This window comes from Streptomyces sp. NPDC001153 (genome assembly GCF_053598315.1).
This window is the reverse complement of the sequence record NZ_JBSFJZ010000047.1, coordinates 1-81,472: the sequence shown is the minus strand read 5'-3', so window position 1 is coordinate 81,472 and position 81,472 is coordinate 1. Positions and strand designations below refer to the sequence as shown.

General features: G+C 69.7%; 78 protein-coding genes and 2 pseudogenes. 35 read left to right on the top strand and 45 right to left on the bottom strand.

Annotated elements, in window-relative coordinates; genetic code table 11:
- A partial coding sequence (locus tag ACWDEN_RS38925; RefSeq protein WP_450862658.1) for a helix-turn-helix domain-containing protein occupies positions 1–185 on the bottom strand: 185 nt, incomplete at its 3' end.
- 226 nt (positions 186–411) lie between these two features.
- Here ACWDEN_RS38925 and ACWDEN_RS38920 point away from each other — a divergent pair.
- Complete coding sequence (locus ACWDEN_RS38920; protein WP_351609334.1) at positions 412–1,260, top strand: HNH endonuclease; 849 nt, start codon at positions 412–414, stop codon at positions 1,258–1,260.
- Positions 1,261–1,532: 272 nt separating this feature from the next.
- Here the strand turns inward: ACWDEN_RS38920 and ACWDEN_RS38915 are convergent, their stop codons facing one another.
- The 3 genes from ACWDEN_RS38915 to ACWDEN_RS38905 all read right to left on the bottom strand — a co-directional run bounded on the left by ACWDEN_RS38915 (position 1,533) and on the right by ACWDEN_RS38905 (position 4,150).
- Positions 1,533–2,063 (bottom strand): hypothetical protein, encoded by a 531-nt coding sequence (locus ACWDEN_RS38915; protein ID WP_450862656.1) that lies wholly within the window; start codon positions 2,061–2,063, stop codon positions 1,533–1,535.
- 156 nt (positions 2,064–2,219) lie between these two features.
- Positions 2,220–2,747, bottom strand: a complete 528-nt coding sequence (locus ACWDEN_RS38910) for a hypothetical protein (RefSeq protein WP_351218132.1) — start codon at positions 2,745–2,747, stop codon at positions 2,220–2,222.
- Between the two features lie 149 nt (positions 2,748–2,896).
- Positions 2,897–4,150 carry an IS256 family transposase gene (locus tag ACWDEN_RS38905; RefSeq protein ID WP_450862654.1) on the bottom strand — a complete coding sequence of 418 codons (1,254 nt, stop codon included), beginning with the start codon at positions 4,148–4,150 and terminating at the stop codon, positions 2,897–2,899.
- Between the two features lie 1,026 nt (positions 4,151–5,176).
- Here ACWDEN_RS38905 and ACWDEN_RS38900 point away from each other — a divergent pair.
- Positions 5,177–5,740: a hypothetical protein gene (locus tag ACWDEN_RS38900; RefSeq protein ID WP_450862652.1), complete on the top strand. Its 564-nt coding sequence runs from the start codon at positions 5,177–5,179 to the stop codon at positions 5,738–5,740.
- Between the two features lie 1,039 nt (positions 5,741–6,779).
- Here the strand turns inward: ACWDEN_RS38900 and ACWDEN_RS38895 are convergent.
- From ACWDEN_RS38895 to ACWDEN_RS38875, 5 genes and pseudogenes are all read right to left on the bottom strand, one after another.
- Positions 6,780–7,451 carry an 8-oxoguanine DNA glycosylase OGG fold protein gene (locus ACWDEN_RS38895; RefSeq protein ID WP_450862650.1) on the bottom strand — a complete coding sequence of 224 codons (672 nt, stop codon included), beginning with the start codon at positions 7,449–7,451 and terminating at the stop codon, positions 6,780–6,782.
- Between the two features lie 416 nt (positions 7,452–7,867).
- Positions 7,868–8,170, bottom strand: a complete 303-nt coding sequence (locus ACWDEN_RS38890; RefSeq protein ID WP_450862649.1) for a hypothetical protein — start codon at positions 8,168–8,170, stop codon at positions 7,868–7,870.
- Entirely contained in the window at positions 8,167–8,910 is a 744-nt protein-coding gene (locus ACWDEN_RS38885) for a GntR family transcriptional regulator (protein ID WP_450862647.1), read from the bottom strand. Before ACWDEN_RS38885 ends, ACWDEN_RS38890 begins: the two co-directional genes overlap by 4 nt.
- Positions 8,907–9,131, bottom strand: coding sequence for a hypothetical protein (locus tag ACWDEN_RS38880; protein WP_450862646.1), 225 nt, complete (start codon positions 9,129–9,131; stop codon positions 8,907–8,909). The genes ACWDEN_RS38885 and ACWDEN_RS38880 overlap by 4 nt, the downstream gene beginning before the upstream one ends.
- 523 nt (positions 9,132–9,654) lie before the next feature.
- Positions 9,655–9,932: pseudogene (locus tag ACWDEN_RS38875) on the bottom strand (hypothetical protein).
- Between the two features lie 78 nt (positions 9,933–10,010).
- Between ACWDEN_RS38875 and ACWDEN_RS38870 the strand changes: the two are divergent.
- The 4 genes from ACWDEN_RS38870 to ACWDEN_RS38855 all read left to right on the top strand — a co-directional run bounded on the left by ACWDEN_RS38870 (position 10,011) and on the right by ACWDEN_RS38855 (position 14,821).
- Positions 10,011–10,766 (top strand): GntR family transcriptional regulator, encoded by a 756-nt coding sequence (locus ACWDEN_RS38870; protein ID WP_450862644.1) that lies wholly within the window; start codon positions 10,011–10,013, stop codon positions 10,764–10,766.
- Positions 10,767–11,336: 570 nt separating this feature from the next.
- Positions 11,337–12,136, top strand: a protein-coding gene (locus tag ACWDEN_RS38865) for an IS5 family transposase (protein WP_450862661.1) whose coding sequence is annotated in 2 segments (ribosomal slippage) — positions 11,337–11,682 and positions 11,682–12,136 — 801 coding nt in all. Because the reading frame shifts where the segments join, the coding sequence is not laid out codon by codon here.
- An 863-nt stretch (positions 12,137–12,999) separates the two neighbouring features.
- Complete coding sequence (locus tag ACWDEN_RS38860; protein ID WP_351623214.1) at positions 13,000–13,371, top strand: hypothetical protein; 372 nt, start codon at positions 13,000–13,002, stop codon at positions 13,369–13,371.
- A 490-nt stretch (positions 13,372–13,861) separates the two neighbouring features.
- Positions 13,862–14,821: a D-2-hydroxyacid dehydrogenase family protein gene (locus ACWDEN_RS38855; protein ID WP_450862642.1), complete on the top strand. Its 960-nt coding sequence runs from the start codon at positions 13,862–13,864 to the stop codon at positions 14,819–14,821.
- A gap of 106 nt (positions 14,822–14,927) precedes the next feature.
- On the opposite strand, the gene ACWDEN_RS38850 is transcribed toward ACWDEN_RS38855, so the two are convergent.
- Positions 14,928–15,209 (bottom strand): hypothetical protein, encoded by a 282-nt coding sequence (locus ACWDEN_RS38850; RefSeq protein WP_351623210.1) that lies wholly within the window; start codon positions 15,207–15,209, stop codon positions 14,928–14,930.
- Positions 15,210–15,271: 62 nt separating this feature from the next.
- Entirely contained in the window at positions 15,272–16,042 is a 771-nt protein-coding gene (locus ACWDEN_RS38845; RefSeq protein WP_351623208.1) for a hypothetical protein, read from the bottom strand.
- A 504-nt stretch (positions 16,043–16,546) separates the two neighbouring features.
- Here ACWDEN_RS38845 and ACWDEN_RS38840 point away from each other — a divergent pair.
- The 3 genes from ACWDEN_RS38840 (at position 16,547) to ACWDEN_RS38830 (ending at position 18,047) form a co-directional block, all read left to right on the top strand.
- Positions 16,547–17,017 carry a hypothetical protein gene (locus ACWDEN_RS38840; RefSeq protein WP_351623206.1) on the top strand — a complete coding sequence of 157 codons (471 nt, stop codon included), beginning with the start codon at positions 16,547–16,549 and terminating at the stop codon, positions 17,015–17,017.
- Between the two features lie 215 nt (positions 17,018–17,232).
- On the top strand, positions 17,233–17,529 hold the full coding sequence (locus ACWDEN_RS38835) for a hypothetical protein (protein WP_351623204.1): 297 nt from the start codon (positions 17,233–17,235) through the stop codon (positions 17,527–17,529).
- Between the two features lie 224 nt (positions 17,530–17,753).
- Positions 17,754–18,047: a hypothetical protein gene (locus ACWDEN_RS38830; RefSeq protein WP_351611461.1), complete on the top strand. Its 294-nt coding sequence runs from the start codon at positions 17,754–17,756 to the stop codon at positions 18,045–18,047.
- A 293-nt stretch (positions 18,048–18,340) separates the two neighbouring features.
- Here the strand turns inward: ACWDEN_RS38830 and ACWDEN_RS38825 are convergent, their stop codons facing one another.
- From ACWDEN_RS38825 to ACWDEN_RS38780, 10 genes are all read right to left on the bottom strand, one after another.
- Entirely contained in the window at positions 18,341–18,697 is a 357-nt protein-coding gene (locus tag ACWDEN_RS38825) for a hypothetical protein (RefSeq protein WP_351611459.1), read from the bottom strand.
- Between the two features lie 197 nt (positions 18,698–18,894).
- Positions 18,895–19,146: a hypothetical protein gene (locus tag ACWDEN_RS38820; protein ID WP_351611457.1), complete on the bottom strand. Its 252-nt coding sequence runs from the start codon at positions 19,144–19,146 to the stop codon at positions 18,895–18,897.
- Positions 19,147–19,305: 159 nt separating this feature from the next.
- Entirely contained in the window at positions 19,306–19,644 is a 339-nt protein-coding gene (locus tag ACWDEN_RS38815) for a hypothetical protein (protein WP_351611455.1), read from the bottom strand.
- A 183-nt stretch (positions 19,645–19,827) separates the two neighbouring features.
- Positions 19,828–20,076 (bottom strand): hypothetical protein, encoded by a 249-nt coding sequence (locus ACWDEN_RS38810; RefSeq protein ID WP_351611453.1) that lies wholly within the window; start codon positions 20,074–20,076, stop codon positions 19,828–19,830.
- 263 nt (positions 20,077–20,339) lie between these two features.
- Positions 20,340–21,752, bottom strand: a complete 1,413-nt coding sequence (locus tag ACWDEN_RS38805) for a condensation domain-containing protein (protein ID WP_351611452.1) — start codon at positions 21,750–21,752, stop codon at positions 20,340–20,342.
- 205 nt (positions 21,753–21,957) lie between these two features.
- A complete protein-coding gene (locus ACWDEN_RS38800) occupies positions 21,958–22,824 on the bottom strand; it encodes a tyrosinase family protein (RefSeq protein WP_351611450.1) in 867 nt (288 codons plus the stop codon).
- On the bottom strand, positions 22,808–23,305 hold the full coding sequence (locus ACWDEN_RS38795; RefSeq protein ID WP_351611448.1) for a tyrosinase family oxidase copper chaperone: 498 nt from the start codon (positions 23,303–23,305) through the stop codon (positions 22,808–22,810). Before ACWDEN_RS38795 ends, ACWDEN_RS38800 begins: the two co-directional genes overlap by 17 nt.
- Positions 23,306–23,435: 130 nt before the next feature.
- The gene (locus ACWDEN_RS38790; RefSeq protein ID WP_351611446.1) at positions 23,436–24,035 is read right to left on the bottom strand and encodes a vitamin K epoxide reductase family protein; all 600 of its coding nucleotides are present in this window, start codon (positions 24,033–24,035) and stop codon (positions 23,436–23,438) included.
- A complete protein-coding gene (locus tag ACWDEN_RS38785; RefSeq protein ID WP_351611443.1) occupies positions 24,035–24,244 on the bottom strand; it encodes a hypothetical protein in 210 nt (69 codons plus the stop codon). Before ACWDEN_RS38785 ends, ACWDEN_RS38790 begins: the two co-directional genes overlap by 1 nt.
- A gap of 198 nt (positions 24,245–24,442) precedes the next feature.
- Positions 24,443–24,958, bottom strand: coding sequence for a hypothetical protein (locus ACWDEN_RS38780; protein ID WP_351611440.1), 516 nt, complete (start codon positions 24,956–24,958; stop codon positions 24,443–24,445).
- A gap of 208 nt (positions 24,959–25,166) precedes the next feature.
- Between ACWDEN_RS38780 and ACWDEN_RS38775 the strand changes: the two genes are divergently transcribed.
- Together ACWDEN_RS38775 and ACWDEN_RS38770 are read left to right on the top strand one after the other, a co-directional pair.
- The gene (locus ACWDEN_RS38775) at positions 25,167–25,499 is read left to right on the top strand and encodes a hypothetical protein (protein WP_351611468.1); all 333 of its coding nucleotides are present in this window, start codon (positions 25,167–25,169) and stop codon (positions 25,497–25,499) included.
- A 175-nt stretch (positions 25,500–25,674) separates the two neighbouring features.
- Complete coding sequence (locus ACWDEN_RS38770) at positions 25,675–26,412, top strand: LPXTG cell wall anchor domain-containing protein (RefSeq protein ID WP_351611437.1); 738 nt, start codon at positions 25,675–25,677, stop codon at positions 26,410–26,412.
- A 79-nt stretch (positions 26,413–26,491) separates the two neighbouring features.
- Here ACWDEN_RS38770 and ACWDEN_RS38765 read toward each other — a convergent pair whose 3' ends face one another.
- On the bottom strand, positions 26,492–27,364 hold the full coding sequence (locus ACWDEN_RS38765; protein WP_351611434.1) for a beta-1,6-N-acetylglucosaminyltransferase: 873 nt from the start codon (positions 27,362–27,364) through the stop codon (positions 26,492–26,494).
- A gap of 333 nt (positions 27,365–27,697) precedes the next feature.
- Between ACWDEN_RS38765 and ACWDEN_RS38760 the strand changes: the two genes are divergently transcribed.
- Genes ACWDEN_RS38760 through ACWDEN_RS38750 form a run of 3 tightly spaced genes read left to right on the top strand, consistent with a single transcriptional unit; the run spans position 27,698 to position 30,817 of the window.
- Positions 27,698–29,062 carry an exopolysaccharide biosynthesis polyprenyl glycosylphosphotransferase gene (locus tag ACWDEN_RS38760; protein ID WP_351611466.1) on the top strand — a complete coding sequence of 455 codons (1,365 nt, stop codon included), beginning with the start codon at positions 27,698–27,700 and terminating at the stop codon, positions 29,060–29,062.
- A gap of 49 nt (positions 29,063–29,111) precedes the next feature.
- On the top strand, positions 29,112–29,693 hold the full coding sequence (locus tag ACWDEN_RS38755) for a putative colanic acid biosynthesis acetyltransferase (protein WP_450862635.1): 582 nt from the start codon (positions 29,112–29,114) through the stop codon (positions 29,691–29,693).
- The gene (locus ACWDEN_RS38750; protein WP_450862633.1) at positions 29,690–30,817 is read left to right on the top strand and encodes a glycosyltransferase; all 1,128 of its coding nucleotides are present in this window, start codon (positions 29,690–29,692) and stop codon (positions 30,815–30,817) included. The genes ACWDEN_RS38755 and ACWDEN_RS38750 overlap by 4 nt, the downstream gene beginning before the upstream one ends.
- Positions 30,818–30,872: 55 nt before the next feature.
- Here ACWDEN_RS38750 and ACWDEN_RS38745 read toward each other — a convergent pair whose 3' ends face one another.
- Both ACWDEN_RS38745 and ACWDEN_RS38740 read right to left on the bottom strand, forming a co-directional pair.
- On the bottom strand, positions 30,873–32,072 hold the full coding sequence (locus ACWDEN_RS38745) for a glycosyltransferase family 4 protein (protein ID WP_450862631.1): 1,200 nt from the start codon (positions 32,070–32,072) through the stop codon (positions 30,873–30,875).
- A 27-nt stretch (positions 32,073–32,099) separates the two neighbouring features.
- Positions 32,100–33,080, bottom strand: coding sequence for an NAD-dependent epimerase/dehydratase family protein (locus ACWDEN_RS38740; protein WP_351611422.1), 981 nt, complete (start codon positions 33,078–33,080; stop codon positions 32,100–32,102).
- A 161-nt stretch (positions 33,081–33,241) separates the two neighbouring features.
- Between ACWDEN_RS38740 and ACWDEN_RS38735 the strand changes: the two genes are divergently transcribed.
- The 5 genes from ACWDEN_RS38735 to ACWDEN_RS38715 are packed head-to-tail and all read left to right on the top strand — an operon-like array spanning position 33,242 to position 39,937.
- Positions 33,242–34,738, top strand: a complete 1,497-nt coding sequence (locus tag ACWDEN_RS38735) for a hypothetical protein (protein WP_450862629.1) — start codon at positions 33,242–33,244, stop codon at positions 34,736–34,738.
- Positions 34,735–36,300 (top strand): YveK family protein, encoded by a 1,566-nt coding sequence (locus tag ACWDEN_RS38730; protein WP_450862627.1) that lies wholly within the window; start codon positions 34,735–34,737, stop codon positions 36,298–36,300. The genes ACWDEN_RS38735 and ACWDEN_RS38730 overlap by 4 nt, the downstream gene beginning before the upstream one ends.
- Complete coding sequence (locus ACWDEN_RS38725; RefSeq protein WP_351611413.1) at positions 36,297–37,838, top strand: oligosaccharide flippase family protein; 1,542 nt, start codon at positions 36,297–36,299, stop codon at positions 37,836–37,838. The genes ACWDEN_RS38730 and ACWDEN_RS38725 overlap by 4 nt, the downstream gene beginning before the upstream one ends.
- Positions 37,839–37,882: 44 nt before the next feature.
- A complete protein-coding gene (locus ACWDEN_RS38720; protein WP_450862625.1) occupies positions 37,883–39,439 on the top strand; it encodes a fibronectin type III domain-containing protein in 1,557 nt (518 codons plus the stop codon).
- Positions 39,440–39,442: 3 nt separating this feature from the next.
- Complete coding sequence (locus ACWDEN_RS38715; RefSeq protein ID WP_450862623.1) at positions 39,443–39,937, top strand: adenylyltransferase/cytidyltransferase family protein; 495 nt, start codon at positions 39,443–39,445, stop codon at positions 39,935–39,937.
- Here the strand turns inward: ACWDEN_RS38715 and ACWDEN_RS38710 are convergent.
- The gene (locus ACWDEN_RS38710) at positions 39,833–40,558 is read right to left on the bottom strand and encodes a CDP-alcohol phosphatidyltransferase family protein (RefSeq protein ID WP_450862621.1); all 726 of its coding nucleotides are present in this window, start codon (positions 40,556–40,558) and stop codon (positions 39,833–39,835) included. The genes ACWDEN_RS38715 and ACWDEN_RS38710 overlap by 105 nt on opposite strands.
- 42 nt (positions 40,559–40,600) lie before the next feature.
- Between ACWDEN_RS38710 and ACWDEN_RS38705 the strand changes: the two genes are divergently transcribed.
- The gene (locus tag ACWDEN_RS38705) at positions 40,601–41,947 is read left to right on the top strand and encodes a glycosyl hydrolase family 28-related protein (protein ID WP_351611402.1); all 1,347 of its coding nucleotides are present in this window, start codon (positions 40,601–40,603) and stop codon (positions 41,945–41,947) included.
- Positions 41,948–41,988: 41 nt separating this feature from the next.
- On the opposite strand, the gene ACWDEN_RS38700 is transcribed toward ACWDEN_RS38705, so the two are convergent.
- Positions 41,989–42,282, bottom strand: a complete 294-nt coding sequence (locus ACWDEN_RS38700) for a hypothetical protein (protein WP_351611399.1) — start codon at positions 42,280–42,282, stop codon at positions 41,989–41,991.
- Positions 42,283–42,879: 597 nt separating this feature from the next.
- Between ACWDEN_RS38700 and ACWDEN_RS38695 the strand changes: the two genes are divergently transcribed.
- Positions 42,880–44,280 (top strand): fibronectin type III domain-containing protein, encoded by a 1,401-nt coding sequence (locus tag ACWDEN_RS38695; RefSeq protein ID WP_351611396.1) that lies wholly within the window; start codon positions 42,880–42,882, stop codon positions 44,278–44,280.
- An 8-nt stretch (positions 44,281–44,288) separates the two neighbouring features.
- Here ACWDEN_RS38695 and ACWDEN_RS38690 read toward each other — a convergent pair whose 3' ends face one another.
- Positions 44,289–45,473: a glycosyltransferase gene (locus ACWDEN_RS38690; RefSeq protein ID WP_351611394.1), complete on the bottom strand. Its 1,185-nt coding sequence runs from the start codon at positions 45,471–45,473 to the stop codon at positions 44,289–44,291.
- A 287-nt stretch (positions 45,474–45,760) separates the two neighbouring features.
- On the opposite strand from ACWDEN_RS38690, the gene ACWDEN_RS38685 reads away from it, so the two are divergent.
- Positions 45,761–46,054 carry a hypothetical protein gene (locus ACWDEN_RS38685; RefSeq protein WP_351611391.1) on the top strand — a complete coding sequence of 98 codons (294 nt, stop codon included), beginning with the start codon at positions 45,761–45,763 and terminating at the stop codon, positions 46,052–46,054.
- Positions 46,055–46,192: 138 nt separating this feature from the next.
- On the opposite strand, the gene ACWDEN_RS38680 is transcribed toward ACWDEN_RS38685, so the two are convergent.
- The 6 genes from ACWDEN_RS38680 to ACWDEN_RS38655 form a co-directional block, all read right to left on the bottom strand.
- Positions 46,193–46,525: a hypothetical protein gene (locus ACWDEN_RS38680; RefSeq protein ID WP_351611388.1), complete on the bottom strand. Its 333-nt coding sequence runs from the start codon at positions 46,523–46,525 to the stop codon at positions 46,193–46,195.
- Positions 46,526–46,617: 92 nt separating this feature from the next.
- Positions 46,618–46,947, bottom strand: a complete 330-nt coding sequence (locus ACWDEN_RS38675) for a hypothetical protein (RefSeq protein WP_351611386.1) — start codon at positions 46,945–46,947, stop codon at positions 46,618–46,620.
- Between the two features lie 59 nt (positions 46,948–47,006).
- Entirely contained in the window at positions 47,007–47,210 is a 204-nt protein-coding gene (locus tag ACWDEN_RS38670) for a hypothetical protein (protein WP_351611384.1), read from the bottom strand.
- A gap of 647 nt (positions 47,211–47,857) precedes the next feature.
- Positions 47,858–48,277, bottom strand: coding sequence for a hypothetical protein (locus ACWDEN_RS38665; RefSeq protein ID WP_351611382.1), 420 nt, complete (start codon positions 48,275–48,277; stop codon positions 47,858–47,860).
- Positions 48,278–48,458: 181 nt separating this feature from the next.
- Positions 48,459–49,313: an ABC transporter permease gene (locus ACWDEN_RS38660; protein ID WP_450862617.1), complete on the bottom strand. Its 855-nt coding sequence runs from the start codon at positions 49,311–49,313 to the stop codon at positions 48,459–48,461.
- Positions 49,310–51,961: a CocE/NonD family hydrolase gene (locus ACWDEN_RS38655; protein ID WP_450862615.1), complete on the bottom strand. Its 2,652-nt coding sequence runs from the start codon at positions 51,959–51,961 to the stop codon at positions 49,310–49,312. Before ACWDEN_RS38655 ends, ACWDEN_RS38660 begins: the two co-directional genes overlap by 4 nt.
- Positions 51,962–52,076: 115 nt before the next feature.
- On the opposite strand from ACWDEN_RS38655, the gene ACWDEN_RS38650 reads away from it, so the two are divergent.
- Positions 52,077–52,484 carry a GNAT family N-acetyltransferase gene (locus tag ACWDEN_RS38650; RefSeq protein ID WP_351611375.1) on the top strand — a complete coding sequence of 136 codons (408 nt, stop codon included), beginning with the start codon at positions 52,077–52,079 and terminating at the stop codon, positions 52,482–52,484.
- Here the strand turns inward: ACWDEN_RS38650 and ACWDEN_RS38645 are convergent, their stop codons facing one another.
- The 6 genes from ACWDEN_RS38645 to iolC form a co-directional block, all read right to left on the bottom strand.
- Positions 52,485–53,921, bottom strand: coding sequence for an APC family permease (locus ACWDEN_RS38645; protein WP_450862613.1), 1,437 nt, complete (start codon positions 53,919–53,921; stop codon positions 52,485–52,487). It abuts the gene before it with no gap.
- A 308-nt stretch (positions 53,922–54,229) separates the two neighbouring features.
- Complete coding sequence (gene mmsA, locus ACWDEN_RS38640; RefSeq protein WP_450862611.1) at positions 54,230–55,732, bottom strand: CoA-acylating methylmalonate-semialdehyde dehydrogenase; 1,503 nt, start codon at positions 55,730–55,732, stop codon at positions 54,230–54,232.
- 16 nt (positions 55,733–55,748) lie between these two features.
- Entirely contained in the window at positions 55,749–57,629 is a 1,881-nt protein-coding gene (gene iolD / locus ACWDEN_RS38635) for a 3D-(3,5/4)-trihydroxycyclohexane-1,2-dione acylhydrolase (decyclizing) (RefSeq protein ID WP_450862609.1), read from the bottom strand.
- Positions 57,626–58,465 (bottom strand): 5-deoxy-glucuronate isomerase, encoded by an 840-nt coding sequence (iolB, locus tag ACWDEN_RS38630; protein WP_450862607.1) that lies wholly within the window; start codon positions 58,463–58,465, stop codon positions 57,626–57,628. The genes iolD and iolB overlap by 4 nt, the downstream gene beginning before the upstream one ends.
- A gap of 7 nt (positions 58,466–58,472) precedes the next feature.
- On the bottom strand, positions 58,473–59,351 hold the full coding sequence (locus tag ACWDEN_RS38625) for a Cgl0159 family (beta/alpha)8-fold protein (protein WP_351611463.1): 879 nt from the start codon (positions 59,349–59,351) through the stop codon (positions 58,473–58,475).
- Between the two features lie 224 nt (positions 59,352–59,575).
- The gene (iolC, locus tag ACWDEN_RS38620; protein WP_351611362.1) at positions 59,576–60,526 is read right to left on the bottom strand and encodes a 5-dehydro-2-deoxygluconokinase; all 951 of its coding nucleotides are present in this window, start codon (positions 60,524–60,526) and stop codon (positions 59,576–59,578) included.
- A gap of 125 nt (positions 60,527–60,651) precedes the next feature.
- Between iolC and ACWDEN_RS38615 the strand changes: the two genes are divergently transcribed.
- From ACWDEN_RS38615 to ACWDEN_RS38605, 3 genes are all read left to right on the top strand, one after another.
- A complete protein-coding gene (locus ACWDEN_RS38615) occupies positions 60,652–61,569 on the top strand; it encodes a sugar phosphate isomerase/epimerase family protein (RefSeq protein ID WP_450862606.1) in 918 nt (305 codons plus the stop codon).
- A gap of 41 nt (positions 61,570–61,610) precedes the next feature.
- A complete protein-coding gene (locus tag ACWDEN_RS38610; protein ID WP_450862605.1) occupies positions 61,611–62,564 on the top strand; it encodes a helix-turn-helix domain-containing protein in 954 nt (317 codons plus the stop codon).
- Between the two features lie 389 nt (positions 62,565–62,953).
- A complete protein-coding gene (locus ACWDEN_RS38605) occupies positions 62,954–63,148 on the top strand; it encodes a helix-turn-helix transcriptional regulator (protein WP_351611355.1) in 195 nt (64 codons plus the stop codon).
- 56 nt (positions 63,149–63,204) lie between these two features.
- On the opposite strand, the gene ACWDEN_RS38600 is transcribed toward ACWDEN_RS38605, so the two are convergent.
- A complete protein-coding gene (locus tag ACWDEN_RS38600) occupies positions 63,205–64,248 on the bottom strand; it encodes a zinc-dependent alcohol dehydrogenase family protein (protein ID WP_450862604.1) in 1,044 nt (347 codons plus the stop codon).
- A 54-nt stretch (positions 64,249–64,302) separates the two neighbouring features.
- A complete protein-coding gene (locus ACWDEN_RS38595) occupies positions 64,303–66,594 on the bottom strand; it encodes an MMPL family transporter (RefSeq protein ID WP_450862602.1) in 2,292 nt (763 codons plus the stop codon).
- A gap of 161 nt (positions 66,595–66,755) precedes the next feature.
- On the opposite strand from ACWDEN_RS38595, the gene ACWDEN_RS38590 reads away from it, so the two are divergent.
- The 4 genes from ACWDEN_RS38590 (at position 66,756) to ACWDEN_RS38575 (ending at position 71,875) form a co-directional block, all read left to right on the top strand.
- Positions 66,756–67,394: a TetR/AcrR family transcriptional regulator gene (locus tag ACWDEN_RS38590; RefSeq protein ID WP_450862600.1), complete on the top strand. Its 639-nt coding sequence runs from the start codon at positions 66,756–66,758 to the stop codon at positions 67,392–67,394.
- An 839-nt stretch (positions 67,395–68,233) separates the two neighbouring features.
- On the top strand, positions 68,234–69,187 hold the full coding sequence (locus ACWDEN_RS38585) for a PrsW family glutamic-type intramembrane protease (RefSeq protein ID WP_450862599.1): 954 nt from the start codon (positions 68,234–68,236) through the stop codon (positions 69,185–69,187).
- A gap of 86 nt (positions 69,188–69,273) precedes the next feature.
- Entirely contained in the window at positions 69,274–69,513 is a 240-nt protein-coding gene (locus ACWDEN_RS38580; RefSeq protein WP_450862597.1) for a heavy-metal-associated domain-containing protein, read from the top strand.
- Positions 69,514–69,604: 91 nt separating this feature from the next.
- Positions 69,605–71,875, top strand: coding sequence for a heavy metal translocating P-type ATPase (locus tag ACWDEN_RS38575; RefSeq protein WP_351611338.1), 2,271 nt, complete (start codon positions 69,605–69,607; stop codon positions 71,873–71,875).
- A gap of 684 nt (positions 71,876–72,559) precedes the next feature.
- Here the strand turns inward: ACWDEN_RS38575 and ACWDEN_RS38570 are convergent.
- The 4 genes from ACWDEN_RS38570 to ACWDEN_RS38555 form a co-directional block, all read right to left on the bottom strand.
- Positions 72,560–73,849, bottom strand: a complete 1,290-nt coding sequence (locus ACWDEN_RS38570; protein WP_351611335.1) for a citrate synthase — start codon at positions 73,847–73,849, stop codon at positions 72,560–72,562.
- A 197-nt stretch (positions 73,850–74,046) separates the two neighbouring features.
- Positions 74,047–76,317 (bottom strand): SF1B family DNA helicase RecD2, encoded by a 2,271-nt coding sequence (recD2, locus tag ACWDEN_RS38565; protein WP_351611333.1) that lies wholly within the window; start codon positions 76,315–76,317, stop codon positions 74,047–74,049.
- 78 nt (positions 76,318–76,395) lie between these two features.
- Positions 76,396–76,968: a dihydrofolate reductase family protein gene (locus tag ACWDEN_RS38560; RefSeq protein WP_351611331.1), complete on the bottom strand. Its 573-nt coding sequence runs from the start codon at positions 76,966–76,968 to the stop codon at positions 76,396–76,398.
- A 201-nt stretch (positions 76,969–77,169) separates the two neighbouring features.
- The gene (locus tag ACWDEN_RS38555; protein WP_351611328.1) at positions 77,170–77,898 is read right to left on the bottom strand and encodes a dienelactone hydrolase family protein; all 729 of its coding nucleotides are present in this window, start codon (positions 77,896–77,898) and stop codon (positions 77,170–77,172) included.
- Positions 77,899–78,141: 243 nt separating this feature from the next.
- Between ACWDEN_RS38555 and ACWDEN_RS38550 the strand changes: the two genes are divergently transcribed.
- The 5 genes and pseudogenes from ACWDEN_RS38550 to ACWDEN_RS38530 all read left to right on the top strand — a co-directional run bounded on the left by ACWDEN_RS38550 (position 78,142) and on the right by ACWDEN_RS38530 (position 81,304).
- Entirely contained in the window at positions 78,142–78,639 is a 498-nt protein-coding gene (locus ACWDEN_RS38550) for an aminoacyl-tRNA deacylase (protein ID WP_450862595.1), read from the top strand.
- Positions 78,636–79,079, top strand: coding sequence for an N-acetyltransferase family protein (locus tag ACWDEN_RS38545; RefSeq protein WP_450862593.1), 444 nt, complete (start codon positions 78,636–78,638; stop codon positions 79,077–79,079). The genes ACWDEN_RS38550 and ACWDEN_RS38545 overlap by 4 nt, the downstream gene beginning before the upstream one ends.
- On the top strand, positions 79,076–79,774 hold the full coding sequence (locus ACWDEN_RS38540) for an SDR family oxidoreductase (protein ID WP_351611319.1): 699 nt from the start codon (positions 79,076–79,078) through the stop codon (positions 79,772–79,774). Before ACWDEN_RS38545 ends, ACWDEN_RS38540 begins: the two co-directional genes overlap by 4 nt.
- A gap of 2 nt (positions 79,775–79,776) precedes the next feature.
- A pseudogene (locus ACWDEN_RS38535) lies at positions 79,777–80,337 on the top strand (substrate-binding domain-containing protein); the annotation flags it as partial.
- 64 nt (positions 80,338–80,401) lie between these two features.
- Positions 80,402–81,304, top strand: a complete 903-nt coding sequence (locus ACWDEN_RS38530; protein WP_450862591.1) for a ribokinase — start codon at positions 80,402–80,404, stop codon at positions 81,302–81,304.
- Positions 81,305–81,472 lie beyond the last annotated feature (168 nt).

Here is an 81,472-nt window from a genome sequence, read left to right as displayed (position 1 = left end):
TCGGCCTCCCCGTATTCGCGCCATGCCCGTCGCCACCGCTCCACTGACCGCTCGCTCACCCGGAGCGCGGCAGCGACCTCAGCGTTCTTCTGTCCAGCCCGGAAGCCCTCCACGGCTTGCTGCCGTAACCGCTCCCGTGCGGCCCTCCCCGCCTCGGTCAGCCCACCGCCCTGTGCATACCTCACGCCCCAGGGCTACCGGTGCCAACGGCCGACTGTCAGGCGAACGGCACCGACATCACCTAATCAAGTTCAGTATCTACGTACGCGATCTTCCAAACTAGGGCTTTACCTTCAGGTGACTCACTCGACTGTGGCATCGAAACTTCGCCGACCCCGTTTTCCGGACACAGCAAGGGATCCCGGCTAGCTTAGGTACATCTACCGTGGTCGATAAGCCAGAGGTAAAACCTTGTTCGAGAACCGCCCTAAGACACCATCTGAAGTCAAGCGCAAGCTGCGCCAGCATGCCCGCTTCGGCTGCTGCCGATGCGGGCTCCCTATCTACCAGTACCACCACATTATCCCGTATAGCGAAGACCAGCATTTCCGGGTAGAAGACATGATGCTCCTCTGCCCTCTATGCCACGACATGGCGACGAAGGGTGTTTTCACCCAGGAGCAGCAAAGGGAGATGCAGGTAAGCCCATTCAACGCACGAAAGGGCTTGGCGGGAGGAATGCTCCACACCAACCAAGAGTACTGTGCGGTGCTGGCAGGCGGCGTTCTCCTAGTGAACGAAGGGCCAGTAATCATTGCAGACGGGGAACCGCTGCTCGCTCTCACACCGGGCACGAACGGACACGTCAAGCTGTCGCTGACTCTGCACGGCGAGAAGGGCGACCTGGTAGCGCTGATTGAAGACAACGAGTGGATATCGGGCGATGTGGCAGTGTGGGACATGGAATCGGACTACCAAAAGCTGATCATCCGGTCCGCCGCCAACAATGTGACACTAAACCTGAACATGAAAGGTGAGCCAGCCCACCTTCGCGCCAAATTCTGGCGCTCTGGCTATCTAATCGACCTGCGTGGAATCGGAATCCGAGTGAACGGAGTGAATGCTGGGCAACACATCTCAGAGACCCTCGCTTTCGCCGGTATGGCTCTTGATCTAAACACGGCAATTCCGCGCGTACAACTTGCCCCGCAGCTAGAAAATGGTCTCATCGTCAGTGAGTACGATCCGTCGACGCGCCTAAATAAGGCTGTTGAAGCGTGGCGGCGCCTCAAGAGTGAAGCATCCGGCAGCCCTGGATAGGGTCGCGGTCGCTCTATCCACGCACCCGCCGCCGAGGCGCAGCCTCGCGTACGGTCGCGAACTGTACTGCGCCCCCCGGCGACGAGGCTGCGAATCTGTGGACTATCTGTGGACCAATCACGCCCCACTGATCAGCCAGTCACCTGCGTATATGTTTGGGTCCGAGGCGCCCTCCGGAGCCGTTTCGCTGCCTCGAACAAGCGTCCTGGTTGAGTGATCTTCCGGCGGCGAGTAAGGCCGTCCTCACCCTGGAGAAGCACCGATGAAGAAACTTATTGTGCTTCAGCCTCGCCGCAGCCTTGGTCCACGAAGGCGATGCCACGCCAGGGCGACGGACCGCCGAGTGTCTGGTCGAGACGTTCCTGCGAGAGATGGAGTGAGCGTCGGGCCGCATTGACGAACTTCAAGTGCCCTTGGTCCAAGGCGGCGTGGATCGGTCGGAGCTCCTCAAGATCCGCTGGCTGACGATCGTGGAAGAGAATGGTGAAGTCCTCGATGACATCGCAGAGCTGGAGAGCTGCTGCGGCCGTCTCGGGATTCGCCACCAAGCTCAGCGACTGGATCGCGGCGTTGAACGGTCCCCATGCGACTGCAGGTCTGCGCCGTTCGAGGAACGCCTCACGCAGCTCCATCTCGACAGCGCCGAAAGCCTGCAGGAACCTCTCATAGGCGGACGTCTGTGTCTCCAGAAGCAACTTTCGATTCTCGCTGCGCCGCCCAACGACCCCGCCTGCAACGACGCCCACGATGGTGGCGGTGACACCACCTGCAGTGGATATCAAAAGCTCCCACGGAATAGCCATTTCCAACCCCTTGGATGGTTTCGGATGAGCAAGGATGGGTCGAGTAACTATCAAATCCCGTGGATCAGTGGGGTAGTTTCCCTCGTGATGACCTGCTGATGGATTCCTTGTAGATGCATCCAAGACACAACCATCTTGCGTGGATTGCGGATGCGGCTACTCAGAGTTGCCTTTGGTCTGGGCGGGTAGCCACCGCTCGACTTCCGGCCAGGCAGGAGGTCCTCCCATCACCCAGTCAAGAGGCCCTTGTGAGCTGTCGAGAGACCGCCTTGCGGCGTTCACGAATGCAATCTGGCCTTGACTCAGAGCTTCATGAACCAGCTGGTACTCGCGGGCGATCTTCGGCTCACGGACGATCAAGACGCATAGTTCTCCGAGTGCTTCGAGGATCGGCCGGACGGCCGCGCTGACCTCCTGGGGGGCGACGAGGCTGAGGGCTACCAGTGCTCCGTTGAACGAGTCCCAGTCGACGGTGTTGGGCCGATTGGCCGTGTACGCCTCCCGGAGGTCGATCTCGGCTTTGGCGTATTCCCGCAGGAACGTGGCGTAGGCCGCCGACCGTGTGTCCAGAACCCTCTGCCGGTCCTGACTCCGCCGCCCTACGAACCCGCCGATCACGATGCCGAGCACCGTGGTGGCCGCTCCCAGACCAGTTGTCGTCAAGGCGTCCCAGTTGACCGCCACCCCGCACCCTCCTCGATCAACGCCCCCACTCGCAGCTAACCCTACGGGCCTGCCCCTGTTCACGACGTCGGGACTACTGGCCTCGCATAGTCTGCGACGGCTCGCAGAACCCTCTCAGCATTCGAGGACGCCAGCGCCCCGGTGGGTTTTCAGGCTGCGGCGACTTCGCCACGTTCGACCAGGAGTCCACGCTCGAATCGGGCGCCGGAGCGGACCAGGGCGACGAGTGAGGCGCCGGTGATCGCGCGCCAGCGCTCCTGGGCGGACTCGACGAGCTTGAACACCATCGCGAGGGCCGCGGCCGGGCTGCCGGCCCCGCGGGTGACCTTGGTCCGTAGTTTGACCGTGGAGAACGTGGACTCGATGGGGTTCGTGGTCCGCAGGTGGATCCAGTGCTCGGCGGGGAAGTCGTAGAACGCCAGCAGTTCCCTTGCGTCCTCGGTGATCTTCGCGACGGCCTTGGGCCACTTCGACCCGTAGGTCTTCGCGAACGCCTCGATCGCCTTCTCGGCGTGCGTGCGGTCCTCGGCGTCGTAGATTTCCTGCATCGCCTTCGTCGCGCCCGGCTGTGCTGACTTCGGCAGAGAGTTCGTGACATTTCGGGCCTTGTGGACCCAGCAGCGCTGGTGCCGGGCAGCGGGGCACACCTCGGCCAGGGCCTTCCACAACCCCATCGCGCCGTCGCCGACGACCAACTCGGGGTCGCGCATGCCGCGGCGGCGGCAGTCACGCAGCAGGTCGGCCCACGACTCGGTGGACTCCCGCAGGCCCTCGGCCAGCGCGATCAGCTCCTTGGTGCCGTCAAGCCGCACCCCGAGCAGCACCAGCACGCAGGAGTGAGCCTGGCCGAGCCGCACCTTGGGGTGCACGCCGTCGGCCCACACGTAGACGAAGTCACGGTCCGCGAGGTCGCGCTGCTGGAAGGCGGCGTGGTCGTCCTGCCACTGCCTGGTCAGCCGGGTCACGGTGGCCGACGAAAGCCCGGCCGCTGAGCCGAGGAACTGCTCCAGCGCCGGCACGAAGTCTCCCGACGACAGTCCGTGCAGGTAGAGCAGCGGCAGCACCTCGGAGACCTTCGGCGACCTGCGGCACCACGGGGCCAGGATCTTCGAGGAGAAGCGCTTGCGCTCGCCCGTGGCTTCGTCGACGCGGCGGTCATTGACCCGGGGCGCAGAGACCTTGACGGGACCTGCCGCGGTTACGACAGTGCGGGGCCGATGGTGGCCGTTGCGGACCACCAGGCGGTGCCCACGCTCGTCCCGCTCGGCGACCAACTCAGCTATGTACTGGTTGACTTCCGCCTCCAGCGCGGCGGCCAGCATCCGCCGGGCACCGTCGCGGACGATCTCGTCGATCAGGGAACCAGACTCGGTGGAACCGTCGGCATTCACTACGCTGAGCATGAGCATGCCTTCCCGACCCGCGCTGCAAACGCGAGCCTACTCGGTGACCATCAAAGGATCATTCGGGAAGGTACGCCTCCGCGTTCCGGCCCGGGGCTGATCCACAGGTCTTGAGCATTGCTCCGTGGAGTCTTGGGAAGTCACATCGCCTTTCTGGGAAGGTGCAGCCGTTAGCGGTGACGACACGTTGAGCTTTGCCGATACGGAACCTGTACTGAATCGGCTGCTTGCTCTAGGGAAAGTTCCACTCGTCCATGCGCATGAGTGGAACCTGACTCCCAACGGGCCCCTGCGCTGAGGTCTCTGACCCAACAGTGACCAAGGCGGCATCGGGCGAAGAAGTCAACGTCTGTGTTTGCGGGTGAGCGGCGCCAGTCGGGAAGAGATCTGCCAAGGGGTAGGAGTGCTGGCTGGACCCCGCGCTGAACCGCTCCCTCGCCGATCTGGAGTCCTGCCCTCCCGCCTGGGTATTTCCCTGGCGCGAAGCGGTGCGGCAGGGCCGTCTGTGGGCCGTCCGAGGAGGATCAGCGATGACCAACGACGACCAATGACAACGACCGTGCAGAGCTGGGGCCCCCAGGTCACACGAGTTGATCTGCGACACTGGTACAGCCATGCCTAAGCCCGAAGAACTGGCCTGAGGGTTCAGCGGGTGACATTCATGCCTGACATCAATGAGCACGAACGTCGGCGGACCTGGGCAGTTCGGCCCGGTCTGACGGGCGCCCGTCAGGATGCGACGAGCAAGCCCGCGGAGAGCCCGAAGGCCACGCCGCCCGTGCTGGGCGCGTGCCAGATGGTGTAGGGGACCACGGGGAGCACCGGCCAGCAGCGGGGAATCAACGGACCCGCCTACAGGCGCCGGCACGCTTCCGCCGCACGTCAGCCCCGCAGCGATCCCTAGATCACCTTAGCTTTCCAAGCTGAGGCTCCATCATCTCGGCTACAGAGCCTGCTGGGGGTGCAACCCGGTGATCGTAAGATCTGCCTGCGCTCGTGATGGCGCGGCGTGAAGCGGAGGCGTTCATGAGGCTTTTCAGATGGGGACTCGCAGCCGTGGCCGCGGGGGTGAGCGTGCTGGCCATGCCTGCCGGCGCAGTTCAGGCGGCGCCGGCGGCTTCTGCCAGTTCCAAGCCGACTTGCGCTTACGGCGAGATCACCGGTTCTGGCAACCTGTCCAAGATGCCGACCTCCACGAAGGCAGGACAGAACCTGGTCACCTACACCACGGTGCGCAACGCCAAGGCGGCATCGCTCTCGGGTGTGTTCTTCGACTACCAGATGTCGGCGCCCAGCAACCACAAGGGCGCGGCACCCACCGTCTGGTGGAAGTTCAACGGCGGGTCGTGGCATCACATGATCATGGCCTGGAACCCGGCAACCAAGTCGTCCACCGCCTATTGGATCGGCGGTGACGCTGTCCTTGGAAGTCTTCCCGGTCTCACCACCCGCACCTTGGAAATGACCGTCGACTACCCCTCAGGGGCGACGCATGGGTTCTACGACGGCAACCTCTGGATGGGGGCGAAGACGTGCGGGTCCCAGCTGCTGGGGGGAATCATGGTCACCACGGCGTACCTGCCGCGGTAGACCACTGGCTATGACCCCTGCAGCAGCGAAGTACAGCAACCCCAGGAACCGTCAGCGCTTAACAACGCTCTCACGATCCACCCGGCAGCCTGTATGACCCTCGCTGACCGATCTCTGTAGAGCTACGGATCAGCAGGTGCCCGTGCCCCATCCGTGCCCGAACGTGCGGACAACCACGGGGAACCACGGTAGCGAGCGGGCAGCGCACAGCGGAACGGCCCCTGACCGTCTTGCCTGGTCAGGGGCCGTTCACTTGCGCGGTGGGTGTGGGATTTGAACCCACGGTGACTCGCGCCACGACGGTTTTCAAGATCGCTGCCAATCGCATCGACTGCTAGAACGACTGGCCGGACGACAGTCTCACCGATTCCCAATGGTCCACGATTCGCGCTGCCTCCTGGTCGAAGTCAGGGTTCGTCGGCTTCCGGAGTCCATCCACAGGCGCGACCAGATGGCACCTTCGCCCACCCCTCAGGCTGACTCGGACCTGCCGGCGGGGTTTGAAGCCTGCCAGCCGCACCACCGCGACATCGTCAACCTTCTCCCATGGGATCGTTCGCCTCACCCCGGGCCAGCGCTGGCCGATCCCCTCCGGTCCGACCGTTGTTGACGCACACGAGCCCCACAGCACAACCAAGCCCCACACGATGAGGGCGACACTCAAACCCTGGAGTGCGGCCCCTACGGTCTTCAACAACCCTCCCGACGCCCCGATGACGGCAGCGGAGACCGCCCAGCAATACAGGGCATAGAGCACGGCAACGACGCGGCGACGCGTCGGCATCTTGATCGTGATCGGGGGCACGAGCAGATCCTAGACACGCCCCTCATCTGGTGGAACCCGCCGTCTCGACCAGGCGGGAGGCCTCAGCCGCCACAGCGCTCATGGTCCACGAAGAGGCCGTGCCAGTCGCGTGCCAGATCGTGCGGGGAACCACGGGGAACACCGGGGAATCAACGGAGCCGCCCATCTGGCGTAGGCAACCTCCGCCGCAGGTCAGTGAGGCACTGAACCCTAGATCACCTTAGCTTCCCAAGCTCAGGGCTCGTCTACGCGACCGTTCAGATAGAAGAGAAGCCACTCAAGCCAGTCCGCCGTGACGCCTAGAGCCGAGGCCCAACCATGCATGGAGCTGACGTAGGTGACGTATCGGGTGGGCCAGTGGCGGGTGCCGGCCGCCTTCCAACTGGACCACCCGAGGGCGTTGAGTGAACGAAAGACCCGATCGTCGAGGATCAAAGCCCGATCCCACGTGGCGTTGCGGTCGTCCACGGCTGCAAACCATTTCGTGAAGAAGGACCTCCTCACTCCTTTGAGGGCGAACTGCCGGTAGGCCCTGCTCAAGTCGCCATCTCGGACCGCTTCGCGCGTCGCCCGGAGGACACCAGGCATGCGGGCGTCGGACAGGGCTGCTTCGGTGTAACGCGGCCCGCGTCCGTTTGTGGTGCCCGAACCCCAGATCATCACGGCCACGAACAGGTCACGCAGGCCGTCGGGATCGTCGCCAACACGATCACGGAGATCGGCCAAGTCGCCCCGACTGATGAGACGGTCACCGCTCGCCCCGGTCGCACACCCAATGCCGATATCGAGTACGTGCGCGGCTCCGTGCGACTCCAACCATGAGCGCCACGTTCCTGGACGGAAGCGCACGGGCTCTTGTTCACAGTCACCGTAGCGGTCAACGAGCTTCTGAAGCTGCTCCATCATGCTCCCCCTGGCCATGACGGCGGCGTGCCGTGGGCCCTAGCGTATGGGAGCGCTGCCAAGGGGACACACCTCTCTGCGATTACGGAGGTACCAGCCCACTGCCAGCACGATCAGAGCTGACAGCGCGCCTGCGGCCCCTGACAAAGGTGTCCCCTGTCGCCCACCGGCCGGCCCGTGAGGATCAACTCTGGGCCGTCCGAGGCCACCCGACGCCAACCAACAACGACAGAAGCCCACGGCATCCGACGAGGTCAGAGCCGTGGGCTTCTTCCGTCCCGCTGGTCGGCGAGGCTTCTGAGTAGACCGGCTAGTCAGGCCGCGCTGCGGAGGCTGCCGTGGAAGAGCCCGGGTTCCTCTCCCCGTAAAGAGAAGCGGAACGTCACCGCCAGCAGCCGCCAAGCGCAACCATCCCCCCTTCAGGGGCGTTGAGGATCGCTCACCGCCAGGAGATGACCGCGGCTGGCTGCGACGCGGAGCACGTCCCGCAATGCCCTGGTCAGTCCCTTCGCCAACCGTCGCAGGTCCTCCGGGCCCGCGTCCTGGTCGTCGAGGGTGTCCGAGGCATGCTGCAGCAGCTCGGCTGCCGTGCCCAGTTGCACCGCTTCGATGTTGTCCGCCAGGCGGGACATGTAGCCAGCCTTGTCGTCGGTGTTCAGGTAGCAGGGCTTGCCCTCCGGCCCCGACCACGGGAGGAGTCGCAGTTCGTTCGGTGCCGTCATGGTTGCGTCTGCCTCTCATCGGTCATGTGGTGGGTGGTGAAGACCGCGTCGACGCGATCCCCTGGGAACGCGAGAAGCGCGGCCTCGACGACTCGACCGGTGAAGTCGGTCGCGACCCTTGTGATCGCTAGGACTGCAACGGCGGAGCCGATCCGGAGGGTCGATGCCTCGTCCGGTGTCGGTGGACGGGCACATACCGTCTCCCGGACAGCTGCCGGCGGCGAGCCCAGGACGGCGAATCGCGTGGCCGTCTCCCGCCACCAGGAGTCGTCGTCCAGCACACCGGTCGGCGCCAGGTCGCGCGGGATGTAGATGCGGGCCAGTCCGTGCGGTGAGTCTCCGTCGTGGCTGATGCAGGAGAACTCTGCGAGAGGGCTGCCCGTCGGCACCTTGAGCAAGGTCGTCAGATGCCCGTCTGCCTGCACGGTGGTGGTGCGGACAGTGACGCGCAGGGCCGTTTCAGCGGCGGTCCATGGGTCCAGCGTCCCCCATCCGCCGGCGTACACGACCTTGCGGAGTGGGCGGCGGACGAAGTTGCCTTTGCCGTGGATCTTCTCGACGAGACCTTCGCTCTGGAGGACGGCGAGGGCACTTCGCAGTGTCACCGTACTGACCTTGTATCGGTCGGCGAGACCGGCCTCGGACGGCAGGCGTTCACCGGGTTTGATGCGGCCGGTTGTGATCTGGTGTCGGAGATCGTCGGCGATGTCGTGATGGCGTGAAGGCACAGACCGGGTCACCGCCTTCTCCGTACGCGAACGGCGGCGAGCCGGATTCGCGTGTGTATGGTCAGCAGCTCACCCGACTCGAAGAGCAGTTGTTTGGCCCCTTGTGGGAGTTGGAAGAGGTCCATAACCCGGCACGCCCTGCCACCGAGGTGAATGACGTCGCCACGCTGCACGGTGGTCGCGGTGACCTCAATGGTGGAAACCAGCGCGCCGCCGGGTGCCCAGCCGCTCACCGCTGCACCTCCGCAGGCGTGGAGTGGTCCGACATCGGGTGACACGGGCAGGCGCATGTCTCGTAGACAACCGGCAGGTCGATCGGCGCGGAGACCGGGGCGGACTCCGCGCAGACAAGGTGTGTGCCGATACGGCACGCGGTCGACCGGTAGGGAACAGCCGAGGCGTCGGTGACGTGAAACTGTTGGCGAGGAGGCATCAGCGGACCCCCGTCAGGGTTGACCAGGCTTCAGTCGGCAGATGAGAAGCGACGACCACCGCCCGTGGCCTTCCTCGTTCCTCCCAGGCCAGCACGTACTGGCGGACGAGTGCGTTGTCCTCCCCCGCGAGCCGGTGTCGATGGTTCGCGATGTCTGAAACCCGGCCCAGGAGGGGCGCCGACGCATCGGCGAACGCCGGGAAGGCGCGGGCGGCCTTCGGTCGGGAGGGCGTTAAGGGGCGGCGGTGCCTGCCCTTGGGGGCGTATCGCGCTCTGGCGAGTGCGACGGCACGGCGGATACGGTTGAGCACGCTGCTCAGCTCCTATCGCTGATGGCTCGGTCCCCCGACATCGCCCGTCGTGGGGACCGCTTTGTGTACGACCGCCCAGAGGGTGCGGCCGTTCAAGCTGGTGGCCAGGAGCCCGAACCGATCGGCCTCGGCACCACTTCCAGGACCTCCCGCCATAAGTCGGCGGAGAGCGATTGGGGCACCTCCGCTTCGACCGACCAGTACCGGTCGTGCTCCTCCACGCGCGCGGAGAGCCCGACGGCAGACAGCCGGGCAGCGATGGCCGCCGCGCTAACTCCCGAAGCGGGCACAGGGCAGCCTCCGTCACCGGCGATCACTTTGAGTGAAGCTAGTTAACTAGATTTGAGCTAGTGGACTAGATTTTCCATATGCCTGAGCAGCCGCCCTACCTCCGCATCGCCGACGAACTCCGGCGGCGGATCGCGGAGCACGTGTGGGAGCCCGGGGACCGCCTGCCGTCCCGCGCCCAGATCGGCCAGGAGTGCGGGGTGGGCGAGAACGTGGTCCGCCGGGCTCAGGAGCTGCTGATCTCCCAGGGTGTGCTGGAGGGCCGCGCGGGTTCAGGCACGTACGTCGCCGAGCCCCGGCAGCGGGTCCGGGTGGTCCGTTCGTCGGCGCGTGAGCGGCCCGACGGGTCGCCGTTCCGGGCGGACATGAAGGCCGTGGGCAGGCAAGGAGACTGGGAGAGTCGGACCGAGGCCAAGGTGCCGGCGCCGACAGACATCGCGGCGCGGCTCGGCATCGCCGAGGGCGACCTGTGCGTCCGGACGACGTACGAGTTCCTGGCTGATGGTAGGCCCGTGCAGCTTTCCACGAGTTGGGAGCCGTACGACCTCACCGCCGGTACCCTCGTCGTCCTCCCCGAGGGAGGGCCGCACGCCGGGACGGGTGTCGTGAACCGCATTGCCGCGATCGGCGTCACCGTCAGCCACGCCGTGGAGCAGCCGGAGCCGCGGCAGGCGACCGCCGAGGAGGCGTCGCTGCTCGGCATCCAGAAGGCAGCGCTCGTCACACACATCCGGCGGACGTACTACAGCGACCAAGGGCGGCCCGTGGAGACGGCGGACATCGTGGTGCCCGCTGCTCACTGCGAGATCGTCTATGAGATCCCGATCAACCCCTAGCCGAGATCACCGAGATCTCGGTCATTGCGCCCGACACTAGGTAGCGTGGCGAACATGACCGATGCCGCGCGTCATGCGAACACCTGTGGCCTATGCGATCAACCGCTCGACGGGGATCATTCCCACGAGAAGGAGACTCTCGGAACCCGAGTCGAGTACGAGGTAGTCGAAGTTCGCGGCGTGCTGGCTGATTCGGTTGCGGTCCTTGACCCGAATGACAAGCATCCGCTGCCCACTCGGGTCCTGGCTACCAACCTGGGTGTTGACGCCGGTTCGCTACTCGGCCTTCATTACACGTGCCTCGTTTCCCGTGATCCGTTCGGAGCTACTCGATCCAACTACCGCCTTTGGCGCAGTGGCAGCTTGCCGCCGGCGGCTCAGCCGGGGGTCTGACGCTGAGCGGTGCGGCGATCGCCTCCCCAACACGAGTCGAATGCGTGTCGACGCTTGCAGTTGAGAGGGATCTGACCGGACGTTTGAGCAGATCAGCGCCCACCTTGCCTCTCAAACACCAGGCGCCTTCTAAGAGGTCATCTCATTTGGGGCGTTCGATAGGCTCCAGGTGTGGGGATCGTTGAGCAGCTGGTGCCGGATGGGCTGTGGGAGTTGTTCCAGCGAGTGGTGCCGGAGGCGCCGAGTCGGCCTCAGGGAGGCGGCCGGCGCCGGCACGGTGACAGGGAGGTGCTGGCTGCGATCGTGTTCGTGGCCACGTCGGGCTGTACGTGGCAGCAGCTGCCGGCCGCCTCGTTCGGACCGTCGGGACCCACGGCTCACCGGCGTTTCACCGAGTGGTCGAAAGCCCGGGTGTGGGCGAAGCTCCATCGCCTGGTCCTCGACGAACTCGGCTCCCGGGGTGAACTGGACTGGTCTCGCTGTGCGATCGACTCGGTGAACATGCGGGCCCTGAAAAGGGGGGCCTGACAGGTCCGAATCCAGTAGATCGAGGCAAGTACGGTTCGAAGATCCACTTGATCACCGAGCGGACCGGATTGCCCATCTCCATCGGCATCTCCGGCGCCAACCTGCACGACAGCCAGGCCCTCGAACCGCTCGTTCGCGGCATCCCGCCCATCCGCTCCCGTCGCGGTCCGCGCCGACGACGGCCGGCCAAGCTCCACGGCGACAAGGGCTACGACTACGACCACCTGCGCCGATGGTTACGCCAGCGCGGCATCCGGCACCGCATCGCCCGCAAAGGCATCGAGTCCTCCCAGCGCCTGGGACGCCACCGCTGGACCATCGAACGCACCATGGCCTGGCTCGCCGGATGCCGCCGCCTGCACCGCCGCTATGAACGCAAGGCCGTCCACTTCTTGGCCTTCACCAGCATCGCCTGCACCCTGATCTGCTACCGCAGACTCACCAAATGAGATGACCTCTAAGCGCTTGGCCGCAGGTTCGAGTCCTGCCGGGGGCGCCGAGCACCGCCCTCCCGCTCGGGAGGGCTTTTTGCTGGTCAGGGTGGGGGTCGCTCGACGCGGGTCAGCCCGGACGCGCTCTTGACGATCAAGGGCGGGGTCCGGGGCTGTCCGGCTCTCGCCGGGGTTTCGCGCCCGCGCCGCCACCGGGGTGGGCGGGATGCCGGCCCGTGTCGGTCCACTGCTCTCCGGCCTCGGGGGTCGCCCTGCGGATGAGCAGCTCGCACCGTTGGCCGGCGCGGGTGACGGCGGCAGCCGTTCGCGAACAGCCTGCCGGGCCGTCGCAGTTGTCGCCGGTATCAATTCCTGACGGTTCCCCGAAACAAGGCGAAGCTGTGCTGCACAAGCGTCATGGATCACCGATTTGGAGGCATGTGACGGCATGTCAAGTCAGTTCGTCTTCGCGCCCACGCGGTGAAGCGGCGGGCCCTGATCTCATGGCGCCGGTACGGCACGATCCGCCTTTCAGGGCCGTTACTGAAGCTCGTATGGCCTAGAAAAGGAGTCGCGCAGCGCCATGACAGTCCATTCATGTGAATGTTGACCCACCCAACGGCGGATGAATGTTCAAAGCTCGAACTGCCAAAGGAATGGGCGCGAGAGTCCGCGGGGGCGAGATCAGGTACCCAAGCTCTGGTACCCCAAAGCAATGAGGAGGAGTGCTCGTTATGCGAGTAACTGCCCGAGCAAAGACGCAGTCGCGACGGCTGAGATGGGGATTGCGGCTCGTCGGCGCCGGCCTGACCACGACCGTGGCACTCGGTTTCGCCGCAGCTCCCGCGTTGGCCCAGGCGGGTCCCCCGAGCGACGAAGGCGTGCAGCCCACGGAAGTGGCCGACAACCCGGCCGTGTCCTGCCCCATGGGCGCGACCGGGTTCCGGGTCGACAATCCCGCGACCGGGCCCGTCTCGATCCCGGGCGACGGCACCTTCCAGCTCACCGTCAGCAGCAGCACCGACGGACAGGTGTTCAGCTTCGACATTCCCGCGTCTGATCACCGCGCCGCCGTCAAGGTCACCGCCAAGGGCGGGGACAACGCCAACGTCTACACCTACGACAGCACGACGGGCTTCCCCAGCGGCATCTCGGCGGACGGATCGCTGCACGCCCCGATCAACGCGAGCGGCAAGTTCGCGGACCTGAGCCACATCGACTTCTGCGTCGTCCCCAGCAACTACGGCGGGTAGTACACGATCGCCCCGCCACGGCGACAATGGCGCGGCCCCGCCGCGTCGGCGCGTGGGGGTCCGGGAGCTCCCGGGCCCCCACATCTGTGTGCGGCGTGCGGGTTCCCCGGTCGCCGGCACAACGGACTCCACGACCGCTCCGACGACACCCGCACAGTGCCGACCAGCCCGTGACGCGCCCGCCGACAGGCAACCCGTTCGACACGCACGTCGCTCGGCAGTGCGTTCGGGCCCATGGCGCCTCGAAGGCCCTGCTCCAGCTCACGCCGTCCAGTTCCAACAGCTGTTACTCCAAGGACCGTCCCACCAGGGGGCGTCGGAGTCGTTCCGTAACCCTGGAGATCGAGGGCGCCACCTCCTCGAGTCGGGGAGGTCCACCGGAGCGGATCCAGGGCAGCCAGCCCCTCCCCGGCTGTCAGCCGCTCAGGCCGAGGGATGGACACTTGTCCCCGTCCGTGAAACGCGGCAGGTGTCCGGGAGGAGAGACGACGTGCGACTTCGCTGTGCGGTGCTGGACGACTTCCAGGGTGTGGCCACCGAGTTGGCCGATTGGTCGGCGGTCGAGGACGAGGTGGAGGTCTTCTCGCTGCGGGAGCACCTGGTCGGCGAGGACGCCCTCGCCTCGGCCCTCGCGGACTGCGACATCGTCGTCACGTTGCGCGAACGCGTCCCCTTCCCCGGTTCTCTGCTCGCCCGCCTGCCCCGGCTGAAGCTGCTCGTGGCCTCCGGCATGCGCAACACCGTCATCGACTACGCGGCAGCCGAGGCCCATGGCGTCACCGTGTGCGGTACGGAGAGTTCGGGCACCCCGCCGGTCGAGCTGACCTGGGCGCTGTTGCTCGGTCTGGCCCGCGGGATCGTCGAGGAGAGCACCGCGCTGCGCACGAACGGCCCCTGGCAGTCCACCGTCGGCGCCGACCTGCACGGCCGTCGGCTGGGCCTGCTCGGACTCGGCCGGATCGGCAGCCGGGTGGCCAGGGTCGGGCTCGCGTTCGGCATGCGGGTCAGCGCCTGGACCCCGGGCCTCAGCAAGGAGCGCGCCGAGGAGGCGGGCGTCGAACTCGCGGCATCCAAAGAGGAGTTGCTCACCGACAGCGACTTCGTCTCCGTACACGTCGCCGCCCGCGAGAGCACCCGGGGCCTGGTCGGCGCCGCCGAACTCGCCCTGATGAAGCCGACCGCCTACCTGATCAACACCTCCCGGGCGGCCGTCGTCGACCAGGACGCCCTGCTGGCCGTGCTGCACGAGGGCCGGATCGCGGGCGCCGGCGTGGACGTCTTCGACATCGAGCCGCTGCCCGCCGGTCACCCGATGCGCACCGCGCCCCGTCTCCTCGCCACGCCCCACCTCGGTTACGTGTCGCACGCCAACTACACGACGTACTACCGCCAGGCGGTGGAGGACATCCAGGCCTACCTGGCCGGATCCCCGGTACGGCTGCTGTCCTGAGCCGCGCGCGGAACCTGCCGTTCGGCCGCATACGGAAGGGCGCCGGCCCCTCACCCGTCGCCGCGGGGAGGGGCCGGCGCTTTCCCTGAGTGTGCGGCGTGCCCGGTCAGAGCGCCTTGCTGTTGCAGCCCATGTCCGAACCGAGGTGGCTCTGCTGCGCGCCGGGGGCGCCTTCGCCGTTCAGCAGGTTGCCCGCCAGGCCGTTGACGGCGCCGACGCTGCCGAGCACATCGATGTTCATGTCGTGCGAGCGGCATTCGATGCCCTGGTTGACGTCGAGGTCGTCATGGCCGGGCTCACCGTGCGCGAAGGCGGTGTTGAGGCCGAGGGTGCCGACACTGCCGAGGACGGCGGCGCCCACGAGGACGGCCTTCTGGAACGTGCGCATTACTTCTCCGTTGGTCGAGCGGATGCGATCCGCAGCGGATCGAGTTGAGGGAGGCGAGGCGGTCAGCCGACGCGCGGCAGACCCAGTGAGCCGACGGGAGGCGCCGCGACCTGCCCGAGGCCGAGCCCGGGCGCCTGCGGCGCGTCCGGTGCGAGCAGCGGGTTGACGAGCGGGTTCACCTGAGGGTTCACCTGCGGGTTCACCTGGGGGGCGACATGCGGCGGGCCATCCGCCGCGCCGAACGTCTGGGGTACGGCGACCTGCGGGGCGACCTTCGGCATGACTTCCGGCGCCGACTGCGGGCTGACCTGCGGCATGACCTGCGGCGCCGACTGCTGGGGGGCGGCGGCCTGCTGCGGGCCGTACGACGGGCCGGCGGCCTGCGCGAAGCCTCCCGACGAGGCCGTGGCGGTGGCGCTGGCGGCGTGCTCCTGCGGCGGCGCCGGCGGGGGCGGCGGAGGAGCCTGCATCATCGGCGGGGAGTACGGCTGCGGAGCGGCGGCCTGTGCGGCGCCCGTCGAGCGGGACACCGCCTCGGCCTGCGGACCGGCCATCTGCGGCGGCGCGTACTGCGGAGCCGCGTACTGCGGCGGTGCGTACTGCGGCACGTACTGCGGCGGCGCGTACTGCGGCACGTACTGCGGCGGCGCCGCGTACTGGGGCGGCGGATACTGCGGCGCCGCGTACTGCGGTGCGGGGTACTCGGGAGCCGACGCTGGAGCGGCGCCGCTGTACCCCGCGGGATAGTCGGCGGCCTGACTGACGCCGGCGCCGATGGCGGACAGACCGCCGGCCGCTGCTGCGACGAGCGCGGCCTTGTGAAGCTTGCGCATGGAACCCTCGGCCCTTCAAATACCTGTACAGGGAAATCCGTTGTATTCGGCGCGGTCTCGCGTGCACACAGTCTGATGTTCGTACTGCGCCGTTACAGGGGTAACTATCGGGCGGCACGCGGACTTTCGCCGGAGCTGGCAGCGAATTCCCTTGCCCCTCCATAGATCCATGATCGCTGCCCTCTCCCAGTTGGCAACGACTTCTCCCTCACCGCGGTCACGGGATCCGATACACCGTCACCCATTTGCCGTCGGCCGCCGGACGCGCGCGATCAGGATTGCAGAGGCGTTCGCGGCGCCGCACCGAGGCACACGGAGCCTGAGGCAAATGGGTGACCAGGGCCCGGAGTCCGTATCCGTTTCACCGCTTCCCTCGTTCCCCACTGGGCCAGGGCGATGGTCCGTCGCAGCCGTACAGGGCAGCAGGAAACAGCACCACCGACACCAACTCTTCAGCATTTCCCATACGTTCCGAGCACAGGTCAATGAAGGGCCGAGGGTTTCATGCGCAAGCTTCACAGGGTCGCGCTCGTCGTCGCAGCAGCCGGGGGTCTGTCCGCCGTCGGCACCGGCCCGAGCTCCGCCGCCGTTCCCGCGTACGGCGGTGGACTTCCGCTCCCCGTTTCGCAGCCGGACGCCCAGGCGGCTTCGGCGACCTCCTCGCAGGCCAGCGTGCAGAGTTACGGCTCACCGGCCCCGTATGCCGGCCCGCAGCGGGGCGCTGAGGTCACCCCGCAGGTGAACCCGACCCTGAGCCCGCAGCTCAACCCGCAGATCTCCCCTCAGGCGGCCCCGGGACAGGGCGGCGGTCTCGGCCAGACCAACCTCTTCCGCCCGTCCCAGGAGTGCAGCCCGCAGTCCCTGCTCAACGCCGCCGTCCCGGTCGCCCTGCTCGCCGCGTCCGAGACCCACGGCATCGAGTGCACGCAGGCCAACACCCAGTCGAACGCGCTCGCCCACGCCAGCGCTCACTGACACCACCGGACGGCCGGACACCGACCCGGCACGGGCCCTTCGAGGAACAACCGCGAAGGGCCCGCACGCATGCGATACGGCTTTCGGGTGCTTTTGTCAGGAGATCAAGAAACCGGCGCGTCGCTGTCCGTTTTGGGTTATTTCCTATTAATCTCCGTGACTGTAAGAAAGCGATCTGCCACGGATCGCAACTCCTTCACTCCACCGGAGAAGACATGCACAAGCTTCGCAAGGCTGCCGTTCTGATCGCCGCCGTCAGCAGCATCGGCCTCATGGCCGGCACCGCCCACGCCGGCGGCCAGGAAGGCGGCAAGGAAGGCGGCAAGGGCGGCGACCGCTTCAGCGTCCTGCAGAGCTCCAACTGCAAGTCGCACGACCTGAACCTGGACGTCCTCGGCGAGGTCGGCATCCTCAACGGCCTGCTGGGCAACGCGCTCAACGGCGAGGGTGACCCGGGCGCCCAGGCCACACACATCGGCTCGACCATGGGCTGCAACAACAGCGCCTTCTAAGCGCACCGCCGTACCGGCGACCAGAGCAGGAAATGGTCCCGGCACCGAGCCTCAGGCTCGGTGCCGGGACCTTTTTTGTGCGCCTGTGAGCATTCAGGGTGACAACAATTCGCAATTCGGCGCGTCGTTGGTTGTCTTCGGATATTTCCTATTAGCCTCCATTACCGCACGAAGTCGATCTCTCGTAGATCGCATCCACCACTTTCACTTCCACCGGAGTAGACATGCACAAGCTGCGCAAGGCTGCCGTCCTGGTTGCCGCCCTCGGGAGCGTCGGACTCCTGAGCGCCGGCGCCGCCCACGCCGACCAGGGGTGGGGCAAGGGCGGGAACGGCCCCCGCTTCAGCGTCCTGCAGAGCACGACCTGCAGGTCCCACGACCTCAACGCCGACGTCCTCGGCGAGGTCGGCATCGCCAACGGCCTGGGCGGCAACCTGCTGAACGGCGAAGGCAACGCCGGCGCCCAGCAGTCGACCCTCGGCTCGACCATGGGCTGCAACAACAACGTCGGCAAGTAGGCCCGGCCCCCTCCGTCCCCGGTGTCCCGGCCACAGGCCGGGACACCGGGGACAGCCATGTCGGCGGACGGCTCCGCGCACCAGACAAGCCGAAGTACCGGACCAGGAAGCCGAAGTGCCGGACCGGCAAGGGGAAATACCGGGCCAGGAGGCCCGAGATAGCGGAGCAGAAAGCCGCACCGGAGCGGCGGACCGGAAAGCCGTCACAGCCGATCAGAAAGCCGGAACAAGGGGCCAGAAAACGGAAAGGCCGGACCGGGAATGATCCCGGTCCGGCCCGTGCCGGTCGCCCATCAGAACGCGATGCGAGGCGTGTCGAACCGAGGCTTCTTGAAGCCCTTGGGCAGCTTCACATGGTTGGAGCAGTCCACTACCGCCCCGACCTTCGCGGTTCCGCCGTCCAGCAGTTCGTCGTCGGGAAACACCACGCGCGAACGGTCGGCCGTCGAGCAGTCCTGCGTCTGGTCGATGACGTGCTTGCCGCGGTGGTCGGTGCGGATGTCGCTCTTGCGGATGCAGACGACGCCCGTGGCGGTCTTCCTGCACGCGCCCCTGGGTTCATCGGCGTGCGCGTGTGCGGCACCGGCGCAGATCACGGCGAGACTTCCGACGAGACCCGAGATGGTCACGACCTTCTGTCGAGTGAACATGTTTGCGTTCCTTTGCAGTTGAGTGCAGGAGACGAGCCGGCGCCGGCAATTGGCGCAGCCCGGACGCGCTCCCTGGGGGATCTGCCGCGCGTCCGGGCTGCCTTCGCATGGGGGTGTCACTCAGCACACCGGTGAACAAGCCGAGTTGGTCCGGGACAGGAGCGTCCGAGTTCTTACGATGTGCCTATCGTGCTGTATTACTGGGCGTCACTCGGAGCGGCGTACTGGCCGTAGCCTTCCTCCCCGCCCTCCTTGTGCTCACCCTTCTTCCCCTCGTCGAAACCACCCCACGTGGCCACGGCGTTGGCCGACGAGTTGGCCACAGCGGTGATCGACGGAGGGGCGACCTCCTCCTGGCCCTGACCACCGGCGAAGCTGACGCCGACGCCAAGGGTGGACAGCCCCGCAACCGCTGCCGCTACGACCGCAGCACGCTGAAACTTACGCATGGTTGACCCTTTCTTACCCGGGCGGACAGCCCTGGTTTGACTACTTGCTGTGAGCTTATACACACAGTCCGTAGCAATTTGGGATCTTCGCTCCATACGTCGTGTCGGCTCACCGCACGGCATGCACCGCAGGATTCCGCAGGATTCCGCCCCGAAGGCTCAGACCAGACCGGAGAACTCCTTGTTCCCGTCAGCCCTGTCGGGCGCTCCCGATGTCGTGTTGGAACAGGTCACCTGGGGCCCGATCTTCATCGACCCGCCTCCCAGGGCGGCGGGCACCGTGAAGGGCTGCGTCGGCAGGCAGTTGTCGTAGTGGGGGATCTGGCCGTTCTCGGGGATCTCACCTTCGATCCGCTGGATGCAGGTGACGTTGCCCAGGATGTCCCGCGTGCACGTACCCGGACCCCGTACGGTGTGCGCCTGGGCCACGCCGGCGCAGGCCACGGCGAGGCCGCCGATGAGCCCCGAGACAGCCGCGATCTTCTTCGTGCTGAACATGTGCTGCGTTTCCTTTGTGAGGGGCGCCGGGCACCGCGCGCCGCCAACCGTCCGCGCCGGCCCCTGCCTTCGCCCTGTCTTGGTCTTCGAGCCCGGGGCAACCGGCCGGGCGTGAAGGGAACCCTTCGGGGAGCGACCCGAAGGGTTCCGCGGAAGGCGTCGCACGTGATGACGCCGTCGATCTCAGCCAGAGAAGGCGTTGTTGAACTGGCCGCAGGTGGTGTCCAGGGTCTGGGCAAGCCCGAGCACGCCGATCGGAAGATCGTTCTCGGCGACCGTCTGCGGGCTGCACTCCTGGTACGGGCGGTAGAGGTCGTTCACCTCAAGCCCGCCCTTGCCGTGAGCGTAGGCGGTACCGGCACCGGCACCGATGGCGGAGAGACCGCCGGCCGCCGCCACTGCTGCGATCACGACCTGCTGAAGCTTGCGCATGGAACCCTCGGTTCTTCATTTGCTTGACGTATTGCTGACGTCGAGGCTGATTGCCTACCGTGACTTCACGAACACTACCAGTAGCCAAGTGCCGTATTCCACTTTGGCGGATATCCGTGTCTAAAAGGGGACATGAGTGCGCGGGCTCTTCCGGGGTACCGCAACTGACGCCCCAACACTGCGGATTGGCATCGGCCGTGCCAACACTGAGAGCGAAAAGGGCAGTTGTCCGACGAACGGAAAAGCGCGCCCCGCCCCCGGTATTACGAGAATGTCGGCTCCACGGCCCGATGACGGCGGTCCGCCGGAACGGACACCACGAGGTCCCGCAGACCTTCGATGTAAAGACGCATGTTCTTGTATGCGACGTCGTTGTCCGGGTAGCGGCAGGCGAACCACAGCCCCTCGTGCAGCCGGGTGACCCAGGCGCACACCTGGTCGCCGTACGACACCCGGATCAGCCCGTACGCCTTCCGCTCGCTCCACTGGGACGAGCCGGGGACGAGTCGGGCATCCGCATACGAGACGATCGAGTACATGTCGGGCGACGTGGGACGGAAGTCCGCGCCGAGCAGGCGCAGTACCCGGGCCAGCGGAATACGCGCCAGCGACCGATTGGCCTGCAACTCGGCGCGGACCGCGGTGAGCGCGCCGTCGAAGTCCCGTGTCGTGGGCACCTCGATCGGTGCGCCGCCGACGTACCAGCCCACGGAGTCCGACCACGCCGACTTCACCCGGGTGTGGAACGGCACCACCGTGCGGTAGACCGGCTGCCCGCCGAGCTGGTGCACGAGCAGGCTGGTCGCGGCCAGAACGCCCACCATGCTGCCGCCGTAGGGCCGGCAGTACGCCTCGAAGGCGGCGGCGGCGTCCGCGTCGACGAGCGGCTCGCGCAGGAGCTTCTGGGTGGGCAGTACGCCACCGGGCCGCAGTCCGAGATCGACGGGGAAGTCCGGGAGCTTCCCGCCGCACCGGGCGATGAACTCCCGCCAGCGGGCGACGATCGCGTGGGTGTCGTCGATGTCGTCCGCGTTCGCCCGCTCCTGCTCGCAGAAGTCGACGTAACTGCCCACGCGAGCACCCGACATGGGCCGACCCGTGACGCGCGCCCGGTACAACTCCTGGATCTCGTCCGGGATGCGGTAGAGGGAGTAGGCGTCGACGTTGGTGTGGTCGAACGCCAGGTACACGCTGGTGGAGTCGTCGCGGACGACGGCCGCGTAGATGAGGTTCGGCCAGCCGAGCGCGTCCGCCGCGACGTCGAATCGGTCCTGCAGGTAACGGACCAGCGTGTCCGCGTCGGCGAAGTCGCCGATCACCTCGCGGCGCAGGGTCACGTCGTCCTCGTCGAGCGTGAACCGGTGCATGTCCTCACCGGCCCACCTGAAGCCGCTGCGCAGCGTCTCGTGCCGCAGCGTCCAGCCGCGCAACGCCTGTTCCAGCGCGTCGAGATCGGCTCGGCCCGGCAGATCGAACGCCGTACCGATCCAGGTCGGCACGAACAGACCGTCCTCGCGCACCGAGCGCGCGGTTCTGATGTGCGACTCCTGGATGTACGCCGGCGGCCGCGGGTCCGGTGGCTGCGCTGCCGCGGCCGCGACCGTCGCCGGACTGTACGTCCACTCGACGAGGCGTCCGGGCCGGACTTCGCAGCGCTGAATGTCAGAAATTCGCACGGGGGCGTCTCCTTCGCAGAAGACTCAGACTTGATCACGGGGGAGCCGTGCGCGAGCGGCGGTTGCCGTGTCGCAGGCTTTTCAGCGGGACGTGTGACGCCTCGAACGGCAAAGCGAGCGGCGCGGGTTCGGAAGACACGGAGAAGAGCGCCGTCACCTCGCGCAGCGGGGCTCTTCCCGGTGGCGCGCCTCGCCGGAGCCGGCCTCACTCGTACCGGTACACCCCGCTCATGTCCTCCAGTTCGTCGGGTGTCACGTCCCACGGCGGCAGTCGCTGGTGCCGGGCGACGATCCGGCCGTGCTGGTCGTCGCGCGGGCCGGGCGGCTGGGCCGGCAGATAGCGGTGGTCGCGGTGCCGCTGCTGCCAGCGGGTCCACTGCAGGTCGACGAAGGCGTGGTGCAGCCAGAAGACGGGGTCGTTGGGAGAGGCGCCGCCTACCATCACGCCGCCGATCCAGCGGTGCACCCGGTTGTGGTTGCGCCAGGAGACACTGCCCCGGCCCGTCCCCCACCCCTCCAGCTTGTTGCGGAAGCCCCTGGTGACCGTCGAGTTCCAGGGGGCGGTGTCGTACACCGGATCGGCCAGGGCCGCCTCCAGGTCACGGGCGGTCGGCAGCTGGATGGGGTTGCTGTGGTGGCCCAGGTCGCGGGTGAGGTACTCCACGTCGGTCACGTTCTCGTTGAGCGGCCAGTGGCCCGCACGGTAGGCGAACGGACCGGTCATCACCTGCCGGTCCGAGCGCCGCCCGTTGCCGCCCATCAGATCGTCGGTCCACGGCAGGGAGGTGGCCGTGCGGTCGCGCGTCCAGTCCCAGTACGGCACCGTCACCGACCCGTCCACCCGGCGCAGCGCCCGTTCGAGCTCCAGCACGAGCTTGCGGTGCCAGGGCAGGAAGGAGGGTGTCATGTGGGCGGTGCGCAGCCCGCGTTCACCGTCGGGGGCGTTGTACTCCATGTGCATGCGTACGAACTCGTCGTACTCACCGCTGCGTTTGAGCTCCAGCAGGGCTTCCACGAACCGTCGCCGCTCGGTGCGGGTCAGTTTGCTGACGTTCTTACGCGTGTACGCCATGTTCGCCTCCCCCGTGCATCGGCGCTCCGCCCATCGGGCCCGGTGCCAGATCGCGCAGTTGCTCGTCGGGGCCCAGCTCGTCGACCGCCGCGCGGGCCGCGGCGAGCGGGGTCGGGTACGAGCGGTAGTGGTCGACCATGCTCAGCCAGCTGCCGTCGGCGCGGCGCATCAGGTGCAGCGGGCGGCCGTCGATCGTGACCTGCCACCGGCCGGCGGCGGCCCGGCGGCCGGTGCGGACCTCGATGCCGCGGATGTGGCGCCCGCGGTAGGTCTCGTCGAAGGCGTCGGTCCGCCGGCCGTCGTCCTGGGCGCTCGGACGCCGCTCACAGGCCGCGGCCACCGGGACGAGCCCGACGCCGACGGCCGAGGCGAGCAGCCTCCGCGTCACCTCCCGCCGGGTGCTTCCCCCTGGCCGCGATCCGCCCGCGACCGGCGTTCCGCGCTGCCCGCCCACCGGGGTTGTGCCGACCTCTGGAACCATCGTTCACTCCTCGTCCGGTCAGGTGTCCGGAGCGGTAACCGACGGACGGCCCTCCCGGTCACCGCGGTGCGGCCGGACCGGTGACGAGAGCGCGGAGGAACGGGCCCGGAACGCACGGGCGCCGAAGTGTTCAACTGGTCCAGAAATCCCACCAGCGGGTCAGAATCAGCATGCCGACGACTCCGGTGTGCAGCACCGGCGGTACCCAGGTGAACTCCGCGAGGAAGGCCCGCACCGGTGCGGGCGCGGGCAGGAGACGGTGGCGTACGGCGAACGCGGTGACGTACCAGAACATCACGATGGTGGCGACCCATGCCAGACAGCACCACAGGCACAGGGCGTTGATCCGGTACAGCGACTCGAACTGCAGCCACGAGACGAACCCGACCCCGAACAGACAGCCCGCGTCGAAGGTCAGCCAGTACCAGCGGGGGAAGGCGGCGCCGGCCAGCAGGCTCATGCCCACGCAGATCACGATGCCGTAGGCCACCAGGCCCAGCATCGGGTTGGGGAAGCCGAAGACCGAGGCCTGCGGGCTCTTCATGACGCTGCCGCAGGACACCACCGGGTTCAGGCTGCACCCGGGTTTGAAGTTCGGGTTCTCGAGAAGCTTGAACTTGTCGAGGGTGATGACCCAGGAGGCCAGCAGCCCGGCCGCGCCCGTGACAACCAGGAGGAGCCCGAAACCACGGCTGCCACCCACCGCCCGGGGCTCCTGCGCCGACGCCATCAGGCGCCCGGTCCGAGGGCCGGGCGAACCTCGCCCGGGTCGGTGGCCGGCCGTCGCGGCGGGGTGGTGCCGTACCGGGCGTGCCGGGACGGCATGGGGACGACCGCCCGGCCCGCCGCCGGCCGCAGCGGGAGCGTCGGGCCCGGCCGGGCGGGACTGCCCTGGTCGGCGCGGCGGAAGGAGCGCGTGTCGCCGGAGGTCGAGGTCACCGCGCGACCTTATCGGCACCCCGAGGGAGGGCCCGGCCCGCGGCTCACCCGACCGGTGCAGAGCAGCAGGCGCTCCACACGATCGGGTGACGCCGGGTGGGCGTGCCGTGTCACGGCGGGGCTTCCGGAGGCGCATGACCCTCCGGCACCCGTGCCCGCCGGGCCTCCCTTCCGGACCCACCCGGAGGAAGAGGGGTCCTACAGGCCCAGCAGTGAGGCGAGGAGGCCGAGGAGGCCGGACAGGACTCCGTGGGACGCTCCGGTCACCTGGTCGCCGTCGCCGTCGGTGGCGGCCTTCTGCAGGGTGTCCAGCGCCTTGTTGAGCGTGGCCTGTGCGTCCTTCACCTTGTCGGCCGGTGCCTCGGCGTCACCGCCGGTTGACGTCGTGGTGGCCGGCGCCGCCTCGGCCGCCTTCGCCACGGCGTCCTTGGCGGCCTGGACGAGCTTGGTCGCCTGGTCGGCGGAGAGCTGGCCCTTGTCTGCCTTGAGTACGGCGTTGAGCAGCGTCCTGACCGGCTCGAGCACGGTACCGAAGTGCCCGAGGCCGTTGACCTGCGTGAGGACTTTGTCCGCACCGGGGACGGGCGCCTGGGCCACGGTCCGGGTGCGCTCCGGGGCGGAGTCGGCCGCGAAGGCGGCCGGACCGGCGACACCGGCCAGAAGGACGGCGCTGAGCGCGATGGACGCGATGCGCCGAACGGGTGGAACCCCCATGGACATTCCTTTCGCTGGGTGAACGGGATCTTGTGCCCACCGTGAGATCACCCACCGCGCCCCGCAACCGATCGAGGGCGTTCCGGTGAACGACCGGTCCGTTCGGGGCACGGCTTGCGCACGCCAGGCCCATTGACCATCCGCTACGCACAAGTAAGTTGACTCTTCGGTAAGTCCGCGTCAGCCGAGCCGCGAGCGGGGAGCCGTCATGGGCGTACGCAGGGATCTGAAACAGGCTCAGCAGCGCACCGACCTGGCGGCGCGTGCGCGCGTCGAGCTGGTCCGGGACGAGAGCGGCTCGGTGCGCGAGGTCCGTACGACGAACCCGGAGGCCCCGTCGCCGGGTCACCAGGCGCCGTACCGCGCTGACGCCCGACACGGTGGCGACGGTCTGTCAGCAGCGGCCGCAGTTCGTCCGGTTGACGCTCGTACGGGCAAGGGCCCGGGGCTACGGCCTGACCGAGACCACCGCCGCCGCCACCCTCGGCAGGCCGTGGCGAGCGCGTACGCGCAGCAGGCCGAGGCACTGTACGGCGGATGAGCCCTTCGGGCACCACAAGAGCGGCATTCGGGTGAATTACCCTGCATTCCACGTCTTCCGGTTTCTTCGGGCGTCCATATCTCGTTCACAGTCTGCAGGTCGTGGCACGCGTGAAGCCCCCTCCATCGGGCCCCGTGGCCGGCTTCCGATTCCCTCTGAGAGGAAGACAACGAGAGTGCGACAGACCCTGAGCAAGGGGCTGGTCGTGGCTGCCGCCGCGACAAGTGCCCTGACTCTGTACAGCCCGTGGGCATTCGCGGACTCCGATCCGTTTTCGACGGTGACGGACTCCCGCGCCGCTGCGCTGTCGGCCAGCGTGCCCGACAACAACGACGAGGCCGACGATTTCCCGGGCATGGCCAGTGCCATGCGTGCGATCGAGCAGGCGCAGGACGCCGTGCGGATGGCCCACAGGGAGGCGAGGATGATGGAGGAGGCCGCCCCCGAGTCCGAGCCGAGTCCCCAGCGCTCCTCGGGTGGTGACGAGGGCTACGGCGACGACGAGCCGAGCCGCAAGCCCTCCCGGAACTACGGCGACGACGAGCCGAGCCACAAGCCCTCCCGGACCCACGGCGACGACGACGAGTCGAGCTACGGCAGCTCCAACAGCTACGGCGACGACGACAAGTCGAGCTATGGCAGCAGCTCCAGCTACGGCGAGGACGAGCACTGCGGGTGCGAGGAAGAGAAGCCGCCTCCGCACCGCCACCACAAGCCGCCGCACAAGCATCACAAGCCGCCGCACGAGCATGTCCCGCCGCCGCACCACAAGCATCACCACCACCGGCATCACCACCACCACCTGGCCCACACCGGCGCCGAGGGCACCATCGGAGCCGCGGCTGCAGGCGCGGCGCTGCTGGCCGCCGGCACGGTCCTGTACCGGCGAGGCCGGGCCGCGTCCCAGAAGTAGTACGACGTAGCACATCGCACATCGGGTGCCGGACGCCTCGCGTCCGGCACCCGATGTCTTTCCTCCGGCGGGAATCAGGTCACGTTCGCCTGTCCAGCACGTCGAGCAGTTCCGCCGACTGCGGTGAGGCGACCTTGCGGACGAAGTACATCCCGGAGGCTTCGATCGCCGGGAGATCGGCAAGGGTCCTGGTGCCCTTGAGCATGCGGTCCACGTAGTGGAAGTTGGTGAAGTCGGCGGTGATGCGGCCGGCCCTCGGCCGGAGTACCGGGTCCTCCACCTCGTGCCGCCAGCCGCTGTTCCACAGCAGCGTGTGGAAGAACATCTCGTCCGGGGCGAGCGTCGTACGGAACAGGTCCTCCCAGCGGGGATCCTCGGCCTTGCCCAGCAGGTCCGCGACGCAGTCGGCGGTCAGCGCCGTCCACTGACTCCCCGACACCGGCTCGATGTCACCGAACACGGAAGGCCTGCGTCTGGGGGCCAGTTCCGAGATCCCTCTTCGCAGCACGGCGCGGGGAAGGTAGGCCGGTCCCGGGCCGATGGGAAGGGCGTCGAAGTACCACCGCTTGAGGATCCGGCTCTCGGCAGCCGCGCCGTCGAGCAGCGGTGCCGTCCGGCAGTGCTGCCGGAACGGGGCCGTGGCAAGGTGATCGGCGAATTCGGCCACCGGCCGGGCGGGATAGCACTGCCCGGACAGCAGGACGATGTGGTCGGACGGTTGCGCGAACTCCAGCGCCGTGCGGTACAGGGCCAGCATCGCGCGGACGACCGAGAAGCCTCCCCATCGAACGGCGACCCGCTCGCGGACGTACGTGGTGCGAGGCACCCCCGCGAAGTCGTCACCCTGCGACCGCGCGTCCACATGGACGACCACGGGGTACGGCGCCAGTCTCTCGACGAGCCGGGCGAACAGCCCGGGCTCGGTGTGGGCGAGCACGGCAAATACCGGCATCCTTCTCTCCTCCCGGGTTTCGCTGCGACCGCCAGCTCTCTGTTCCCCGTAGTGCCCGCACTATACGCATGTGGCCTGTTCAGTACGGCTTTTCACCGTATGCCTGTTGGGTGTCATCACCGGAAACCGTCAAGCACATCAATGTACTGAAAGACATGGTTTTGTGAAGTTTGCCTGATATAAGTAGTGGCCGATGAGCGACTGAGGCTGCTAAGGAGAGCCATGGGGCGTTCCACCAGCGCGGTGTCCGGGCAGGCGCCCTTCTCCACGCCGTACAGAACTGTTCACCGCGAAGGCACGCGAGTTCGCTCGTACCGGCCGCTCTCCGTCTGCGTGGATCTGGCCGGCGCGGCACTGCCGGTCGCGGCGGCGGTGATCCACGTCCGGGAGCCGCACCCGCTGCGCCTGGCGGCTGCCGCCGCCGTGTTGTGGCCCTTGATCGGACTGGCGGGCAAACGGTACGCGACCGGGGTCTGGACCGACGGGGTCGGTCTGCGGGACGTCCTGAGGGACTGGCTGGTGCTGGTCGGCGCCCTGGCCACGCTCCGCGTGCTGTGCGGACTGAACAGCGTCCCCATCGAGGTGTTCACCGCACTCGTGCCGGCGCTGATCCTCACCGCCGTCTGCCAGGAGGTGATCCGCCGTCAACTGCGGGCCGCGCGGCGGGACGCCCGCGCCCTGCGCCGCGCCCTTGTCGTCGGTGAGGGCCCCCTGGTCGACGCCGTGGTCGCGCAGCTCGCCCAGCGCACCGACCACGGATACGTCGTCGTCGGCGCCTGCGCGGTGGGCGAGGAGCCGGTCTCCTCGGGCGTCGCCGTGTGCGTACGGCTGGCCGGCGAAGCGCCCACGGCACCGGAGACGGACGCGGCGGCCGTACTGGGCGCCGTCGACGAACTGGCCGCCGAGCTGACCTTCGTGGCGGTGAGCCGCCCCATGTCCGGCGAGCGACTGCGCCGGCTGTCCTGGGCGCTGCACGACCGGGGCTGCCCGCTCATCGTGCTGCCCGGCATCGTCGACGTCGCCCGGCGTCGGCTCCGGGTCACCTCCGCCGCCGGGCTGACGATGCTGCACATCGTGGCGCCACCCCTGCGCCGCGACATTCCCGCGCTGTTCAAGGCCGTCGTGGACCGTGTGGGTGCGCTGTTGCTGATCGTCCTTCTCTCCCCCCTGCTTCTCCTCGTGGGCCTGTCGGTGCGGCTCGGCTCGCCCGGCCCTGTCCTGTACCGGCAGATCCGCGTGGGCCGGCACAACACGCACTTCTCCATGTGGAAGTTCCGCACGATGGTGGTGGGTGCCGACCGGCTCAAGAGCCAGCTGGAAGAGGCGAACGAGAACGACGGGCACATGTTCAAGATGCGCCGTGACCCACGGGTCACGCCCGTCGGACGCTTCCTGCGCCGCTACTCGCTCGACGAGCTGCCCCAGTTGTTCAACGTCCTGCTCGGCCACATGTCACTGGTCGGACCGCGTCCCCCGGTGCCCGAAGAGGTCGACAAGTACAACATGGTGGAGAGACGCCGGCTCACCGTCAAACCGGGTCTGACGGGGCTGTGGCAGGTGAGCGGACGAGCGGACCTCTCCTGGAACGAGACGGTCGCGCTCGATCTGCGCTACATCGACAACTGGTCCCTGGCCGGAGACGTCACCGTGATGGCCCGCACCGTGCGCGCGGTGCTGGACGGCCAGGGCGCCTACTGATCACCCCGCTCGCTCCGCCGTCGTGGCTCTCCGGGAAAGGCACAGCGTCATGGCACAGCGCACAGTCCAGGCCACGTGGTCACTGCGCGGCTTCACCGGTGCCGGATACGACAAGGGGCGGCCCCTGCTCGTCCAGGCCGCCTGGTTCGCCGTCCTCCACCTCGTCTTCGTCAAGTGGTGGTTCCCGGCGCGCTGGCGTCCGGTGCTGTTGCGTGCCTTCGGCGCCCGCATCGGAAAGCGGGTGCTGATCCGGCACGGAGTGCGGGTGCACTGGCCGTGGAAGCTGGATGTCGGCGACGACGTGTGGATCGGCGAGTGCGCGTGGATCCTCAACCTCGAACGTGTCACGATCGGCAGCGACTGCTGTGTCTCGCAGAGCGCGCTGCTGTGCACGGGCAGCCATCTCCGCCGTTCCGCCACGTTCGAGTTCGACAACGGCCCCATCCGTCTGAAGCCGGGCAGCTGGGTCGCGGCCCGGGCCGTCGTACTGCGGGGCGTCACCATCGGCCAGGGCGCCGTGGTGGGCGCCGGCGCCGTGGCACACCAGGACCTCGCCCCGGGCGTGGTCCTCACACCCGGCGCCGCTCCAGGGACGTCTGCGTCCCCATCCACGAGAGGAATCCGGCCATGAGAGTGGTCCAGGTCGTCACGCTCGTCAGCGAAGGCGCGGCCTTCGGAGGCCCGCCGAGCGTGGCGGTCACCCAACTGCAGGAGATGGCCGCACGGGGGCACGACGTGGAGCTGGTGGCGTTGTGGCGGGGCCGGACGCCGGCTCCTCGACGCATCGGCGCCATCCCGTTCATCTCCCGCCCGGCGCGGACCGTTGTCCCGGGCCAGGGATACCTCGGCCTCATGCACCCCCTGCTGCTGCGGGATCTCTGGCGTGCCATGGGGCGTGCCGAGGCCGTTCACCTGCATGCGGGAAGGGACCTCGTGTCCTTGGCCGCACTCGCCGTCGCCCGGCTGCGGCGCACCGACTTCGTCGTCCAGACACACGGCATGGTGGAGCCCCGTACGGGCATCGCCGCACGCGTCTTCGACCGCGTCTACGTCCCCCTGCTCCGGCGAGCGCGTTGCTGCCTCGTGCTCACCGAGGAGGAGCGGCGGGCCCTGACCGCGGTGCTGAGCCCCAAGGCGCCGCCGCTGGTGATGCTGGGCAACGGAATGCCCCCGCCCCGTCAGGAGACGGACGAGCGGCCGCCCGGCGGCCCCCACGTGCTCTTCCTTGCCCGGCTCCACCCGCGCAAGCGACCCGAGGCCTTCGTGGAGATGGCCGCCCTGGTCCACAAGGAGTTCCCGGAGGCGCGCTTCACCCTCCACGGAACGGACGAGGGATCGCTGCGGCAGGTGAACCGGCTCATCGCCGACCGCGGGCTGACCGACGTGGTCCACTACGGCGGCGCGCTGGAGCACTCCGCGGCGCTGGAGGCCTATCGCCGGGCCGCCGTCTACGTCCTGCCCAGCGTGAACGAGCCGTTCGGCATGACCGTGCTGGAAGCACTGGCCGAAGGAACGCCGGTGGTGTGCACGGACAGCTGCGGCATCGCGGAGGAACTGGCAAGCAGGCAGGCGGCGCTGATCACCGACGGCAGCCCGGAGGCCCTGGCCGAGGCGGTGGGCCGGCTGCTCGGCGACGAAGCGCTGCGCCGCCGGCTGGTTGACGCCGGGCGCCGGGCGATCAGGGAGGTGTTCTCCATCCGCGCGGTGGTGGACCGGCTGGAGGGCATCTACCGGGACCGCCCGCGACACAGGTGAGGGGTGCCCCGCTGGGCGCTCAGCGGGGCACCCGGCGGGGTGCTCGGCCAGGTGCTCAGGGCACCGAGGCGCCGGTCACCGCCTTGAGGATGTCCTCGAAGCGGGAGGCGGAGCCCTCCAGGGCGAACTCCCGCTCGGCCAGGACGCGGCTCCGCTTGCCCAGGGACGCGGCGTGTTCCGGGTCGGACAGCACCTCCTGGACCCAGTCGGCGGCGTCCTCCAGCGACGACTCCTGCGGCGGGAAGACCGCCGAGCCGGCCTGATGAAGCAGCTGAGCGGCCAGGTTCTCGGCAGGCATCAGACCGAGCACCGGGCGCCCGGCGCACAGGTACGACAGGGTTTTCGACGGGACCGAGAACATCCCGGCGTCGCCTTCGAGGAGAACGACCAGCACGTCACCGGTGCCCAGTACCTCGGGCAGCCGCCGGTAGGGCTGGAAGGGCAGCAGCGTGACCTCGACCCCGCGGACGGCGGCGGCGCGTTCGAGTACGGGCACGGCCGGGCCCTCGTTGACGACCACGAGACGCACGCGCTCGCCCCGCTGCCGCAGTCGCTCCGCCAGGCGCACCAACAGCACGGGATTGTGCTTCAGGCCCAGCGTGCCGGCGTACAGGAGGGTCTTCACGCCGCTCAGGTTCTGCTCGTCCGACCAGGCGTTGACCCGGGCCACGGGAACGATCTCGTCCAGCGGCGCCCAGTTGGGGATGACGGTGACCTTGTCGGCGGTGCCCCACTGCCGGTGGACCCGGACGAAGGAGTCGGCGATCACCACGATGGCCGAGGCCTGATGTGCCGCCCATTTCTCACCGGCGCCGAAGACCTTCGCGGCGATGCCCATCGCCCCGGCGACCTCGGCGGCGGCGAAGCTCTCGAGCGCGACGGCGGTGACGTCCTGGTGCCACAGCACCCAGGGAATGCGGAGCCGTTTCAGGACTCCCGCGGTCACGACGAGCACGGGAATCGGCAGGTTGGACAGCAGCGCCACATCGGGCTTCGCACGCCGCAGCTGCCGGGCCAGCTCGATGCCCAGCCGGCTCTCCTGGAAGAGCCGGTGCACATAGGCCTGCTTCTTCAGCACCGTGCGGTCTCCGATGGTGACGAAGCGCAGGCCGGGGACGTCTGCCTCGAGATCGCCCTTGCCGCTGCGGTAGGCCGAGCAGGTCGAGTGGGCCACCGCGTGACCGCGGCGGGCCAGCTCCCGGCTGAGCTGGGCCTGGAAGGGGTGACCGCTGTAGTCGTGAACGAAGATCCGCATCGGCTCGTCGTGTCCTCGCACCGGGCCTCAGCCCTGGGAACGCTTCACCTGGTCGTAGACCCAGGCGTAGGTCTTCTCCAGGCCGTCCGCCAGTGGGATCGAGGGTTCCCAGCCGTAGATCTGGCGGATCAGGGTGTTGTCGGAGTTGCGGCCGCGTACGCCCTGGGGCGCGTCGTACTTGTGGCTGCGTTCGCAGCGGATGCCCGCGATCTGCTCGACCAGGTCGACCAGCTGATTGATCGTCACGAGCTCGGAGGAGCCGAGGTTGACCGGTACGCCGCTGTCCCCCTCCATGATCATCTGCGTGCCCTTGAGGCAGTCGTCGATGTACATGAAGGAACGCGTCTGCAGGCCGTCGCCCCAGATCTCGATCCGGTGGTTCCCGGAGAGCACGGCCTCGGCCACCTTGCGGCACACCGCGGCCGGGGCCTTCTCCCGGCCGCCGGACCAGGTGCCGTGCGGGCCGTAGACGTTGTGGTAGCGGGCGACGCGGGTGGTGAACCCGTAGTCCTCCGCGTAGTGACGGCACATGCGCTCGGAGAAGAGCTTCTCCCAGCCGTAGCCGTCCTCCGGCTGCGCCGGATAGGCGTCCTCCTCCCTGAGGGCGGTGACCTGCGGGTCGGTCTGCTTTCCGGCGGCGTAGACGCAGGCGGAGGAGGAGTAGAAGTACCGCTCCACGCCGGCCTCGCGCGCGGCCTGCAGCATGTGCGTGCTGGTGAGCACCGACATCATGCACGCGGCCTTGTTGTTCTCGATGAAGCCCATGCCACCCATGTCCGCGGCCAGCATGTACACGTACCGGGCCCCCCGGACGCCGTCGCGTGCGCTGTCCAGGAGCGAGAGGTCCGCGATCAGGTTCTCGGCGTCCTCGTGGACCTGGTACCACTCGCGCCGGGGCTTGATGTCGATGGAGCGGACCGTCAGCCCCTGTGCCAACAGGGCGCTCACGAGGTGCCCGCCGATGAATCCCCCGCCACCGGCGACGACGGCGTCGACCTGCTTGGTCATGGACAACTCCTCTGGTCAAGGGGGGTATGAGGTGCCCAGAGTATTCAGTTATGTCTGTTTCGCTCCGGATTGGCGCGCCTGATGCGATATGCAGGATATGGGACGCTATAAATCGGCCAGTGAGGTTTCCGCCAAATCGCCCGCCGGCTCCCGAGGTCCCGATGCGGGACGCGCGCGTCCGCAGTGTCCCCGCGCTCTGCATCTGGGCCGTGGTACTGGTCGTCCTGCTGCCCGGGCTGGTCCTGCGGCCGCACAGCGGGCAGGTGCCGACGGCCCTTTTCCTGCAGGGTGTTGTGGTGGCACACACCGGCGGTGCCCTCGCCCGCGTGCTCACCGCGCCCAGGGTCCGGCTCGCCGGCCTCGGCTTCTGGATGTTCTCCTACATCTGGTTCGGGCTGGCACCCGTGACGATGCTCTCCTCGGACACCTATCCGTCGCCCTACCGGACCGGCGCGCAGACCTCCTTCGCGGCCGTGGCGGTCGTCGAACTCGGACTGCTTGCCCACAGCGCCGGAACCGCCTTCGCCGCCCGACGCGAACACGCAGGTGCCGCGCGCCCGGCCGGAAGGCAGCCGGGCATGGTGGAACGGCTGCTCGCCCGTCGCCTGGCGCCCTGGCGCGTCCTGCTGCTGTGCGGCCTCGCCCTGGCACTCGCGGTGCTGCTGCTTCCCGGCCAACCGGGCGGTGTCGCCGCGTACTTCACCAGCCGTGAGGCGGTTCAGGGAATCGTTGCCGCCCCGGACGGTTCGTCGGACGCCTTCCTGCAGCCACTGCGCAGCTGGTCACTGTCCGTACCTGCCTTCTGGGCACTGCTGAGCCTGCTGCGCCTGCGGCCCCCACCGGGCGGCGACCGCCTGCTGCGCGGCATCCGCCGGCTGCTGCTGCCCCTGCTCGTCGTACTGAACGTCGTCGTCAACAACCCCATCAGCAAACCGAGGTTCTGGGCCGGCACGGTGCTGCTGACGTTGCTGTTCACCGTGCCCCGGCTGTGCCGGCCCCGTGCCTCCCGTGCGATCGTCGGCGCCCTTCTCGCGGCGGTGCTCGTCGTCTTTCCCTACAGCGACTACTTCCGCTACGACGACCGGCAGGAAGTCCACGTCGTGTCGCTGGCCGAGCAGTTCACCGCCAAGGGCGACTACGACGCCTTCCAACAGGTGCAGACCGGCCTTGACTACGCGCGGGAGAACGGCGTCTCCCCCCGGAATGCCCTCGGCCCACTCCTTTTCATGGTGCCGCGGTCGGTGTGGCCGGACAAACCCGAGGACACCGGCATCGCCCTCGCCCGGTACGCGGGTTCCGGGCTCCTCAACCTGTCGGCACCCCTGTGGATCGAGAGTTATCTGTGGGGCGGCCCGGCTGCCGTGGCCCTCGTGTTCTGCCTGCTCGGCGCGGCAGGACGCCGTATGGACGAGCTGCGGGACCGTCTCCTCGACCGGCCGGACTCCCTGGCGGTTCTTCTCGTACCGGCCTTCGCCTTCTACCAGCTGATCCTTCTGCGCGGCAGCCTGCTCGGCGTCACGGGTCCGATGGTGCTGATGATGACGATCCCGCTGCTCATCACGACGTCCACGCGTCGGATGCCCCGACTCGCCGCACCGGTGCCGCTGTCCGCCCCCATCCCCCATGCATCACTTCCGCACGCAGGAGGCCACCCGTGACCAGTTCCCTCCCCTTCGACGACCGGTTCGACGAACGGGATCAGCTCCGTGAGCAACTGCGCCTGCTCCTTCGCCACCGCATGGTGATGGTGCTGGGAACCCTTCTGGGGCTGCTCGGCGGGCTGGCCGTGGCACTGTACGGCGCCGGCACCTACAGCGCCTCCAGTGACGTTCTCGTCCGCGCCGGCTCCGACCCCTTCGCCACGGTCAGCGTGCCCGCCGACAACCAGATCAGCATGAGCACCGAGCAGCAGATCGCCGCGGGCACGGCCGTGGCCGTCCGTGCGGCGCACGCCCTGGGACAGCCCGAAAGCCGGGCCGCGGCGCTGCAGCGCCGTCTCCGGGTCACCAACCTGGCGAAGTCCCAGGTGCTCCGCTTCGAATTCACCGCCGGTACTCCCCGGCTCGCGGCGCGCGGCGCCAACGCCTTGGCCGAGGCCTATCTCGCCGACCGCAAGAGCCGTAACGACGCCGCGGTGCAGCGAGCCGTCGACGGCATGGAACAGCAGATCACCGCGCTGGCCCGGCGGGCGAAGGACAAGGGCGCCGACGACTCCGCCGTACAGGGTGGCATTCGCAGCCTGCAGCAACGCGTGTCCGAGATCAGCTCCCGCGACACCGACGGCGGCGACGTCGTCCGCAGGGCCACGGCGCCCTCTCGGCCCGCGGGCCCCGGATGGCCGACCCTGCTCGTCCTCGGACTGGCCGGCGGGGCCGTCCTCGGCATCCTGCTGGCCTGGCTGTGCTCGGCCCTCGACGGCCGGGTGCGGTCGGCCCGCGAGGTCCAGGCTGCCCTGCGTGCACCCGTGCTGGGCTTCCTGCCCCCGGACGGCCGCACCGGCGACTCCCTGCTGGCGGTCGGCCGCACGGACGATGACCGCGCTCGGGCCTATCGGGCCCTGGCCGGCCGCCTGGAGCACACCGCGTTCCCGGGACGTACCGGCTGCCTCCTCGTGGCGGCCCCGCGGCGCTGCGACGCCGCCGGTGTGGTCGCCGCAAACCTCGCCGCGGCCTTCGCGGAGGGGGGAACCGAGGTGCTCCTCGTGGACGCCGACCCCGACACGCCCGGCCTTGCGACATCCCTGCCGCTGGTCGCGGAGGCGGAGCGCACCGGGAGCGCGACGTGCCCGCCCGGTGCGGGCGTCGTCGTCGACGCGGGCTCGGCAGGGCGGTTCACCCTCTGCTCCAGCGCCAGGACCGGCCGCTTCCTCCAGACCGACGTGTCCCAGGCGATGGACCGGCTGGCGTCCGGCGGCGACTCGCCCGCCGCGGTCATCGCAGCCCGGCCCCTGCTGGAGCACGCGACTGCGCTCGCGATGGCCCAGCACTCCGTCGGCGTCCTGGTGGTCACCGGACTCGACGCCCGGCGGGAGGACCTCAGGCAGGTGTACGAGCTCGTCAGTTGCTCCGGCGCGCGCCTGCTGGGCGCCGTGGTCGACACCGAGCAGGCGCGGCCCGGCGCTGTGCTCCGCCTGGTGAAGCCCCGTCCCCAGGGCGAGAGCGTCATGCCGGTCACGGAGCCTGCCGGGCAGCCCGACACGGTCACGGTCTCCAGCAGATGACGCGGCCCCGGACGACCGCTCCCGACCCTGCCAGGGCCACCGCCCGCAGCACCGTCGCCGCCGCCGCGCGGGGCGGGTTGTGGGGCGCGGTGGGCTCCGTCGCAAGTGCCGTGTTCGCCTTCCTCCTGGTCGGCCTGATCACCCGAGCGGTCGGGGCCCGCGGGGCCGGAGCGATCTTCACCGGCGTTGCCGTGTTCACCATTCTCAGCAATGTCTGCAAGCTCGGCGGCGACACCGGACTCGTCCGCTTCATCCCCGGGGATCTCGCCCTCAACGGTGGCCGCTCGGTGGGCTCGCTGCTGCGCATGGCCGTGCTGCCCGCGGTGGTGACCGCCACCGCCGCTGCCGCGGCCCTGCTGCTGTGGCCCGCGGTGGCCACCACCCTCCTGCCCGACCTGCCCCCCGCCGACGCGGTCGCCCTGATCCGGCTCTTCGCCCTGTGCCTGCCGGCCGCCACCGTCAGCCTGGTCCTGCTCGCCGCCACTCAGGGATACAGCACCGTGGTGCCGTTGGTCTGCGTGGAGCAGATCGGCAAGCCCGTGCTCCGGGTGCTGATCGCCGTGCCCATGGCGTCCTTGGCCTCCGGGATGCTGTCGCTGGCCGTGGCCTGGCTGCTGCCCGCGCCGGCCGGCCTGGCAGCCGCATGGCTGGGCCTGCGCCGCTGCCGCGCCCACCATGCCGCGGCGCCCCCTGCGGGCAGAGCGTCCATTTCCTGGCGGGCCTTCTGGGCCTTCTCGGCACCTCGCGCGATCTCCGCCGTCTTCGACATCAGCGCGGTATGGGTCGGGGTCATCCTGCTGTCGGCGCTGGCCACCGACGCCGAGGCCGGCATCTACACCGCCATCGGCCGCATCGTCACCGCGGGCACACTCATCCAGCTCGCCGTCCGCCTGGCTGTCTCACCCCAGCTCAGCCGTCTCCTCGCGGTCAACGAGCTTGCCGAGGCCCACCACTTGCACCGCATCTCGACCTGCTGGGTCGTCCTCTTCTCCTGGCCGCTGTTCGTGCTCATCGCCGGCTTCCCCCGCACGGTCCTCGCCGTCTTCGGACCGGATTTCACCCAGGGGGCTCCCGCCCTGGTCGTGCTCTGTGCCGCCGCCATCGTCAATGTCGCGGTCGGCAACGCGCAGACCGTGCTGCTCATGGCCGGCAAGAGCTCCTGGCATCTGGCCTGCACCGCCCTGGCGTTCACGGTGCAGCTCACCGTGGGCGTGCTCGCCGTGCCCCGGTGGGGCATCCTCGGCGCGGCCGTTTCCTGGGGTGCGGCCATCATCGTGGAAAACCTCTCGGCCGCCCTGCTGGTCCGGCTCCGCCTCGGCTTCACCACCGTGGCCGCCGGTTACACCCGTGCCCTCGGCATCGCGGTGGCCATTTCGGTGGTGCCGGCAGGCGTGCACACCCTGTTGGGTGACACCCCGTCAGGACTCGCCCTCAGCCTGACTATCGGTATGTTCGCATTTGGTACTTTTCTGTGGCGATACCGTACGCCTCTGGGAGTGAGCGAGCTGGTCCAGGTGCTGCGCCGTCGCACCGTATGAGGCATTGCCCCTCAACCTGCCCCCCTTTCCTTCGAGGTGTTCCCTTGCGTCTGAGCAAGCTCCCTAAGAAGGCGGTCACGGGCCCGGCTGCCGCTGCCCTCATCTGCGCAGGCACCCTGCTCTGCTCTCCCGCCGCCGCGGTCACGCGGCACGATCCGGCAACGCTCTCCGCCGATCCGCTGGCCACCTGGCAGACGGACGGCATCGTCTGGTCCCTGGCCTACGCCCGCGGTGTCGTCTACGCCGCAGGCTCCTTCGACACGGTCCGTCCGCCCGGTGCCGCGGCGGGCACCCGGCAGGTCCGGCGGCACAACTTCGCCGCGTTCGACGCCGTGACCGGACGACTGCTGCCCTGCGCCCTGCCCTTCACCTCCGGTTCCGGCCCGTACACGGCCGGCACGGTACGCGCCATGAAGCCCTCCCCCGACGGGCGGGTGCTGTACGTGGGCGGCTCCTTCAGCCGCGTCGGCTCCGCGAAGGTGGCCAACGCCGTGGCCGTCAACACGGCCGGCTGCACCCTGCGCAGGGACTTCCGGCCCGCGGTGGACGCCACCGTGCGGGCCATCGAGACGACCGACCGCGCGGTGTACCTGGGCGGAGACTTCGATCTGGTCGGCGGAGAGAGCAGGCACCGCATCGCCGCCTTCACCCGTGACGGTTCCCTGCTGCCCTTCCAGGCCGACGTCGACCGTCCGGTCCGCGCCCTGTCGGCCGTGCCCGCGCAAGGCGAAATCCTCGCCGGAGGTGACTTCGATTCGGTCAACGGCCGGCCGGCCCACGCCCTGGCCGCCCTGGACATCACCTCCGGGGCGACGGTCCGCACCTATCCCGGCTGGCTGCCGGCCGCTTCGGTGGTCAAGTCGATCGCACAGGACAGCTCCCACTTCTACATCGGCGCCGAAGGGACCGGAGGGGGCGTCTTCGACGGACGTATCTCGGGCCTGCTCCGCGACGGCACCATGGTGTGGAAGGACACCTGCCTCGGCGCCACCCAGGCCGTCCTGCCCTACAAGGGCGTCCTCTACAGCGCCTCCCACGCGCACAACTGCTCGCAGACACCCGGCGGGTTTCCCGAACAAGGCATCCGGCACACCCTCCTGGCCCAGTCGGTCACGGACCGGCGCATCCTGCACTGGTTCCCGGACACCGACGGCGGGCTCGGAGAGGGAGTCGGCCCGCGCGCCCTGACCGTGGCCGACGGCACCCTCTGGGTGGGCGGCGAGTTCACCCGGGTCGACGGCCTGCCGCAGCAGGGCCTCACCCGCTTCGGCCCCCGAACCCCCACCAGCGTGCCGCAGGCCCCCAGGCTGAGGCTGCTGGGCGCAACCCCGGGAAAGGTCACCATCGGCTGGCGCGCCTCGTGGGACCGCAACACCGCCGTCCTGGCCTACCGGCTCTACCGGGACGGAAAGCTCGTCTCCCGGCAGACGAAGTCCTCCACGTCCTGGGACCTCCCGGAGATGAGCTACACCGACTCCGTGCCCGCCGGCACGCGCCACCGGTACGTCATCGAGGTGACCACCGGCACCCGCACCTCCCGCAGATCGCTCTCCCTGCCGGTGACGGTGCCCGCACCCGCCGGCCCGACGAGCGGAGGCTGACCCGTGGCTCCGACACTCATCGGATACGCGCCCGGCGTCTGGGACCTGTTCCACATCGGGCACCTCAACATCCTGCGTGAGGCGCGCCGGCACTGTGACCGCCTGGTGGCCGGGGTGGTGTCCGACGAACTGGCCTGGCGCGTCAAGGGCCGGCGGCCGGTGATCCCGCTGGCCGAGCGCCTGGAGATCGTCCGCAGCATGCGCCACGTCGACGATGTCGTGGTGGAGACGCACGAGGACAAACTGCAGACCTGGCGGCGGGTCGGCTTCCACGTCGTCTTCAAGGGAGACGACTGGAAGGGCACACCCACGTGGGAGATCCTCGAACGCCGCTTCGCGGACGTAGGTGTCGAGGTCGTCTACTTCCCCTACACCGTCCACACCTCCAGCACGCTACTGCGCGGGGCGCTGGAGCTGATGCAGTTCCCGGAACCACTTCACCAAGAAGGCGACGAGGAACAGGACATGAGCCAGCAGCAGCCCGCAGTACAGAGCTAGGAAGACGTCCGGACTGCCCAGGAACAGAAAGCTGATACAGGTCGTGCCGTAGTCGACCGGCAGGAGCAGTACGGCCCCCAGCGCCGAAGCCGAGCCACCGGCCGGTTTCGCCGCCGCCCTGGCCCCCTTGAGTTTCTGCGTGAGAATGCCGGCGAAAAAGATCACCACCGCCGCGAACTGGAACACCAGGGGGGCCAGCAGAAAGAGCGGACTGGGCAGAACGAAGAAACGGTAGAACGTCACCAGGACGACCGAGTGCAGCGTGACGATCCTGACGCAGTCCAGCACATGGTCCAGCCATTCGCCCGACAGGCTCGCAGAGCGCTGGATCCGCGCGAGCTGACCGTCTGCCGCATCCAGGGCGAAGCCCAGGGCAAGGGCCGCGCCGACGCAGACCGACATCACCGGCGCGGGCCGCAGCAGGGCGATCGCCGCCAGGGCCGGAAAAGTGAACAAGGCACCGAGGAGGGTCAGTTGATTGGGGGTCGCCCCCATCCGTAAGGCCAGCGCGGCCATGACACGGCCGGCCGGGCGATTGACCAACCGGCTGTAGACCGACACCCCCTTTGCCGGCTTCTGCGCCGTCGACAGTTGCCTCAGCGTCTCCGTGAACTCGGCCATCACCCTCCTTGGTGCACAACCGTTCAAGAAAGGAAGGCAACTATGTCAGAACTGGATGGCGAGATCTCCTGCAACCGCCGACATGTTCTGCGCGGCGGGACGTCACTGCTGGTCGCGGCTGCCCTGCCGGTCGGCAGGGCATACGCCAAAAGTGCGTCCCCGGGGCCGACGTCCGCGATCAATGTGACCGATCTCGGTGCTGTGGGCGATGGCCGCACCGACGACACCAAGGCATTTGAATCCGCCTATGCGATCGCCGCCGCCCACGTCCAGGGCGGGGTGGGCCGACTGGTGATCGAGATTCCCGCCGGGGACTTCCTCATCACCCGTCCGTATGCCCTGTTGAACGGCGTGGCTCCGCCGCGTCCCGCGAACGGTCTGCGCTTCGCCGGGGCCGGCAAGAACATGACCACCCTGGTCTTCCGTCCGGACACCGGCCCGGACTCCTATCTGTGCCGCAATGAGGACAGCTGGTCGAACCTGTCCTTCGAACGCATGCAGTTCCGCTCGGCCACTCCAGGCGCATCCTTCTTCAGTTCCTACTCCACCGGCCAGGCTCAGGACTACCGGTTCTCGGAGTGCGAGTGGCTCGGGGAATGGGAGTACGGGCTGGCCCTCGACGGCACGAACACCAACTCGGAGATGCGCTGGGAAGCCTGCACGGTCGCCGGCAGCTACCGGAAGGCATTTCTGTATTCGGGGCTCACGGGCCACCATCAGGCCACCCCGAACGATCAGGACCAGTTCCTGAACTACTGGTTCACCGACATGAAGGTCGAATACGAGTGGGGCAACTTCCTGGAGTTCCCCTACGGCGGATCCATCGACTGCCGCGGCGGCTCCTACATCATCACCGGCAAGCGCCCCGAGAACACCGCGGAGTACGGCACCACCAGCACCTTCTTCCGTTTCCCGGTCAGATGGCACCACGACTCGGTACAGCGTTTCCACGCCCAGGACATCCGGTTCGAAGTACGTGACCCGGACGTCAGGGTCATCGACTGCGTGTGGAACAGCGGAACGGTCCACTTCGCCGACTGCGACGACACCGCCAACGCCTTCAAGGACTTCTCCGCCGAAGTCCGCCCGCACCGCTACACGGTGGGCCCACGGGGCCCCCTGATCCGCTACGACTCCTGTCAGCTCGTGGGCCGCCACGAGTACCGGACGGCCGACAAGCACGAGACCCCGCCGACCGTCGTCCGCTACGACATGTGCCTGCTCCGGAACCACCCTCAGGCCGACTTCGCCGTGACCGACGGCACCGGCCCCGCCCGCTTCGTGGAGTTCACCGACTGCATCGGCACCGAGCCCACCGGCGGCACAACCCCCCCGGCAACGCCCGGCGCCCCCGCGGTGTCCTCCGGCCCGACCCCTCCCAGGCGCTGAGGGGGCCCGGGACACCCCGGGCCCCCTCAGCCGTGTGCCCGTCAGGTGTACTTGGTGGTCTTGAGGCAGAAGTCGAGACGGGTCAGGTTCGCGAACTGACCGGTCGAGTTGGCCGGGCCGTGCAACGGCCCGTCCGCCGCGATGCCGTCGGGGTGACCGTTGGAGCTGTCGTAGGTGTACACGCTGGAGCCGGCGGTGCCGCCCGTGGCGGTGACCTTGACCACGGAGCGGTGGTCGGCTGTGGGAATGCTGAAGCTGAACACCTGTCCCTGAGCGCTGCTGGTGACGGTGAGCTGGAAGCTTCCGTCGCCCGGGATCGCGACGGATCTGGTCATGGGGTTGATGACGCTGACCGCGGTCGTGCCTGCGGGGCAGGTCGGCGGAGGGGGCGGCGGCGTCTGGCACGCGCACCCGGACGTGGGCGGCTTCGTCTGGCACGCCGAGCACCCGGTCGTGGGGGTAGTCGTCGTCTTGCACGACGTGCACGCCTGCGTCGCTCGGGGGACGGCGTGGGCCGACACGGCGCCGACAGCGATGCCGAATGCCACGGTCGTGGTCAGGCCGGCGCCGACGAGCCCCGCTCCCCAACTCAACCGCCGTGACTGCGTCTTTGTTCGGGCAGCTACTCGCATGACGAGCACTCCTCCTCGTTGCCTGGGTACCAGAACTCGGGTACCTGATCTCGCCCGACATTCGCACGAGTAGCATGCCGCGGTGGGTTACGACTCCTTTTCCTAGGCCATTCGAGCTTCAGTAAGGGCCTGAAGGGCGGAGCGCGCCGTCGCGGCGTCGTGATATCCGGGGCCGGATGTCTAATTTCACGTTCCATGCTTCCAAGGAAAAGCACGGCCAGGACCGCGACCACGGCTTCCGCGGTTGTCCTCCTCACGGCCGCTTCGTTCACATCCGCTCTCGGCGCGCAGGCGCGCGACGTGACAGCTCTGACCGCCGCCCCGTTGGCGACCTGGCAGACGGACGGCATCGTCTGGTCCGTCGAGTACGCACGCGGGGTCGTGTACGTCGGCGGCACCTTCGACAGCGTCCGCCCGCCCGGCGCCAAGCCCGGCCAGAAGAAGGTCGCCCGGAAGAACTTCGCGGCGTTCGACGCGGTGACCGGCAAACTGCTGCCGTGCGCCCACTCCTTCACGGGGGGCGCCGGGACGGTACGGGCGCTCAAGGCATCGCCCGACGGCAAAGTGCTCTATGTCGGCGGATCGTTCGGCAAGGCCGACAACACCGGGGTGGCCAGTGCGGTCGCGCTCAACACGGCCGACTGCTCGCTGCGCAGGGACTTCCGCCCCGCCGTGGCGGCACCCGTGCGGGCCATCGAGACCACCGGCACGACCGTGTACCTGGGCGGCGATTTCACGATCGTCGACGGCCAGGAGAGAAAGCACATCGCGGCGTTCAGACGCAGCGGCACGCTGTTGCCGTTCAAGGCGGACATCGACGCGCCGGTCCGCGCCATCCTGGCCGCGCCCGACCGGAGGCAGGTGCTCGTCGGCGGCCGCTTCCACAACGTCAACGGCAAGCCGGAGCAGGCACTGGTCTCCCTGGAGCCCGCGACCGGTTCGACGGTGAAGTCCTTCCCGAACTGGCTGCCGGAACGCTCTTCGGTGACGTCACTGACCCGCAACGGCGACCGCTTCTACCTGGGAGCCGAGGGCGAGGGCACGGGCATCTTCGACGGCCGCATCGCGGGCCGGCTGTCCGACGGCACGATGGTCTGGAAGGACACCTGCCTGGGCGCCACCCAGGACGTCGTCGTGTACAAGGGCGTCCTGTACAGCGCGTCCCACGCCCACTACTGCGGCCTGACCCGCGGGGGCTTCCCCGACGGCCCCCGGCGGCACTTCCTCGCGCAGTCGATCGGTGACAAGAACATCCTGCACTGGTTCCCCGACACCGATGACGGTATCGGGGAGGGAGTCGGTCCCCGAACGCTCGTGATGGCCGGCAAAATCCTCTGGGCGGGCGGCGAGTTCACCATGGTCAACGGCAGACCCCAGCAGGGTCTGACGCGCTTCGGGGCCGGCCCCGGCAACACGGCCCCCGAAGCGGCGCCCCTGCTCACGGGCAAGCGCGCCCGCTCCGGCAAGGTCACGCTCACCTGGCGGGCCGCATGGGACAGGGACGACGCGGAGCTGACGTACCTGATCTACCGGGACGGTGTTCTCGTGGCCTCACCGAAGCGGCAGTCGACCGAATGGGACCGGCCGGACATGACGTACACGGATTCCGTTTCTGCCGGCTCACGGCACCGCTACACGATCGCCGTCACCGACGGGAAGCACACGACGCCCCGTTCGGAGCCGCTCCACGTGACCGCCTGAGGGGCCGGTCATGTGGTGATGGACTCCCTGCTCTGGGTGGGTACCAGGACCGGCTTGGCGACGGTGCCGAGCAGTTCGCGGTACACGTCGATCACCGCGTCCGTGGTCAGCTGTACGTCGTGGGCGGCGAGGACGTGCGCCCGGCCCTGCGCGCCCAGTGCCGCGCGCAGCGGTCCGCGGCGCAGCAGCGCCGTCAGCGCCCGTGCCAGCATCTCGGGGTCCTCCGGCGGCACCAGGCAGTGCGGCAGATGCCCGGGCGGCAGGCTCTCGCGCGCCCCGTCCACGTCCGTGACCAGGACGGGGCGCGCACACGCCATGGCCTCCAGGGGGACGAGTGCCATGCCCTCCCAGCGGGACGGCAGGACCACGACGTCGGCGGACCGGTACCAGGGGGCGGCGTCGAGTGCCGGGCCGGCGAACTCCACCGACGCGGGCGCGAGCGCGCGCAGCAGGCCCGCGTCGGGGCCGTCGCCGACCAGCACCAGCCGGGCGGCGGGCTCCTGCCGCACGACCGCGGGCCAGGCCTTCAGCAGCACGTCCTGGCCCTTCTGCCGGCACAGCCGTCCCACGCATACGACGAGGGGGCCCGCTGCGGAGCGGGCGATGCTCCCCTCCGGCCGGAACCTGCTCGTGTCGACGCCGTTGGGAATCACGTGCCAATGGGCGGTGATGCCGCTCTGCTCCCCCGTACGCCGCTCCGCCTCGCTCACGCACAGCACGCGGGTCGCCCACCGTGCCCCGAACTGCTCCCAGCGCAGGGCTGCTTGGGCCATGACGCCGTCCACGGCCTCGAACGACCACGCGTGCGGCTGGAAGACGGTCGGGCGACGGCCGCGCACCGCGAGCCGTGCCACGAGTCCCGCCTTCGCGCTGTGCGCATGCACCACGTCGGGCCGCACCTCGCGCAGCAGCCGGGCCAGCCTCCCCACCTCACCGGGGAGTTGGGGACCCGGTGTGCGGGTCGCGTCCCAGGGCAGCACCCTGCAGCCGGCCGCGCGCAGGGCGTCCGTCAGCGTGCCGCCTCTCGGGCAGGCCACGGTGACACGCAGCCCCGCGGCGACCTGGGCCGCCGCCAGGTCCGTCACGAACCGGGCGACACCGCCCTCCACGGGCTGTGTGACGTGCAGGACGTGCGGCTCGCGTGCGGCGGACCGCGTCGCACGGCGCGGAACGGAACCGAGGGGAATGCGCATGACCAGGGCTTCCCTTCTGAAGAAACATTCCGAACCCGTCACTGACTGTGTGAACACAGGTTCGGCATAAATTCGTCGGATCCGTGAAGCAACACTAGCCTCTTATCCGTCTTTTTCCGGGAGGCCGTGAACTGTGTCGGAAACACGGCCCCCTTCAGACGAATAATAAGATAAAAGTTCCGCACGGTCATTCAGGATGTATGAATTCCGGGAACTTGTTGTCGGCGGAGTTTCCCGCGGCGTCTTTCACTCGTTAGCCCGACGGAAGCGAGATTGAAAGGAACCCAATGAAGAATCTGAAGGCTGCCGCGCTCATGGCCGGCGCCCTGGCCATCGCCGGCGCTGCGGCGCCCGCTGTAGCCGCGGACCTGCCGGGGCAGGGCCTCGTCGAGGACGGGAAGTCGGTCGCCCGTACCCTGCCCAACGCAGCCGAGATCCCGACGGGTGAACTGGCCAGCAACGTCAAGCAGACGACGGACGGCGTGAAGAAGTCCGGCGTCGTCAAGACGCCGGTCTTCGGCGGCGCCCTGCCGAACCCCCTCAACGGCAAGCCGCCCGCCGCGCTTCCGGCCCTCAAGTAGAGGACATGCCCTGCCGGGCCGCAAAGGCCGGCTCCGCCTGCCGCGGAGCCGGCCTTCTTCGTGTGCGGGAAAAACAGTGTTCGGGAAAAACAGAAGGCGGCCCGCCGTGCGTCGGCGGGCCGCCAGGCTCCGGGCTGCTCAGAACAGCAGACCACCGGTGTACGAGCCGAGCTGCGACTGGTCGACCGCCGCGGTGTTGCAGGCAGCGTAGTGCGAGTTCGGCGCGGCGACACCCGCGCCACCGAGGACGCCGACGGAGCCGTTGGACCACGGCGCGATGCAGCGGCCGTCGATGACGGAGCCGTTGGAGACCAGCAGGCCCTGCTGAGGGGAGTTCACGACGACCGGGGACTCCGAGAAGCCGTTGCCGCCGGTGACGTTGGTGTTGTTGTCGTCGGCCGCAGCGGCGCCACCGGCCGCCAGGACGAGACCCGCGGCCAGGACGGACAGGGCCGTAACCTTCTTACGCATGGATGCGCCTTTCGGATGGGAGGGCAGGTCGGGCGGGAACGTCTGCCGACGTCCCCGCCCTGCTCCGGGATGGTTCGGAGCGCAAAGGGGGCTCAGAAGAGCAGGCCGCCGGCGTACGGAGCCTTCTGCGACTGGTCGACCTTGGCCGTGTTGCAGGCGGCGTAGTGCGAGTTCGGCACGATGGTCGCGGCGCCGCCGAGGACGCCCACGGCTCCGTTGGACCACGGCGCGACGCAGCGCAGGTCGACGAGCGTGCCGTTGGAGACGACGGCGCCCTGCTGCGGGGCGTTCACGACGACGGGGGACGACGAGAAGCCGTTGCCGCCGGTGACCGTCGTGCAGTTGTCGGCTGCGGCAGTGCCGGCGGCCGCGAGGACGACGCCCGCGGCGAGGGCGGAGATGGCCGTAACCTTGTTACGCATGGAGTGTCCTTTCCGGACTGCGAGGGGGTTCACCTGCTCGGAATGACTCGAAGCAGGGGTCAGAAGAGCAGGCCGCCGGCGTACGGAGCCTTCTGCGACTGGTCGACCGCCGCGGTGTTGCAGGCGGCGTAGTGCGAGTTCGGCACGATGGTCGCGGCGCCGCCGATGGCGGCGCCCACGGCTCCGTTGGACCACGGCGCGATGCAGCGGCCGTCGATGAGCGAGCCGTTGACGACAACCACCCCCTGCTGAGGTGCGTTCACGACGACCGGGGACTCCGAAAAGCCGTCACCACCAGTGACGTTCGTCGTGTTCGAGTGGGCGGAGGCAACGCCAGCGCTGCCGCAGAGCGCGCTAAGGGCGAGTGCAGTGACGACCGCGAACTTCCTGGTCAACTCGGTTCCTTCCTGGATTCACGGTAAGCCGCGCTTACATAGCAAGAAACCGAAATATGTGGCGAAAAGTCACGCGGACAAGGCCCATTCTCGCTGGATTCCACCGGATGGCTCAGCGTCGCCGCGCACCGTTCACCCGGACGCACGTGCCGGGATTTCACCGACGTGCGTCCGGCCCACTGGCAAGGAGGAGTCCAGTGGGCCGGACAGGCTTTGCGGCATTTCCCCCGCACGCATCGGGCGCGGGGCGGGTGTGGAGCTGAATGGTCCAGCTGCGACCTCTGGGCCTGCGGCTTCGAGGCGCCGGACGGGGGCCGTACCACGCGGCCACCGGGCGATCCGTCCCGCGGCACTGCGGCGTCGCCCACGGATCGGGATCTCCGGCGGACCGGAACCGGATCAGAGTGTCGGAATTCCGGTCCCACCTCTGTCTCGCGAACAGAGGGGAGCACATGGCAGCGAAAGCATGGCGAACGGGAGGACTTCCGCCGCGCCGACTCCTGACGGTTTCCGTGTCACCCCTGGTTGAGCAGGCTGCCGACACCGGCGCTGGTCGGCCCGTTCAGCGGGTGGAGCTGAACGGAGCCGGAGCCGAGCGGATTCTTCACCGGAATTGCGGGCTTCTTGTTGCTGCTGCGGCCCATACCGTCCAGGTACACACCGGAGACCTTGGCCGCCTTGTTCTTGCCGGTGACCGTCGACGACTGGGCGTCGAACGCGCTGCCCTTGGTGAGGTTGCCCTGCTTGGCCACCCGCATCACGGTGTCCGCCGCGGGCACGAGCGCCGGAGCCACATCGGTCTGGGACATGAGGCCGAGCGGGCCGGTGTTTTCGTGGGCAGGTGCCTTGGTGACGGCCGAAGCCGCCACGGCGGAACCACCCACAAGACCCGCACCAATGGCCAACGCCGCAGTGGTGAAAACTGCCTTCTTCATGATTCACCTCACTTGAAGTTACCTCTGATCCGACAGATGCAGAACATAGCAGTCCGCAGCCAGCTCAAAGCGAGGCACTACTCCATACGCATGAATACAAAGGGAGTGAAGAAGCGCATTACTCCGGATTCCCTGGAGTTATTCACATGTGGTCGGTGAATCCATTGATCGTAAAAGAAAACTATGACACCACGTCTTTGTGTGCGAATTGCCTGAAGGCGAGCGCGAACAGTACCAGCGCGTATGTCACGGAGATAGCGGCGCCCTGGATCATGCCGGACCACTCCGGGTGCGGCTGGACGGCGTCGGCCCAGGCGAACTGCCAGTGCGCGGGCAGGAAGTCGCGCCAGTGGCCGAGCGCGGTGACGGCGTCCAGGACGTTGCCGACGATGGTCAGGCCGACCGCGCCGCCGACCGCGCCGAGCGGGGCGTCCGTCCTCGTCGACAGCCAGAACGCCAGCCCGGCGGTGACCAGTTGGGACACGAAGACGTACGCCACGGTCAGCGCGAGGCGCTGCGTCGCCGTGCCGGTGTCGAGCGCGCCGCCCGTCGGTACCTGCAGCGGACCCCAGCCGTAGGCCGCCGTACCGACCGCGAGGGCGACCACCGGGAGCAGGATCATCGCGGCGAGGCTCAGCCCGAGCGCCACGGCCAGCTTGGACCACAGCAGCCGGGCGCGCGGCACGGGCGCGGCGAGCAGATAGCGCAGGGAGGACCAGCTCGCCTCGGAGGCCACCGTGTCCCCGCAGAACAGCGCGACCGGGATCACCAGCAGGAAGCCGGCCGAGACGAACAGGTTCACCGCGGCGAAGTTGGCGCCGGACGCGGTGGCCGTGTCCATCAGGGTGATCCGGCCGTCACGGCTCGCGGGGTCGCCGCCAATCGCGAAGGCGATCAGCAGTACGAACGGCAGCAGGGCGAGAACGGCGCCCATGACCAGGGTGCGGCGCCGCTTGAGCTGGCGGACCAGCTCCACCCGCAGCGGCAGGGTGTGCCGCGCCGAGAAGCCGGAGGCGACCTCGGTGAGCGCGCTCATGCTGAACCTCCGATCAGGGTGAGGAAGGCGTCTTCCAGACGGCGGTGCGGGCCGACCGATGCGACCGGCACCTCCAGCCGCACCAGCTCCGCGACCAGCCGCTCGGCCGTGCCGCCGGGGTTCAGCCGGACCAGCAGCCCGTCGTCGGTGCGCACGGCGGAGGCGACGCCGGACAGCGCGGCCACCTTCTCCATGACCGGCTCCTCCACGGGCGTGGCGGTGCCGACCAGCAGCGTGTCGCCGGAGCCGACGATCTCGCCGACCGGACCGGCCTGGACGAGCCGGCCGCGGTCCATCACCACCAGGTGGGTGCAGGACTGCTCGACCTCGGCGAGGAGATGGCTGGAGACGATCACCGTACGGCCGCCGGCCGCGTAGCGGATCATCACCTCGCGCATCTCGCGTATCTGGGGCGGGTCGAGGCCGTTGGTGGGCTCGTCGAGGATGAGCAGGTCGGGCAGGCCGAGCATGGCCTGGGCGATGGCGAGGCGCTGGCGCATGCCCTGCGAGTAGGTGCGCACCGCGCGGGCGAGCGCGTCGCCGAGCCCGGCGATCTCCAACGCCTCGTCCAGGTGGGCGTCCTGAGGGGGCCGGCCGGTGGCCCGCCAGTACAGTTCCAGGTTCTCCCGGCCGGACAGGTGCGGCAGGAAGCCCGCGCCCTCCACGAAGGCGCCGACCCTCGACAGCACGGGTGCGCCGGGCCGGATCGCGTGGCCGAAGACGCGGATCTCGCCGTCGTCCGGGGTGATCAGGCCCATCAGCATGCGCAGGGTGGTGGTCTTCCCCGCACCGTTGGGTCCGAGGAGACCGAGCACCTGGCCCTTGTCCACCCGGAAGGACAGCTCGCGCACCGCGTACCGGTCGGCGGACTTCGCGTACCGCTTGCTCAAGTCCTTGATGACGAGCGGGACTTCGGCCAGCTCGGGGTCGGGCGCGGGGCCGGCCGTACGGCGGCGGGCGGTGAGCAGCAGGGCGAGCGCGATCGCCGCGCCGGCCGCCGGCAGCCACCAGACCCAGGCGGGCAGGGGCGCCGCGGCGGTGGTCACGGAGGGGGCCGTCGGCACGCTCAGCTCTCCCTTGAGGGAGACGGTGTAGGTGGCCGGCGCGGCCGGTGAGGCGTAGCCGAGGTCGGTGGAGGCGAGGACCAGGCGGAGCCGGTGGCCCTTCTGCACCTCGTGGTCGATGGCCGGGAGGGTGACTGTGACGTCCTTGCCGGCCCTGGCGCCCGTGACGCGGAAGGGGGTGACGAGCTCGGAGGGCAGCACCTGCTGGACGCCGTCGGGGCCGACGTCGTAGACCTTGCCGAAGAGGACGGCGTCGTCGCTGGTCGAGGTGATGTGGACGGTCGCGGTCGGGGTGCCGGTGATCTGCAGGTCGCCGGTGAGCGGCGCGGAGTCGAACGTCGCGTACTGGCCGGGGAAGTCGAGGGAGACGCCGAGGCCGAGCGCGGACAGCTGGGTGAGGCCACCGAAGCCGCCGAGGCCGGGCAGGGCGGAGACGCCGGGCGGGCTGGCGCCGGCCGGGTTGGTGACCTGCTGCCCGGTGCCGCCGGTCAGGGCGATGCGGCGCGGGTGGTCGCGCAGGCCGGGGTAGGCGCCCGCGGTCGCGCCGCGCAGCTGGGCGGTGCCGTCGGTGGAGTTCACGCCGCCGGTGCGGGTGATCCGGAAGGCCGGGCCGGTGCCGGCCGAGGCGTCGCCCTTCAGATACCGGTCGAACCACGCACGCACGCGTGCCTGGACCCGCCCGCTCTCCATGTCCCCGCCGTCGTGGCCGCCCGCGATCCAGTCGACGTCGACAGGGGCGCCGTTCGCCCGGATCGCCTTCTCGGCGGCGTCGGACTGGCCGAGGGTGAACAGGGAGTCCGTCTGGCCCTGCACCAGCAGGGCGGGCACCCGGATGCGGGCGCCGACGGCCGACGGCGAGCGCTCCTCCAGCAGTTTGCGGGCGGCCGCGTCCGGGGTGCCGGACTCGGCGACCCTGTCGTACATCCGGCACAGCGCGGGCTCGAAACGGGCGCAGCCGCCGCCGGTGTTGAAGAAGACGCCGGCCCACAGCTTCTTGAACACGCCGTTCGGGAACAGGGCGTCCGCGAGGTTCCAGTAGGTGATGGCCGGGGCGATGGCGTCCACCCGGTGGTCGTATCCGGCGGCGAGCAGGGAGACCGCGCCGCCGTAGGAGCCGCCGGCCATGCCCACGCGCGGGTCGCCGGGTTTGTCGAGCTGGACCTCGGGGCGCCTCGCCAGCCAGTCGATGAGCCGGGAGACGTCGGTGACCTCGCCCTTCGGGTCGTTGAGCCCGATCTTCCCGGTGGACTTCCCGAAGCCGCGCGCGGACCACGTCAGGACCGCGTACCCGTCCTTCGCGAGGTCCTCGGCCTGCTGCCGCATGTCGTCCTTGCTGCCGCCGAAGCCATGCGCCAGCAGGACGGCGGGGTGCCGTCCGGCGCTGGCCGGGGTGAAGAACGACGTGTCCAGACGCACGCCGTCCACCGCCATGACCTGGTCGGTCCTGTGCACCGGGGGCGTGTCACCGGAGGCGACGGCCGTCCACGTCCCGGCACCGGCCAGCGCCACGACGGCGGCCGCGCCGGCGACGAGCCGACGCGGCCTCTTGAGCAGCCCCCGCAGCGAGAGCCGGCGAAGATCCATGCCTCAACGGTACGGGCCGCCACTGACAAGCGAGGGAGCCGGTGGGCTGAAACCCCGCCCCTACCGGGGGAGTACGGGGCCCGCCCGGCGTACACCAGCCGTGGTACGAAGGCGCATGGACATTCGCCGGGCCACCACCGTCGCCGAGGTCGTCGCCGCCGATCACCTGTTCGACCATCCGGCGCGTCCGGAGTGGGCGGAGCGTTTCCTCACCACCGCCGGGCACCATCTGCTGCTGGCGTACGCCGACGGCGGGCCGGTCGGCTTCGTCAGCGGGGTCGAGACGGTCCACCCCGACAAGGGCACCGAGATGTTCCTGTACGAGCTGGCGGTGGCGGAGCCGTACCGGCGCCGGGGCATCGGCCGGGCGCTGGTGGAGCGGCTGGCCGCGCTGGCCCGCGAGCGCGGCTGCTACGGCATGTGGGTCGGGGTCGACGCCGGAAACGACGTCGCCCTTGCCGCCTATCGCAGTGCGGGCGGCAAGGACGACGACGCGTGCAGGGTGATGACCTGGGAGTTCTGACTACGCCTGCGCACCCTCGGCGAGCTGCTCCTCCTCGGCGAGCCGCATGTCCTCCGGGAGGGACACCACCCAGCGGGTCTCGCGGCGCGGGCGGAGGTAGAAGGCCCAGTAGAGGGTGGCGGCGGCGGTGATGCCGCCGGTCCACCACAGGTAGGACGGGTCCTGCTCGACCAGGACGTAGACGAGCACGGCGATCAGCAGGACCGGCATCGCCGGCCACAGCGGCATCCGCCAGGCCTTCTTGGTGCCGTGGGCGCCGCGCCGGGAGAGCAGCGCGGCGATCGCGACCAGCAGGTACAGGCCGGTGACGGCGACGCCGGTGACGCCGTAGAGGGTGTCCAGGTTGACGAAGCAGAGCAAGGCACCGGGGACGCCGACGACGAGGGTGGCGACCCACGGGGAGCCGAACCGGCCGAGCTTGGAGAGGGCGTTGTTGACCGGCGCGGGCCAGGCCTTGTCGCGGGCGGAGGCGAACAGGACGCGGGAGTTCTGGATGACCATGACGATGCCCGCGTTGATGATCGCGAGGGCGACGCAGAGGCTGACGAAGGTGCCGACGGACGAGTTGCTCCAGGCGATGACCATGCTGGAGATGTCGCCGCCGGTCAGGGTCTTCAGGTCACCGGCGCCGAGGGTGATCGCCACGACCGGCACCAGGATGACGACGCTGGAGATGGCGAGGGTGGCGAGGACGGTGCGGGCGACGCTGCGGCGCGGGTTCTCCAGCTCCTCGGAGAGGTAGATGGCGGTGGAGAAGCCCTGGGTGGCGAAGAGGGCGATGGCGAGCCCGGAGAGGACCATCATGGCCGTGACCGGGGTGACGTGCGTGTGCTCGCCGGCCACCTGCAGCGAGCTCACGAGGCTGCCCGCACCGCGGTGGGAGTGGGTGAAGCCGAGCACGGCGACGACTCCGGCGGCAACGACCTCCAGGACCAGGAAGATGCCGGTGATCCAGGCGTTGGCGCGCAGGTCCAGCAGACCGGCGAGGGTGGCCGCGATCATCACGCCGGCGCCCGTCATGGACGGGTCGAGGTGGACGACCGGGGCGAGGTAGTCGGCGGTGCCCATGGCGATGACCGGAGGGACGATCATCACGACGAGCAGCGACATCACGAAGGCCAGCCAGCCGGCGAGCCGTCCGGCGAGGGTGGAGACGATGGCGTACTCGCCGCCCGCGCTGGGGATGAGGGTGCCCAGCTCCGAGTAGCAGAAGGCCACGGGGATGCAGAGGAGCGCGCCGATGGCGAGGCACAGGGCCGTGGCGGTGCCCAGGCTGGAGAACAGGTCGGGCACGATCACGAAGAGCGTGGAGGCGGGCGTGACGCAGGAGAGAGTCAGCAGGGTGCCGCCGACGACACCGATGGAACGCTTGAGCTTCTGGGGACTGTCAGAAGCGTCTATGACGGCTGTATCGACAGGGCGGAGCGTGTCGGTCATGCGGCGGTTCCGATCGACTCGTGCGAGTGAGGTGGGGGTCGGGAGCGCTATCGCCTCCGGCGGCTGGTCGTACATGCTCTGGTCCGCTCCCGGCGGCTGAATGGAACCCCGACGAAAACCGCCGCGTCAATGGGTGTTCACCTACGAAATCCGCAGCAAAGAAGCGGCCGATCGCCGATTCTCGTATCAACGGTCCCTATGGGCGGGCCCTTGCGGCCGTACGAGAATCGCAGCGCCCCCGCACAAAAAAACAGGGCCGTCCGCATAGCGGACGGCCCTGTGGGGTCCTATCGGTCCCCGTCGGCCGCTCAGTGGTTGCGCGGGAAGCCCAGGTCCACGCCCGCCGGGGCGTCGGCCGGGTCGGGCCAGCGCGTGGTGACGACCTTGCCGCGGGTGTAGAAGTGCGTGCCGTCGTTGCCGTAGATGTGGTGGTCGCCGAAGAGCGAGTCCTTCCAGCCGCCGAAGGAGTGGTAGCCCACCGGCACCGGGATCGGCACGTTCACGCCGACCATGCCCGCCTCGATCTCCAGCTGGAAGCGGCGGGCCGCGCCGCCGTCCCGGGTGAAGATCGCGGTGCCGTTGCCGAACGGCGAGGCGTTGATGAGCGCCACGCCCTCGTCGTAGGTGTCGACGCGCAGCACGCACAGCACCGGGCCGAAGATCTCCTCCTGGTACGCCTTCGCGGTGGTCGGCACCTTGTCCAGCAGCGAGATGCCGATCCAGTGGCCGTCCTCGAAGCCCTCGACGCTGTATCCGGTGCCGTCCAGGACCACCTCGGCGCCCTCGCCGGCGGCACCCGCGACGTACGACGCCACCTTGTCACGGTGGGCCGCGGTGATCAGCGGGCCCATCTCGGACGCCGGGTCGTTGCCGGGACCGATCTTGATCTTCTCGGCGCGCTCGCGGATCTTCTCCACCAGCGTGTCACCGATCGAGCCCACGGCCACGACCGCCGAGATGGCCATGCAGCGCTCGCCCGCCGAGCCGTAGGCCGCCGAGACCGCCGCGTCGGCCGCCGCGTCCAGGTCGGCGTCCGGCAGGACCAGCATGTGGTTCTTGGCCCCGCCGAGGGCCTGCACCCGCTTGCCGTTGGCGGAGGCCGTCGTGTGGATGTAGCGGGCGATCGGCGTGGAGCCGACGAACGACACCGCCTTGACGTCCGGGTGCTCCAGCAGGCGGTCCACGGCCACCTTGTCGCCGTGGACGACGTTGAAGACGCCGTCCGGCAGACCGGCCTCGGACAGCAGCTCGGCGATCCGGACCGACGCCGACGGGTCCTTCTCGCTCGGCTTCAGCACGAACGTGTTGCCGCACGCGATGGCGATGGGGAACATCCACATCGGGACCATCGCCGGGAAGTTGAACGGCGTGATGCCGGCGACGACACCGAGCGGCTGCCGGATCGAGGAGACGTCGACCCGGCTGGCGACCTCCGTGGACAGCTCGCCCTTCAGCTGCACGTTGATGCCACAGGCCAGGTCGACGATCTCCAGACCGCGCGCGACCTCGCCGAGCGCGTCGGAGTGCACCTTGCCGTGCTCGGCGGTGATCAGCTCGGCGATCTCGTCGCGGTGGGCGTCGAGCAGCGCACGGAACCGGAAGAGGATGGTGGTCCGCTGGGCCAGGGACGACCGGCCCCAGGTCGAAAAGGCATCCTTCGCAGCTGCTACTGCCGCGTCCACCTCCTCCACCGACGCGAACGCGACCTTCGTGGTGACCGCGCCGGTCGCCGGGTCGGTGACCGGCCCGTACGTGCCCGACGCGCCTTCGACGGTCTTCCCGCCGATCCAGTGGTTGACGATCTTCGTCATGCCCAGAGACTCCTTATTACAGATGGCGGCGTCGGGTCGAGACGTGCCGTTCGTACAGCTCTCGTGCCTTGACCGCGGACGGTCGGGTCGCGGTCTCGGCCACAGGAACATCCCACCAGGCCTGCGCCGGAGGCGCGCCCGACACAGTGTCGGACGTTTCGGTCTCCACGTAGACACATGTGGGAGTGTCGGCGGCGCGCGCCTCGGCGAGCGCCTCGCGCAGCTCCCGTACGGTCTTCGCGCGCAGCACCCGCATGCCCAGGCTGGCCGCGTTGGCGGCGAGGTCCACCGGCAGCGGGGCGCCCGTGAACGTCCCGTCCCCGGCCTGGAACCGGTAGGCGGTGCCGAACCGCTCGCCGCCCACCGATTCCGAGAGCCCGCCGATGGACGCGTACCCGTGGTTCTGCACCAGCAGGATCTTGATCGCGACGCCCTCCTGCACGGCCGTCACGATCTCCGTCGGCATCATCAGATACGTGCCGTCGCCGACCAGCGCCCACACGTTCCGCTCCGGCGCGGCCAGCTTCACGCCGAGCGCGGCCGGGATCTCGTAGCCCATGCAGGAGTAGCCGTACTCCAGGTGGTACTGGTCCACCGACCGGGCCCGCCACAGCTTGTGCAGATCGCCCGGGAGCGAGCCGGCCGCGTTGATGATGATGTCCGACTCGTCCACCAGGGCGTCCAGGGCGCCGATGACCTGCGGCTGGGTGGGCCGCATGTCCGGCTCCTCGGCCTCGAAGCAGGCGTCGACGCGCTGCTCCCAGCGCTCCTTGTCCTCGCTGTACTCGGTGACGTACGCCTCCGCCACCTTGTGCCCGTGCATCACCAGCGCCTCGGTCAGCTCGCCCAGGCCGCTGCGGGCGTCGGCGACCAGCGGGAGTCCGGACAGCTTGTGGCCGTCGTACGGCGCGATGTTGAGGTTGAGGAAGCGGACGTCCGGGTTCTCGAAGAGGGTGCCGGAGGCGGTGGTGAAGTCGGTGTAGCGGGTGCCGACGCCGATCACCAGGTCCGCGGTGCGGGCCAGTTCGTCGGCGGTCGCGGTGCCGGTGTGGCCGACCCCGCCCACGTCCTGCGGATGGTCGTGGCGCAGGGAGCCCTTGCCGGCCTGGGTGGAGGCGACCGGGATGCGGGTGGCCGCCGCGAACTCGGCGAGGGCCAGCTCGGCGCGGCTGTGGTGGACTCCGCCGCCCGCGATCACCAGCGGCCGGCGTGCCTCCCGGACCGCCCGGACCGCCTCGGCCAGCTCGGTCGGGTCCGCGCCCGGCCGGCGTACCGTCCACACGCGCGTCGAGAAGAACTCCTCCGGCCAGTCGAAGGCCTCCGCCTGCACGTCCTGCGGCAGGGCGAGGGTCACCGCGCCGGTCTCCACCGGGTCGGTGAGCACCCGCATGGCCTGCAGGGCGCTCGGGATCAGGGCCTCCGGGCGGGTGATGCGGTCGAAGTACTTCGACACGGGGCGCAGGGTGTCGTTGACCGACACATCGCCGGCGTACGGCACCTCCAGCTGCTGCAGGACCGGGTCGGCGGGGCGGGTGGCGAAGACGTCACCGGGCAGGAGCAGGACCGGGAGGTGGTTGATGGTCGCGAGGGCGGCGCCGGTGACCAGGTTGGTGGCGCCGGGGCCGATCGAGGTCGTCACCGCGTGCGTGGACAGCCGGTTCGACTGGCGGGCGTAGCCGACGGCCGCGTGCACCATGGACTGCTCGTTGCGGCCCTGGTGGTACGGCATGACGTCGGCGTACTCGATCAGCGCCTGGCCGAGCCCCGCGACGTTGCCGTGCCCGAAGATGCCCCAGGTGGCGCCGATCAGCCGCTGCCGTGCGCCGTCGCGTTCGGTGTACTGGGCGGCGAGGAAACGGACCAGCGCCTGCGCGACGGTCAGCCGGGTCGTCGTCATCGGTAGCCCCCTGTGCTCTCTACGTGATCGGGGTGGAAGCAGATCCGCCACTCCCGGGTCTCGCCCGGGCCCGCCATGACGTTCAGGTAGTACATGTCATGCCCGGGCTGGGCGATGGACGGGCCGTGCCAGCCGTCGGGGACCAGGACGGCGTCACCCGAACGGACCTCGGCGAGGACATCGCTGCCGCCCTCCCGCGAGGGGAACACGCGCTGGTAGCCGAGTCCGTTCGGGCCGTCGATCTCGAAGTAGTAGATCTCCTCCAGCTCGGACTCCTCGCCCGGCCGGTGCTCGTCGTGCTTGTGCGGCGGGTACGACGACCAGTTGCCGCCCGGGGTGATCACCTCGACGGCGATCAGCTTGTCGCAGTCGAAGGAGTCGGCCGAGGCGAAGTTGCGCACGCGGCGGGCACAGGTGCCGCTGCCGCGCTCCTCGACGGGGACCTCCGGCGCGGGGCCGTAGCGGGCGGGGAGTCGTCGCTCGCACTTCGCTCCTGCCAGGGCGAAGCGGCCTCCCGCGCCGGAGGCGATCTGGACCCGGGCGTCACGGGGCGCGTACGCGAAGTCGGAGACGTCCGCGAACACGCTTTCCCTGCCCAGGAGTTGGAACTCGTCCTTCTCGGTTGGCGTGGTCTCGATTCGCACCGTACATCCGCCTTCCAGCGGAAGCACGATCCACTCGCTGTCGTCGGAGGTGAACGTATGGCCGCCGCCGGGCGCCAGCTCGACCACGCGCAGGCTGCTGTGTGTCCAGCCGGCCAACTTGGGGTCGATGTCGACGGCGTACCGGGCGTTCGCGGTGGCGCCCCGGGGCAGATGCAGGTCGGTGCTGGTCATGCGGCCCTCACAGCAGTCCTACGGCGGTGTCCACGGCGGCGGCCACATCGCCGTCCGCCGGGTACAGCAGCGAGCGGCCGACCACCAGGCCGCGCACGGTGGGCAGTTGGAGCGCGCCGCGCCACTTCTCGTAGGCGGCGACCTGGTCCTCGGGCGAGTCGCCGATGTCCCCGCCGAGCAGCACGGCCGGCAGGGTGGAGGTCTCCATGACCCGGGCCATGTCGTCGGGGTTCTCGGTGACCGGCACCTTCAGCCAGGTGTAGGCCGAGGAGCCGCCGAGGCCGGAGGCGATGGCGATGGACCGGGTGACCGCCTCGGCCGACAGGTCGTTCCTGACCTTCCCCTCGGGGGTGCGGCGGCTGATGAACGGCTCCACGAAGACCGGCAGCCGGCGCGCGGCCATGTCGTCGATGGCGCGGGCGGTGGACTCCAGCGTGGTCAGGGAGCCGGGGTCGTCGTAGTCGATGCGCAGCAGCAGCTTGCCCGCGTCGAAACCGAGCCGCTGGATGTCCTCGGGGCGGTGCCCGGTGAACCGGTCGTCCAGCTCGAAGCTCGCCCCCTGCAGTCCGCCGCGGTTCATGGAGCCCATGACCACCTTGTGGTCGAGGGCGCCGAGCAGGAGCAGGTCGTCCAGGATGTCGGCGGTGGCGAGGACGCCGTCCACGCCGGGCCGGGACAGTGCCAGGCACAGCCGCTGAAGCAGGTCGGCGCGGTTGGCCATGGCGAGCCTGCGGTCGCCGACACCGAGGGCACCCCTGGCGGGGTGGTCGGCGGCGACGATCATCAGCTTTCCGCTCTCGTTGAGCAGCGGCCTGCGAGCACGACGGGTGGCGGCCTCGGCGATCGCCTCCGGGTGGTGGGTACGGACACGGACGAGCTCGGCCACGTCGACACGGGGGCGCGCGGGGCCTGCGGCGCCTTCGCCGGTGGCGGTACGGGGGCGGAGGCTTGCGGCGCCTTCGCGGGGGGCGGTTGCGGTGTCTTCGCGGCGGGCGGCCGTGGTGCCCTCGCGGGGAGCGGCCGTGGTGCCCTCGTGGGGAGGGGGCTCGGTGGGTTCCGGTTCGGTGCCGGCGCCGCCCTCGTGTTGGGTGCCCGTGACCCGGCCCGCCCTCACAGCACCGCTCCGGCGTCGAGCGCGGCGGCCACCTCGTCCAAGGTGGGCATCGCGGAGGAGCATTCCAGGCGGGAGGCGACGATGGCGCCGGCCGCGTTGGCGTGCCGCATGATCGTCTCCAGGTCCCAGCCGGCCAGCAGGCCGTGGCACAGCGAGCCGCCGAAGGCGTCACCGGCGCCGAGGCCGTTGAGGACGTTGACGGGCAGCGGTGGCACCTCGGCGGACTCTCCTGACGCGCTGACCGCCAGAACCCCCTTGGGGCCCTGCTTGACCACGGCGATCTCCACGCCGGCGTCGAGCAGCGCGCGGGCGGCGGCGTGCGGCTCGCGCACCCCGGTCGCCACCTCCACCTCGTCCAGGTTGCCGACGGCGACCGTGGTGTGGCGCAGGGCCTCCGCGTAGAAGGGGCGGGCCATGTCGGGGTCGGACCAGAACATGGGCCGCCAGTCGAGATCGAACACCGTGGTGCCTGCCTTCGCCCGGTGCGCGAGGGCCGCGAGGGTGGCCGTACGGCTGGGCTCCTCGCTCAGGCCGGTGCCGGTGACCCAGAAGACACGGGCCTCGCGGATGGCGCCGAGGTCCAGGTCGTGGGCGTCGATCTCCAGGTCGGGCGCCTTGGGCCGGCGGTAGAAGTAGAGCGGGAAGTCGTCCGGTGGGAAGACCTCGCAGAAGGTGACCGGGGTCGGGAGCCCCTGGACCGGCGTGACCCAGCGGTCGTCGACGCCGAAGCCGCGCAGCGCCTCGTGCAGATAGGTGCCGAACGCGTCGTCGCCCGTGCGGGTGATCACGGCGGTGTGCCGGCCGAGCCGGGCCGCGGCCACCGCGACGTTCGTCGCCGACCCGCCGAGGAACTTGCCGAAGGACGACACCTGGGCGAGCGGGACGCCGGTCTGCAGTGGGTAGAGGTCCACTCCGATCCGCCCCATGGTGATCAGGTCGTAGGCCATCGGCTTCCCTTCGTCATGACTCTCCCCGGCTTTCTAGTCCCGTACGGCGAACCCTGTCAATGTTTTGTCCAGACATTCGGACCAGCTCTTGACACCGCTTTCCGGACGCCCGCACGCTGGCGCCCATGACGTCGCTGTCACCCTCCTCCTCACTGTCCCGTATCCGGATCGGATCGGCGCCCGACTCCTGGGGCGTGTGGTTCCCCGACGACCCCCGCCAGGTGCCCTGGCAGCGCTTCCTCGACGAGGTGGCCGACTCCGGCTACGAGTGGATCGAACTCGGCCCCTACGGCTATCTCCCCAGCGACCCCGCCGTGCTCGCGGAGGAGACCGCGCGGCGCGGCCTGAAGGTGTCGGCCGGCACCGTCTTCACGGGCCTGCACCACGGTGAGTCCGTGTGGGACAAGACGTGGGCGCACGTGTCGGACATCGCGGCGCTGACCCAGGCGATGGGCGCCCGGCATCTCGTCGTCATCCCGTCCTTCTGGCGGGACGACAAGACGGGCGAGGTGCTCGAGCCGGACACACTGACCGCCGAGCAGTGGCGGAACCTGACCTCGCTGACCGAGCGGCTCGGGCGGGAGGTGCGGGAGCGGTACGGGCTGACGATCGTCGTCCATCCGCATGCCGACACCCACATCGACAGCGAGGAGAACGTCAGCCGTTTCCTCGACGGCACGGACTCCGACCTGGTGTCGCTGTGCCTGGACACCGGGCACTACGCGTACTGCGGCGGGGACAGCGTGCGGTTGATCGAGACGTACGGGGAACGGATCGGGTATCTGCACCTCAAGCAGGTGGATCCGGAGATCCTGGCGGACGTACGGGCCAAGGGCACGCCGTTCGGGCTGGCGGTGGCCCAGGGCGTGATGTGCGAACCGCCGTGCGGGGTACCGGAGTTGGGGCCCGTACTGGAGGCCGCACAGCGGCTGGGCGTGGATCTGTTCGCGATCGTCGAGCAGGACATGTATCCGTGCGCGCCGGACGCGCCGTTGCCCATTGCCCGGCGGACTCGGGCGTTTCTTCGCTCTTGTGGGATGTAGGGGCGCCCACCGGCCACGGGGTTGCCGTCGCCGCTCGTAGCATGGGTGGCGTGTCCTGGGAGACCGTGCCTGCCTGGCCCCATCCGGCGTTGCGGCCCGGTGTGATCAGCTATCGCGGTGTTCGGGTGCACCTCGACCGGCCGCGCCGCCGGCTGGAGGCGCCGATCGGGGCGGCCACGCTGCTGCTGGGTTTCGAGCAGCCGGTGCGCATCTCGCGTGCCGGCCGCCCCGCGGTGTCGCTGGTCTCCGTGGTCAACGGGCTGACCACCGCCCCCGCCCTCGGTGATCACGGCGGCCGTCTGTCCGGCATCGAGGTGCTGCTCGCTCCATGGGCCGCGTTCACGTTGTTCGGTACGCCTCAGTACGAACTGGCCAACCGGTCGGTGGACGCGGAGGAGTTCCGTCTCGGTGAACTGGCCGGAGCGCTGGCCGCGTTGCCGGGCTGGCCCGAGCGGTTCGCGTTGCTCGACCGGGTGTTGCTGGAGCGGTTCCATGCCGGTGTGCCCGCGTCCGAGCGGGTGGTGCACGCCTGGTCGCTGCTGCGGCGCCACGCCGGCACGCTTCCGGTGCCCCGGCTGGCCGAGGAAGTGGGCTGGAGCGTACGGCACCTGGAGAACCGCTTCCGGGAACAGATCGGTCTGTCCCCGAAGGCCGCGGCCCGGGTGCTGCGGCTGCAGCGGGCGCGGCGGCTGCTGGCCGCCGGGCACGGGCAGGCGGAGACCGCGGCGGTGTGCGGCTACTACGACCAGGCGCACTTCAGCGGCGAGTTCAAGGCCATGACGGGCTGCACCCCCGGGGAGTTCCTGGCGGCCCGGCGGCTGCCGGCGGCGGGCGCGCTGACCGACCGGCTGACGGGCGAGGCCACCAGCCTGCTCCTCGCCTCCGGCCGCGGTGCGCTTTTTTCCAAGACCCGGGCGGGCAGGGCCCGGCACGCTGATCGCCCGGCCATCATGCGCCCCGGGAAGGCGGGGGCCTCCGGCGGCCAGGGGGACTGATCCAGGAGGGCAACCCTGGGTGAAGCGGCCGCCGGAGCGTGCGGGGAAGCCGGCGGGCCGGGTCTGACGCAGCAGACCCGGTCCGCCCTTCCGACCCGCTTCCACCGGCCGCGGATCACCTGGCCCGCTCCACCCGGATCGGCGCGAAAGCAACGCGCCCCGCCGACGCCCCCGCGTACGCCTTTGCGGCAGCTGTGTCACAAACACCCCTTCTGTGTCACACATGTCCCGTGTACGCGGGTTGTGCGTCACATGGTGTCGACAGGCACTGACCACTGGTCACTCTGCGTCGTTCACCGAGCGCAGGCTTGTGATCGCCGGCGCAGCGCCCGGCTCCCCCGACGACCGCCCCCGGTCGCCGCTGTGGCGCGCACAGGGAGGTGCAACTCATGACCGACCAAAGGCTCTGGTCCTACAAGGAGATCGCGGCGCACATCAAAGTGCAGCCGGACACCGTGCGGTCCTATCGCAAGCACGGGCTGCTGCCCCCGCCGGACCATGTGGAGGGCGGCAAGCCGTACTGGTACGCCGACACCGTCCGCGCCTGGGTCGCCTCCCGGCCGGGCAACCGCGGCCGCACCTGACCTGCGCCTGAAATCGGCTGTGCCTCACGGGAGCCGTGGGGCACAGTCACCCGCTCTCAGCTCCACGGCTCGATGACCGTGACGCCGGCCCCCGGTGCCGTGCCCATCGCCGCCAGGGCCGCCGGAGCGGCGTCGAGCGTGAGGGTGGACGTCACCAGGAGGTCGGGGCGCAGGGCGCCGGAGCGGACCAGACCGAGCATGCCGGGGTAGGTGTGGGCGGCCATGCCATGGCTGCCGAGGAGTTCGAGCTCCAGGGCGATGGCACGGGCCAGCGGCACGGGGGTGGTGCCGTCGGCCGAGGGCAGCAGACCCACCTGGACATGGCGCCCGCGACGGCGCAGGCCGTTCACGGAGGCCGCGCAGGTGGCGGGCGAGCCGAGGGCGTCCAGGGAGAGATGGGCGCCGCCGTCGGTCAGCTCGCGGACGGCGGCGGCCGTGTCCGGCGTGCCGGTCGCGTCCAGGCACTGCGCGGCACCGAACTTCCGCGCCAGGTCGAGGGCCTGGGGTGTCACGTCCACGGCGACCACGCGTGCCCCGGCCGCCGCCGCGATCATCACCGCCGACAGCCCGACCCCGCCGCAGCCGTGCACCGCGACCCACTCCCCCGCCGCCACCCGGCCCTGCTGCACCACCGCGCGGAAGGCGGTGGCGAAACGGCAGCCGAGGGCGGCGGCGGTGGTGTACGCCATGTCGTCCGGGATCGCGACCAGGTTGACGTCGGCGTGGTCGAGGGCGACGTACTCGGCGAAGGAGCCCCAGTGATGGAAGCCCGGCTGGGTCTGGCGTTCGCACACCTGCTGGTCGCCCGCCGCACAGGCCGGGCAGGTGCCGCAGGCGCAGACGAACGGCACGGTGACCCGGTCGCCGGGCCGCCACCCGGTCACCCGGGAGCCCACCGACTCGACGACACCGGCGAGTTCGTGCCCGGGCACGTGCGGCAGCGTGATGTCGGAGTCGTGGCCCATCCAGCCGTGCCAGTCGCTTCGGCAGAGGCCGGTCGCTTCGACCCGTACGACGACACCGTGCTCCGCGGGTTCCGGGTCGGGTACGTTCCGTACCTCCGCGGGTGCGCCGTATCGCTCGAAGACGACGGCTCGCATGCTCGCTCCTTTCGGGAACCTCCGCACAGAGTAGGTGGCTCGGGAGCCGCCGGGTCAGCCGGCCGGTTCCGGTTCGCTGTGGCCGGTCGCGCCGTTCCCCGCGCCCCTCTGGGGCCCGTCTTCGCCGCCCTCGCTCAGACCGAACCGTTCATGGAGGCGGCGCAAGGGTGCCGGCGCCCACCACGTGGCCCTGCCCGTCAACCGCATGATCGCCGGTACCAGCAGGCTCCGGACCACCATCGCGTCCATCAGGACCGCCAGCGCGATGCCCAGCCCGAGCATCTTGGTGTTGGTCACCCGTGAGGTGCCGATGGCGACCATCACCACCGCGAGGATGACCGCCGCCGCGGTGATCAGTCCGCCGGTGCGCTGGAGTCCGTGCCGCACCGCCGCGTCGTGGTCGCCCGTGCGGTCGTACTCCTCCTTGATGCGGGAGAGCAGGAACACGCCGTAGTCCATGGAGAGCCCGAAGGCCACGCAGAACATCAGCACGGGCAGGGTGGTCTCGATGGAGCCGGAGCTGGTGAAGCCGAGCGCGCCGGAGAGGTGGCCGTCCTGGAAGACCCAGACCACGGCACCGAACATCGCGGTCAGGCTGAGCGCGTTGAGCACCACGGCCTGCACGGGTATCAGCACGCTTCCGGTGAGCAGGAAGACCAGCAGGAGCGTGACGACGGCGATGAACGCGGCGGCCCAGGGCAGGCGCTGGGCTATCGCGTGTTTGGTGTCGACGAGAACGGCGGCCGTGCCGGTCACCTTGGCCTCGAAGGGGGTGTGCAGCGAGCGCAGATCGCCGACCAGGCGCTGGGCCGGGTCGTCCACGGCCTCCCCCCTGGGCTGCACCGTGAAGTAGGCGGCATCGCCCTTGACCAGCGGGCCGTCGACGCGGGCCACCTCGGGAAGGGCGGCCACCTGCTGCTTGTAGTCGGCGTACTGGGCGGCGGTGGCCCTGCCCTCGGCGAGGACCTCGAGACCGCCGCCGGGGCTGCCCGGGAAGCCCTCGCGGATGTGCTCCTGCACCACGTGGGACTCGGCTGTCGAGGGCAGCTGGCGGTCGTCGGCGGTGCCGAACTTCACGCCCAGGAAGGGCAGTCCGAGGGTCACGAGCAGGACGCTGGTGCCGAGCGCGAAGAGCGGCGCCCTGCGCATCACCAGGCCTGCGGCGCGGGCCCAGGTGGTCCCGGGGGTCCCGGCGGTCCCCTCGGCGGGCTTCGGGGCGCGGCGCCGGCGGAACAGCCGCCGCAGGTCGAGGGAGTTGACCCGGTGGCCGAGCAGGACCAGCGCGGCCGGGAGCAGGATCAGGGCCGCGGCCGCGGCGAGCAGGACCACGGCGATGCCGGCGTAGGCGAAGGACCGCAGGAAGTACTGCGGGAAGACCATCATGGCGGCCAGCGACACCGCCACCGTGAGGGCGGAGAACAGGACCGTGCGGCCGGCGGTGCGCAGGGTTGTGCCGACCGCCGTCAACGGGGTGGCGCTCGTGGACAGTTCCTCGCGGAAGCGGCGGACGATGAACAGGGCGTAGTCGATGGCCAGGCCGAGGCCCAGGGCCGTGGTGAGGTTGAGCGCGAAGACGGAGACGTCGGTGAAGGCCGTCAGGCCGCGCAGGACGGCGTTGGTGCCGAGGATGGCGACGATGCCGATGCCGAGCGGCAGCAGGGCGGCGACCGCGCTGCCGAAGACCATCACCAGCAGCACCAGCGTGATCGGCAGGGCGATCATCTCGGCGCGGGCCAGGTCCTCCTTGATGATCGTCTGCATCTCGTGCCGGACCGCGACGATACCGCCGACCCTCACCCGGACCGGGCCGCGCGTGCCCCGGTAGTGCGGGGCGATGCGGTCGAGCGTCCGGCCCGTCGCGTTGTCGTCGCCGGTGATGCGGGCGGCGATCAGCGCCTCGTGGCCGTCCTTGGCGCGCAGGGCCGGTGACCTGCTCTGCCAGTACGAGCCGACGCCGGTCACGCCCTTCTCCCCCGCCAGCCGGCCGACCAGGTCACGGGCCTCGGCGGCGACCGCCGGATCGTCGACCGAGGCTCGGCCCGAGTCGACCAGGAGCAGCAGGTTCGGCTGGGAGCCGGGGAACTCGCGCTCCAGGGCCTTGGTGGCGTACGTCGACTCGGCGGCCGGGTCCTCCCAGCCGCCGCTGCCGAGCCGGTCCGCGACCCCGCTGCCGGCCAGCACGGCGAGCGCGGTGAGCACGAGGGCCACGAGGAGTGACAGGCGTGGGCGGGCGGTGACGAAGCGGGTGTAGCGACCGGGCCGGGGCGGCGCTCCCTCCTGCGGTCCCTCCTGCGCCCCTTCCGGCGCTTCCCCCGCCGTCCGCGGCGGCGTGTTGACTTCGGTCATCGTGCGGTGTCCCCTTCACCGTGACCCACGTCTGTGCAGGCAGGCAGCATGAGTCGCTCATTGCCAATAGACTGGCAAACACGAGAGATCGCTCGCGTTTCTCCAGAATGCGAGCGACCACTCGCGTTTGTCAATCACGTTCGGAGAGCTGGGGATAACGCGTGCCCGACAACCCGCAGACACAGAAGGAGCAGCCGCGCCGCCGGCAGGCCCGCGGGGAGCGCCGTATCGCCCAACTGCTCGAAGCGGCCGCACGCGTCTTCTGCACCACCGGCTACACCGCCGCCAGCACCAACGCCATCGCCCGCGAGGCCGGCGTCTCGCCGGGCACGCTCTACCAGTTCTTCCCGAACAAGGAGGCGATCGCGATCGAGCTGGGCGACCGGCTCGTCCACGAGATGCAGGAGACCTACGGCGAGGCACTGGCCCCCGTCGACCCCGCCACCCCGCTGGAGAAGGCCATCGGTTCCACCATCGACCGGTTCATGGCCTTCAACACCGAGCACCCGGTGTTCTTCGCGCTGATGCACGGTCCCGACATCCCGGGCCGGATGGCCGAGACGCACGACCAGCTGCACGCCACGCTGATCGGCCGGATCGAGGACCTGCTCACCAGCCTCATGCCCGGGGCCACCCCGGCCGACGTCACCCGCACAGCGCACATCTGCCTCGGTATCTACAAGTCCGGCCTCGAACTGGTCCTCGCCCACGAGGGCACCGAACGCGCGGCCTATGTCCAGGAGATCAAGGACGTCCTGGTCCGCTACCTGCAGCCACTGGTGGGCGACCGGCTCGGCTGAGGGTGATCCGTGGGCCGACCGACCGGGGGTGCCCAAGGTGAGCCAACCGACCGGGGGGTGCCCAAGATGAGCCAACCCCGGGGAAGTCCCAGGGAAGCCGACCGACCGGGGATACCCCCCAGGCAGCCAACCAGCCGGAGCCCGGGGAAACCAGCCACCGGCGCAACCCCGGGAAGCCACCCCCGTCGAGGCGATCCACGGAAACCGACCCGACCGAGGGGGCGATCCGAGGACGTCGAACGGCCGCGCGGGACGCCCCCCGGAGCCGATCATGCGCCGACAGACCCACAGCCACCCAGGGCGCCGGCGGCCCCAGGACCGCCAAGGCACCGACGACCCCAGGAGCCCTGGAGGCGGCAAGCCCGGGAAGCGGAGCGGCCGGGCGCCCGCGCCCCGGAAAGCCAACGGACGTCTGCCGCCCGGGAGCCCCGGACGCTGGACGGCCCCGCAGCCCCCGGACGCAGACAGCCTCGAGCACCCACGGGCGTAGGCGCCCCGAGAGCCCCCATGACACAGACGCCCCCGGGACCCCGGACCCGGGCACCCTCGGCACCCCCGGCACCCCCGAGGAAGCGGGACCCACACCAACCCCAGGCCCCCGCAAGCAGACGGCTCCGAGGAAGCCCACACGGAGACGGGACGGAGACGAGGACGCCCGAACCCCACCAAGCACAGCTGCCCCACCCACACCAGCTGGCCCAGCCAAGCCGGCCAAGCCGCCCAGCTCCCCCCGCCCCGAACCCCATGCCCCCACGAGCCCACCCGGACTGCGCCCCCCGGCACATCTGCCTAGAGTGCGGATAGATCGCCTCGTCCAGCCGCTGTCCGAGGGGACCCCCGTGAGTCACTTCCCGCCTCCCGGCACGCCCAAGGCCCGTATCCCCGGCCCACAGCAGCCGCCACCGCCGTACCCGCGCATCGCCGCGGGCCTGTGGCGGCGCTGTCTGGGTGGGGGGCTCGCCATGTGGGTGCTGATCGCATGGGTCACGTACGAGACGCGGAACAGCGCGCTGCTGCCGACGCTGATTCTGCTCGGCAGCCTTCTCGTACCGGTCGTCTTCGTGCTGTGGGCGTACGAGCGGCACGGCCGTGACCTGGGCGTCAGCGCGATCCTCGGCTGCTTTCTGGCCGGTGGGACCCTCGGCGTGCTCGGCGCCTCGCTCACGGAGTCGAACCTGGTGCGCCCCTCGCCGGGGACGTCCGTCGTCGTCGGCCTGCTCGAGGAGGCCGCCAAGCTCGGGGCGCTGGTGTTCGTGCTGCGCCAGCAGCCGGCCGTTCGCGGGATGCGCGCCGGACTGGCGCTCGGCGCGGCCGTCGGCTTCGGCTTCGCCGCCCTGGAGAGCGCCGGGTACGCCTTCGGCGCGGCCCTCTCCAGCGTGTCCGCCTCCGCCGAGGGCGTCGATCTGCGCACCCTGCTGGAGACGGAACTGCTGCGCGGGCTGCTCACCCCCTCCGGGCACGGACTGTGGACCGCGATCGCCGGCGGCGTACTGCTGTCCCGCCGCCGTCTGAACGGGTACTTCCGCCTCTCCGCGCCGGTCGTCGGCACCTGCCTCGGCGTGTCCCTGCTGCACGCGCTCGGGGACGCCACGCACGGCGTCGCCCTCTGGGTCGTCGCCCGGCTGACCGGCACCGCAGCGGAGGGGCAGCTGTTCGCACCGGGCTACCTCGTCCGGCCGAGCGCCGCGCAGGAGCACCTGTTCACCCTGTTCTCGGTCGGCGGGCTGGCGCTGGTGACCCTGGCGGGGGTCGGCTGGATGCGGGCGCTGGCACGCCGGGACCCCTCTTGGTGAGGTACCCCCTAGGGGTATAGTGTGGAGAGCGTGGGGTTCCCTCGCGGGCCCCACTGGCCCCACACGCCTCGACGAGGAGTAACGACATGAGCGCCCACACCGACACCCCCGGCTCCGTCACCACCGTCTACAAGGTGACCGGCATGAGCTGTGGCCACTGCGAGGGCTCCGTCTCCGGCGAGATCTCCCAGGTCCCCGGCGTCAGCTCGGTGAAGGCCGTCGCGTCCACCGGCGAGGTGACCGTGGTCTCCCAGGCCCCGCTGGACGACGAGGCCGTGCGCGCCGCCGTGGACGAGGCCGGCTTCGAGCTGGCCGGCAAGGCCTGATCGCCCCTCCACTCCCCCATTTCCCGATCGGGCCGTGCCGACCAGCTGATACTGGCTCCGTACGGTCCGGTCCGATGCCTGGAGTCCGGACATGACCAGCACCACCGAAGAGACAGCCATAACCGCGGAGACGGCCACAGCCACGGGGGAGACCTCCGAGGTGGAGCTGCTCATCGGCGGGATGACCTGCGCCTCCTGCGCCGCCCGGGTGGAGAGGAAGCTCAACCGGATGGAGGGCGTCAGCGCCACCGTCAACTTCGCGACCGAGAAGGCGAAGGTCACGTACGGCACCGGTGTCCAGGTCACCGACCTGATCGCCACCGTGGAGAAGACGGGGTACACCGCCGAGGAGCCGGCACCACCGGAGCCCGAGCCCGAGGCGTCCGCCCAGGCCCCCGGGCAGGACCCCGAACTCGGCGCCCTGCGGCACCGCCTGCTCGTCTCCGCGCTGCTCGCCGCGCCCGTGGTGCTGCTCGCGATGGTCCCTTCGCTGCAGTTCGACAACTGGCAGTGGCTCTCCCTGACCCTCGCCGCGCCGGTCGTCGTCTGGGGCGGCGCCCCCTTCCACCGGGCCGCCTGGACCAACCTCCGGCACGGCGCGGCCACCATGGACACCCTGGTGTCGGTCGGCACGCTCGCCGCGTTCGGCTGGTCGCTGTGGGCGCTGTTCTTCGGTGACGCGGGCATGCCCGGCATGCACGACGAGTTCCGCCTGACCGTCTCGCGCATGGACGGCGCCTCCACCATCTACCTGGAGGTCGCCGCCGGAGTCGTCGCCCTGATCCTGCTCGGGCGCTATCTGGAGGCCCGCTCCAAGCGGCGCGCGGGCGCGGCCCTGCGGGCCCTGATGGAGCTGGGCGCCAAGGACGTGGCGGTGCTGCGGGAGGGCCGTGAGGTGCGGGTTCCGGTGGCGGACCTGGCCGTGGGCGACCGGTTCGTCGTGCGGCCCGGCGAGAAGATCGCCGCCGACGGCACGGTGGTCGAGGGCGTCTCCGCGGTGGACGCCTCGATGCTGACCGGCGAGTCGGTGCCGGTGGACGTCGGCCCGGGCGACCGGGTCACCGGCGCCACCGTCAACGCGGGCGGCCGGCTGGTCGTCGAGGCGGCCCGGGTCGGCGCCGACACCCAGCTCGCCCGGATGGCGAAGCTGGTGGAGGACGCGCAGAACGGCAAGGCCGAGGTGCAGCGGCTCGCCGACCGGATCTCGGCGGTCTTCGTCCCGGTCGTCATCCTCGTCGCGGTCGGCACCTTCGCGGTCTGGCTGGCCGTCACCGGGGACACGGTCGCCGCGTTCACCGCCGCCGTCGCCGTCCTGATCATCGCCTGCCCCTGCGCGCTGGGCCTGGCCACGCCGACCGCGCTGATGGTCGGCACCGGCCGCGGCGCACAGCTCGGCATCCTGATCAAGGGCCCCGAGGTACTGGAGTCCACCCGCCGCGTCGACACGGTCGTCCTGGACAAGACCGGCACCGTCACCACCGGCCGGATGACCCTCCAGACGGTGTACGCCGCCGACGGCGAGGACGAGAAGGAGCTGCTGCGGCTCGCCGGCGCCCTGGAGCACGCCTCCGAGCACCCCGTCGCCCGCGCGATCGCCGCCGGAGCCGAGGAACGGACCGGCGCGCTCCCGCCGGTGGAGCACTTCGAGAACGTCCCCGGACGGGGCGTACGCGGGCGCGTGGACGGCCGTGAGGTGGCCGTGGGGCGCCTGTACGACGAGCTGCCGCAGGAGCTGGCCCGCGCGGCGCGCGAGGCGGAGCAGGAGGGCCGTACGGCCGTCGTGGCGGGCTGGGACGGGCGGGCCCGCGGGGTCCTCGCCGTCGCCGACGCGATCAAGGAGACCAGCGCCGAGGCGGTGCGCGAACTGCGTGCGCTGGGCCTGAGGCCGGTGCTGCTCACGGGGGACAACCGCACGGTCGCCGAGGCGGTGGCACGCACGGTCGGCATCGGCTCCGGGGACGTGTTCGCCGAGGTGCTGCCCGAGGACAAGGTGGACGTCGTACGACGGCTGCAGCGCGAGGGGCGGGCCGTGGCGATGGTCGGCGACGGCGTGAACGACGCGGCCGCGCTGGCCACCGCCGACCTGGGCCTCGCCATGGGCACCGGCACGGACGCGGCGATCGAGGCCGGAGACCTGACCCTCGTCCGCGGCGATCTGCGGGTCGCGGCCGACGCCATCCGGCTGTCCCGGCGGACGCTGGCCACCATCAAGGGCAACCTGGTGTGGGCCTTCGGCTACAACGTGGCCGCGCTGCCGCTGGCCGCCGCCGGGCTGCTCAACCCGATGATCGCCGGCGCCGCGATGGCCTTCTCCTCGGTGTTCGTGGTGACCAACAGCCTGCGGTTGCGCCGCTTCCGCTGAAGTCCCGTGGGGTTACCGGCGGTTCACCGCAGTCGAAGTAAGAGACCCCCTAGAGTCCTGCGCGAGCCTCACATAAGCTCTTCACAAGGCTCGCGCATCATCCTTACGCTTGGACCCCGATCACCGTACCGGGGCTCTTGCGCACCTAAGGGACATATGCAAGAGACGCAGATCACAGTGATGCGAACGTAACCATCGAAGGGGTTCGAAGGTCTAAGTTGGCGATGTCAGGCCAGCGTCTTGGGGGGCGCTGACTGGCATCTGGGGATGTCTTGGGGGACTTCCTCAGAGGTGCGTTGCCGGGGCACGCGCGCCGGGAAGCTTTGAGCGGCCCACCCAGCGTGCGTTGTCCCGGCAGATCGCAGCGCATCACTGGAGCAGGACGAGTTTTGCTCATTCTGCTCGAAGACAGCGGTTCAGGCGCTGTCCTCTCCGAGCGCCCGGCCGGATCCCGTGGGGGGAATCCGCACCGGGACATGGGAAGGCGCCCTGGTCGTCGGCCCGTGGGGGGACCGGCGTCTCAGGGCGCCTTCCGCTTTCCGCTTCTCTCTGCGCTCTACGACTTCCGCTACGACGAGTCCGTCAGGCGCCGGGGAAGCACACCGCCCCCAGGCGCCCGGAAGAAACGAACTCACGCCGCCGGAACAAAGGGCACCACCGGGATGGCGCCCCCACCGGCAGGTGTCAGCGCTCCTCGACCGGCACGAAGTCGCGCAGCTCCACACCCGTGTAGATCTGGCGCGGGCGGCCGATGCGGGAGCCCGGCTCCTTGATCATCTCGGTCCACTGGGCGATCCAGCCCGGCAGGCGGCCCAGGGCGAACAGGACCGTGAACATCTCGGTCGGGAAGCCCATGGCCCGGTAGATCAGGCCGGTGTAGAAGTCGACGTTGGGGTAGAGGTTGCGCGAGACGAAGTAGTCGTCGGAGAGCGCGTGCTCCTCCAGCTTCAGCGCGATGTCCAGCAGCTCGTCGGACTTGCCGAGCGCGGAGAGGACGTCGTGCGCGGCGGCCTTGATGATCTTGGCGCGCGGGTCGAAGCTCTTGTAGACCCGGTGGCCGAAGCCCATCAGACGGACGCCGTCCTCCTTGTTCTTCACCTTGGTGATGAAGGAGTCGACGTCGCCGCCGTTCGCCTGGATGCCCTCCAGCATCTCCAGCACGGACTGGTTGGCGCCGCCGTGCAGCGGACCCCACAGCGCGCTGATGCCGGCCGAGATCGAGGCGAACATGTTGGCCTGCGAGGAACCGACCAGGCGGACCGTGGAGGTCGAGCAGTTCTGCTCGTGGTCGGCGTGCAGGATCAGCAGCTTGTCCAGCGCGGAGACCACGACCGGGTCCAGCTCGAACTCCTGCGCCGGGACCGAGAAGGTCATGCGCAGGAAGTTCTCGACGTAGCCGAGGTCGTTGCGCGGGTAGACGAACGGGTGGCCGATCGACTTCTTGTACGCGTACGCCGCGATCGTCGGAAGCTTCGCGAGCAGCCGGATCGTGGAGAGGTCACGCTGCTTCTCGTCGAACGGGTTGTGGCTGTCCTGGTAGAAGGTGGACAGCGCCGAGACGACCGAGGACAGCATGGCCATCGGGTGGGCGTCGCGCGGGAAGCCCTTGTAGAAGTTCTTGACGTCCTCGTGCAGCAGGGTGTGCCGCGTGATGTCGTTCTTGAACGTCGAGAGCTCGTCGACGGTGGGCAGCTCGCCGTTGATCAGCAGGTACGCCACCTCGAGGAAGGTGGAGCGCTCGGCCAGCTGCTCGATGGGGTAGCCGCGGTAGCGGAGGATGCCCGCCTCGCCGTCGAGGTAGGTGATCGCGGATTTGTAGGCGGCCGTGTTGCCGTACCCGCTGTCCAGAGTCACGAGACCGGTCTGAGCGCGGAGCTTCCCGATGTCGAAGCCCTTGTCGCCGACGGTGCTGTCGACCACCGGGTAGGTGTACTCGCCGTCGCCGTACCGCAGTACTACAGAGTTGTCGCTCACGTCTTCCCTCACCGACGTAGTGCCTCATCTTCGAGGTGCCCTGACTGTCTCTACCATCCCCCATTTGGCTCAGGAGAGTGCACTCGGGGTCGACCATTGGGCCTATTGGCGGCACTCAGTGCCGCCAACCTGCTCATCCTGCCCCCTTGTCTCCCCATCTGGAAGGTCTCTGTGACCTTCACGACTCATTTGATCGATCATTTTTCGTGATGGTGCTGATCAAGCCTGAAGTCGAGTGCCGTGCACCGCCGTCCGGCCGACACCGTGCGCACCGCCTGTCCGATCGCCTTGCGTGAACCGACGAGGACGACCAGCTGTTTGGCGCGGGTCACCGCCGTGTACAGCAGGTTCCGCTGGAGCATCATCCATGCCCCGGTCGTGACGGGGATCACCACAGCGGGATATTCACTTCCCTGTGAACGGTGGATGGTCACCGCGTACGCATGGGCCAGTTCGTCCAGTTCGTCGAATTCGTACGGAACCTCCTCGTCCTCGTCCGTCAGCACCGTGAGCCGCTGGTCGACCGGATCGAGCGAGGTGACGACACCCACGGTGCCGTTGAAGACACCGTTCTTCCCTTTCTCGTAATTGTTGCGAATCTGGGTCACCTTGTCGCCGACGCGGAAGACCCGACCGCCGAACCGCTTCTCGGGCAGATCGGGCCGGCCCGGGGTGACGGCCTGCTGGAGCAGCCCATTGAGCGCCCCCGCCCCCGCAGGCCCCCGGTGCATCGGCGCGAGGACCTGCACATCCCGGCGCGGATCGAGCCCGAACCGGGCCGGAATCCGCCGGGCGGCGACGTCGACGGTGAGCCGCCCGGCCTCCTCGGTGTCGTCCTCGACGAACAGGAAGAAGTCCTTCATCCCGTCGGTGAGGGGATGCTGACCCGCGTTGATCCGGTGCGCGTTGGTCACCACGCCGGACTGCTGGGCCTGCCGGAAGACCCGGGTGAGCCGGACGGCCGGGATGGGGCTGCCGTCGGCCAGCAGGTCGCGCAGCACCTCGCCGGCGCCGACGCTGGGCAGCTGGTCGACGTCCCCGACGAAGAGGAGATGGGCGCCCGGGGGCACGGCCTTGACCAGCTTGTTGGCGAGCAGGAGGTCGAGCATGGAGGCCTCGTCCACGACCACGAGATCGGCGTCGAGCGGCCGGTCCCGGTCATAGGCGGCATCCCCGCCGGGCTTCAGCTCCAGCAGCCGGTGCACGGTGGAGGCCTCGGCACCGGTCAGCTCGGCCAGGCGCTTGGCGGCGCGCCCGGTGGGGGCGGCGAGCAGCACCTTGGCCCGCTTGGCCCGGGCCAGCTCCACGATCGAGCGGACGGTGAAGGACTTGCCGCAGCCGGGCCCGCCGGTGAGGACGGCGACCTTCTCGGTGAGCGCGAGCTTGACGGCGGCTTCCTGCTCGGGGGCGAGTTCGGCGCCGGTACGGCCCTTCAGCCAGCCGAGTGCCTTGTCCCAGTCGACGCCGTGGAACGCCGGCATCCGGTCCTGGTCCGTACGCAGGAGACGCAGCAACTGCGAGGAGAGCGAGATCTCGGCACGGTGGAAGGGGACGAGGTAGACGGCGGTGACGGGTTCGGCGTCGTCACCGTCCGGTCCGGGCACCTTCTCCCGCACGACACCGGGGTCGCCGCCGTCCTCCGGGGGTTCGGCCAGCTCGGCGAGGCACTCGATGACCAGCCCGGTGTCGACGGCGAGCAGCTTCACCGCGTCGGAGATCAGCCGCTCCTCCGGCAGGAAACAGTGCCCTTGGTCGGCGGACTGGGACAGGGCGTACTGCAGACCGGCCTTCACCCTCTCCGGGCTGTCGTGCGGGATGCCGACGGACTGGGCGATCTTGTCGGCGGTCAGAAAGCCGATGCCCCAGACGTCGGCGGCGAGGCGGTAGGGGTGGTTCTTCACGACGGAGATCGACGCGTCCCCGTACTTCTTGTAGATCCGCACGGCGATGGACGTCGACACCTCGACGGTCTGCAGGAAGAGCATGACCTCCTTGATCGCCTTCTGCTCCTCCCAGGCGTCGGCGATCTTCTTGGTCCGCTTGGGGCCGAGGCCGGGGACCTCGATGAGCCGCTTGGGCTCCTCCTCGATGATCCGGAGGGTCTCGAGCCCGAAGTGCTGGGTGATCCGGTCGGCGAAGACCGGCCCGATCCCCTTGACCAGCCCCGACCCGAGGTAACGCCGGATGCCCTGGACGGTGGCGGGCAGCACGGTCGTGTAGTTCTCGACGTGGAACTGCTTGCCGTACTGGGGATGGGACCCCCAGCGCCCCTCCATTCGCAGGGACTCCCCGACCTGGGCGCCGAGCAGCGCGCCGACCACCGTGAGGAGGTCGCCGGCGCCTCTGCCCGTGTCGACCCGGGCGACCGTGTAGCCGTTCTCCTCATTGGCGTACGTGATCCTCTCCAGCACGCCTTCGAGCACGGCAAGCCGCCGCTCGCCGGTCTGGGTCCCCGCCTGTTGAGCCATGATCCGACGGTACCGGTGGGCTCTGACAGCGGGTCCGGCAACCGCTCGTACGAGGCCCGGCAGTTGCCCGGGCCGTGATCAGCGGACGACGTCGAAGACCTGCTTCTGCAGGCCGTTGCCGTAGACCTCGTGCTCGACCGGCCTCAGCTTCTGGGTGTCCTTGTCCGTGGTGCTGAACAGGCGCTTGCCGGCACCGAGCAGCAGCGGGAACACGAGCAGGTGGTAGCGGTCGATCAGGCCGGCGTCGGAGAGGCTCTGGTTCAGGGCGGCGCTGCCGTGCACGATGATCGGGCCGCCCTCGGTCTCCTTCAGGGCGGCGACCTCGTCGAGCGAGCGCAGGATCGTGGTCTCGCCCCAGTTGGAGACCAGCTTGTCCTCGGTGAGGGTGGTGGAGACGACGTACTTCGGCATCGTCCGGTAGTGCGCGAACTCCGGCATGTCCGGCCACACCGGGCTGAACGCCTCGTAGCTGACCCGGCCCAGCAGGATCGCGGTGGACTCCCGCTGCTCCCGTTCCTTGATCTCGAACGCCTCGGGGACGAACTCCACGTCCTTGAAGGTCCATCCGGAGTTGCGGTAGCCGGGTTCGCCGCCGGGGGCCTCCACGACGCCGTCGAGCGAGATGAAGGCGCTGGTGATCAGGGTGCGCATGGCGAGCTCCTCGGGTTCTCGGTGGGCGGGTGCGCCGCCGGGTCCGGCACCGTTCCAGTGTCTACCGACAAATTTATTTGTCAAGGCGAGGAAAGTTTTCGGTGCTAGGCAGTACGGGACCGGGCGAAACCAGGGCGGAGACGTTGCGACGCGCCGGCCGGGAAGCGGGCCCGGCCGGCGCGTCGGATGCTGCGGTGTCGGTCAGTTCAGGTGTCGGGCGAAGAAGCTCAGGGCGCCGTCGACTTCGAACGCCGGCACATCCCCGTGCCTGCCGGGGTTGGCGTGCAGTGTCTTCTCCGTCGAGGCCAGGGCGTCGAACAGCGCCAGGCTCTGGTCGCGCGGGACCATCTGGTCGTCCCACTGGACCAGGAACTGCACCGGCACGGTGATCCGGGCGGCGTCCTCGGCCAGCCCGTGCGCGCCGAGCAGGCCCAGCACGGCGGCCCGGATCCGGGGTTCTGCTGCGATGAGCGGGATGCCCAGGCCGCAGCCCATCGACATGCCGCAGTAGCCCACCGGTCCGGCGCCGACCTGGTCGAGGCGCTGGACCGCCGTCAGAACCGCCCGCCAGTCCGCTACGGCCTGAGGGGCCAGGTAGCTGTGCATGCCGGCGACCAGCGCGCCCGGGGCCTTGCCGGCGGCCATGCCCGCCCGCATGTCGGCGGCGATGCGGCCGAACTCCTCGCCCTTGGGCCGGTCGCCGTGGTGGGGCGCGTCGATGGCGACGACTGCGAAACCCCCGGCGGCGTAACGGCGCGCGCGGGAGACGGTATGGGGAGCCGTCTTGTGCTGCCCGCCGCCGTGGCCCAGCAGGATCAGGGGGCGGGGGCCGCGGGCGCCCTCCGGCGTCCAGAGCACGCCGGGGACCTCGTCGAGGGTGAAGAACTGCTCGGTGACGCCGTCCGACGACGTCTGGGAGGTGAAGCGCATCAGCGTTTCAAGCCTTTCGGGATGCCTTGTGCGGGCGCTCCCTAGGCCATGCGGAGAAGGGAGCCCCGACGCGTCACAGTGTTGATCGGACTCACCTCCTCGAATGCGCAATCATGCACGGCGGCCCCGAAGTTATCACAGAGGCGGACAGGGCGACCGGCAGATCCGTGCCGGGAATCCTGGTGGTGCGGCCCCCGTGCCGACAGGGTCAACTCCCTTGTCCCGCCCACTAATCTTGGCCGCATGAGCGATCCCGCACCCATGGAGCCGCCGGACGTGCTCACCGCGCTCGGCGCGGCCTTCCGGCTGTATCGGCATGCCGGTGTGGTGGACCCCGTCGAGGTGTGCGCCGCGCTGGGCGTTCCGCCGGCACGGACCGTGAAGACCCTGGCCTTCGTCACCCCGGAGGACCGGCTGTTGCTCGCCGCGCTGCCCGGTCACGCACGGCTGCGGTTCGGCCCCCTGGCGCGGGCCGCCGGGATACGCCGTGGCGACCTGTCCCACGCGGGCGCCGGCCGGCTGGCGCGGGCGGGGATGCGGCCCGGCGGGGTGTGTCCCGTGTCGTCGGACGGGGCCGCGCTGGTGGTGTTCGACAAGGCGGTGAGCGGTCTGGGGCGTGTGTACTGCGGCAGCGGGCGGGCCGACAGCAGTATCGAGATCGACGCGGGGGCGCTCGTCGCGGCCGTACCGGATGCCGTCACGGCGCCGATCGGAGACGTGCCCGGCGGCGAGCTCGTATGAGGATCCGCGCCGCCGTACCCACCGACGCCGATGACATCCACCGGCTCCTCAGCGGGTTCGTGACCAGTCACCGGCCCGAGCGCGACGTCTTCGACCGCGTCACCTTTCCTCGTGTCCTCGAAGCCGCCGCGGCGGGCAGAGCCGAACTTCTGGTCGCCGAGGACGACTCGCCCGGGGGCGGGTACGTGGCCGGTTACGTGCTCGGTCTGCGCATGCCCACCCTCTTCGCCGGCGGGACCGTCCTGGAGGTGCTGGAGCTCACCGTCGACGCGCCCGCGCGGGGGCGCGGTACGGGTTCCGCGCTCATCCGGGCCGTACAGGCGAGGGCCGAGGACGCGCACGACGTCGAAGTGACCGTCCCGACCCGCCGGGCCGCCGGCTTCTATCGCGGTCTGGGGTTCCGGGAGACCGCCTCCTACCTGAAGTGGGTGACCTCGTGACCGGGTCCGTGCGGATCGAGGGCGTCACCGCGCTGGTGACCGGCGCCAACCGCGGGCTGGGGCGGGTGATGGCCCGGATGCTCCTCGAGCGCGGGGCGCGGCGCGTCTACGGCGGGGCCCGCGACCCGCGGTCGGTCGTGGAGCCCGGTGTCGTTCCGGTTCGGCTCGACGTCACCGATCCCGCCCAGGTGGCCGCGGCGGCCGATGCGTGTTCCGGTCTGACCCTGCTCGTCAACAACGCCGGGGTCCTCACCGACAGCCCCCTGCTGGCCGCGCCCGACCTGGCTGCCGCCCGCACGGAGATGGAGGTCAACTACTTCGGCACGCTCGCCATGTGCCGTGCCTTCGCGCCCCTGCTCGCCGGCAACGCGCCCGGCGCCGTCGTCAACGTGCTGTCCATCGCCAGCTGGTTCACCAACCCGGCGATGGGGTCGTACAGCGCCTCCAAGGCCGCCGCCTGGGCCATGACCAACGGGATCCGGGAGGAGCTCCGGGACAGCGGTGTTCTCGTCGTCGGGGTGCACTGCGGATACATCGACACGGACATGGCCGCCCATGTCAGCGGGCCCAAGAACACGCCGGCGTCGATCGCCGCGCAGGCTCTCGACGCCGTCGAGGCCGGCCGCACGGAAGTGCTCGCCGACGAGCGCACCCGGCGGGCCAAGGCGGATCTGGGGCGTCCGGGCCCGGCCTGACCCTCCGGTCAGGTGCCCGGGCCGAGGCGAAGGAGCCGGGCATGGACCTGCCCGTGACCGACGCCCGGAACGACGCCTCCCAGCAGGCCGGCCAGCCGCAGAACTTCACCGGTTCCGGCCTGGGCGCGATCGCCGTCGGCCCGGTGGACTCCGACGCGGCGGGCAACTCGGTGAAGGCCGCCGGCAAGGCGAGGATCCCGGTGATCGCCGTCGTCCGGGGCGTCAGCAAGGCCGCCGTGCACGCCCTGGTGGCCTCCGACAACGTGGCGGGCGGTGAGCCGGCTGCGAAGACGATCGCCGAGAAGCCCGGCGGCGAGGGCCTGTAGCGCGCGCAGGGTTTCGCGAACGGCCCGAAGGCCTCTGCCGAACCTGCCCCAGGCCCACCCCGACGTCCAGGGCGTCCTCGCCGCCGACGACGGGATGGCATTCGGCGCCACGGTACCCCGGACGGGCTGACGGCGGTGCGGAACGGCAGGCTGTACGCGTCGGTCGTACAGCAGCCGTCACAGTCGGGGAGGATCGCCGTGGACAACGCGCTGAAGGCGGCCCAGGGCAGGAAGGTGGTTCACCATGGGTGACGGCCGCCCGCCCGGGGGCATCTCTCAGGGGAATCAGGGGAGTCAACTGATGTACGACTACGACCTGTTGGTCGTGGGTTCGGCCAACGCCGACCTGGTGATCGATGTCGAGCGGCGGCCCGCCGCCGGCGAGACGGTGCTCGGCGGCGACCTGGCCGTCCACCCGGGCGGCAAGGGCGCCAACCAGGCGGTCGCCGCAGCCCGGCTCGGCGCGAGCACGGCCCTGCTGGCCCGGGTCGGCGACGACGGCCACGGCCGGCTGCTGCTGAACTCCCTGCACGCGGCCGGTGTCGACACGGTCGGCGTGCTGGTGGGCGGGGTGCCGACGGGTGTGGCGCTGATCACCGTGGACCCCTCCGGGGACAACAGCATCGTGGTGTCGCCCGGCGCCAACGCCCGCCTCACCCCGGCGGACATCCGGGCTGCGGTCAGCCTGTTCCTGGCCTCGCGGGTGGTGTCGGCGCAGCTGGAGATCCCGCTGGAGACGGTCGTGGAGGTCGTACGGAACCTGTCCCCGGACAGCCGTTTCGTGCTGAACCCGTCCCCGCCCAGGCCGCTGCCCACGGAGGTGCTCGCGGCCTGCGACCCGCTGATCGTCAACGAACACGAGGCCCGGGTGATCCTCGGCGAGGCCTGTGTGAGCGAGGACCCGGCGGACTGGGCGCGGCTGCTGCTGGCCAAGGGTCCGCGCTCGGTGGTGGTGACGCTGGGCGCGGGAGGGGCGCTGGTGTGCGAATCCTTGGAGGTGACCCGGGTGGCGCCGGTGAAGGTCGACGCGGTGGACACGACAGGTGCCGGGGACGCGTTCACGGCGGCGCTGGCCTGGCAGCTGGGGACGGGTGCGGATCTGCCACAGGCGGCGGCCTACGCGGCCCGGGTCGGCGCGGCGGCCGTGACCAAGCGGGGCGCGCAGGAGTCGTATCCGACGGCGGAGGAGGTCGAGAGGCTGTGAAGAAGGCGCGGATCCTCGACCGCCACCTCTCCGGTGCGCCGGCCCCATTTTCCCCGGGCTGTCCCTGGTTCCGCACGAGCGCCTGAAGGAGCGGTCGGCAGGCGCACGGCCGGTCGTCCGCACGGGTTACGACTTCGAGGGGGCGGCGCCGGTCCGTCGACCGGCGCC

Coding starts and splice junctions, on each gene's coding strand:
- ACWDEN_RS38755 (WP_450862635.1), top strand. CDS start 29,112: ATGGCACAGCGCACAGTCCAGGCCACGTGGTCACTGCGCGGCTTCACC.
- recD2 (WP_351611333.1), bottom strand. CDS start 76,317: ATGGCTCAACAGGCGGGGACCCAGACCGGCGAGCGGCGGCTTGCCGTG.
- ACWDEN_RS38830 (WP_351611461.1), top strand. CDS start 17,754: ATGCACAAGCTGCGCAAGGCTGCCGTCCTGGTTGCCGCCCTCGGGAGC.
- ACWDEN_RS38545 (WP_450862593.1), top strand. CDS start 78,636: ATGAGGATCCGCGCCGCCGTACCCACCGACGCCGATGACATCCACCGG.
- ACWDEN_RS38835 (WP_351623204.1), top strand. CDS start 17,233: ATGCACAAGCTTCGCAAGGCTGCCGTTCTGATCGCCGCCGTCAGCAGC.
- ACWDEN_RS38650 (WP_351611375.1), top strand. CDS start 52,077: ATGGACATTCGCCGGGCCACCACCGTCGCCGAGGTCGTCGCCGCCGAT.
- ACWDEN_RS38550 (WP_450862595.1), top strand. CDS start 78,142: ATGAGCGATCCCGCACCCATGGAGCCGCCGGACGTGCTCACCGCGCTC.
- ACWDEN_RS38895 (WP_450862650.1), bottom strand. CDS start 7,451: ATGATGGAGCAGCTTCAGAAGCTCGTTGACCGCTACGGTGACTGTGAA.
- mmsA (WP_450862611.1), bottom strand. CDS start 55,732: ATGACGAAGATCGTCAACCACTGGATCGGCGGGAAGACCGTCGAAGGC.
- ACWDEN_RS38810 (WP_351611453.1), bottom strand. CDS start 20,076: ATGCGCAAGCTTCAGCAGGTCGTGATCGCAGCAGTGGCGGCGGCCGGC.
- ACWDEN_RS38690 (WP_351611394.1), bottom strand. CDS start 45,473: ATGCGCATTCCCCTCGGTTCCGTTCCGCGCCGTGCGACGCGGTCCGCC.
- ACWDEN_RS38580 (WP_450862597.1), top strand. CDS start 69,274: ATGAGCGCCCACACCGACACCCCCGGCTCCGTCACCACCGTCTACAAG.
- ACWDEN_RS38745 (WP_450862631.1), bottom strand. CDS start 32,072: ATGCGGATCTTCGTTCACGACTACAGCGGTCACCCCTTCCAGGCCCAG.
- ACWDEN_RS38645 (WP_450862613.1), bottom strand. CDS start 53,921: ATGACCGACACGCTCCGCCCTGTCGATACAGCCGTCATAGACGCTTCT.
- ACWDEN_RS38765 (WP_351611434.1), bottom strand. CDS start 27,364: ATGCCGGTATTTGCCGTGCTCGCCCACACCGAGCCCGGGCTGTTCGCC.
- ACWDEN_RS38600 (WP_450862604.1), bottom strand. CDS start 64,248: ATGCGAGCCGTCGTCTTCGAGCGATACGGCGCACCCGCGGAGGTACGG.
- ACWDEN_RS38740 (WP_351611422.1), bottom strand. CDS start 33,080: ATGACCAAGCAGGTCGACGCCGTCGTCGCCGGTGGCGGGGGATTCATC.
- ACWDEN_RS38750 (WP_450862633.1), top strand. CDS start 29,690: ATGAGAGTGGTCCAGGTCGTCACGCTCGTCAGCGAAGGCGCGGCCTTC.
- ACWDEN_RS38595 (WP_450862602.1), bottom strand. CDS start 66,594: ATGACCGAAGTCAACACGCCGCCGCGGACGGCGGGGGAAGCGCCGGAA.
- ACWDEN_RS38680 (WP_351611388.1), bottom strand. CDS start 46,525: ATGCGTAAGAAGGTTACGGCCCTGTCCGTCCTGGCCGCGGGTCTCGTC.
- ACWDEN_RS38800 (WP_351611450.1), bottom strand. CDS start 22,824: ATGGCGTACACGCGTAAGAACGTCAGCAAACTGACCCGCACCGAGCGG.
- ACWDEN_RS38900 (WP_450862652.1), top strand. CDS start 5,177: ATGAGGCTTTTCAGATGGGGACTCGCAGCCGTGGCCGCGGGGGTGAGC.
- ACWDEN_RS38665 (WP_351611382.1), bottom strand. CDS start 48,277: ATGAAGAAGGCAGTTTTCACCACTGCGGCGTTGGCCATTGGTGCGGGT.
- ACWDEN_RS38555 (WP_351611328.1), bottom strand. CDS start 77,898: ATGCGCTTCACCTCCCAGACGTCGTCGGACGGCGTCACCGAGCAGTTC.
- ACWDEN_RS38655 (WP_450862615.1), bottom strand. CDS start 51,961: ATGGATCTTCGCCGGCTCTCGCTGCGGGGGCTGCTCAAGAGGCCGCGT.
- ACWDEN_RS38675 (WP_351611386.1), bottom strand. CDS start 46,947: ATGCGTAACAAGGTTACGGCCATCTCCGCCCTCGCCGCGGGCGTCGTC.
- ACWDEN_RS38705 (WP_351611402.1), top strand. CDS start 40,601: ATGTCAGAACTGGATGGCGAGATCTCCTGCAACCGCCGACATGTTCTG.
- ACWDEN_RS38685 (WP_351611391.1), top strand. CDS start 45,761: ATGAAGAATCTGAAGGCTGCCGCGCTCATGGCCGGCGCCCTGGCCATC.
- ACWDEN_RS38845 (WP_351623208.1), bottom strand. CDS start 16,042: ATGCGCAAGCTTCACAAGGCCGCGCTCGTCGCAGCAGCGGCCGGCGGT.
- iolD (WP_450862609.1), bottom strand. CDS start 57,629: ATGACGACGACCCGGCTGACCGTCGCGCAGGCGCTGGTCCGTTTCCTC.
- ACWDEN_RS38575 (WP_351611338.1), top strand. CDS start 69,605: ATGACCAGCACCACCGAAGAGACAGCCATAACCGCGGAGACGGCCACA.
- ACWDEN_RS38605 (WP_351611355.1), top strand. CDS start 62,954: ATGACCGACCAAAGGCTCTGGTCCTACAAGGAGATCGCGGCGCACATC.
- ACWDEN_RS38870 (WP_450862644.1), top strand. CDS start 10,011: ATGCCTGAGCAGCCGCCCTACCTCCGCATCGCCGACGAACTCCGGCGG.
- ACWDEN_RS38660 (WP_450862617.1), bottom strand. CDS start 49,313: ATGAGCGCGCTCACCGAGGTCGCCTCCGGCTTCTCGGCGCGGCACACC.
- ACWDEN_RS38840 (WP_351623206.1), top strand. CDS start 16,547: ATGCGCAAGCTTCACAGGGTCGCGCTCGTCGTCGCAGCAGCCGGGGGT.
- ACWDEN_RS38710 (WP_450862621.1), bottom strand. CDS start 40,558: ATGGCCGAGTTCACGGAGACGCTGAGGCAACTGTCGACGGCGCAGAAG.
- ACWDEN_RS38610 (WP_450862605.1), top strand. CDS start 61,611: ATGGGTGGCGTGTCCTGGGAGACCGTGCCTGCCTGGCCCCATCCGGCG.
- ACWDEN_RS38815 (WP_351611455.1), bottom strand. CDS start 19,644: ATGTTCAGCACGAAGAAGATCGCGGCTGTCTCGGGGCTCATCGGCGGC.
- ACWDEN_RS38530 (WP_450862591.1), top strand. CDS start 80,402: ATGTACGACTACGACCTGTTGGTCGTGGGTTCGGCCAACGCCGACCTG.
- ACWDEN_RS38725 (WP_351611413.1), top strand. CDS start 36,297: ATGACGCGGCCCCGGACGACCGCTCCCGACCCTGCCAGGGCCACCGCC.
- ACWDEN_RS38825 (WP_351611459.1), bottom strand. CDS start 18,697: ATGTTCACTCGACAGAAGGTCGTGACCATCTCGGGTCTCGTCGGAAGT.
- ACWDEN_RS38905 (WP_450862654.1), bottom strand. CDS start 4,150: ATGCTCAGCGTAGTGAATGCCGACGGTTCCACCGAGTCTGGTTCCCTG.
- ACWDEN_RS38735 (WP_450862629.1), top strand. CDS start 33,242: ATGCGGGACGCGCGCGTCCGCAGTGTCCCCGCGCTCTGCATCTGGGCC.
- ACWDEN_RS38615 (WP_450862606.1), top strand. CDS start 60,652: ATGACGTCGCTGTCACCCTCCTCCTCACTGTCCCGTATCCGGATCGGA.
- ACWDEN_RS38775 (WP_351611468.1), top strand. CDS start 25,167: ATGGGCGTACGCAGGGATCTGAAACAGGCTCAGCAGCGCACCGACCTG.
- ACWDEN_RS38560 (WP_351611331.1), bottom strand. CDS start 76,968: ATGCGCACCCTGATCACCAGCGCCTTCATCTCGCTCGACGGCGTCGTG.
- iolC (WP_351611362.1), bottom strand. CDS start 60,526: ATGGCCTACGACCTGATCACCATGGGGCGGATCGGAGTGGACCTCTAC.
- ACWDEN_RS38850 (WP_351623210.1), bottom strand. CDS start 15,209: ATGCGCACGTTCCAGAAGGCCGTCCTCGTGGGCGCCGCCGTCCTCGGC.
- ACWDEN_RS38890 (WP_450862649.1), bottom strand. CDS start 8,170: ATGACGGCACCGAACGAACTGCGACTCCTCCCGTGGTCGGGGCCGGAG.
- ACWDEN_RS38915 (WP_450862656.1), bottom strand. CDS start 2,063: ATGGCTATTCCGTGGGAGCTTTTGATATCCACTGCAGGTGGTGTCACC.
- ACWDEN_RS38795 (WP_351611448.1), bottom strand. CDS start 23,305: ATGGTTCCAGAGGTCGGCACAACCCCGGTGGGCGGGCAGCGCGGAACG.
- ACWDEN_RS38790 (WP_351611446.1), bottom strand. CDS start 24,035: ATGGCGTCGGCGCAGGAGCCCCGGGCGGTGGGTGGCAGCCGTGGTTTC.
- iolB (WP_450862607.1), bottom strand. CDS start 58,465: ATGACCAGCACCGACCTGCATCTGCCCCGGGGCGCCACCGCGAACGCC.
- ACWDEN_RS38700 (WP_351611399.1), bottom strand. CDS start 42,282: ATGACCAGATCCGTCGCGATCCCGGGCGACGGAAGCTTCCAGCTCACC.
- ACWDEN_RS38820 (WP_351611457.1), bottom strand. CDS start 19,146: ATGCGTAAGTTTCAGCGTGCTGCGGTCGTAGCGGCAGCGGTTGCGGGG.
- ACWDEN_RS38780 (WP_351611440.1), bottom strand. CDS start 24,958: ATGGGGGTTCCACCCGTTCGGCGCATCGCGTCCATCGCGCTCAGCGCC.